Here is a 111,132-nt window from a genome sequence, read left to right as displayed (position 1 = left end):
GCACGGCCGTGGCGACGTAGATGCCCTGCAGCTTGAAGGCCGCGAAGAACAGGACGATGGGCAGGAAGTCGAGCAGCAGCTTCATTCGGCTTTGTCCTGCGCGTCGGGCGCCTGCTCGCCTTCGGCGGCGAAGTCCAGCGAGGCCGAGTTCATGCAGTAGCGCAGGCCCGTGGGTTCGGGCCCGTCGGGAAACACGTGGCCCAGGTGGGCGCCGCATTGCGTGCACACGGTCTCGGTGCGCACCATGCCGTGCGAGCGGTCCACGATCTCGGTGATCGCGCCGGGTTCGGCCGCCTGGTAGAAGCTGGGCCAGCCGCAGCCCGCGTCGAATTTGGTGTCCGAGTCGAAGAGCTTGGCGCCGCAGCAGATGCAGTGGTAGCTGCCGTCGGCCCAGTGGGCTTCGTACTTGCCGGTGAAGGGGCGCTCGGTGGCGGCGTGGCGCGTGACTTCGAAGGCGGCGCGTTCCGCGCCTTTCTCGGCCAGCAGGGCCTGCCATTGCGCATCGGTCTTCTGGATCCGTGGGGCGGTCATGATGAACAGCTGATTTCGAGAGTGGATGCCCAGTCGGGCGGGAAGTCGGCAAAGGCCTGGCGGCCGGGCTGCTCCTGATATGGGGTCTGCAGCAGCGCCAGCAAGGTCTGCACGCCCGAATGATCGCCGCGCTGGGACTGCTCGATGGCGGTCTGCGCCAGGTGGTTGCGCAGCACGTAGGCTGGGTTGGCGGCCAGCGCGGCTTCGGGCGCGGCGCCATCCTGCGCGGCGCGGGCGTCAAAGGATAGCAGCCAGGCGTCGAAGGCCGTCGCGTCGATGAACAGCTCGCGCACGGGCGCCAGCGCGGCCCCGGCGCGCCAGTGCGCGAAGCGGCGCCAGAAGATGCTCCAGTCGGTCTGTTCGGTGGCCAGCAGGCGCAGCAGGCCGTCGGCCAGCGCGGCGTCGCCGGGCTGCGCATCGACCAGGCCCAGCTTGGCGCGCATGCGCGCCTCGAAGGCCGGCGCGAAGCGCTCGGGGTAGGCACCCAGCGCCGCGCGCGCCTGGGCTTCGTCGCCGATCAGGGGCATCAGCGCCTGGCCCAGGCAGAACAGGTTCCAGTAGGCCACGTTGGGCTGCTGGTTGAAGGCGTAGCGGCCGCTGCTGTCGCTGTGGTTGCAGATGTGCGCGGGGTTGAAGCCGTCGAGGAACTGGAAGGGGCCGTAGTCGATGGTCAGGCCCAGGATGCTCATGTTGTCGGTGTTCATCACGCCGTGGCAAAAGCCCAGCGCCTGCCAGTGCGCCACCATGTCGGCCGTGCGCTCGCTCACGGCGCGCAGGAAGTTGGCATAGGCGTTGCCGCCCAGGCGCGTGTCGCTGCGGCATTCGGGGTAGAAGCGCTCGATCACGAAGTCGGCGAGCTGGCGCAGCTCGTCATCGCGGCCGGCGGCCGCGAAATGCTCGAAATGGCCGAAGCGGATGAAGCTGGGCGCAAAGCGCGTGACCACCGCGGCGCTTTCCAGCGACTCGCGGCGCACGGGCTGGGGCGAGCCCGTGACGCACAGCGCGCGCGTGGTGGGCACGCCCAGCGCATGCATGGCTTCGCTGCACAGGAACTCGCGGATCGAGGAGCGCAGCACGGCGCGGCCGTCGCCCATGCGGGAGTAGGGCGTGCGGCCCGCGCCCTTGAGCTGCACTTCCTGCCCGCCCGCCGTCTGCCCGAGCAGGATGGCGCGCCCGTCGCCCAACTGGCCAGCCCAGACGCCGAACTGGTGCCCGCTGTAGACCGTGGCCAGCGCCTGCGTGCCGGCGATGGCCGCGTTGCCCGTGAAGGCGGCCAGCGCCGCGTCGGTGCGCCAGTCCGGCGGCAGGCCCAGCGCACGGGCCGCGGGTTCGCTGTGGCCCACCCAATAGGGCTCTGGCAGGGGTGTGGGCCGAAGCAGCGTGAAGAAGGCCGGGCCCAGGGTCTGGAAGGCCGCTTTCCACGACAGACCCAGGTCGACGGTGGGGGCCTCCTGGGCCGTCTCGCGGGCAATCTCACGGGCTGTTTCGCTCATGGCCCGCATTGTCCGGCAGCGCCTTCGACCCCAGGCGGGGCGGGGCTACAGGCGGCTGCGGTCCACGGGCGTCTCAGTTCAGCGGGGCCGCTGCGGCTTCGGATTCCCAGAGCTGCGCCCGGTACTGCGCCGGCGGCATGCCGAACCAGCGCCGGCAGGCGCGAAAGAAGTTGCTCGTGTCCACGAAGCCCAGCAGATCGGCCACTTCGGTGAGGCTGTAGCGCGCCTGCGCCAGATACTGGCGCGCCAGCTCGCTGCGGGTGCGCTCCAGCAGGGCCTGGAAGGAAACCGATTCGGCCTGCAGCCGGCGCTGCAGCGTGCGCTCGGCCAGGCCCAGGCCCTGCGCCACGTCCTGGCGTCGCGGCTCGCCCTGGGGCAGGCGGCGCGCGATCTCGGCGCACACCAGGGTGCTGGTGGTGGTCTGGCCCAGGCGCTCGAGCTGGGTGTCCAGCAGCTGGGCCTGCATCTGGCCCAGCTCATGCTGGTGCGTGGGCAGCGGCAGGGCCAGGTCGGCAGCGGCCAGCAGCATGCGGTTGGCCTGGGCGCCAAAGCGCGGTGTGCAGCCGAAGGCTTCGCGGTGCCGGCGGTCGTCGGCAGGGGCAGGGTGCACGAACTCCATGGCCAGCGGCTCCAGTTCGCGCCGCGTGAGCCAGCGGCACTGCATCAGCACCGTGAGCAGCGCGTATTCCACGCGCTGGCGCGGAATGGGCAGGCTGCCGCCCGTGTGGTCCATCACCAGCCAGCAGCCGCGCGCGTCGGCAGCCAGCGAGAAGGCGGTGGCGTCGGAAATGACGGCCATGTAGCGGGCCAGGCATTGCAGCGCCTCGCCCAGGTCGGCGCTGCAGGCCATCGCATGGCCCACGGTGCCGATGCGGCTGTGGGTGGCAGCCAGCATGCGGTCAAGCCCCAGCGTGGGCCGGCCTGCGCGGGCCACGGCGTGCTGCCACAGCAGCGTGATCTCGTCGACCGGAAAGCGTGCGTTCTGGTGCCGGACGGAGGCCGGGTCGAAGCCGGCGTCGTGCAGCAGCGCCGGCACGTCCAGGCCCTCGGCCTCGAACATCGCCAGCACGCCCTGCAGCCAGGCGGCCGAACTGGTGCGGTGCTCGGGCTGCGGCGCGCAGCCGGGCCGGCGCGCCGACCCGTACAGCGGGCGCTGCAGGGGCGCGGGATGCATCGTCGGCTTCAGTGCAGCGGGTGGCGTGGGCACGGGTTTTTGGGCGTCCGGGGGGCTGGAGGGCCTGCGAAGTCAGTGCATTGGCGCGCTTGCGATAGCGAAGGGCGCAAGGGTGCTTCCTAGAATTTTTGAGCGGGTCCGGGGCCACAGAGTATGCGCCGCGGTGGCCGCACGGGCCATGCCCGATAACCCCAGAGAACAACTGTGTGGAGACAAGCACGCATGACGACGACTTCCCTGTTGAAGGCGCAAGCCTGCACTTCCCCCCAGAGCGCCGGGCCCGGGCGCCGGGCCTTGCCCACTGCCGCCCGCGCCGTGCTGGCGGCGGCCTGCCTGGCCGCGCTGGCAGCGTGCGGCGGTGGCTCTTCCGGCGGCGGCTTTGTGCTGCCGCCCATCAGCGCGCCGCCGCCGCCACCCCCTCCACCCCCGCCTGCACCGCCGCCGCCCGCACAGAGCCCCGCCGTGCGCGAGACCACGGCCGGCAAGGTCGAGGGCGTGGACGACAGCCAGGTCTCGGGCACCTATTTCTGGAAGGGCCTGCGCTATGCCAAGGCGCCCGTGGGCGAGCTGCGCTGGCGCGCCCCTGAGGCGCCGCAGGCCTGGAGCGACGTGCGCAGCGCCAAGGAGTTCGGCGCCGCCTGCCTGCAGATCGGCCGCATGTTCGGCCCCGGCGCCAACAACCGTTTCGACGAGACCATCGGCACCACGCTGGGCCAGCCCCTGGGCAGCGAGGACTGCCTGTTCGCCAACATCTGGCGCCCGGCCAGCGACGAGAAGGACCTGCCGGTGCTGGTCTTCGTGCATGGCGGCAGCAACATCTCGGGCTACACCGCCGATCCGCTGTACGACGGCGCGGCGCTGGCCAAGGCCGCCAATGCGGTGGTGGTGACGCTGAACTACCGCCTGGGCGTGCTGGGCTTTTTGAACATGCCGCAGCTGCGCACCGGCAGCGCCAACGGCGAGGACTCCGGCAACTTCGCGCTGCTGGACCTGCTGGAAGCCCTGCGCTGGCTGCAGCGCAACGCGGCGGCCTTCGGCGGCAATGCGGGCAACGTCACGCTCTCGGGCGAATCGGCCGGCGCCACCAACCTGCTGGCGCTGATGGCCTCGCCGCTGTCGAAAGGGCTGTTCCACAAGGCCTTCGAGATGAGCGGCGGCATCTCCCTGGCCAGCAACTTGCCGCTGGGCACGCTGCCCACGCTGCAGCCGGCGCCGGTTTCGGCCGCACAGGGCCAGGCCATCCTGGCGAAGCTGCTGGTGGCCGATGGCACGGTGCGCGACGAACTGGCCGCGGCCACCTACATCGCAGGGCGCACGCCGGAGCAGATCGCCGACTACCTGCGCGCGAAGGACGCCGGCGAGCTGCTCAAGACCGTGACGGCCGCGGGCCTGGGCGCCGTGGCGCCAATCCCCGACGGCCAGGTGCTGCCCACCGACCCCATCGCGGCCATGGCGGCCGATGCCCACACGCGCGTGCCGCTGCTGGCCGGCACCACGCGCGAGGAGGGCAAGCTCTTCGCGTCGCTGCTGTCCGCGCTGGGCGGCAAGCCGGGCTGGATCGTGGACGACGCCACGCGCTTTTCGATGATGTTCAACAACGACCCCGAGGCGCCGCCGAAGCTGCGCGTGGAAGACATCATCGACGCGTCCTACCTGCCGGTAGATACGCCGCTGACGGGCTACAACGCCAAGACCACGCTGCTCACGCGCGCCTCCTTCGAGGCCAACCGCGACAACCTGCTGCAGGCGCTGGGCCGGCACCAGAGCGACATCTACGTCTACCGCTTCGACTGGGCGCAGCAGCCCGCGCCCTGGAACGACGTGTATGGCGCGGCCCATGCCTTCGACCTGCCATTCGTGTTCGGCAACTTCGGGCCTTCGGTGATCTCGCGCGTGTCCTTCAACCAGGCCAACCAGGCCGGCCGCGTGGCGCTTTCCGGCGCCGTCATGGCCAGCGTGGGCGCCTTCATGCGAACGGGCGACCCGAACCATGCGGCGCTGGGCGTGCGCTGGGCGCCCTGGCCCGCATCGGTGCGGCTGGACGCCACGCCCGCGGCGTCGGCCATCACGGCGGTGGCAGCGCCCTGAACGCGGCACTGCGATGGTGCATGGGAAGCCTCGGGTACGGCGGGGAAAAACCTGTCGCTCCCGAGGCGGGCGGGCCCACAATTGCTGGGTACATTCCGGCCATCGCGCAGCGCCCCGCTGTCCGAGCTGCTTTTGATTTGAACCAAGGAGACTTCCCCCATGCTGGGTCTGATGCAGAACCGCCCCCTGCTGATTTCCAACCTCATCGACTTCGTCGAGCGCAACAACGGCGACGTCGAGATCGTCTCGCGCCGCGTGGAAGGTGACATCCATCGCTACACCTGGGCCGACTGCGCCAGGCGCGCGCGCCGCGTGGCCAATGCGCTCGACGGCGAGAAGCTGCTGTTCTCCGACCGCGTGGCCACGCTGGCCTGGAACGGCTACCGCCACCTGGAGCTGTACTACGGCGTCTCAGGTTCGGGCCGCGTGCTGCACACCATCAACCCGCGCCTGCACCCCGAGCAGGTGGCCTGGATCGCCAACCATGCCGAAGACCAGATCCTGTGCTTCGACATGAGCTTCCTGCCGCTGGTGCAGGCCGTGCATGCGAAGTGCGCCACCGTGAAGAAGTGGGTGGCGCTGTGCGACGCCGACAAGCTGCCCGCCGACAGCGGCATCCCCAACCTCGTGAGCTACGAGGCCTGGATCGGCGGCCAGAGCGACAGCTACGACTGGCCCAGCTTCGACGAGAACTCGGCTTCGAGCATGTGCTACACGAGCGGCACCACGGGCAACCCCAAGGCCGCGCTGTACAGCCACCGCTCGACCACGCTGCATGCCTACGCGGCCGCACTGCCCGACGTGATGCGCCTGTCGGCCAGCGACTCGGTGCTGCCGGTGGTGCCCATGTTCCACGTCAACGCGTGGGGCATCCCGTACTCGGCCGCGCTGGTGGGCTGCAAGCTGGTCTTCCCCGGCCCCGCGCTGGACGGCAAGTCGGTCTATGAGCTCGTCGAAGCCGAGAAGGTCACCTTCGCGGCCGGCGTGCCCACCGTGTGGCAGATGCTGCTGGGCCACACCCAGGCCAACAAGCTCAAGTTCTCGACGCTCAACCGCACCGTGATCGGCGGCTCGGCCTGCCCGCCGGCCATGATCGTGGCCTTCCAGGAGCAGTACGGCGTGGAAGTGCTGCACGCCTGGGGCATGACCGAGATGAGCCCGCTGGGCACGCTGTGCACGCTCAAGAACAAGCACGAGGCGCTGCCGCCCGAGCAGAAGCTGGCCATCCGCATGAAGCAGGGCCGCGCCATCTATGGCGTGGACATGAAGATCGTGGACGCCGAAGGCGCCGAGCTGCCGTGGGACGGCAAGGCCTATGGCGAGCTGCTGGTGCGCGGCCCCTGGATCGTGCAGCAGTACTTCAAGGGCGAGGGCGGCGATCCGCTGGTGCCCGATGCCAAGGGCGAGGGCTGGTTCCCCACGGGCGACGTGGCCACCATCGATGCCGACGGCTACCTGCAGATCACCGACCGCAGCAAGGACGTGATCAAGTCCGGCGGCGAATGGATCAGCTCCATCGACATCGAGAACATCGCCGTGGCGCACCCCGCCATCGCGATTGCCGCGTGCATCGGCGTGCGCCATCCCAAGTGGGACGAGCGCCCCATCGTGGTGGTGGCCAAAAAGCCCGGCGCCGAAGTGACGCGCGAAGAGCTGCTGGCCTTCTACGAGGGCAAGACGGCCAAGTGGCAGATCCCCGACGACGTGGTCTTCGTGGACGCCGTGCCCCTGGGCGCGACCGGCAAGATCCTCAAGACCAAGCTGCGCGAGCAGCTCAAGGACTACCAGTTGCCCAGCCTGCGCTGAACACCCCCACCGGGGGCTGTCGCCCGCGCGATAGATAGGCCGCTGGTGCGGCCTTTTTTGCGGGTGTTCCCTGAAGGTCATCAGCAGGCGCAGGGCTACCCTGCGCCCACGTTCAACCCAACGGAGACTGCATGCCGAAGATCCTTGCCCCCATCGCCCTGGCCGTGCTGGCCAGCACGAGCGGCGCCGCCTTTGCACAAAAGGGCGAGACCGTGAAGATCGCCTGGATGGACCCGCTCTCGGGGCTGATGGCGGCGGTGGGCACGAACCAGCTCAAGACCTACCAGCTCATGGCCGAGCACTTCAGCAAGAACAACCGCTCGGGTGTGAAGTTCGAGATCATCGCGCTGGACAACAAGCTCAGCCCGCAGGAGACCACGGCCACGCTGCGCTCGGCCATGGACCAGGGCGCGCGCTACGTCACGCAGGGCAATGGTTCGGGCCCGGCACTGGCCATCATGGACGCGCTGGACAAGCACAACAGCCGCAACCCGGGCAAGGAAGTGCTCTACATCAACTACGCGGCGGTGGACCCCGACCTGACGAACAGCAAGTGCAGCTACTGGCACTTCCGCCTGGACGCCGACACCTCCATGAAGATGGAGGCGCTGACCACCTACATGAAGGACCAGCCCGAGATCAAGAAGGTCTACCTGCTGGGCCAGAACTATTCGCACGGCCAGCAGGTCAGCAAGTTCGCCAAGGAAAACCTCTCGCGCAAGCGCCCTGACGTGCAGATCGTCGGCGACGACCTGCACCCGCTGGCCCAGGTGCGCGACTTCGCACCCTACATCGCCAAGATCAAGCAGTCGGGCGCAGACACCGTGATCACCGGCAACTGGGGCTCCGACCTGGCGCTGCTGCTGAAGGCGGCCAAGGACTCGGGCCTGCTGGACAGCGTCAAGTTCTACACCTACTACGCCTTCGGGCCGGGCGCGCCCACGGCGCTGGGCGCCAGCGCCTCGGGCCAGGTGTTCACCGTGACCTACGGCCACTACAACATGGGTGCCCCCATCGCGCCGCTGATGGCCGAGTTCAAGAAGCGCATGAACGAGGACATGACGCAGAACTCGATCTATCACACCTTCGCGCTGCTCGACGCGGCCTTCGTGCAGACCAAGGGCACCGATCCCGTGAAGGTGGCGGCCGCGCTGGAGGGCATGAAGATCAAGAGCTTCAACGGCGAGATCGAGATGCGCAAGTCGGACCACCAGCTGCAGCAGGGGCTGTATGTCTCGCGCTGGGAAAAGGCCGGTGGCAAGAACGCCTACGACGCCGAGAACACCGGCTACACCTTCGCGCCGGTGAAGTACTACGAACCCTACGTGGCCAGCACCCCCACGAGCTGCCAGATGAAGCGCCCCTGACCGGTGCATGGGCGCCGCGCGGCGCCGGCATGCTACCGATGGGTAGAAAACCGGTGCCGCAACTGTCACCCGAGTGATAGAAACAGGGCTCCAACCCTTGGAGCCGGGGGCCTTCCCCCTAGCGTGGCAGCCCCAAAGACTTGTACGCTTTGGGCCTGCGTCAGTTTGAAAGAAAACCAGGAGACAAAGCCTTGAACCTCAGCCTGAAAATCAGCACCGCCGCTCTCATCGCCGCCTGCAGTTCTGCAGCCCTGGCGCAGCAGGGCGAAACCGTCAAGATCGCCTGGCTGGACCCGCTCTCGGGCCTGATGGCCGCCGTGGGCACCAACCAGCTCAAGACCTACCAGTTCCTGGCCGAGCACTTCAACAAGAAGAATGCGGCGGGCGTGAAGTTCGAGATCATCGGCATCGACAACAAGCTGAGCCCGCAGGAGACCACCGCGGCGCTGCGTTCGGCCATGGACCAGGGCGCGCGCTACGTGGTGCAGGGCAACGGCTCGGGTCCCGCGCTGGCGATCATGGACGCGCTTGAAAAGCACAACGCGCGCAACCCCGGCAAGGAAGTGCTGTACGTCAACTACGCGGCCGTCGACCCCGACCTGACGAACAGCAAGTGCAGCTACTGGCACTTCCGCATCGACGCCGACACCTCCATGAAGATGGAAGCGCTGACCACCTTCATGAAGGACCAGGCCGAGATCAAGAACGTCTACCTGATCAACCAGAACTACTCGCACGGCCAGCAGGTCAGCAAGTTCGCCAAGGAAAACCTCGCGCGCAAGCGCCCTGACGTGAAGATCGTCGGCGACGACCTGCACCCGCTGGCCCAGGTGCGCGACTTCTCGCCCTACATCGCCAAGATCAAGCAGTCGGGCGCGGACACCGTCATCACCGGCAACTGGGGTTCCGACCTGGCGCTGCTGATCAAGGCCGGCAACGACGCGGGCCTCAACGTCAAGTACTACACCTACTACGCCGTGACCAGCGGCACGCCCACGGCGATGGGCGCTGCCTCCGACGGCCGCGTCTACCAGGTGGGCTACAGCCACTACAACGCCGAAGGCCCGGTCAAGCCGCTGATGAACGAGTTCAAGCAGCGCTTCAACGACGACATGTACACCACGGCCGTCTACACCGTGTACGACATGCTGTCGCAGGCCTTCGCCAAGGTGAAGAGCACCGAGCCCGTCAAGGTGGCCGCCGCCCTGGAAGGCATGAAGTTCAAGACCTACAACGGCGACGTGGAGATGCGCAAGGCCGACCACCAGCTGCAGCAGGGCCTGTGGATCGCGCGCTGGGAAAAGGCCAGCCCCAAGTACCCCTACAGCCCCGAGAACACCGGCTACACGCTGGCGCCCGTGAAGTTCTTCGAGCCCTATGTGGCCAGCACCCCCACGAGCTGCCAGATGAAGCGGCCTTCGTGAGCGTCGTTCCGGCAAGCGTTTGAGTACAGGCCCGCCGCGTCCTGGCGGGCCTCTTTTTTTCCGCCGGGCCGTCCCAAGGAAAGCGCGACCCTCCCGGAGGGCGCGAGGGAGCGTGGGGGCCAATTTTTTCTTGACTTGATGGGGGGCCGCAAAGGTCGATTGCCGTGGAATTCTTCTTCATCTCCATGCTCAACGGCGTGAGCTACGGCTTGCTGCTGTTCATGCTCAGTTCGGGCCTGACGCTGATCTTCAGCATGATGGGCGTGCTGAACTTCGCGCACGCCAGCTTCTACATGCTGGGCGCCTATTTCGGCTACACGCTGTCGGGCTCCATCGGCTTCTGGCCGGCGCTGTTCATCGCGCCCGTGCTGGTGGCCGTGCTGGGCGCCGCGTTCGAGCGCTACAGCCTGCGGCGCGTGCACAAGTTCGGCCATGTGCCCGAACTGCTGGTGACCTTCGGCCTGTCGTACCTGATCCTCGAAGTGGTGCAACTGGCCTGGGGCCGCTCCACCGTGCCCTATGGCCTGCCCGAGGCGCTGCAGGGCCCGCTGTTCACGCTCTACGGCACCCAGTTCCCCAAGTCGCGTTCCTTCATCATGCTGGTGGCCGTGGTCATGCTGGTCGCGGTCTGGCTGCTGCTCACGCGCACCCGCATCGGCCTGGTGATCCAGGCCGCACTCAAAAACCCCGAGATGGTCGAGGCCCTGGGCCACAACGTGCCGCGCGTGTTCATGCTGGTCTTCGGCGGCGGCTGCGCGCTGGCGGGCCTGGCCGGCGTGATCGGCGGCAACACCTACGTCACCGAGCCCGCCATGGCCATGGCCGTGGGCCCCATCATCTTCGTGGTGGTGGTGGTGGGCGGCATGGGCTCGCTGGGCGGTGCCTTCCTGGCTTCCATCCTGATCGGCGTGATCCAGACCTTCGCCGTGGCGCTGGACCACTCCATGGCTTCGGGCCTGCAGGCCCTGGGCCTGGCCGTGGGCGAGCAGACCTTCGGCTACCCCGTGCTCAAGCTCACGATCTCGCAGATGGCGCCCATCCTGCCCTATCTGTTCCTGGTCCTGATCCTGATCTTCCGCCCGCAGGGCCTGCTGGGAAAGAGAGCAACCTGAGATGAGCAGCACCACTTCCAACATGAGCGCTACGTCCCCCGCTTACTACCGCTACCGGCCGCTCAACGTGGGCCGCATCGTGGTCTGGAGCGCCTTCGCCATCGCGCTGATCGTGGCGCCCCTGGTGTTCACGAGCAGCCTGGCGCTGACCATGCTCTCGCAGATCGGCTACCTGATCATCATCTGCCTGTCGTACAACATCCTGCTGGGGCAGGGCGGCATGCTGAGCTTCGGCCACGCGGTCTACACCGGCATGGGCTCCTTCATCGCGGTGCATGCGATGAACATGGCCACCAAGGGGCAGGTCCCGCTGCCGCTGGTCACCATCCCCATCGTGGCCGGCCTGGCCGGGGCCTTCTTCGCGGCGCTGTTCGGCTACGTCACGACCAAGAAGTCCGGCACCACCTTCGCCATGATCACCATGGGCCTGGGCGAGCTGGTGGCGGCCATGTCGCTGATGTTCCCGGGCTTCTTCGGCGGCGAGGGCGGCGTGACCACCGACCGCACCTACGGCAAGTTCCTGTTCTGGAACTTCGGCCCGCAGATCCAGGTGTACTACCTCATCGTCTTCTACTGCTTCATCTGCACGGCGCTGATGTTCGCCTTCACGGCCACGCCGCTGGGCCGCATGCTCAACGCGGTGCGCGACAACCCCGAGCGCGTGGAGTTCATCGGCTACAACACCCAGTGGGTGCGCTACCTGTCCTTCATCATCGCGGGCTTTTTCGCCGGCATCGGTGGCGGCCTGGCAGCCATCAACTTCGAGATCGTGAACGCGGCCGACAGCCTCAGCGCGATCCGCTCGGGCGGATACCTGCTGTTCACCTTCCTGGGCGGCGCCACCTTCTTCTTCGGCCCCATCATCGGTGCCGTGCTGCTGGTGCTGGCCTCCATCCTGCTGTCTGAACTCAGCAAGGCCTGGCTGCTGTACCTGGGCCTGGTGTTCCTGTTCATGGTGATGTTCGCGCCCGGCGGCGTGGCCAGCCTGATCATGATGAACGTGCGCGTGGCGCTGTTCGGCAAGTTCAAGCGCTTCTGGCTGCTGTATGCGGGCCTGGCCGTCACCAGCGCGGTGATGGTCGTGGGCTTCGCGGCCCTGGTCGAGATGATCTACCACATCCAGCTCAATGCCGCCCTGGGCCCGCAGGTCCACTTCTTCGGCTGGAACCTGGATACCTCCGCGGCCTCGCACTGGACCATCGCCATCGTGCTGATGGTGGTGGGCGGCGCGCTGCTGGAAGTCGTGCGCCGGCGCTTCGTGCGCGTCTGGGGTCAGGCCCAGGGCGAAATCGAAGCTGAAATCAAGCGGAAGGAAACGGCCTGATGACCTATGCCCTCGAACTCAAGGACCTGCACAAGTCCTTCGGCAAGACGCCGATCATCCGCGGCGCCAACCTGGCCGTGAACCCGGGCGAGCGCGTGGCCGTGATCGGCCCCAACGGCGCCGGCAAGTCCACACTGTTCAACCTGATCAGCGGCCGCCTGGCGCCCACCAGCGGCGAGGTGCTGCTCAACGGCGAGCGCATCAGCGGCCTGGCGCCTTACGAGATCAACCGCAAGGGCCTCTCGCGCAGCTTCCAGATCACCAACATCTTCCCCAAGCTCAGCGTGTTCGAGAACCTGCGCTGCGGGGTGCTGTGGAGCCTGGGCTACCGCTACACCTTCCTGCGCTTTCTCTCGCGCATGGACGATGCGAACGAACGCGCCGAGCTGCTCATGCGCCAGGTGGGCCTGGAGCGCAAGCGCGACGTGCTGGCCATGAACCTGACCTACGCCGAACAGCGCGCGCTGGAGATCGGCATCACCATCGGCGGTGGTGCCAACGTGATCCTGCTGGACGAGCCCACGGCCGGCATGAGCAAGACCGAGACCGCGCACTTCATCAACCTGATCCGCGAGGTGACGGTGGGCAAGACGCTGCTGACCGTGGAGCACGACATGGGGGTGGTCTTCGGCCTGGCCGACAAGATCGCCGTGGTGGTCTACGGCGAGGTCATCGCCTACGACACGCCCGAAGCCGTGCGCGCCAACGCGCGCGTGCAGGAGGCCTACCTGGGCTCGCCCGTGGCCGACGCGCAAGGGGGACATTAGCAATGACGCCCCCACGTTCATCACTTCGTGTATCACTGCCCCCCGAGGGGGCGCTCAGGCCTGCCTTGGGGCGGCCCGGCGGAGGCCTGACATGTTGAAAATTCAAGATCTGCACGCCTACTACGGCAAGAGCCACGTTCTGCATGGCGTGAATTTCGGCGTCAACCCGGGCGAGATCGTCGCGCTGCTGGGGCGCAACGGCTCGGGCCGCTCGACCACGGCCAAGGCCATCATGGGCCTGGTCGATGCCGAGGGCGACATCCACTGGAAGGGCCAGAACATCCTCAAGCGCAAGGCCTACGAGATCGCGCACCTGGGGATCGGCTACGTGCCCGAGAGTCGCGACGTCTTTCCCAACCTGACAGTCGAGCAGAACCTGATGCTGGGCCAGAAGAGCGGCAAGAAGGGCGGGCGCTGGAGCTTCGACGACATGTACGCCATGTTCCCGCGCCTGAAGGAGCGCGAGCACACCGAGGCGGGCGTGCTCTCGGGCGGCGAGCAGCAGATGCTGACCCTGTGCCGCACGCTGATGGGCGACCCGGACCTGATCATCATCGACGAGCCCACCGAGGGCCTGGCGCCCAAGATCGTGGAGCTGGTCGGCCAGTACCTCAAGGCGCTCAAGGACAAGGGCATCTCGGTGCTGCTGATCGAGCAGAAGCTGACCATCGCCATGCACATCTCCGACCGCGTGCTCGTCATGGGCCACGGCAGCATCGTCTTCGACGGCACGCCCGACAGCCTGCGCGCCGATTCGAACACGCGCAAGGAGTGGCTGGAGGTTTGAGCCGAGGCTCAGGCCCCTCCCGACTGCGCGAGACCCCGGCCCCGGCCGGGGTTTTGCATTGCACGGATGCGCTCGCAAAAATGGCAGCGCATCGGACGGCCGGTGGCCGGTGGAGCAGGGCGCGCACGGCGCTTGTCCCGCCAGCGACTGAACTGCGTTGCCCTTGCGGGCGAACTGCCTAGAATTTGGAAAAAAGAACACTCGTGCTTTTTCTGGATGCGCAGCGGCGCTGCTCAAAAAAAGAGCCTCCCGCGCTTTGATCGGCACGCCCCGCCTTCTTCCCTTTCTCTCTCTCTTCACCTACCAGAGGACTGCAGCATGACGGCTGAATACAAAGTGCATGGCGATGTGGCCGTGATCACCATGAGCAACCCGCCCGTGAACGGGCTGGGCCATGCCACGCGCGCCGGCATCACGTCTGCCCTGGCGAAGGCGCTCGAGGACGCGGCCGTCAAGGCCATCGTGATCACGGGTGCGGGCAAGGCCTTCTCGGGCGGCGCCGACATCAAGGAATTCGGCTCGCCCAAGGCGCTGCAGGACCCGAACCTGCTGTCGGTGATCCTCGCGCTCGAAGCCTCGAGCAAGCCCATCGTGGCGGCCATCCATTCGGTGTGCATGGGCGGCGGCCTGGAACTGGCGCTGGGCTGCCACTACCGCGTGGCCGCACCGGGCACCCAGGTGGCGCTGCCCGAAGTGAAGCTGGGCCTGATCCCCGGCGCCGGCGGCACGCAGCGCCTGCCGCGCGTGCTGGGCGTGGAAGCCGCCCTGAACCTGATCGTGAGCGGCCAGCCCGTGCCCAGCGAACTGCTGGCCCAGGCTCCGGGCCAGAAGCTGTTCGACAAGCTGGCCGCGTCGCCCGAGTCGCTGATGGACGAGGCCGTGGCGCTGGCGCGCGAGGTGGCCGCCAAGGGTGGCGACCTGCCGCTGGTGCGCAATCTGCCGTGCAAGCACCCCCAGGGCGACGCCTACTTCCAGTTCGCCAAGAACATGGTGGGCGGCATGTCCAAAAACTTCCCCGCGCCGCTCAAGTGCGTGGAAGCCGTGCAGGCCGCCACCAAGCTCAAGTTCGACGACGGCATGGCCAAGGAGCGCGAGATCTTCCTGGCGCTGATGATGACGCCCGAGTCAGCCGCGCTGCGACACCTCTTCGTGGCCGAGCGCGCCGCCAGCAAGATCCCCGACGTGCCCGAAGACACGCCCAAGCGCGAGATCAAGACCGTGGGCGTGATCGGCGCCGGCACCATGGGCGGCGGCATCGCCATGAACTTCCTCAACGCCGGCGTGCCGGTGACGATGCTGGAGATGAAGCAGGAAGCGCTGGACCGCGGCGTCGCCACCATCAAGAAGAACTACGAAGCCCAGGTCAAGAAGGGCAAGCTCAAGCAGGACAAGTACGAGCAGCGCATGGCCCTGCTCAAGACCACGCTGAGCTATGACGACCTCAAGGGTGCCGACCTGATCATCGAGGCGGTGTTCGAGGAACTGGGCGTCAAGGAGAAGGTGTTCACGCAGCTGGACGCCATTGCCAAGCCCGGCGCCATCCTGGCCTCCAACACCTCCACGCTGGACGTGGACAAGATCGCCGCCTTCACCAAGCGCCCGCAGGACGTGGTCGGCATGCACTTCTTCAGCCCGGCCAACGTGATGAAGCTGCTGGAAGTGGTGCGCGGCGCCAAGACCGGCAAGGACGTGATGGCCACCGTGATGGCCATCGCCAAGAAGATCAAGAAGACCGCCGTGGTCTCGGGCGTGTGCGACGGCTTCATCGGCAACCGCATGATCGAGCAGTACAGCCGCCAGGCCGGCTTCCTGCTGGACGAAGGCGCCACGCCGCAGCAGGTGGACAAGGCCATCGAGAAGTTCGGCTTCGCGATGGGCCCGTTCCGCATGGGCGATCTGGCCGGCAACGACATCGGCTGGGCCATCCGCAAGCGCCGCGCCACCGAGCGCGCCGAGATGAAGTACAGCAAGACGGCCGACAAGCTGTGCGAGCTGGGCCGCTTCGGCCAGAAGACCGGCGCGGGCTGGTACGACTACCAGGCCGGCAAGCGCGACGCGATCCCGAGCGATCTGGTCAACAAGATGATCGAGGACCACCGCAAGGAGCTGGGCATCACGCCGCGCAAGATTTCCGACGAGGAGATCGTGCAGCGCCTGGTGTATGCGCTGGTCAACGAAGGCGCGCACATCCTGGAGGACGGCATCGCGAGCAAGGCCGGCGACATTGACATGGTGTACCTGACGGGCTATGGCTTCCCCATGCACCGCGGCGGCCCCATGCACTACGCAAGCCAGGTGGGCCTGTACAACGTGGCCGAGACCATGAAGCGCTTTGCGCGCAACCCGCATGACGATGCGAACTTCTGGCAGCCGGCACCGCTGATCCAGAAGCTTGTCGCAGAAGGCAAGGGCGGTTTCGCCTGAGCCGCGCCATGCCGCACTTCACCCTCGCGCACTCGATCCCGTGATCCGACTTCTTGCAAAGGGCCTGGCTGGCCTCGTGGCCCTGCTGGTGCTGCTGGCGCTGGCCCTGGGGGTGAATGCCTGGCGGCAGGGCTCGCGGCAGGTGGCGGTGCCGCCCGCGCCGGCCCTGGCGCTGGACCTGAACGCCGCGGCCTCACGTCTGGCCGGCGCGCTGCGCCTGCGCACCGTCTCCAGCCTGGAGAACCCGGCCGCCAGCGCGGCCGAGTTCGAGGCGCTGCACGCCTACCTGGCGCAGCACTACCCGCGTGCCCACGCGGCGCTGCAGCGCGAGGTGGTGGGCCAGCAGGCGCTGCTCTACACCTGGAAGGGCCGCGACGCGCATGCGGCGGCCGTGGCCATCCTGTCGCACCAGGACGTGGTGCCCATCGCACCGGGCACCGAAAAGGCCTGGTCGGTCGAGCCCTTCTCGGGCGAGCTCAAGGACGGCTTCATCTGGGGCCGCGGCGCGCTCGACAACAAGGGCAACCTCTTCGCGCAGATGGAGGCCGTCGAGACGCTGCTGGGCCAGGGCTTCCAGCCGCAGCGCACGATCTACTTCGCCATGGGCGCCGACGAGGAAGTCAGCGGCCTGCGCGGCGCGGTGCCCATCACCGAGCTGCTGCAGTCGCGCGGCGTCAAGCTGGACTGGGTGCTCGACGAGGGCCTGCTGGTGCTCGACGGCGTGCTGCCGGGCCTGTCCAAGCCCGCGGCGCTGATCGGCGTGGCCGAGAAGGGCTACGCGACCTTCTTCCTGTCGCTCGACACGGCGCCGGGCCATTCCTCGATGCCGCCGCAAAAAAGCGCCATCGGCCAGATGAGCGCCGCGCTGGCGCGGCTTGAAGCCACGCCCATGCCCGGGGCCATCCGCGGCGTGGCCGGCGACATGTTCGGCACCCTGGCGCCCGAGATGAACGGCATCAACCGCTTCATGCTCAGCAACCTGTGGCTCACCGCACCGCTGGTGCAGGGCCAGCTGGAGAAAAGCCCCAGCAGCAACGCCATGCTGCGCACCACCACGGCACTCACGATCGTGCGCGCCGGCAACAAGGACAACGTGCTGCCCGGCCGCGCCGAGGCAGCCGTCAACTTCCGCGTGCTGCCGGGCGACACGCTGGCCAGCGTGCAGGCCCACCTGCGCCAGGCGCTGAGCAACGACGCGATCCAGATCAAGCCCTATCCGGGCAACGCCGAGCCTTCGCCCATCTCTCCCACGGCGCACGAGGGCTTCCGCCGCATCGAGCGCGCGGTGCGCGAAGTCTTCCCCGAAGCCGTGGTGGCGCCGGGCCTGATGACCGCCGCCACCGATTCGCGCCACTTCACGCGGCTGAGCCCGGCCGTCTACCGCTTCTCGCCGATCCGCGTGAGCGGCGAGGACCTGGCCCGCTTCCACGGGACCAACGAGCGACTGTCCGTGGCCGCCTATGGCGACATGATCCGCTTCTACCTGCAGGTGCTGCGCGGCGACGCGCAGCCCTCCTGAACTCAACCCCGCTTTTCATCCAAGGAAGACACCATGACCAGCGCAGTGATCGTTTCCACCGCCCGCACCCCGCTCGCCAAGAGCTGGAAGGGTGCCTTCAACATGACCCACGGCGCCACGCTGGGCGGCCATGCGGTGCAGCATGCGGTGCAGCGCGCAGGCATCGACGGTGCCGAGGTCGACGACGTGATCATGGGCTGCGCCACGCCCGAAGGCGCCACCGGCGCCAACATCGCGCGCCAGATCGCGCTGCGCGCGGGCCTGCCCATCACCACCTCGGGCATGACCATCAACCGCTTCTGCTCCTCGGGCCTGCAGACCATCGCCACCGCCTCGCAGCGCATCATCGCGGGCGAGGGCGAGGTCTACGTGGCCGGCGGCGTGGAAAGCATCTCGTGCGTGCAGAACGAGTCGAACACCCACATGCTGGCCGACCCCTGGCTGGTCAAGCACAAGCCCGAGATCTACTGGAACATGCTGCAGACCGCCGAGCAGGTGGCCAAGCGCTACAACATCGGCCGCGACGCGATGGACGAGTACGGCGCCCGCAGCCAGCAGCGCGCCACCGCCGCGCTGGAAGCCGGCAAGTTCAAGGACGAGATCGCCCCCATCACCGTGCTGGCCGGCGTGGCCGACGCCCAGCTGGGCCTGATCACCAAGCAGGTGACGGTGGAGAACGACGAGGGCATCCGCCCCGGCACCACCAAGGAAGGCATCAGCGGCATCCGCTCGGCCGTGCCCGGCGGGCTGATCTCGGCCGGCAATGCCAGCCAGTTCTCCGACGGCGGCGGCGCCTGCGTGGTGGTCGACGAGAAGTACGCCGAGCGCAAGGGCCTCAAGCCCCTGGGCCGCTTCCTGGGCTTTGCCGTGGCCGGCTGCGAGCCCGACGAGATGGGCATCGGCCCCGTCTTCGCCATCCCCAAGGTGCTGAACAAGCTGGGCCTGAAGGTGGGCGACATCGACCTGTGGGAACTGAATGAAGCTTTTGCCGTGCAGGTCATCTACTGCCGCGACAAGCTGGGCCTGCCCGACGACCGGCTCAACGTCAACGGCGGCGCCATCGCCGTGGGCCACCCCTACGGCGTGAGCGGCCAGCGCCTGACGGGCCATGCGCTGATCGAAGGCAAGCGCCGCGGCGCCAAGAAAGTGGTGGTCACGATGTGCATCGGCGGCGGCATGGGCGCTGCCGGCGTGTTCGAAGTCCTGTAAGCCGCGCCATGAGCCTTCGCCCGACCCTGGACTTTCTTCTCTACGAATGGCTGGCCGCGCAAACGCTGAATGAGCGCGAGCGCTTCGCCGACCATTCGCGCGAGACCTTCGATGCCGTGCTCGACACCTGCGAGCGCATCGCGCGCGAGAAGTACGCACCCTTCAACCGCACGGTCGACACGCAGGAGCCGCATTTCGACGGCGAGAAGGTGATCCTGCCGCAGGCCACGCACGACGCGCACGCGGCCTTCGTGGAAAGCGGCATGATGGCCGCGGCGCAGGACTACGACATCGGCGGCATGCAGCTGCCCTACACGGTGCAGGCCGCGGCCAACGCCTTCTTCGGCCTGGCCTCGGTGAGCATCGGCTCCAACATGCTGACCAGCGGCAATGCCAACCTGCTGATGGTGCATGGCACCGAACTGCAGAAGCAGGTGTTCGCGCTCAACGAATTCAGCGGCCGCTGGGCCGGCACCATGTGCCTGTCGGAGCCGCAGGCCGGCTCGTCGCTGTCGGACGTGGCCACGCGCGCCGTGCCCGATGGCGCCGACTTCGAGAGCGACCCGCTGGGCCCGCGCTACCGCCTCAAGGGCAACAAGATGTGGATCTCGGCCGGCGACCATGAGCTGACCGAGAACATCGTTCACATCGTGCTGGCCAAGATCCCTGACGCCGAGGGCAGGCTGGTCCCCGGCGTCAAGGGCATCTCGCTGTTCATCGTGCCCAAGAAGCTGGTGGACACCGAGGGCAAGCTGACGGGCGTGCGCAACGACGTGGCGCTGGCCGGCCTGAACCACAAGCTGGGCTGGCGCGGCACCACCAACACCTTGCTGAATTTCGGCGAGGGCAAGTTCCCGGTCGATGGCCAGGCCGGCGCCGTGGGCTACCTGGTGGGCAAGCCCGGCCAGGGCCTGGCCTGCATGTTCCACATGATGAACGAGGCGCGCATCGGCGTGGGCACGGCCGCGGCCATGCTGGGGCTGGCGGGCTACTACGCCTCGCTGGACTATGCGAAGAACCGGCCGCAGGGTCGCCCCGTAGGCCCGTCCGGCAAGGATGCTGCGAAGCCGCAGGTGCGAATCATCGAGCACGCCGACGTGCGCCGCATGCTGCTGGCCCAGAAGGCTTATTGCGAAGGCGCTTTCGCGCTGGAGCTGTACTGCGCCAAGCTGGTGGACGAGCAGAAGACCGGCGAAGCCGCCAGCGCCGACGAGGCGCGCCTGCTGCTGGAAGTGCTGACGCCCATCGCCAAGAGCTTCCCCAGCGAATGGTGCCTGGAGGCCAACTCGCTGGCGATCCAGATCCACGGCGGCTACGGCTACACGCGCGACTTCCCGGTGGAGCAGTACTGGCGCGACAACCGCCTGAACATGATCCACGAAGGCACGCACGGCATCCAGGCCGCCGACCTGCTGGGCCGCAAGGTGCTGATGGAGCAGGGCCGCGGGCTGCAGCTGCTGGCGCAGCGCGTGGACGACACGGCCCGGCGCGCAGGCGACGTGCCCGCACTGGCCGCGCATGCGAAGGCGCTCCAGGCCGCGTGGCAGCAGATCGAAGCCGCCACGAAGCAAGCCTGGGCCACGGGCAACCCGGCCGAGGCGCTGGCCAATGCCGTGCCCTACATGCAGGCCTTCGGCCACACGGTCATCGCCTGGATCTGGCTGGACGTGGCGCTGTGCGCGCTCAAGTCCGACGCGGCGCAGGCCGGCAGCGGCACGCTGGGGAATGTCGGGAGAATCGGCGCCATGACCTATTTCTTCCACTACGAACTCCCCAAGATCGGCGCCTGGCTCCAGGTGGTCGAGCGCCGCGACCCCGTGTGCGCCGAACTGCCCGAGGAGGCCTTCTGATGACCGCCATCGCGCCCGCGAAGCGCCAGCGCCACTGGATCGAGCACCTGACCTGGGTGCTGATCTACGGCGGCCTGCTGATGGTGGTGCTGGGCATCGCCACCGGCCGCGCCAGCGAGGCGCTGGGCTGGAGCCTGGCCGCGCCGGGCGCCGTGGCGGCGGCCGTCGGCCTGCTGCTGATCTGGGTGCGCTCGCGCATGAAGGACATTGCATGATCAAGCACATCGTGATGTGGAAGCTCAAGGACCCGGCCGAGGCCGGGCGCTTCAGGGACGAACTGCTGGCCTGCCGCGACATCGTGCCGGGCATGCGCGAGTTCGAGGTGGCGACGTGCCGCGAGGGCCTGGAGGCCAACATGGACGTGCTGCTGTATTCCGTGTTCGAGGACAAGGCCGCGCTGGACGCCTACCAGGTGCACCCGCGCCACAAGCAGGCCGGCGTGCTGCTGGGCCAGCTGCGCGAGTCGCGCACCGTGCTCGACTACGAGATCTGAGACCAGGTTCTGCAACCGACCGGAGGCCGCGCCGAACGGCCTTCGGATTTCTTTCGCATCAGGAGACACCGTGACCCGCAACGTTCAACAACTCTTCGACCTCAAGGGCAAGACCGCCCTGGTGACCGGCGGCTCGCGCGGCCTGGGCCTGCAGATGGCCCACGCGCTGGGCGAGGCCGGCGCGCGCATCATGCTGAGCTCGCGCAAGGCCGAAGACCTGGAGCAGGCCGCCGCCGAGCTGCAGGCCGCCGGCATCGACGCGCGCTGGATCGCCGCCGACTGCGCCAAGGAGGAAGACACGCGCCGCCTGGCCGACGAGACCCTGGCGCGCATGGGCGCCGTGGACATCCTGGTGAACAACGCCGGCGCGAGCTGGGGCGCCCCCGCCGAGGAACACCCCGTCGCGGCCTGGGACAAGGTCATGAACCTCAACGTGCGCGGCTATTTCATCCTCGCGCAGCAGATCGCCAACGGCTACATGATCCCGAAGAAGTCGGGCCGCATCATCAACATCGCCTCCATCGCGGGCCTCAACGGCAACCCGGTGGGCATGAAGACCCTGGCCTACAACACTTCGAAGACGGCGGTGATCGGCTTCACGCGCACGCTGGCGGCCGAGTGGGGCCGCTACGGCATCACCGTCAACGCCATCTGCCCGGGCTTCTTCCGCACCAAGATGGCTTCGGGCCTGATCGACCAGCTGGGCGAAGACAACATGAAGGCCGCCGCACCGCTGAACCGCCTGGGCGACGACGAAGACCTCAAGGGCCTGACCCTGCTGTACGCCAGCGACGCCGGCAAGCACATCACGGGCCAGTGGCTGGCCGTGGACGGCGGCACCAGCGTGGTTCTCGGAGCCGCTTGATACTGGGGGTTGGGCTTTTCCCAGCAAACGCTCCACGCTCAACCCTCAACGCTTCCTTCCCCATGAGCATTTCCTTCGGCGTAGCCATCCCCTTTGTCGACCACCTGGGCTTCACGCTCGAACGCTTCGAGAACGGAGCCTCCGAGCTGCATTACGAGGCCCGGCCCGAACACCTGAACAGCTTCTTCGTCACGCACGGCGGTGCCTGCATGACGCTGCTGGACGTGACCATGGCCGCGGCCGCGCGCAGCGTCCAGCCCGAGATGGGCGTGGTCACCATCGAGATGAAGACCAGCTTCATGCGGCCCGCCAAGGGCCCGCTGGTGGGCAAAGGGCGGCTGCTGCACCGCACGGCCACCATGGCCTTCACCGAGGCCAGCATCTACGACGCACAGGGCAATCTGTGCACCCATGCCACGGGCACTTTCAAGTACGTCAAGCGCCTGCCCGTGGACGGCAAGACCATTCACGACCTTCGGCCCGTTTCCACGGACTGACGCCCAGCCCCTGCCGCCGCCCCTCGCTGGCGTCCGGCCCTACCGATCCAGGAGCAATCCATGCCCGCCAACAAGCAGATCCACCTCGACAACCGCCCCGAGGGCGAAGCCACCGCAGCCAACTTCAAGCTGGTCGAATCCCAGACGCCCGCGCTGGCCGACGGCCAGGTGCTGGTGCGCCACCACTACCTGAGCCTGGACCCGTACATGCGCGGGCGCATGAACGATTCCAAGAGCTACGCCGCCAGCCAGCCCCTGGGCCAGACCTTCCAGGGCGGCACCGTGGGCGAGGTGGTCGAAAGCAGGAACCCCAAGTACGCCGTGGGCGACAAGGTGGTGGGCTTTGGCGGCTGGCAGCAGTACAGCGTGGTCGACGCCACGCAACCCGGCGCACTGCGCAAGGTGGACACCACCCATGTGCCGCTCTCGCACTACCTGGGCGCCGTAGGCATGCCCGGTGTCACTGCGTGGTATGGCCTGGTGAAGATCATTGCGCCCAAGGAAGGCGAGACGCTGGTCGTGAGCGCGGCCTCGGGCGCGGTGGGCAGCGCCTTCGGTGCGCTGGCCAAGGCGCGTGGCTGCCGCGTGGTGGGCATCGCGGGCGGCCCGGACAAGTGCAAGTACGTGACCGACGAACTGGGCTTCGATGCCTGCATCGACTACCGCCAGCACCCCGACGTCAAGAGCATGAGCGCGGCGCTCAAGCAAGCCTGCCCAGACGGCATCGATGGCTACTTCGAGAACGTGGGCGGCTACATCCTCGACGCCGTGCTGCTGCGCCTGAACGCCTTTGCGCGCATCGCGCTGTGCGGCATGATCGCCGGCTACGACGGCCAGCCGCTGCCGCTGACCAATCCCACGCTGCTGCTGATCAACCGCGTGAAGCTCGAAGGCTTCATCGTCAGCGAGCACATGGAAGTCTGGCCCGACGCGCTCAAGGAACTGGGCACGCTGGTGGGCAGCGGCAAGCTGCGCCCGCGCGAGTCCATCGCCGAAGGCATCGAGGCCGCGCCGCAAGCCTTCCTGGGCCTGCTCAAGGGCAAGAACTTCGGCAAGCAGCTGGTCAAGCTGGCCTGAGGACCGCCTGACCGGGGGCGGGTGCTGCCGCGGGCCCGCCTTTCTTGCCAGCCACAGCCGCGGCTGCACTGCAATGGCCATCCACCCAGCCACGGAGGCACCATGACCCTGACGCACGAGGTGTTCAACCAGAGCGAGCCGCTGGTGGACTACAACCTTTTCGACACCCACCGCGCGCTGCGCGATGCGCTGCGCTTCAATGCGCCGCAGCTTCAGGTGGCGCCGCTGCGTTCGCTGGGGGCGCAGCTGGGCTCGGCCGAGATGCAGGCCCACGCGCGGCTGGCCAACGTGCACCCGCCGCAACTGATCACGCACGACCGATTCGGCCGGCGCGTGGACCAGGTGGAGTTCCACCCCAGCTACCACGCGCTGATGAGCGCGGCCGTGGCCGCGGGCCTGCACGGCACGCCCTGGGGCCAGCCGCCCGGGCCCGAGACCTCGCCCCATGTGCTGCGCGCGGCGGGCTTCATGCTCTTCACCGAGCTGGAGCCCTCCATCCTGTGCCCGATCTCCATGACCTACGCGGTCACGCCCGGCCTGCGCGGCAATGCAGCCGTGCATGCCGAATGGGCGCCCAAGCTGCACAGCCGCTGGTACGACCCCGCGCTCAAGTCCTTCCGCGAGAAGGCGGGCCTGACCATGGGCATGGGCATGACGGAAAAGCAGGGCGGCTCCGACGTGCGCGCCAACACGACGCAGGCCGTGCGCGAGGGCAGCGACGCCTGGGGCGAGCGCTACGCCCTCACGGGCCACAAGTGGTTCTTCTCGGCGCCCATGTGCGACGCCTTCCTGGTGCTGGCGCAGGCGCCGGCCGGCCTGAGCTGCTTCTTTTTGCCGCGCGTGCTGCAGGGCGGCAGCCTCAACGCGCTGCGCATCCAGCGCCTGAAGGACAAGCTGGGCAACAAGGCCAACGCCAGCTCCGAGGTGGAGTTCCTGGGCGCCAGCGCCTGGCTGGTGGGCGAGGAAGGGCGGGGCATTCCGCAGATCCTGGAGATGGGCACGCTCACGCGGCTCGATTGCTCGCTGGGCACCAGCGGCCTCATGCGCCAGGCCGTGGCCCTGGCGCTGAACCACACCGCGCAGCGCCAGGCTTTTGGCAAGCCGCTGATCGAGCAGCCCTTGATGAAGAACGTGCTGGCCGACCTGGCGCTCGAGAGCGAGGCCGCCACGGCGCTGGCCATCCGCCTGGCGCGGGCCTTCGACCGGCAGGACGATGCGCACGAGCGGCTGATGGCGCGCATCCTCACGCCCGTGGCCAAGTTCTGGATCTGCAAGCGCGGCAGCCACCTGGCGCAGGAAGCCATGGAATGCCTGGGCGGCAACGGCTACGTGGAGGAGGGCGGCCAGGGCGTGATGGCCCGCATCTACCGCGAGATGCCGCTGAACTCGATCTGGGAGGGCGCCGGCAACATCATGGCCATCGACCTGCTGCGCGCACTGCGCAAGGGCGATGCAGCCGCCGCCTTCGCGCAGGAGCTGGCGCCCGCGCGCGGCCAGCACGCGGCGCTGGACCGGCTCGTGGATTCGCTGCCCACGCGCGTGGAAGCCATGGCCACCGAGGCCGAAGCGCGCCGCCTGGCGCAGGACGTGGCGCTGGCGCTGCAGGCCGGCCTGCTGGTGCAGCATGCGCCCGCGGCCGTCCACAGCGCCTTCGTGGCCTCGCGCATCGGCGGCGACTGGGGCCATGCCTTCGGCACACTGGGCCGCGGCCTGGATCTGGACGCCATCATCCGGCGCGCGATGCCGGTGGCCTGAGGGCCAGGCAAGGCGCCGTCTGACGCGGTGCCGCGCTGCGCTCTGGCAGGGTGGGCGCTCCATTCAAGCGGAGAGCCTGCCATGTCGCAACCATTGCGTGACGCCAAGGCCCTGGCGCGGGAAGTGGCCCAGCCCTACCCGAACGACAGCGCCGCCTACCGTGAAGCCCGTGTGGCCCTGCTGGCCGAGGAAATCGAACTGCGCCGCCACATCGAGCGCGTGGCGCAGATGCGCCGCGCCCTGCCGCAGGGCGGCGCGCCGCCCCCGGACTATCGCTTCATCGACGAACAGGGCCGCGAGCTGGGCCTGGCCGATCTGTTCGGCCCGCACGACACCCTGGTCAGCTATTTCTGGATGTACGGTCCGCAACGCGAGCGGCCTTGCCCCATGTGCACTTCCTTCCTCGGCGCACTCGACGGGCCCGCGCGCGACCTGACGCAGCGCGTGGCGGTGGCCGTGCTGGGGCGTTCGCCCGTCTCGCGCCAGATGGCCTTCGCGCGCGAGCGCGGCTGGCGCAACCTGCGCTTCTTCCAGACCGTGGGCGACGACTTCGCGCGCGACTACCGGGGCCTGGCGCCCGACGGCAGCGAATGGCCGGCCCTGGACGTGTGGGTCAGGCGCGGCGGCGAGGTCTCGCACTTCTGGGCGTCCGAGCTCGGCGGCACCCAGGATCCGGGCCAGGACCCGCGCGGCGCCCCCGACCCCATGCCGTTGTGGAACATCCTCGATCTCACGCCCGGCGGCCGCGGCACCGACTGGTATCCCAAACTCTCCTACGGCGAAGATTGATCCGCCGACTGGCGCTGCGGCGCAGGACAGGTTAGGGTGCGCGTGCGCGCGCGGCCCACAAGGGCCGGGCGCTGCGCCCCACGGCCCTTTCACCCGATGAAGCCATGCCCGACCTGATCCTTCACCACTACGCCAGCTCGCCCTTTTCCGAGAAGACACGCCTCCTGCTGGGCTACAAGAAGCTGCCGTGGCAGTCGGTCATCATCCCGGCCATCATGCCCAAGCCCGACCTGCTGGCGCTCACGGGCGGCTACAGGCGCACGCCGGTGCTGCAGATCGGCGCCGACATCTACTGCGACACGGCGCTGATCGCCGACGTGCTGGAGCATCTGCAACCCGAGCCCTCGATCTACCCCGAGCCTGAAAAGGGCCTGTCGCGCATCCTCGCGCAGTGGGCCGACAGCACGCTGTTCTGGGCCGCCATGGCCCACAACCTGCAGCCGCGCGGCGCGGCCGAGGTCTTTGCCAATGCGCCGCCCGAAGCCGCCAAGGCCTTCGGCGAAGACCGCGGCAAGATGAGCGCGGGCAACATGACCCGCCTGCGCCCGGCCGATGCCGCCGCGGCCTACAAGTCGTACCTGCGGCGCCTGTCGGACATGCTCGACGACCGGCCCTTCCTGCTGGGCGAGGCGCCCTGCATCGCCGACTTCTCGGCCTACCACAGCCTCTGGTACACGCAGCGCATCCACGCCGTCAAGAACATCCTCCAGCTCACGCCGGCGGTGCTGGACTGGATGGACCGCATCAAGGCCATCGGCCATGGCAGCCCTGCCAAGATCACGGCCGCCGACGCGCTGGCAGCAGCCCGGGCCGCCAAGCCGCACACGCTGCTGGCCGACAGCACCTTCCAGGACGAGCATGGCATCGCCCTGGGCAGCGCCGTGACGGTGCGGGCCGAGAGCTTCGGCCTCGAAGAGACGGCCGGCACGTTGGTGGCCGCCACGCGCACGCACTACACGCTGGCGCGCATGATCGGAGGGGGCGGCGAGGCCACGGGCACGGTGCATGTGCACTTCCCGCGCGTGGGCTATGTGCTGCGCCCGGCCGAAGGCTGAAGCCGGCCGTGGCTGACGAGCGCCGCGTCGCCGACCATTTGCCTCAGGGCGCGCGCCGGCGGCAGTTGCTGCAGGCCGCAGCGGCATGGCCCTTGGCCGCGCTGCTGCCCGCCGCTGCGTGGAGCCAGAGCCCGGCCGCCGCGCCCGCGTCGCGGCTGCGCCCGCGCGTACGGCCCGGCGACGCCGACTGGCCTTCCGAAGCCCGGTGGCAGCAGCTGGGCCAACAGGTCGGCGGGCGGCTGCAGGCGCTTGCCTCGCCATTCGCGGCCTGCCGCGCTGCATCTGCGGCTGCCCCAATCGCGGCCTGCGAGCAGCTGTTCCAGTCGCTGAAAAACCCGTACTTCATCAGCGACCATGCGGCGCTCACGCAAACGCTGGGATGGGCGAATGCCTGGACCTCTTCGCCCAGCGCCTATGCCGTGGCGGCGCGCGAAACGGCCGATGTGGTGGCGGCCGTGAACTTCGCGCGCACGCACCGGCTGCGGCTGGTGGTCAAGGGCGGCGGCCACAGCTATCAGGGCACCTCCAACGCGCCCGATTCGCTGCTGGTGTGGATGCGCGGCATGCGAGAGATCGCGATGCACGAAGCCTTCGTGCCCCAGGGCTGCGCGGGCCGCGTGGCGCCGCAGCGCGCGGTGTCCATTGGCGCGGGCGCGCTCTGGGCGCAGGCCTACGACGCCGTGAGCACGCAGGCGGGTGGCTATGTGCAGGGGGGCGGCTGTATGACGGTGGGCGTGGCCGGGCTGGTGAACAGCGGCGGTTTCGGCAGTTTTTCCAGGCGCTATGGTTTGGCCTCGGCCAGCTTGCTCGAAGCCGAGGTGGTCACCGCCGATGGGCAGGTGCGCATCGCCAATACCTGCACGCAGCCTGAGCTGTTCTGGGGCCTCAAGGGTGGTGGCGGCGGCAGTCTGGGCATCGTCACGCGGCTCACGCTGCGCGTGCATCCGCTGCCCGAGACCTTCGGCGCCGTGAACTTCACGGTCAAGGCCAAGTCGGCGGCGGCGTTTCGGCAGTTGATCGGGCTCACGCTGGATTTTTGCCACCAGGCCTTGCTCGATGCGCACTGGGGCGAACAGATCCGCTTAAGGCGCGATCACACGCTTCAGGTCTCGATGGTGTTTCAGGGGCTCACGCGGCGCGAGGCGCAGGCCGTGTGGCAGCCCTTTCGCGAAGCGCTTGCGGGCCAGCCCGAGGACTTCGAGGTGGACTACGGCGCGCTGTCCGTCATCACTGTCGCGGCGCGCGAGTTCTGGGCACCCACCTGGGCCAAGCGCATGCTGGGCTTCATGCGACAAGACTCGCGGCCCGATGCGCCTGCAACCAATGTCTACTGGTCTGGCGATGAAGCGCAGGCCGGGCAGGTGCTGCACGGCTACGAATCGGCCTGGCTGCCCGCGGCCCTGTTGCAGGCCGACCGGCGTGAAGCCTTGGGCGACGCACTTTTCGCGGCCACGCGCCACTGGCCCGTTTCGCTGCACCTGAACAAGGGCCTCGCAGGCGCATCGGCCGAGGTGGTGGACGCTGCGCGCGACACGGCCATGAACCCGGCAGTGCTCGATGCCTTTGCGCTGGCCATTCTGGGCGCCGAAGGGCCGCCGGCCTATCCCGGCGTGGCAGGCCGCGAGCCCGACGAGGCGCGGGCGCGTCGCCAGGCGCAGATGATCGACCAGGCCATGGCCGAACTACGGCGCGTGCTGCCCGCGCACGCGGCCTATGTGGCCGAGAGCAATTACTTTCAGGCCGACTGGCAGCAGGCCTTCTGGGGCGCGAACTATGCGCGGCTGCGGGCCGTCAAGCGGCAGTACGACCCCGAAGGCCTGTTCTTCACCCACCATGGTGTGGGCAGCGAGGACTGGAGCGCGGACGGCTTCAGCCCGCGGGTTTGAGCCTTGAATAGAAAAAGCCGGCCAGGCAGAAGCTTGGCCGGCCGGGGGTCAATCAGTTCGTCGTGTGCGAGCCCAGGCCGTCCGAGGTGTTGAGGGGCAGCACGTCCCACTGCAGCGCGGGGTCGAAGGGCTGCAGCGGGTTCGGGTCGCCCGCCTGAATGCCGCTCTTGCGGCGCAGCGTCTGGTCCAGCGTGCCCACGCTGCCGCTCTTCCATTCGGTGCCCGGGTCGAAGCCGACCTGGCCGATGCGGTCGATCACGTTGCCTGATTTTTCGAGGGTCAGCGCGTCGTCGCCGTTGTAGTTCACCACGCTGCTGGTGATCGTGCCTGCGGGCTTGAACGCTGCCGTGGCGTTGCTGTTGGCCAGCACCAGCGTGGCGCGCGGTGCCAGCGTGCCGCTCAGCGCCTGCGTGTTGGTGGGCGTGCTGGCACCGTTGGAGTACAGCTTCACGGCGTACAGGCTCAGGTCCAGGGTCGCACTGGTCGGGTTGTACAGCTCGATCGCCTTGTTGCTCGAGCTGCCTTCCACGTACTCGCTGAAGAACAGGTCCGGCGCGCCGGGCGGGATGACCACGATGCGGCTCACGGCGACCGTGCCGGATTGCGTGGCGGTCTGGCCCGCGGAGTTCGTCAGCGTGATCACGACGTTGAAGCTGCCTTCGGCCGTGTAGGTGTGTGCCACCGTGCCGGGCCCCGTTGCGGCGGTGGGGGCACTGCCGTCGCCCCAGTCGACCGACAGCGAAGTCAGCGTGGCGGTACCGCCGGGCTGGGCGTCTGAAATCGTCACGACATAGCTTTCACCAGCGCGCGCGGTCGCGGGGATGGTGCCGCCAAGGATGGGCTGCGTCACCGCGGCGTCGGCCGCCAGATTCAGGCCCACCTGCACCGGGTCGTGGTCCGAGGCGCGGAACGGCGTGGGTGCGTAGCGGTCGTCGGTCGTGAAGTCGGTGTTGTAGTCAATGGCCGTCGGCTCGTCGGCGTTGATGTGCCACACGCCCACGCCCGAGACCTGCCCGGCCAGCGAGGCCGAGGCATAGGCATGGTCCAGCGAGCCGGTTTCGCCGCCGAACACATAGGTGTAGCGGTCGTTGGCGGGCAGGCGCTTGAGCAGGCTTTCGTGGCCGGCCGCTTCGAACACCCGGGTCGGGTCCTCGAGCAGGTAGCTGTTGAAGTCGCCCATCATCAGCACGTCGGATTCGCCCTGGGCCTTGAGCTTGTCGACGAAGCTGCTCAGCGCCGTGGCCTGCTGGGTGCGCGCCAGGTTGAAGCAGCCCTGGCCCTGGTCGACGTCACCCGTGCTCGGGCAACTGCCCTTGCTCTTGAAATGGTTGACGACGAACCAGAAGCCGCCGTTGTTGCCCACGACGGCAAAGCGTTGCGCCAGCGGCGGCCGGCCGCTGGGTGCCACGTAGTCCGTCAGGTCGGTGCCGGTGGGGAACACCAGGCCACCCACGCGTTGCACCCTGGCCGGCTTGTAGAGGATGTCGACCTTGATGGCGTCGGTGCCGAAGCTGCCGCTGCGCACCGAGTCATAGGTGCCCGCACCCAGCCTGGCGTTGAGCGCCGCCACGAGGTTGTCGGTCGCCACATCGGTGTTCTGGATTTCCATCAGGCCGATCACATCGGCATCCAGCCCCGCGATGGCAGCGACGATCTTGGCCTGCTGGCGGTCGAACTCGGTGCGGTTGTTGGCGCCGCGGCAGTTGCCTGCGCTGGGCGCGCCGCTGCCCAAGGTGCAGCCCTGGCCCGTCTGGCCGGCGGCGGTGGTGCCGTCCTGGAAGGTGGTGAAGTAGTTCAGCACGTTCAGGCTGGCCACCTTCAGCGTGCCGCCCACCGCGGGCGCGGTGTCCGGGCGCGGGTTGGCCTGCACGAAGGTGCTTTCTTCGGTGGGCTGGATGCGGTAGGCCGCGAAGTTGTGGCTCAGGATGCCGCGCACCTTCTGCGTCATGTCGCCCATGCGGCGCGTGCCGTGGGTGTCTGCGCTGCTCAGGTAGGGAATGGGGTTGGGGTTCTGCCGCGAATTGCCATCGTCGAGCACGATGCGGGCCAGAAGATTCTGCGCATGCGTGGCAGCGGCGTTGCCGTTGGTGGGGTTGAACTGGCGGCCGTTCAGTGCCAGCACCATCTGGCCATAGCGGCCCAACTCGAACAGCTCCGAGACGGCCAGCGGCTGCGCGATCTCGACCAGCATGCCTTCGTAGCGCTCGAGCGTGGTTTCGCTTTCGACCGGCAGCGTGATGGCCGTCGCCGCCATCGGAATGTCGGAGCCGCACACGGTGACGGCCACGGGCTTGTCGACCGTGCCTGCGATCTGGGTGAGGCTGTCGGGCTTGGCATTCGCGCCTGCCGTCTGTCCGTATTCGGTGACCGCGCCCGAGACCTGAACGTAGTCGCCCACCTTGACGCGCGTGGCGTTGGAGGGCGCGTAGACGAAGAGGCCTTCGGAGCTCAGCGGGTCCGCATCGGGCACCAGCGATTGCACGAAGAAGCCATTGAGCCTCGTGTCGCCGTTGGGGATGGCCTGGAAGTCGCCGACGACGACGCCGCGCACGGTCGCGGCCGTCTGGTCGGCCATCGGGCTCCTGTCGCCCGTGCCCTGGATCTCGGGGATGGCCGTGAGGGGCGCATCGGCGGGAATGGCGACGGCGCAAGTCGGCGCAGGCACCGGCGGTTGCACGACGGGCGGCTGGGTGCCGTCGGTCGGTGGCGAGGGCAGGAAGGGGAAGACAGCGCCGCCGTTGCCTCCGCCGCCGCACGCGCTCAGCGCGAGCGCCGCCGCGAGGATCAAGGTTGCAGGTTGCCAGAGCGGCCTTGACGCGGTGTGCATCATGAGAATCTTGCGGATGGATGAGGGGCCGGCGAGCGGGTTGCGGCGGTTTATAGCCATCCCACATGTAGGTTTGGCGACACCCGCGAGCCCGCGCATCGGCGCGTCACGTTTGCTCATCCACAAGACCCGGGGCGCGCTCCCCCCGGGGCGAACTCCCTCAGCGCACCGTCTTGAAGCGCACTTCGTCGGCGATGAAAGTCTTCTCGCCGAAAGCCTTCTCGTTGGAGCCGAAAGGCATTTGCGCGCGCAGCTTCCAGCTGGCCGGCACCTCCCAGGTGCGGGCCACCTCGGCGTCGATCAGCGGTGCGTAGTGCTGCAGGCTGGCGCCGATGCCGGCTTCGGCCAGCGCGGTCCAGACGGCGAACTGCGCCATGCCGGCCGAGTGCTCCGAGAAGACGGGGAAGTTGTCGGCATACAGCGCGTACTTCTGCTGCAGCTCCTTGATCGTGTCCTGGTCTTCGTAGAACAGCACCGTGCCGGCGCCGGCCGCGAAGGCATTCATCTTGGCGTCGGTGGCGGCGAAGGCGTCGGCCGGCACCATGGGGCGCAGCGTCTCGCGCGTGATGTTCCACAGCTTCTCGTGCGCGGCGCCGAACAGGATCACGGCGCGCGAGCTCTGCGAGTTGAACGAGGAGGGCGCCAGGCGGATGGCTTCGCGGATCAGCGCGTCCACTTCGGATTCGGCGATGGGCAGGTTCTTGCCCAGCGCGTATTGCGTGCGGCGTTGCGTGAACAGGGAGATGGCGTGACGGGTCATGGATCGGTGAAAACAGGGGAACGGGGAACAGGCAGGCATGCAGGGATGACTGCCGCGCGGCAGTCTATTGCAATGCAGCATTTCCCGTGTGCCGCGGGGTGTCAGCCGAATGTTCAGACCAGGTGGAAGCGCTCGCCGCCGGGCTCGGGCGTGCATCGCACCTGGCCGGCGGCCCGCAGTTCGTCCAGGTGCTGGCCGATGGTGCGGGCTTCGGCCGCGATCACCCAGGGCGCGTCGAAGCCCGGCGGGTAGAGCAGGCGCAGTGCCACCAGTTCGGCCAGGGTGCGCGGCTGCTCCCGCAGCCAGCCCACAAGCCGCGCCTCGCGCGCGGCCAGCGTGTCCACATAGGCTTGCAGGTCGCGCAGGAAATGCGCGCGCTCGGTGTAGACGCCGCGGTGGTGCGAGGTGACCCACACCCGCGCCTCGATCTGCGGCAGCCGCGCCAGCGAGCGGCGGAACTCGGCCAGGTTGGAACAGGCGTCGCCGTAGTAGGGGCCGAAGCCGGTCAGGTCGATGTCGCCGATGAAGGCCACGCCTTCGGGCTCCACCAGCAGCACGCAATGGCCCGCGGTGTGGCCCGGCATGTGGATGGCGCGCACGCTGGACTGCCCCAGCTCCCAGCATGCGCCATCGGTGTAGCTCAGCGCATCGGGGCGCGGCGCGTAGAAGAACTCCTGCTGCAGCCGCGCCAGTGTTTCCTCGGCCTGCGCGGGCTCGGTGCCGAAGGCCGCGCGCATGCCTTCCCAGCTGCGCGCGGCCGCCACGTCGCCCTCGTGCACATGCACGGGCGCATGCGGCAGCCGGTGCAGGCCCGCCATGTGGTCTTCGTGCACATGGCCCATCAGCACCAGCTGCGCGGCGTCGAAGTCGGGCCCGATGTGGTTGGCGACCAGCGGCGTGTCGAAGGCCGCCAGCGTGTCGCTGCCGCGCACCATCACCTGGTTGCCGTCGGGGTACTTGCCGCCCTTGGCGCCCCGGTAGACGGACACGCGGCCGAAGTCGATGCGTTCGATGGGAAAGGTGGGGCTGGTGCTCATCTTGGGTCTGCAGTGTCTTTGGTCCGGCGCGTTGGCGGTGCCATCTGCGGGACAGGCCGGTCGCACGCCGGACAGACAGGCCGCGCCCTTGCGGCTCCAATAGACGGGCCAGTTTTTCCGGGCGGCAGCCCATCACGAGACAACCTAGCAAAGGCTTTAGACATGATCCAGGACTTCCACGGCAAGACCGCAGTGCTCACCGGCGCAGGCTCGGGCTTCGGGCTCGAATGCGCACGCATCGGCGCCGCGCGCGGCATGAACCTCGTGCTGGTGGACGTGCAGCAGGATGCGCTGGACAAGGCCGAGGCCGAAATGAAGGCCGCCGGCGTGCAGGTGCTGGCGCGCAAGGTCGACGTGTCGGACGCGGCCCAGATGCAGGCGCTGGCCGACGCGGTGAAGGAGCGCTTTGGCGCGCCGCACTTCGTCTTCAACAATGCCGGCGTGGGCGCGGGCGGCCTGGTCTGGGAAAACAGCGTGGCCGACTGGGAATGGGTGCTGGGCGTGGACCTGTGGGGCGTGATCCACGGCGTGCGCCTGTTCGTGCCCATGATGCTGGAAGCCGCCGCCAAGGACCCGGCCTACCGCGGCCATGTGACCAACACCGCCAGCATGGCCGGCCTGCTCACGCCGCCCAACATGGGCATCTACAACGCGGCCAAGGCCGCCGTCGTGAGCCTGACCGAAACCATGTACCAGGACCTGAACCTGGTCACCGACCAGATCGGCGCCAGCCTGCTGTGCCCGTACTTCGTGCCCACGGGCATCACCAGCAGCGAGCGCAACCGCCCCAACGCGCCCAAGGACAGCGAGCTCACCAAGAGCCAGCTGATCGGCCAGGCCATGAGCAACAAGGCCGTGAGCAGCGGCAAGATCACGGCCTCGGAAGTGGCGCACAAGGTCTTCAAGGCCATCAGCGACAACCAGTTCTACGTCTTCAGCCACGAAAGCCCCAAGGCGCTGGGCAACATCACCAGCCGCATGGAGAACATCGTGGCCATGCGCAACCCGGCCGACCCCTTCCTGGCCCAGCCCGAGGTGGGTGCCAAGCTGCGCGAGCAGCTGCGCGCGGGCTGAGCCTCGCGCGCCGGACAGCGGCGCGGCCCCTTCGTCAACACGCGCCTATAAACTGGCGCGTTCGCGACGCAAGGGGAGGGCTGTCCGATGAAGAAGCTGGCCTGGGCCGTGCTGGTGCAGGGCCGTGCGCAGGAGCGCCTGTGCACGATCGAACTGGTGGTCCTGGATCTGCCGGGCGACGATGCGAGCGCGCGCCATGTGGTGACGCGGCGCGATCAGCTCTTCGACCAGGGCGTGCTGCGCGCCGAATCGGAAAGCACGCTCACCACCATGCCTGTGGCGCTGGCCGCGGCCCGGCATCGCGCGCTTGAGTACCTCGAACGCCGGCTGGCCGCGGGCGATGTGCTGCGCGAACAGCAGGGCTTTGACGAGCTCGAAGGGTGCGCGCCGGCTGTGGCGGCGGCCCCGCCGGTTTCTGCTGCGCCTGCCCAGGGATCGACGGTCTCGCCGGCGGTTGCTGCGCTGGTGGCGCGCTTTCAACCTTCGGCCTGGAAGCTGCTGCCCCCCGCGCGGCAGGCCCGCAGCGTGTGGCGCGTGGCCGAGCGCGCCGACCCGGCCCGCGCGGACAGCGCCGACCAGCGTGCGCTGCGCGCCCTGGTGCCGCAGTTCGTGGGCCTGCTCGAGCGCGGCGACGACCTGCTCGACTACTGCCTGGCCGCCGCCATCGCGCGGCTGGGCGATGCGGGCGCGCGCCAGGCCATGGCCGCGCTGGCCCAGCGGGGTCGCTCCGCGGCCACCAGGCGCATCGCGCACCAGGCCTGGCTGCTGCTGGGTGTCGACGATCCTGCGCGCGCCGAGCAGCTTGCAGCGCTGGCCGCGGGCTGGCATGGGCAAGCGGCCCAGATGCTGCAACGGGCCGGCGCCGCCGCGCCCCCGGATGAAGAACAGCCCCAGCCCGTGCTCGACGGCCCGGCGCGCGATGCGCTCTCGCAATGGCTTATCGACGGCTATGACCTTGCACTGACCGACGCACAGGCCCTGCAGTCGGTGCGCAGCTGCCTCCGGCGCATCCGGCTCGAAGCCGGTGTCTTCGGCGCGGTGCGGGCCATCCACAAGACGGCCGAGCTGCGGCGCGACCTCGACACCCTGGCCCTGCTGCACGCGCGATTTGAATCCACGCGCCCCGATGCGCAGGACCGCCGCGCCTGGCGCGACCCGCGCACCGGCGAGCTGCGCACCCGCGCCATGGACATCCGCAGCGGCAAGGGCCTGATCAGCGCCTATGCCGTGCCCACGCGCAACTACCTGCGCCAGCGCGGCCTGCGCCTGCTGCGCCGGCTGGTGCAGATCGATCACAGCGACGCCGCACCGCTGGCCGTGGCGCTGCTGCTGCAGCTGGACGACGAACTGCATGCCCAGGGCCGCGCGCGCGAGGATTGGGCCATGGTGGAAGGCCGCTACCGGCGCCGCACGCGCTTCATGGATGGCAGCGCGCACTGGCTGCTGGTGCCCCACTTGCTGCTGGCGCGCTGGCCCGAGCTGTGCCGCAGCAGCCAGCGCGGCGGCGCGTGGTGGACCGACCGCCCGCTGGATCTGCAGCAGCCCCTGGCGCAGCGCGTGGACGGCGAGCCCGCGCTGTGGGACGCGCACCCCGAGGCGCTGCTGACGCTGGCGCTGCGCAGCCGCTCGGCGCTGGTGCAGTGGGTGGTGGCGCGCGCGCTGCACGACCACCTGGGCTTTGTGGCCCAGGCGCCGCTGGCCAGCTTGCGCCGCCTGCTGGCCAGCCCCTACGCGCACACGGCCGCGGTGGGCGTGGCCGCCGTGCGCGAGGTGCTGGCCCAACTGCCGGACCTGGAGGCGCAACTGCCCTGGCTGATGGCCCTGGCCGCCAGCCGCGATGTGGGCGCCGCCGCGCTGCTGGCCGAAGTGCTGGCCCGCCACGGCGCGCAGGCCGCGCGCCAGAGCACGCTGGTCGCGGCACTGCTGTTGTCGCCGCAGGCGGCCGTGCGGCTGCAGGGCCAGGCCCTGGCGCTGACGGCCGAAGTGCCGCCGCTGCTGCTGGCGCTGCAGGAAGCGCTGCCATTGCTCGATGAAGACACGCCCGAGCTGGCCGCCATCTGCGAACAACTTCAAAGCCTGCTGGCCGGCAACTGGGCGAGCCATGCGGCGCAGGTGCCGCCCGAGCCCCTGCACGGCCTGCTCACGCATGCGGCGCTGCCGCTGGTGCAGCTGGGCACGGCCTGGGTGCTGCGCCATCCGGCCGCGCTGGCCGGCCTGCCGCCCACCACCTTGCGCGCGCTGTTGGCCGCCACCGATGCGGGCCGCGTGGCCTGCGGCGTGCGGCTGCTCGCGGCCCTGCCCGACGCGGTGCTGCTGAGCCAGGCCGCCTTGCTGGCCGAATTTGCGCTGCACGCCGATGCGGGCGTGCGCGCGGCCGTCACGCCGGCCATCGAACGCCTCGCGCGCGATGCGCAGGCCGGCCCCGAGCTGGCCCGCCACCTGCACGCGGCGCTGTTCCGCAGCGAGGCCGCCGAGGGCCTGCACGATGACCTGCTGCGCTGGCTCACCGGGCCGCTGGCCGACGTGGCGCCGGGCCGCGATGCCGACGGCTGCTGGCGCGCGCTGCAGGCCCGTGCCACGGGCGCCCAGCGCTATGGCGCCTGGGCGCTGGCGGGGCAGGGCGATTCAGCGTTCAGCCTGCGCCAGTGGGCGCGGCTGGTGGCCCATGCCGATGCCGCCGTGCGCCAGCGCGCGCAGCAGGCGCTCGATGCGCGGCTGACCCAGGGCGCCCGCATCACCCCCGAAGATGCGGCCGAGCTGCTGCCCGCGGCCGACAGCGTGTTCGAGGACGTGCAGCCCTGGGTGCGCGAACTCTTCGGCCGGCGCCTGCCCGACGAGGCGCTCACGCCCGAGTTGCTGATCGCCTGGATCGACCACCCGCAAGCCTGGGTGCAGGCCCAGGGCCGCACGCGGCTGATGGGGCGCATGCAGGCGCCCGAGGCCATGCTGTGCCTCACGCGGCTGGCCCAGCACCCGGGGCCTTCGGTGCAGCTCTTCGTCACGCAGTGGCTGTTGCAACTGCCGGCCGAAGACGATGCCGCGCGCGCCGAACGCCTGCGCACCTTGCAGCCTTACTTCCTGATGGCGCTGAGCCAGGTGCATCGCGCGCGCGCGGCCAAGTCGCGCATCGTGCAGTTCCTGCGCCAGCAGATAGCCGGGCCGGCCTGCGCCGAGGTGGTGGCCGCCATCTTCGCGCGCCAGGTGGTGGGCGCCAGCCGCACCGACCAGCCGCAGTACATCGCGGGTCTGCGCGACATCGCGGCGCGGCATCCGCAACTGGCGCTGCCCTTCATGCGCTGGGTGCCGCCCGAAGCGCGTGGCCTGGCCGCCCAGGCCGCAGCCTGAGAAGAGAGAGCTGATCCATGGAGTTCCGCTACCAATACTTCGGCAGCACCACGGTCGATGAATCGGCCACGGCGCAGGCCTTTCGCTTCGCGCCCGACACGCTGCGCCCGCCCACGCATTTCGACGCCACCCTGCGCCGCGACGGCCTGGCCCACCTGCAGTTCCGCGAGGCGCTGTCGGCCCTGCATGCGGTGGTGGTGAGCGACATGCGCGTGCGCGGGCGCGACAAGAGCGCCTACCGCCAGTGGCTGGAAGCCAATGAACAGAGCCTGCTGGCCCAGTTCATGGCCCGCGCGGGCGAGTTGAAGACGCGCGCCGCCGCGCTGCGCACCGAGCTCACAGCCCTGCGCGAGCAGAAGGCCACCTTGCTCAAGCCCTTCTACCAGGCCCAGCGCAAGTACTTCGACTGGCTCTACCAGGCCAACCGCGACGCCTGGTACGTGCTCGATCCGGTCATCACCGTGCACCCGGACCGCCTGCTCTTCGAGGCCTTCAGCCAGGACGAATCGAGCTACTGCGCCGTGAGCGTCTCGCACAACGTGTTCTCGCACACGGGCCAGATGGCCTGCGGCACCACCAACATCGACTATTCGGCCAGCCTGTACGAGGAGTTCCAGAAGATCCGCGACTACAGGGACACGCGGCTGACGGTGGACCCGGCCGGCTTTGGCGTGCAGGTGGGCAGCGATGCGGACCTGCATGAGGAGAAGATCGACCTGCCTGATAGCTGGGTGCGCGGCTTTTTGCAGGTTTCCAGCGCGATGGCGCTGCCGGCCACGGTGCTGGAGCTGCACCCCATGGACCTGCACAGCCTGTGCGCCACCTTGCGCCAGCACCGCGAGCGCGGCGGCCCGCGCTCCATCCGCGTCGAACTCGCGCCCGAGGCCGCGCCGCGCCTGGTCTTCGAGCCCTGGAACATCGAGTTGCCCACGCGGCGCAGCCAGTTGCTGGGCCAGCCGCTGCAGGCGCCGCAGACCATCCGCCTGTGGGGCCGGCGGCGCCTGCTGCTGCTGGAGCGCCTGATCGCGCTGGCCACGCGCGTGCGTGTGCACCTGCTGGGCACCGGCCTGCCCAGCTTCTGGGTGGTGGAGATGGGCGAGGTGACGGTGACGCTGGGCCTGTCGGGCTGGTCGGCCAACGACTGGTCGGCCGCCGCGCGCTTTCATCTGCTGGCCCCGCGCCATGCCGTGCAGGACAGTTGCAAACTGGCCGTCGCGCAGGACCTGCAGCAGCACTGGCAGGCCACGCCCGCGCAGATCGCTTCGCGCACCGGCCTGCCGATGGCCGACGTGAACGCCGCACTGGCGCTGTGGACGCAGGCCGGCCGCGCCGTGTATGACCTGCCCGCCGGGCGCTTTGCCTGGCGCGAGCTGATGCGCGAGCCGATCGAGCTGAACACCCTGCAGGCCGCCAGCGAGGAAGAGAACGCGGGCCTGAAGCTGGTGCTGGCCGGCGGCGTGTCGCTGCAGGGCATCGACCGGGCCGAGGATGGCTCGGGCCGTATGCGCATCCGCGGCGAGGTCAAGCAGGGCAGCCGCACCGAGCAGCCCGTGCTCGAACTCAACGCCGACGAGCAGATCACCGACACGCTGTGCAGCTGCAACCACTTCCAGCAGCACCGCCTGCGCCGCGGCCCCTGCAGCCACATGCTGGCGCTGCGCCTGGTGGCGCAGCCGAAGATCGACGCGCAGCGTCAAGGCGCGGCCGTTGAGGAGGCACGGAAATGACACGGCCTTCCTTTAAACTGTTTTTCGATGCAACGCGCAGGCTCTTGCAATCCGGGCGGTGTTTCGCCGCCCTTGTGAACTGCCGTTCCATGCGACACGGGTGCCGTTTTCACTGTGCGGCCCCTGCCACCCATGCGCCATTCCTGAGTGGCTTGCTGCAAGCGAATGCGCGCATGGGTGGCGGGGCCGCGTCGAGTGAACAGCCCCCGTCCAGAGGGCCCTGCGGGCTCTTCGACGAGAAGCGCGTTGCATCACCTTTTCTTTGCCCGTCCGCGCCTTTGCTGGGCCTTCCTTCGCAAGGAGGCGCGCACTGATGGCCGCTCCTCAACCCACCCGCGCCGAACTCATCGAGCGCATCCGCGCCTCCAGCAAGGAGGCCGTGGTGCTGGCCGAAATGCAGCGCCTGGGCTTCTGGCCCAAAGGCGCGGCCCAGCCTGAAGCCGCCACCGAGCTGATCGAGCGCGAGACCGCGCTGGTGCAGGAACTCAATTCGCTGCAAGCGCAGCTGCAGCTCAAGGGCGACCCCGACAAAGCCCTGCGCGCGATGCGCCAGGAACGCCTGGCCGCCGCACGTGCCCAGCGCGAAACCAAGGCCCGCGAACGCGCGCAGCGCCAGTACGAGCGCGCGCTGCAATGGCATGGCGAGCGGCAGCAGCGCATCGGCTACCTGGGGGCAGGCGTGTCGGCCGGGCTGGAGCGGCCCGACGGCAAGGCTGCGCATGCGCCGCTGCACAAGCCCCGGCCCGAGCGGCTGGCACTGCATGGCCTGCCCGCGCTGGCCAGCCCGCAGGCGCTGGCGCAGGCCATGGGCCTGGCGCTGGGCGAGCTGCGCTTTCTGAGCTTTCACCGCGAGGTGGCGCGCCACACGCATTACCGCCGATTCACCTTGCCCAAGAAGAGCGGCGGCGAGCGCCTGATCTCGGCGCCCATGCCGCGGCTCAAGCGCGCGCAGTACTGGGTGCTCGACAACATCCTGGCCAAGGTACCGGCGCACGACGCGGCCCACGGCTTTCTGCCGGGCCGCTCCATCGCCGGCAACGCCCAGCCCCATTGCGGGCAGGACGTGGTCATCAACCTGGACGTGAAGGACTTCTTCCCCAGCATCGCTTTTGGCCGCATCAAGGGCGTGTTCATGCACCTGGGCTACGGCGAATCGGTGGCCACCGTGCTGGCCCTGCTGTGCAGCGAAAACCGCGCCGACGAGCTGCAGGTGGACGGCGAGCGCTGGTTCGTGGGCGGCACGGCCGCGCAGCGCGTGCTGCCGCAGGGCGCGCCCACCAGCCCCATGCTCACCAACCTGCTGTGCCGCCGGCTGGACCGGCGCCTGGCCGGACTGGCGCGCGCGCTGGGCTTTGCCTACACGCGCTATGCCGATGACCTGAGCTTCTCCGCATCCGGCGAGGCCGCGCAGCGCGTGGGCACCTTGCTGCGCCGCGTGCGCTGGACCCTGCGCGAAGAAGGCTTCGAGCTGCACCCCGAAAAGGAACGCGTGATGCGCCGCGGCGCCCGCCAGGAAGTGACCGGCATCGTGGTCAATGCGGCGCAACCCGGCGTGTCGCGCCAGAGCCGCCGCGCCTTGCGCGCCGCACTGCACCGCGCCAAGGGCGAAGGCCTGGAACAGGCGCATTGGCAGGGCCAACCCGCCAGCCGCGAACGCCTGCTGGGCTATGCCCACTTCGTGCAGGGCATCAACGCCACCCAGGGCCGCGCGCTGGTGCTGGCCGCCCAGGCGCTGCCGCTGGCCAGCCGTGCCGCCCATGCCGTGGCGCCCGCGAGCGACTTCCGCACGCGCGCCGCACAGGGCCAGGCGCCTGCACGCGCGGCCGGCGACTGGTGGCAGCCCGCGCCGCCGCCCGAACCCGTGCGCCAGCGCACCGACGGCGAGCTGCGCGAGGCACGCGCCGCGCGCCGCCAGGCCGCCGCCGAAGCCCGGCGCGCCGCGCAGCCGACAACAGCAGCAGCGCCATCCGCACGGCCCGGCAACCCCAACCCGCCCGCCGCGGCGGCCAACCCGCGCCCACCCGTGGTGCGCAAGCGCCGCACCTACTGGCTGCAGCTCTTTGTCGTGTGGCTGGCCGGCGTGCTCACGGGCAGCGGCCATGTCACGCTGGCCGGGCTGGCCTACCTGCTGATCAGCTACTGGAAGGGCCACCAGCGCTGGTCGCACTTCAGCCTCGTGATGCTGGCCATCGTGGTGCTGGTGCCCGTGGCACGCAGCATCGGACTTCTGTGATTCATGACGACCACTTCTCACACCTTCCTCTGGCACGACTACGAGACCTTCGGCGCCAACCCGCGCCGTGACCGTCCCGCGCAGTTCGCCGCCATCCGCACCGACGCCGAACTCAACGAGATCGGCGAGCCGCTGATGATCTATTGCAGGCCGGCGCCGGACTTCCTGCCCAGCCCCACGGCCTGCCTCATCACCGGCATCACGCCCCAGCTGTGCCTGGAGCGCGGCCTGCCCGAGCGCGAGTTCGCGGCGCAGATCGAAGCCGCGTTTTCGAAGCCCGGCACCATCGGCGTGGGCTACAACACGCTGCGCTTCGACGACGAGGTCACGCGCTTCATGTTCTGGCGCAATCTGATCGACCCTTATGCGCGCGAATGGCAGAACGACTGCGGCCGCTGGGACCTGCTGGACGTGGTCCGCCTGACCTACGCGCTGCGCCCCGAAGGCATCGAATGGCCGAAGCACGAAGACGGCCGCCCAAGCTTCAAGCTCGAAGACCTCTCGCGCGCCAACGGCCTGGTGCATGAGGCGGCGCACGATGCGCTGTCTGACGTGCGCGCCACCATCGCGCTGGCGCGGCTGATCCGCGAGCGCCAGCCCCGGCTGTTCGACTTCGCCTTCAGCCTGCACAAGAAAGAGCGCGTGGCCCGGGAACTGGGCCTGCCCGCCACGCGAGAGACCGCGCGGCCCTTCTTGCATGTCTCGGGCATGTTCCCGCCCGACCGCGGCTGCCTGGCTGTGATGTGGCCGCTGGCCAGCCACCCCACCAACCGCAACGAGCTGCTGGCCTGGGACCTTTCGCAAGACCCCAGCGAGCTGGCCAGCCTGGACGTGGCCACCTTGCGCCAGCGCCTGTTCACGCGCACGGCCGACCTGCCCGAAGGCGTGCAGCGCCTGCCCATCAAGGGCATCCATCTGAACAAGTCGCCCATGGTCGTGGGCAACCTGCGCACGCTCACCGAGCCCATGGCCGCGCGCTGGCAGATCGATGTTCCGCAAGCCATGCGCCATGCCGAAATCGCCGCCAGCCTGCCCGACATGAGCGCCATCTGGTCGCAGGTCTACGCACGCGAAAGCGGCCCGGCGCTGGATGTGGACGAAGACCTCTATGGCGGCTTCGTCGGCCCGGCCGACCGCAGGCGCCTGAACGAACTGCGCGAAATGTCAGGCCAGCAACTGGCCGGCCGCCGATCCAGCTTCGACGACCCGCGTTTGGAAGAACTGCTGTTCCGCTACCGCGCGCGCCACTTTGCCGAAACCTTGAGCGACGAGGAGCAGATGCGATGGCTCGAACACCGCGTCGCCAAGCTCATTGAAGGCGAGGGCGGTGCCTTCAACGTCGATGCCTACTTTGCCGAGATCGATGCGCTGTCGGCCACCGTGGATGAGCGGGGGGAGGAGCTGCTGGGGGCCTTGTATGAGTATGCGGAGATGGTGGCGCCGGAGGGGTGATTTGATGCGCCCGCCTGAGGGCCGTCGGACGAAGAGGCGTGTCTTTCGCGCTGAAGCCAGCATGTGCGGCTGCTCGTGACGGTGAACGGTGCCGCGCACGGATCCGACGGCTTGGCGGATGATCCGGCAGGAGGGTATGAAGTTGCCAGGGCAGCATGGAGGCGGCATTGACTTGGGCCGTGGGGCCTGCCTAGCATGCGGCCCTGCTGAATCTAGTTGAGCGACAAGAGCGTGAACGTGAAGTACGCACATCAGTTTTCGTCCCTGCATCGGCAGCAGGTGGAATTGAGCGCCGTGTGTGGGTGCTTCTACTGCCTCAACACATTTGCGCCGGTTGAAATCACAGAGTGGGTAGATGGCGGGCAGACGGCTTTGTGCCCAAAGTGCAGCATTGATTCGGTCATTGGTTCAGAGTCTGGCGTTCCTTTGACAGAAGAATTTCTGTCAGCTATGCATGAGCACTGGTTCTAGATATGTCGTTGCCGACCAGTCACTCCACCGATGTCCTTGCCACCGTGTCGCGTCGCCAAAGCCGCGGCTGAGTTTGAGCGTCACAGCAACGAAGGAGCAGCCGTGTTTTCGCACATCTTCGTGAGCGTCAAGGACTTTGATCGAGCGCTGAAGTTCTATTCCGAGGTCATGCGCGTTCTTGGCAACGAACCCCGCTTTTGCGAACCGGAGAAGCCTTGGGCTGGCTGGCACAGTGAAGGTCGCTCACGACCGTACTTTGTCATCTGCAAGCCATACGATGGGCGGCCACATGATCCTGGAAACGGGCAGATGATCGGGTTCATGGCAACGGACAGAAGAACTGTTGAAGCTGCCTATGCAGTTGCGCTGCGCAACGGAGGGATTTCAGAAGGTTTGCCAAGCCTGCGGCCGGAATATCACGCGAAATACTATGGCGCCTACTTCCGAGATCCTGAAGGAAACAAGATATGCGTTGCCAGCCATGGTGATGAGTAAGAGCCAAGAAGGCCCCGCAAGAAAGCATGGCGCACGCTCTCAACAAGCAGAAGGCCTACGCGCTACTCATCTGACCGGAAAGGTCGAGCCGATGCGAAAGCTGCGCTCTAATACCTACGGCACGTGATGCTGCCTAGCTCATCATTCCAGCGGACAGCCTCCGGCGGCCGCTGAACCCAGCCCTTGGATTGCCATGCTCGATCTCGGTCACCCGCACACACAGCACATCTTTAGGGCATCCGCGATTCAGGACCGGATTCGCGTCCACATTCGCCACATCAAAGAGGGCGCCGAGCCGGCTGATTGCGCAAGGCGCTTTGAGGACATCGCCCAACGGATCATTCCCGAGCTTCATCAACTCAACCGGGACCATTTTGGCTCTTCTGCCGGAATCACCCGGCACCTGGAGGAGATTGCTCTCGCTGCCACGCAACAAGACGTTGAGCTTTGCGGGCGCCTCTTTCATGCCATGGCCGACGGCATGGGTGACAACAACTTTGGCACCTGGGCCATCTAGCCATTCATATATGGACTCCCCCTGAACAGCAAGAAACCGACCGATAGTTTTGCCTTGGGGTATTCGCCTGCAGTCGTATATCCGGCATCTGAGGTGGGATCGTGGAAGTGTTGTGCCGACATGGAATCTGCGGGAGCGGCGCGCCAATCATTACAAGCGGCAGGCAAGCTGCCGGAAGAGTTATCGGCGTCAGTCGCTCTGGGGCGGCTGATGGCTTCGATACCGGTGCGTGCACCCACGGGAATGGCGATGCCGAACTCGCGGCAAAAGCCACGCAGGGCGTTGATGCGCGAGGTGCGTGTGCCCATCCACAGCGAGCGGATGCGGTGCAGGCCCTGCAGGGCCTGCTGCTCCACCGATTTGACGCGCACGGGGCGGATATCGGAGGCGCGGGCGGCTTCCAGCAGTGCAGCGGCGTCGGCGGCGTCGGTCTTGTTGCGCTTGACGTAGGCGCGGATGTACTGGGCAGGGAGCAGGCGAACGTCGATGCCTAGGCCGGTGAGCCAGCGTGCCCAGTGGTGGGCCGAGCCGCAGGCCTCCATGATGACCAGGCGCACATCGCGATTGGCGAACCAGCGCTCAAACTGGGTGCGGGTGAGGCGGTGGGTTTCGATGATCTTCCAGTGTTCATCGGCCACGGCGAGCTGGAAGACGGATTTGGCCAGATCGACGGCCACGGTAGTAGCATGCATTTCGGACTCCTTTCGTTTGCGAAGACCTGATCCCCACGCCAATGAAGACCAGTGCGCCAATGTGGCGCGAACAAACGGGGGAGTCCATCCCATCATTGCAGGTAACGGCCTACGGCCGCGCCTGAACTCCAGCGTGAGCCCGCACCGTGAAGCACTACTTGTCATCGTCCGAAGTAGCTTGGCGCTCACGTTCGTTTTCGCACACAGGCCGTTTCTGGGGTGCCGCCATCGTCAGTGGCGTGGCTGTACCGTACTTGCTTTGGCAGTCACCTCCAGAAGGGGCGGGGCAGTGGCTGGTTCTGTTCGCCTACTTGTGTGTCGCATGCCTGATCGGCCTTCTGGTTGTTCTCGTGCGTCGCTTGGTGAGACCCGACAAGCTATCGCTGGACAGCCTCAGCGTAGAGGTAAACACACAGGGTATTTGGCGAGAGTTTCAAGGCAAGCGAACTCTCTGGCTCGGAGCTGCTGAAGTCCGATCGGCTGTGGTCTACAGAACGCGCGTCAATCAGACTCAGCGAGTCACCATCGGCGGGGGGAGTCGCGATATTGAAGTCACAGGCCTTCAGAGCATGGATATCTTCGTCGAAGACCTGCGCGCCGCATTCCCGCGGTTGACCGTGAGTATGGTGAGTTCAGATCCTGCTTCACAATTTCGGGAAGGTTTGCCACCCCCATGAGCAAGTTCGAGACCGACAGCCCGTCATTGTTTGAGCGCTGCTTTGCGGCGGTCTTTTCTGGCCTCGCCGCCGGCGTTACGTATGCGCTGTGGTTGTTCTTCCACTCAGGCCAGTGGGGCGCGGAACAACTGGCCGCGGTCAAAGACATTGGCAAGTGGATCGTGCTCGCTGGCACGGTGCTCGGGTTCTTCGGTGGCATATCTCTGGTTGCGCGCCTATGGGGGCATGTTTGGGAGTCACAGAGCGAGCCGCGTATCTCCATGCGCACTGCACTTGTGCTGCTCGCCCTGGTTGCAGTGGGCTACTGGGTGCTCAAGCAGTGAGCACTGGCGCCCTTCACTGTTCGTCGTCGCCATGATCACAAAGAAGTTCCGCAGCGCTCTCATCGTCGCACTGGCCGTGCTGACGGCAACCACCGCGCTGGCGCTGACTCTCAAGCTCATCGCTGCGTTGGATCTTGTCTTTGAGCCTGGCAATGACGCTATTGATGCCGAGCAGATGGTCCGGCTCGAAAAGCTGCTCCGCACTCCCGCTGCACAGCCTTGTGAACTTGAAATGATGATCGTTGTCGGCCATGCCGATGTGGCGGAAGCGGCATTCAACGAGCTTCATGGTCTATCTTGTAGACGAGCGAATAGGGTCAAGGATCAGCTAGTACGGCTTGGGATTCCGTTGGATCGGATATTTGTAGAGGGCTTTGGAGCCAGGCAACTGGTCGACGAAGTTGGTTCCACAAGGAATCGCCGTGTGGAGATCGAAGCAGTGGGAATGATTAATTCGTGTCGCTTTCGTCGCAATGAGGCATCGTCCACTGCAGGGTCAACATGCATGGACGTTCCCTAACCAGCGCGCAATACGCGCAGGCCCGCACTGCTGCCGGCCGTGCTGCGTGATGCCGATGCTGCGCGTGCCCTGACCGCGCAGCGACGGTCAGGGCACGCTGGCGGTTGAACGCCCCGCTACCATCCGCCCTTCCATGCGCCGAATCGACCCCTACAACATCCGGCTGTTCATCACCGCCGCGCAGGCGGGCTCGATCGTGCGCGCGGCGCAGCAGGAGCACATTGCGGCTTCGGCGCTGGGGCGGCGCCTGTCGGATCTGGAGCATTCCTTCGGCACGGCGCTGCTGGTGCGCTCGGCGCGCGGGGTGAGCCTGACGGACGCGGGGCGCGTGGTGTATGCGCGCGGCGTTCGAATGGAGGAAGAGCTGCAATCGCTGCTGCGCGAAGTGCAGGACCTGGGCGGCGAGGTGCGCGGCACGGTGCGGCTGTACGCCAACATGTCGGCGGTGGTGGGCTTTCTGCCCGAGCGCCTGCGCAGCTTCATGGCCCTGCATCCGGGCGCGCAGGTGCAACTGCATGAAGCCGACACGCGCGACGTGATCCGCGCCTGCCTCGACGACCGGGCCGATGTGGGCATCGGCGTGCAGACGCCGGTGCCGGCCGGTCTGCAGAGCTGGTTCTTCGCGAGCGACCCGCTGCAGGTGATCCTGCCGGGCGAGCATGCGCTGGCCGGCCACAGCGCGCTGGGCTTTGCCGAAGTGCTGCGCGAGCCCGTGATCGGCGTCCACCAGGGCGGCGCGCTCGACCGCCTGCTGCACGAGCGGTCCGAGGCCCTGCATCAGCCTTTTGCGCCGCAGGTCTGGGTCAGCAGCTTCGATGCGGTCTGCCGCATGGTCGAAGCGGGCCTGGGCATTGCCATCATTCCGCAGAGCGCGGCTTCGGCCTATGCGGGCGCCTCGCGCTTCGTGCGCCTGCCGCTGCGCGAGCCCTGGGCCGCGCGCGAGCTGGCGCTGCATGCCCTGCGCCGCCAGCCGCAGCCGCGGGCCGTGCAGGCGCTGATCGACAGCCTTCAAGGGTAATTCCGGATCTCTGCGTTCGCGCGACCCCCTGTGCCGAGTTCGCGCTTCCGCAGGGCAGGGTGCTGATCGCAAGATCGGCCCATGCCAGCCACGATCCCTGATGATGATGCCGACGGCAGCGGGCCAGCCGAGGTGCCCGCTTCGCTGCGTTTCGCCCCCCGCGTTCTCTACTTCAGCCAGTCGCCGGACGCCGTGCGTGCCGCGCTGGCAGGCCAGCACCTGACGCTGGCCCAGGCCCTGCCGCTGCGCGACGACATCTCGACCGACGAGATCACGCCGCTGTCGATCCTGATGCACTTCGACGAGCAGCTCGGGCGCTACCCGTACCTGGGCTTTGCGGCGCAGGGCAATGTGCCGATTGGCGTCGATGCGATGCGCAGCAGCGGCATCGAGGTGGTGGTGGCCGGCAAGCGCTATGGCAAGGGCTCGTCGCGTGAACACAGCCCGCGCGCCGAAGTGCTGGCCGGCGTGCGCCTGGTGATCGCCGAAAGCTTTGAACGCATCTACCGCCAGAACGCAGACAACATCGGCCTGATCACCTCGACCGATTTCGGGTTGATCCCGCGCATCGAGGCTGGTGAGGCCATCGCGTGGGACGAACTGGTGGCCGGCCGCGACGCGCTTGCGGCCGCGATCCTGCGCGGCGGCGGGCTGCTGCGATTCGGCCAGGCCCACCTGCGGGATGTGCGAGAGGTCCGCGATGTGCGTGACACAGCCCGTGCGCCCACGCGGCCCATGACCCTGTTCGAGAAGATCGTGCAAAGGCACGCGCTGGCCACGGCCGCCACGCCCGCCAACCCCGGCCCGGGCGACGGCGCCTTCGTGCGTGCGGACTGGCGCTTCATCCACGAGTACTACACCGGCATGGCGGCCCACATGCTGCATGAGCGCTTCGGGCGCCCGCTGCGCCTGCACGATCCGCAGTCCATCCTCGTGTTCGAGGACCACACCTCCTACGTGGATGAAAGCCCGGCTCACGTGCGCGGCGGCCTGGTGCCGCAGGTGCGGCGCATGGTCCAGGCCCAGCGCGACTTTGCCGGGCACTATGGCCTGCGCACGCACCGCACGCTGACCGAGCAGGAGGCCGCGCACGACGACGGCCGCAACGTGGCCGGCATCTCGCACGCGATGATGACCGAGCACTACGCCTTGCCTGGCCAACTGGTGGTGGGCACCGATTCGCACACGCCGCACAGTGGCGCGCTGGGCTGCGTGGCCTTCGGTGTGGGCACGACCGACATGGCCAATGCCTTTGTCACGGGCGCGGTGCGCATGACGCTGCCGCAGAGCATCCGCGTCTGGCTCGGCGGCGCGCTGGCGCCTGGCGTGACGGCCAAGGACGTGGTGCTGCACCTGCTGGCGCAGCCAGGCATCCGCGAGGGCGACGGGCTGGGCAAGGTCTTCGAGTTCTGCGGCCCGGCGGTGGCGCTGATGAGCACCGACGAGCGCGCCACCCTGACCAACATGACGGCCGAGCTGGGCGGCTTCACCGGCATCGTGGCGCCCGATGCCGAAACGGTGCGCTTCCTGCGCGAGCGGCGCGGCATCGATTTCGTGATCGAGCCCTGGATGCACAGCGACGAGGACGCGCCGTATGCGCAAATCCTGCACATCGACTGCGCGGCCGTGCCGGCCATGGTGGCGGCGCCCGGCGATCCGGGCAACGGCCTGCCGGTCGATCAATTGCCAAAAACCGTGCGCATCGACATCGCCTACGGCGGCTCCTGCACCGCGGGCAAGCGCGAAGACTTCGAGCACTACCACGCCGTGCTGCGCTGGGCGGCAGACCGCGGCCTGCGCGTGGCGCCGGGCGTGCAACTGTTCCTGCAGTTCGGCACCACGGCCGTGCGCGAGCACTGCACCTCGGCCGGCTACCTCGACGCCTTCGAGCGCGTGGGCGCGCGCATGCTGCAGCCCTCTTGCGGCGCCTGCGGCAACTGCGGGCCCGGCGGCTCCAGCCGGGCAGAGCAGGTCACGGTGAGCGCGATCAACCGCAACTTCCCGGGCCGCGGCGGGCCGGGCAGCGTGTGGCTGGCCAGCCCCGCCACGGTGGCGGCCAGCGCCATCGCGGGCGAGCTGGTCTCGTTCGAAGAACTCAGGAAGCGGCTTTCAGCCCCCCAAGACGGAGACAACACATGATGAACAACAAGAGCACCCCCTTTTCGCGGCGATGCTTCGGCGCGCTGCTGGGCGCGGCGATAGGCATGGCGTCCCTGGGCGCGTCCCCAGGTGCATGGGCCCAGTCAGACCGGCCCCTGCGCGTGATCGTGCCGCTGGCCGCGGGCTCCACGGTCGATGCGGTGGCGCGGGCGCTGGGGCCGGGATTCGGCCGCGCCACGGGCCACCCGGTGGTGGTGGAAAACCTTCCAGGCGCGGGCGGCATCACCGGCACCACGCAGATCGTCAAGGCCGCCAGGGACGGGCTCACGGTGGGCATGATCTCGTCGAACCATGTGATCAACCCGGGCATCTACAAGACCATTCCCTACGACAGCCTCAAGGACATCACGCCCATCGCCGTATTGGCCACGGTGCCGCTGGCGCTGGTGGTCAACCCCAAGCTGCCGGTGCACAACGTGCGGGAGCTGCTGGCCCATGCCAAGGCGCACCCCGCCACGCTGAACTACGGCTCGGCCGGCAACGGCAGCACCCTGCACCTGGCGGCGCAGTTGCTGGTCTCGCAGACGGGCATCGACATGAAGCATGTGCCTTACCGCGGCACCGGGCCGCTGATCACCGACCTGATCGGCGGCCAGGTGCAGTTGGGTTTCGTCTCGGTGTCCCAGGTGGCGGGGCAGATCAAGACGGGGCAGTTGCGTGCGCTGGCCATCTCCACCCCCACGCGCTCGGCCGCGCTGCCCGAAGTGCCCACGCTGGCCGAGGCCGGCGTGCCCAACTACAGCTTCGATGCCTGGATCGCGCTGGTCGGCCCGGCCGGCCTGCCCAAGGCCGTGGTCGACAGCCATGCCGCCGCCGTGAAGACGGCCCTGGCCTCGCCCGAAGCGCAGGCCGCCATCGTCGGCCAGGGCCTGATGGTGCTCGACAAGGGGCCGGCCGAGGCGCCGGCCTTCTTCCAGGCCGAGCTGGCCAAGCACCAGCAACTGGTCAAACAGTCCGGGGCCGTGCTCGACTGATGCAACCGCCGCGCGGCTGGCCTATGCTGCCGCCCATGCCAACAAGCACCCTCGATGATCTGGCCGGCTTCGTGCGCCGGCACCCACGCCTGTTCGTGCTCACGGGCGCGGGCGTCAGCACCGAATCGGGCATTCCCGATTACCGCGATGCCAATGGCGACTGGAAGCGCACGCCGCCCGTGACCTACCAGGCCTTCATGGGCAGCGAGGCCACGCGCCAGCGCTACTGGGCGCGCAGCATGATCGGCTGGCGCGTGATGGGGCGGGCGCAGCCCGGCCCCGCGCACCGCGCGCTGGCACGGATGGAGCAGGCCGGCCGCGTGCAACTGCTGCTGACCCAGAACGTGGACGGCCTGCATGACGCAGCCGGCAGCCGGCGCACGTCGGATCTGCACGGCCGCATCGACACCGTGCGCTGCATGGCTTGCGAAGCGCGCAGCCCGCGCGCGCAGCTACAGGAGCGGCTGCTGGCCGCCAACCCGGCCTGGGCCGCATTGAGTGCCAGCGTGGCGCCGGACGGCGATGCCGATCTGGAGCACGAGGATTTCTCGCGCTTCGCAGTGCCGCCTTGCCTGCAGTGCGGCGGGCTGCTCAAGCCCGATGTGGTGTTCTTTGGCGAAAGCGTGCCGCGCGAGCGGGTGCAGGCGGCCATGGCGGCCGTGCAGGCCAGCGATGCGGTGCTGGTCGCAGGCTCGTCGCTGATGGTCTATTCGGGCTTCAGGTTCGTGCAGGCCGCCGCCGCGGCCGGCAAGCCCATTGCGGCCATCAACCTGGGCCGCACGCGGGCCGACGATCTGCTGGCGCTGAAGGTGGCGCTGCCTTGCGGCCCGGCGCTGGGCGCGATGGTGGACACGCTGGCGCAGCCGCAGCCGCTCTGAGCGTTCAGGGCTGCGCAGGGCGCGCCGGCATGAAGGCCGTGCTGCCTGCCCGGCCCGGCAGTTGCAGTTGCGCCGTGGCTGCCGGCGTCTGCGCCAGCAGCCGGCCCTGGCGCCACACCTTCAGCCGCGTGGCGCGCAGGCGGATGGCCTCCACCGCATCGCGCGCCTGCAGCAGCACGAAGCTGGCGTCGCAACCCGGCGCGATGCCGTAGCGCTGCAGGCCCATCAGGCGCGCGGCATGGGTGGTCACGGCCTCGAAGCACTGGCCGATGCCCTGCTGGCTGGTCATCTGCGCCACATGCAGGCCCATGTGCGCCACTTCCAGCATGTCGCCCGAGCCCATGCCGTACCACGGGTCCATCACGCAGTCATGGCCGAAGGCCACGTTCACGCCCGCGGCCAGCAGCTCGGGCACGCGCGTCATGCCGCGGCGCCGGGGGTAGCTGTCATGCCGGCCCTGCAGCGTGATGTTGATCAGCGGATTGGCGATCACGCTCACGCCGGCCTCGGCGATCAGCGGCAGCAGCTTGCTCACGTAATAGTTGTCCATGCTGTGCATGGAGGTGCAGTGCGAGCCCGTCACGCGGCCCTGCAGGCCCAGGCGCTGCGTTTCGAAGGCCAGGGTCTCGATGTGGCGCGACAGCGGGTCGTCGCTTTCGTCGCAGTGCATGTCCACGCGCAGGCCGCGTTCGGCGGCGAGTTCGCACAGCAGCTTCACGCTGGCCGCGCCCTCGGCCATGGTGCGCTCGAAATGCGGAATGCCACCCACCACATCCACGCCTTTTTCCAGCGCGCGCGTGAGGCTGGCCATGCCGCCCTGGGTGCGCAGCACGCCGTCCTGCGGAAAGGCGACGAGCTGCAGGTCGATGTAGGGCGCCACCTGGCGCCTGACTTCGAGCAGCGCATCGACGGCCAGCAGGCTGGGGTCGCTGGTGTCCACATGGGTGCGGATGGCCAGCAGGCCCCTGGCCACGGCCCAGTCGCAGTAGGCCAGCGCGCGCTCGATCAGCGCCTCGGCCTTGAGCAGCGGCTTGAGCTCGCCCCAGAGCGCAATGCCTTCGAGCAGGGTGCCGCTCTGGTTGACGCGCGGCAGGCCGTAGCTCAGCGTCGCGTCCATGTGGAAGTGCGGGTCGCAGAAATGCGGGCTCAACAGCAGGCCGCCGGCATCCACGGTTTCATGGGCCGGCAGGTTCAGGCCCGGGCCCACTTCGGTGATGCGCCCGCCGGCCACGGCCACCGACATGTCGGTGCGGCCATCAGGCAGGCTGGCGTGGGTGATGAGCAGGTCGAGCATGGGGCGGCTCAGGCAGTGCCGGCGGGTGGTGCGGCCAGCGCTTCGCGCAGCCGCGCCGCGTAGCCCTGCAGTGCTTCGGCGCCCGGATCCTGGCGCCGCCAGCTCAGGCCCAGGCCGTCGTCATCATGGCGCGGCACCACATGCATGTGGTAGTGGAAGACGGTCTGCCCCGCGGCGCGGCCATTGAACTGCGCCAGCATCAGCCCGTCGGGCGCAAAAGCCTGCTCGGCCGCGCGGGCCACGCGCTGCGCCGTGTGCATCACGGCGGCGGCCTCCTCGGGGCTCAGGTCCAGCACGGTGGCGGCATGCCGCTTGGTGGCCACCAGCACATGGCCGGGGTTGACCTGGCCGATGTCCATGAAGGCCAGGGTCAGCGCATCTTCGTACACGCGCGCGGCAGGGATTTCGCCCGCCACCAGCTTGCAGAAGATGCATTGGCCGGGCGGTGAGTTGTCGACGAACAAGGGCATGAAAGAAGTCTCCGTGAGAAACAGGGTCTGCAACGCCCCAAGCCTACACGCCCGCCGCCTTTGTCCGTTTGCTCAACGCTCCCCCTTGCGGTAGGGCTTCATGAGCGCCTGCGGATAGGCGGCCTTGCGCGCCACCAGCACCAGCGCCAGGATCGACAGCGCATAGGGCAGCATCAAGTACAGCTGGTAGGGCAGCACGGCCTGGCCCGACTGCTGCAGCCGCAGTTGCAGCGCATCGAAGATGGCAAACAGCAGCGCACCCAGCAGCGCCTTGCCGGGTCGCCACGAGGCAAAGACCACCAGCGCCACGCAGATCCAGCCGCGCCCGTTGACCATGTTGAAGAAGAAGGCGTTGAAGGCCGAGAGCGTGAGGAAGCTGCCGGCCACGCCCATCAGCGCAGAACCGGCCACGATGGCCGCGGTGCGCGTGGCCGCGACCGGGATGCCCTGGCTTTCTGCGGCTTGCGGGTTCTCGCCCACCATGCGCAGCGCCAGGCCCGCGGGCGTGCGCGCCAGCAGCCAGGCCAGCAGCGGCACCAGCAGCAGCGCCAGCAGGGTCAGCGGCGTCTGCGCCTGCAGCACCGGGATGGGCAGCCAGTCCATGGCGGCGAAGGGCAGCACCGTGGGCGGCTCGCTCACCTTGGGAAAGCTCACGCGGTAGCCGTAGTAGGCCAGCGCCGTGGCCAGCAGCGTGATGCCCAGGCCCGAGACATGCTGCGACAGCGCCAGGCCCACCGTGAGCAGGGCATGCAGCAGCCCGAACAGCGCGCCGGCCAGCGCCGCCACGCCCACGCCGGCCCACAGCGGCCAGCCCGCATACACGGCCAGCCAGCCCGTGAAGGCACCGGCCACCATGATCCCTTCGATGCCCAGGTTCAGCACGCCCGCGCGCTCGCACAGCAGCACACCCAAGGTGCCCAGCAGCAGCGGCGTGGCAATGCGCAGCACGGCGATCCAGTAGGCCGGGTTGGCGAGGATGTCGAGGAGTTCGCTCACGCCGCTCTCACTTCCAGCGCAGGCGGTACTGGGCCAGCAGTGTGGCCACCAGCACCGAAAGCAGCGCCGTGGCCACGATCACATCGGCGATGTAGCTGGGCACGCCGATGGCGCGGCTCATGCTGTCGGCGCCCACCAGCACGCCGGCCACGAAGACCGCGGCCAGCACCACCCCCAGCGGGTGCAGCCCGGCCAGCATGGCGATGACGATGCCCGTGTAGCCGTAGCCGGGCGACATGTCCAGCGTGAGGTAGCTGGCGCGGCCCGCCACCTCGATGGCGCCGGCCAGGCCGGCCAGCGCGCCCGAAAGCAGGGCCGTGAGCACCATCGTGCGGGTGACGGGCACACCCGCGAAGGCGGCGGCGCGGCTGTTGGCGCCCAGCGCGCGGATGTCGAAGCCCAGCACCGTGTGCCGCAGCAGCGCCCACACCAGCAGCGCCAGCGCCAGGGCCCACAGCAGGCCGGTGTGCACGCGCGTCTGCGCCACCAGCCTGGACAGTTCCAGCGCGGGCTGCAGGCCCACGCTCTGCGGCCAGCCCATGGCCAGCGGATCCTTCATGGGGCCGTCGAGCAGGGCGCCCACGCCCAGCAGCACGATGAAGTTCAGCAGCAGGGTGGTCACCACCTCGTCCACGCCCAGCCGGCTCTTCATCAGCGCCGGGCCCAGCAGCAACAAGGCACCGGCCAGGGCCGCCGCCAGCATCATGGCCGCAAAGAGCAGCCACAGCGGCCATTCGAGCCCCGTGCCGCCATGCATGCCGCCCACCGCCACGGCGGCGACGGCGCCTGCGTACAGCTGCCCCTCGGCGCCGATGTTGAACAGCCGCGCCCGGAAGGCCACGGCCACGGCCAGGCCCGTGAGCATCAGCGGAACGGCGCGCGTGAGCGTCTCGCTCCAGGCGAAGACCGAGCCGAAGCCGCCCGCCAGCAGCAGCGCGTAGGTGCGGCCCACGGGCGCGCCGGCCCACATCACCAGCAGGCTGCTGATGAGCAGGGTGAACGCAACGGCGCCCAGCGGCGCCAGCAGCAGCGCCAGGCGCGAAGTCTGGTGGCGACGTTCCAGCCTCATGCCGCGCTGCCGGCCATGGCCAGGCCGATGGCCTCGCGCGTCCATTCGTGCGCGGCGCGCGCGGGGCTGAGCCGGCCGTCATGCATCACGGCCACGCGGTCGCCCAAGGCCAGCACCTCGTCGAGGTCGTCGGAGATCAGCAGCACGGCCGCGCCTGCATCGCGTGCGGCGATCAATTGCTGCTGCACAAAGGCCACCGCCCCGATGTCCAGGCCCCAGGTTGGTTGATGCGCCACGATGAGTGCGGGCCCGGGCTGCCGGGTGGAAGCAGGCACCATCAACGCGCGCCCCAGAATCAGCTTCTGCATGTTGCCGCCCGACAGGCTGCGCGCGGGCGCCTGAAGGCCGCCGCCGCGCACGTCATAGGTGCTGACGATGCGCTGGGCGTGCGCACGCGCCGCGCGCTGCCGCAGGCCGCGCAGGCCCGGCAGCAGGGGGCGCGAGAAAACCGGGCCGCGCAGCCGTTCCGCCACCGCGTTTTCCCACACGGACAGATCGCCGATCACGCCCGTGCCATGGCGGTCCTCGGGAATGCGTGCCACGCCGCGCTGGGTCAGCAGGGCGGGCGAGGGCGGCAGCGCCTGGCCGTGCAGCCGCGCCTGGCCGGCCACGGCGCGGCGCGTGCCGCTGAGCAGTTCGGCCAGCGCCACCTGGCCGTTGCCCGACACGCCCGCGATGGCCACGATCTCGCCCGCGCGCAATTGCAGCGACAGGCCGCGCAGCCGGTCATGGCCGCTGCCGGTGGTGTGGATGTCGTCCAGCGCGCACACCAGCTCGCCGACGGCCTGCGCGCGCTGGCGCTGCGGCGCGTCCACCGCATGGCCCACCATCCACTGCGCGAGCCGGGCCTGCGTGCAGCCGGCCGTGGGCGCCTGCGCCACCAGCCGCCCCTGCCGCAGCACGGCCACGCGCTGCGACACGCGCAGCACTTCGGGCAGCTTGTGGCTGATGAAGATGATGGCCAGGCCCTGCGCCACCATCTGGGCCAGGGTCTGGAACAGGGCCTCGCTTTCCTGCGGCGTGAGCACGGCCGTGGGCTCGTCGAGGATGAGGATGCGCGCGCCCCGGTACAAGGCCTTGAGGATCTCCACACGCTGGCGCTCGCCCACCGAGAGGCCGGCCACGCGCGCATCGGGCTGCACCGGCAGGCCGAACTGCTGCGCCACGGCCAGCAGCTTCCTGCGCCCGGCCGCGCGGCGCGAGAAGGGCTGCCACAGCGGCTCGCTGCCCAGCATCACGTTGTCGAGCACGCTGAGGTTGTCGGCCAACGCGAAGTGCTGGTGCACCATGCCGATGCCCGCGGCCAATGCGGCGCGCGGGTTGCCCGGCGCCAGCGGCCGGCCGAAGACCTCGATCTGCCCGGCATCGGCCGTGTAGTGGCCAAAGAGGATGGACATCAGGGTGGATTTGCCGGCGCCGTTTTCGCCCAGCAGGGCCAGCACCTCGCCGGCATGCAGCTGCAGCGAGATGCCGTCATTGGCCTGCAGTGCCCCGAAGCGCTTGCTGATGCCCGTCAGCCGCAGCACCGGCCCGTCGGCATTCAGGGCCGGCTCTGCCATTGCGCCAGGAAAGCCAGCAGCACCTGGGCCGAGTTGTCGGCCGCCAGCTTCATGAAGGTGCCCATTTCATTGGCGCCTTCGCCGCCGCCGGCCAGGTCGCTGAGCGAGCGGAAAGCCAGGTAGGGCACGCCGTTGCTGTGTGCCACCATGCCCACGGCCGCGGTCTCCATGTCCACCACATTGGCCTGGAAGGTGGCGAAGGTGTATTCACGGAAGGCCTTGTTGTCCATGAAGGCCTGGCCCGACACGCCATTGCCGCCGACCACGAGCTTGGGGGCCTGCTTGAGGCAGGTGCCGGCCACGCAGGCGGCCAGGTCGACCTTCATGCGGCGGGCGGCTTCCAGCATGCCTGCATCCACCTCGAACCAGAACTTGCGCGTGATGCCGGGCTGCGCGGCGGAGCGGAATTCCACCCCGCGCGGGAACATGAATCCGAAGTTGGGCAGGTTCGCGTCGCTGATGAAGGGCGGCTTCTCGTAGCGCCCCGGCGCCGCTTCGCGCGCCATCAGCACTTCGAGGTACTGGCCCCACTGCGCCGGCACCGTCACGTCGCCAATCGAGAGGCCGGGGTTCACGCCGCCCGCGATGCCGCTGAACACCACATGGCTGACCTTGAAGCGGTCCAGCGCGAGCTGCGTGTTCATGGTCGCATTGGTCATGCTGATGCCCGAGAGGAACAGCAGCACGGGCTTGCCTTCGAGGGTGCCGGTGTGGAATGCCACCCCGTTGATGCTGTACGTGCGCGAGTCCTGCAGCTTCTTTTGCAGCAGCACCAGCTCGGGCGCGAAGGCCGACATGACGGCCACGCGCGGCGTTGTGTCGAGCCTTGTGCCCTCGGCCGGGCCCACGGTGGCGCAGCCGGCCAGGGCCGCACTCAGCAGCAGGGCCGCGCCCGCACGCGCGCACCAGTTCTTCATCCTGCGGCCGCTCATCGGGCCGTGGACCTGGGCTGGCTGTCGTCGATCTTGACGGTGAACTTGCCGCCCAGGATCTCGGCCTCGCGGGCCTTCACGCGCGCCACCAGCTCGGCCGGCACCTTCTTCTCGAAGGTGCCCAGCGGCGACAGGCTAGAGCCCTTGTATTTCATGTTCGAGTACATGCCGTATTCCTCGGCCTTGAACTGGCCGTTGCCAACCAGCTTGAGCGCGCGGTCGATGGTGGGCTCCATGTGCCACAGGGCCGAAGCGACCACCGTGTCGGGGTACTGGGGCTGCGTGTCGATCACGTTGCCGATCGCCAGCACCTTGCGCTCCTTGGCCGCGTCGCTCACGCCGAAGCGCTCGGCGTAGAGCAGGTCCACGCCCTTGTCGACCATGGCGAAGGCCGCTTCCTTGGCCTTGGGCGGATCGAACCAGCTGTTGATGAAGGTGACGGTGAACTCCACCTTGGGATTCACTTCCTTCGCGCCGGCCATGAAGGCGTGCATCAGCCGGTTCACCTCGGGGATCGGGAAGCCGCCGACCAGGCCGATCTTGTTCGACTTGGTCATGCCGCCGGCCAGCATGCCGCTCAGGTAGGCCGGCTCCTGGATGTAGTTGTCGAAGACGCTGAAGTTGGGCGCCTGCGGCTTGCCCGAGCTGCCCATGAGGAACTGCGTCTTGGGGAAGTCGCGCGCGACCTTGCGGGCCGCCGCCTCCACGGCAAAGGCCTCACCCACGATCAGCTGGTGGCCGGCCGTGGCGTACTCGCGCATCACGCGCTCGTAGTCGGCGTTGGCCACGTTCTCGGTGGCCTTGTATTCGATCTCGCCGCGCGCCTCGGCAGCCTTGAGCGCCTTGTGGATGCGGCCCACCCATTGCTGCTCGAAAGGCACGGTGTAGACGGCGGCGACCTTGAGCTTGCTGGCGCCCTGCGCGAAGGCCAGTTGCGGCAGGCCCAGCGCGGCCAGGCCGGCGAGGGCGGCAGCGCCGAGGATCAGGGGGCGGCGTTGGATCATCTTTTTCTCCTTGTGGATGCGGCAGGCACAAGCATGAAAGGTGCCTGCCGGCGCAGGCCCCCGGGGGTGTCAGTGCCCAGGCTTACTTGGTGCCGAAGATCCGGTCGCCCGCATCGCCCAGGCCCGGCAGGATGTAGCCGTGGTCGTTGAGCTGGCGGTCGATGGCCGCGGTGTAGATCGGCACGTCGGGGTGCGCGGCCTGCATGGTGCGCACGCCTTCGGGGCAGGTCAGCAGGCACACGAACTTGATGGACTTGGGGTTGAGCTCCTTGAGCCGCTCCACCGCCGCCGCCGCCGAGTTGCCGGTGGCCAGCATCGGGTCGACCACGATGATGTCGCGGTCCTGCATCTCGCTGGGCATCTTGAAGTAGTACTCGACGGCCGTCAGCGTCTTGGGGTCCCGGTACAGGCCGATGTGGCCCACGCGCGCACCGGGGATCACGTTGAGCATGCCTTCGAGGATGCCGTTGCCCGCGCGCAGGATGGACACCAGCACCACCTTCTTGCCGTCGATCACCTTGGAGGTCATGGTCTCCAGCGGCGTCTCGACCTCGATGTCCTGCATCGGCATGTCGCGCGTGACCTCGTAGGCCATCAGCGAGCTCAGCTCGTTGAGCAGGCGGCGAAAGCTGTTGGTGGAGGCGTCCTTGCGCCGCATCAGCGTGAGCTTGTGCTGGACGAGGGGATGGTCGACGACGGTGACGTGGCTCATGGCTTCTGAGGAAGAAAAAGGGGAATGGATGCGCCGAGTTTGCCAGCCTTGCGGCTCAGAAAACCGTGCCGTCACTCACGATCTGCAGCGGCGGCCCCCCGCCCTTGCGCGCCCGCTCGGCCAGCACGCGGCCGGCGGCCCAGGTGCCGCCTTCCAGCACACAGGCCAGCGGCAGCTCGGCTTCGCTGGCCCCCAGCTTGTGGCGCACCAGCGGTGCCAGTTCATCGAGCAGCGCCACGGTCAGCGCGCGCCATTCCACGATGAACTCGTCGCCCGCATGCCATTGGCGCTGCAGCAGGGCCGGGTCGGTGGGCAGCAGCACGCCCGCGTCCAGCAGCAGGCCGCCGTTGCGGTATTCGGGCAGGGCCGTGAGCTGGTCCAGCCCCTCCACCTTCGCGCCACCGGCCTCGAAGGGTTCGATCAGCGAATAGCTCAGCCACTGCGAGAGCTTGTGGAAGGGCATCCAGCCATTGCTCAGCCCGGGGCCTTCGACGGCGCTGTGCCGCCAGCAGTCGCCCAGCAGCAGCGCCGGATCGGCGGGGCCGGGCAGCAGATCGCTGCCGTCGGCGGCCAGGCTGTCAATGCGGTTGGCCGCGGGCCAGATGGCCGACAGCGACTGCAGCAACTGCGTCAGGATTTCGTGCGCCCGCACGGTGGCCGTGGGCGGCACCTCCACGCCGTCGGGCGAGACCAGGGCATCGAACAGGCCACCGGGGCGCTGCTGTTCGACGCCGAAGACCTCGGGCTGCTCGGCCATCACCTCACCCAGCCGGCGCAGCAGCCCGGTGCGGCCGGCCATGCCCACCAGCGGGTTGTTCTCGCTGACCTGGAAGGCCTGGGCCAGCCGGGCGGACACCAGCCCGCGCAGGCCGGCCGCGTCGGCCTGCAGCGGCCGCTGCGGGTCGGACGAGAACAGCCCCGCCATGAAGGCGTGGTAGCTCGCCACGCCCAGCCCTTCGGAACGCGCGAAGACCTGGCCGCTGCCTGCTTCGTGGTACTTCCAGGTGGGGCCGGCGCCGGCGTCCAGCAGCACGCTGACCAGCACCAGGTCGATGTGCGCCTTGGCGCGCGCGTGCGCGCTCTGGTCGGCCAGGCGGCGGTTCAGTTCGCCCAGGCGGTCGATGCCGCCGGCCTCGAAATGGCGCCAGCGGCTGTGGTACGGAATGGGCTGCCAGCCGTAGCGGTTGCGCGTGACCTCGGCCACCTCGCGCGCGGCGTCTTCCAGCGCGTTGGCATCGGCCACGCGGAACCACTTCGATTCGCCGCGCCGGGCCCGCGCCAGCAGGGCCCGCGCGCGGCGCCGGATCTCGGCCGTGGTGCGCAGCAGCGCGGCGGCGCCCGCGGGTTGCTCGGCGTTGTGCAGCAGGTCCATGCGCGGGTCCACCTCGCCTTGGGCGTTGGCGCTGCGCACCGCGGGGTCGCGCGTGGGCCGCGCCGGGTCCAGTCCGTAGTCGCCGCGCGTCATTCGCTGAGCCCCCGGCCCTTGGCCTTCTTCAATTCCTCGGCATCGGGCACGACGCCCGGAGTGAAATAGCCTGCGGCCATCTTGGCGTCCATCTCCACCCGCGCGTCGGCGGGAATCAGCTCGTCGGGAATGTTGATGCGCTCACCCACCGCTATGCCCGAGCCGGTGATGGCGTCGAACTTCATGTTGCTCATCGAGACCAGGCGGTGGATCTTTTGGATGCCCAGCCAGTGGAAGACGTCGGGCATCAGCTCCTGGAAGCGCATGTCCTGAACGCCGGCCACGCATTCGGTGCGTGCGAAGTACTGGTCGGCCGTGTCGCCGCCCACCTGGCGCTTGCGCGCGTTGTAGACCAGGAACTTGGTCACTTCGCCCAGCGCCCGGCCTTCCTTGCGCGAGTAGGCGATCAGGCCCACGCCGCCGCGCTGCGCGCCCGCAATGCATTCTTCGATGGCATGCGTGAGGTAGGGCCGGCAGGTGCAGATGTCGGAGCCGAAGACGTCGGAGCCGTTGCACTCGTCGTGGATGCGCGCCGTGAGCTCGACCGAGGTGTCGGCCAGGTCGCGCGGCTTGCCGAAGATGTAGAGCGTCTGGCCGCCGATGGGTGGCAGGAACACCTCCAGGTCGGAGCGCGTGACCAGCTCGGGGTACATGCCGCCGGTCTCTTCGAAGAGCACGCGGCGCAGGTCGGTTTCAGAGCAGTTGAAGCGCCTGGCCACCTCGGGCAGGTACCACACGGGCTCCACGGCCACCTTGGTCACCACGGCCGCGCCGCCCGGTGTGAGGAACTTGCCGTCGGCCTTGAGCCGGCCTTTTTGCAGCGCGTCGATCACCTCGGGCAGGATCACGTGCGCCTGCGTCACGGCAATGGTCGGGCGGATGTCGTAGCCGGCCGCGAGTTCGCCCGCATAGACCTCGGCCACCGAAGCGCCCCAAGGGTCCAGGCTCACGATGCGGCCCGGGTCGCTCCACTGCGGGTAGGGGCCGATCACGTCGGTGGGCGAGGTGTTGGTCAGGTCTGCCTTGTGCTCGCGCTTGAGCGCGCCCGCGGCCACGGCCAGCGCGCGGTAGACGCTGTAGCTGCCGCTGTGCGTGCCGATGACGTTGCGGTGCGCGCGGTTGGTGGTGGTGCCCACCACGGGACCGCGCTCCTGCGCTGTGGCGGCGCCCCATCGGATGGGGATGGAGCCCAGGCCGCTGCTGTGCGAGGTCAGGCGGATGTGGCGCGGCGACGGGCTTGGGGCGGCCGGCGCGGAGGTCGATGGACTGGAGACGGAGGCGCTGTTTGCAGATGACACCACGGACATGGAGACCCCTCAAAAAACACAATGTAGCGATCGCTCCGGGGGCTGGCAAGACAGCGCGAGGCTGCGATGTGCGCCAGACGGCGTAGAGAATCCGTGCGCCGTTCGTGTTGCGCTGCTGCGCGATGCCTGTCTCTTGATGTTCTTGAAGGAGCTGATGCTTGAGTGCCAGACCTGATGCGCGCCCCAGCGGGCCGCCCGCCTGGTTGACCGGGAGCTGCAAAGTCGTGGCGGGCGCCGCGCTGATCGCGGGCCTGGCGGCCTGCATCCAGCCCAGGAGGGCGCCGCCGCCGCCCGAGATGGAGGCGTCGCCGGGCGGGACCGGGCAGGCCACCGTCACGCCCTATCCGCTGCCCGAGGCGCCGCCGCCGATGCGGCCCGCGCCGCCGCCCGAGCCGGCATGGGCGGTCGCGGTCGTGCCGCCGAAGCCGCGCGTGCGACCCGCGCCTGAATACCCCGATGCGCTCAGCACGCAGGGCATCGAAGGGCGGGTGAAGGTGCTCTTCACCGTGGCTGCCGAGGGCCGCGTGCGCGATCTCCAGGTCCTGCAATCGACCCACCCGCAGTTCACGCAGGCGGTGCAGGCCGCGCTCGCGCGCTGGCGCTTCGAGGCCGCGCGCGATGCTTCAGGCCAGAGCGTGCCGGCACCGGTGCAGCAGAGCTTCCAGTTCCACGTTGAGGACTGAGGGGCTGAAAAGGCGTGAGGGCCGGTCAGGCGATGCGCAGCGCGCGGTCCAGCGCGAGCCGGCCGCCGCCGCGCCCGACCAGGTACAGCAGCAGCACGGCCCACGAAAGGTGCGTGGGCCAGGCATCGGGGTAGACGAAGACCTGGATCACCAGCGTCATGCCCAGCAGTGCCAGCGCCGCACCGCGCGTGAACAGGCCCAGCACCAGCAGCAACGGGAACAGGTGCTCGGCATAGGCCGCCAGGTGCGCCGCCAGCTCGGGCGGCAGCAGGGGCAGGCGGTACTCGCTAGCGAACAGCTCGATCGCGTCGTCGCTCACGTCGAGCCAGCCTTCGACCTTGGTGCGGCCCGAACGCCAGAAGATGGCGGCGATGGCAACGCGCGCGCCCAGGGCCAGCAGCGCGTGCGGCGTCAGCCGTTCGAACAGGCGGGCCAGCGGGGCGCCATGCGCGGGCGTGGTGGGGGCATGGGGTGTCATGGCATCAGGCTCGCTTCGAGGGTGTGAGAGGAATCGCGGAAGGCACCGGCACGCAGCAACTGCGCGAGCAGCGCCGCCAGATCGCACTGCGGATGCGCCTGCAGCACGGCCGTGGCCGCGTCTTCGAGGCACAGGCCCTGCGCGCAGGCATCCAGCAAGGCGCAGCCCGCGGCATCGAGCGGCCCGGCCTGCACGGCGTCGTCCACGCGCAGCAGCAGCGTGCCTTCGCCCTGCCATGTCAGCGCGGGCAGGGCAGCCAGCAGGCCCGGGTCGCCGCTGCGGTTGGCCCACCAGATGCTGTGGATGGGCCACTGCGCGAAGTGCTGCCAATGGGCCGTGGGATGCGGCTGCAGCCGCGTGCGGGCCAGCGCCTGCGGCGCCAGTGCGGCCAGCGCGTCGGCCGGCAGCACGGGTGCGTCGGCTGCGATGTGGGTGGCGGTCCAGAGCGCGTCGAGCATGGCCACGCCGGCGAGGTAGGGCCAGTCATCGCCGGCCAGCGCGGCCAGCGTCTGGGCAAAGCCTTCGCCATAGCGCAGCAGGCAGGCATCGGTGGGCGGATGCGCGCGCAGATGCTGTGCCGCGGCCGCGCGGAACCAGTCCACGCCCACCAGCCGCAGCACCGAAGGAAAGTTGGCTTCCAGCGCGTCGATGCAGCCCTTGTGGACCGTGTTGCGGTAGATGGCAAAGCCGGGCTGGGCCTGCAGCGCCGCCATCGCGGCGGGGCCGGGCGCCCCGGCATCGGCCAGCAGCGCGGCGGCGAAGTCGCGTTCGAAGGTCGAGGCGAGCGCGGTGTTCATGCGGTGGCGCTCTCGGCCCCGGCCGCCATCGCGCCGCGCGCCACTTCTTCGGCCTGGGCCCGCTCGGCCATCAGCAGCTCGAAGGCCGGCAACTGGCCGTCGCGCTCGATCAGCGTGGGCCGCGTGCCCGCACGTTCGATGAAGCGCGCATACAGCGCCCACACCTGCGCGGCCACCGGCGCGTCGTGCGAATCGACCAGCAGCGCCGGCCCGTGCGTGGGGTCGGCGCTGTGGCCGGCCAGGTGGATCTGCATCACGGCCTCGGCCGGGAAGCGCGCCAGGTAATCCTGCGCATCGAAGCCCAGGTTGCGGGCGCTGACATGGACGTTGTTGATGTCCAGCAGCAGGCCGCAGCCGCTGCGCCGCGTGAGCTCGCGCAGGAAGTCGACCTCGTCCCAGTCGTGCTGCGGCAGCTGCAGGTAGTGCGAGGGGTTTTCGAGGGCGATGCGGCGCCCCAGGGCCTGTTGCACCTGGTCGATGTGCGCCACCAGCCGCTGCAGCACGGCGTGGCTGCGCGGGCAGGGAAGCAGGTCGGGAAAGTAGTGGCCGCCCAGGCGCGACCAGGCCAGATGCTCGGAGACCAGCGCGGGCTCGAAACGCTGCACCAGCGCCGCGAGCCGGGCCAGTTGCCGCGCATCGGGCGCGGCCTCGCCGGCCAGCGACAGCGAGACGCTGTGCAGCGACAGCGGATGCCGCGCGCGGATGGCTTCGAGCCAGCGCAGGCGCGGCCCGCCGGCCACCATGTAGTTCTCGGGATGCACCTCGAACCACAGCCCGGGTGCATCGGCGGCGAGCGCCTGGTCGTAGTGCTCGGGCTTGAGGCCCAGGCCGCAGGCGAGGGTGCTGCTCATGGTGGGCGACGGGCGAGGAGGCTCAGGACTTGATCGGCGTGAGCGAGCCCATGCCCGTGGGCGTCTTGATGGTGGCGCAGGTGCCGGCGGGCACGTTCTTCCAGGCATTGCCCTGGTAGTCCGTCTTGGAGGTGCCGGCGCAGGTGGTGCCGGGGCCGGCCGCGCAGTCGTTCTTGCCGGCCATGGCCACGCCGTAGCACTTCTCCATGGCGGGCTTCTTGTCCATCATGGGCTTGGTGTCCTGGGCCATGGCGGCGCCGCTGGTGATGGCGGCCATGGCCAGGCTGGCGAGCGCGAGGTTGCGAGTGTTCATGGAAACTCCTTGAATCGGGTGGATGTTGGAATCGCAAGGTGAACCTGCCGGCCGGCGCGTTCGCATCCAATTTCGCGCCGTTCACGAATCGGGTTACAGCGCCATGCACAATCTCGCGCCAGCTCTTTTTCTGGCTGCGCTGTAACCGGCACCGGCCATGGAACGAAGACAACGTACGAGCCAGTTGGGAATGAGCGAGATCGAAACGCAGGTGCGCGCCTTGTTTTTGCAGGGGCTGCAGGGCGACGCGGTGGCCTACCGCGACTGCCTGCAGCAGCTCGCGCGTCATCTGCGGGCCTACCTCGGCAGGCGCCTGTTCGGCTGGCCCGACGAAGTGGAAGACCTCGTCCAGGAATGCCTTCTTGCCATGCACAACCAGCGCCACACCTACCAGCAGGACCAGCCCCTGACGGCCTGGGCGCATGCCATCGCTCGCTACAAGATGATCGACCTGCTGCGCGCCAAGTCGGCGCGCGAGGCGCTGCATGAACCGCTGGACGACGAGATGCTGCTCGAGGCCGATTCGGCCACCGAGGCCAGCGATGCGCGCCGCGACGTCGAGGGCCTGCTCGAGCTGCTGCCGGACCGGCACCGGCTGCCCATCGTGCACGTCAAGCTGCAAGGGCTGTCGGTGGCAGAGACGGCGCAGCTCACGGGCATGTCCGAATCGGCCGTGAAGGTGGGCATCCATCGGGGCCTGAAGGCCCTGGCAGCCAGAATGCGCGGAGACAAGCCATGAAAACCGATGATTTCGCCGCACTGCTGGCCGCGCAGGTCGAGCCCGTGCCGCACCACGCGCTGTGGCGCCGCTTCGGCCTGACCCTGGCCGCGGGCACCGCGCTGGCTGCCGCGATCATGCTCGGCGGCTACGGCACCCGCCCCGATCTGGCACAGGCCATGGGCTGGCCCATGTTCTGGGTCAAGCTGATGTTCCCCTTGTGCGTGGCCGTGCCGGCCCTCGTGATGGTGCAGCGCCTGGGCCGCCCGGGCATGCGCCTGCGCAGGGTGTGGCTGCTCGCGCTGCTGCCGGTGCTGGCCGTCTGGGCCATGGGCCTGCACGCCTGGGTCACGATGCCGCAGGAAGCGCGCATGCCCGCGCTGATGGGCCAGACCTGGCGCAGCTGCGCCTTCAGCATCGGCCTGATTTCCCTGCCGGTGTTCATCGCGGCCCTGCTGGCCCTGCGCGGCCTGGCGCCCACGCGGCCGGCGCTGGCCGGCGCGGCGGCCGGTGCGCTGGCCGGGGGCACGGGCGCGACGCTCTATGCGCTGCATTGCCCCGAACTCACGGCGCCCTTCCTGGCCGTGTGGTACGTGCTGGGCATGGCCCTGCCGGTGGCGGCCGGCGCGCTGCTGGGCCCGCGCCTGCTGCGCTGGTAAAGGGGCGCGACCGGCTCAGCGCGGCAGATCGACCGGCGCGCCGCCGGCCACGGGCTCGTGCCACAGCCGCTGCCACATGCGCTGCAACTGCGCCTGGGCATTGCGCGCGCCGCTCACGGCCGTGACGGGCACGCCCTGCCAGCCATCGGCCCCGCGCTGGGCGATGCGGTAGCGGAAGCTGTAGTCGGGCTCGGAGCCCATGCGCAGGTCCGAGGCGATGAGCGAATCGCCCTGCACCTCGGCTTTCATGAAGCCATGCGTGAACCACAGCAGGCGTGCCACCGCGCCGTGTTGCGAGAGCTCGCGCAGCGTGGCGGTCTCGCTCGCATGGGCCTTGAACTGCATGGGCCGGCGGTCCACCAGCAGGGAGCGTTCGCCTTCCAGGAAGCCCTCGGGCGTCATCACCACCACGCGCCACACCAGGGTGTTCAGCGGCAGCGGCACCGACAGCCGCGGCGCCGATGACAGGCCGCGCGCGGCCAGCGCCTGGTCGGCAGCGCGGTCCACCAGCGCCTTGGCCGCGAGGGTCCAGCCCAGGTAGAGGCTGCTCAGCAGCAGCGCGCCTGCCAGCAGCGGCCGGCTGGCGCGCCGTGGCCCGGCCACCAGCACGCCGATGAAGCCCACCAGCAGCGGCAGGGTGTAGGCCGGGTCGATGATGAAGACGCTGCTCCACATCACCGGCGGCGAGGGCCAGGGCCACCACAGCTGCGTGCCGTACACGGTGAAGGCGTCGAGCAGCGGATGCGTGATCAGGGCCAGCCAGATGGCGATGAGCCAGGGCCGCGGCGCTTCGCGCACGGGCCGCCAGAAGCGGCGCAGCAGCAGCCACAGCAGCCAGCCGGCCAGGGCCAGCACGGGCAGCGAATGCGAGGGGCCGCGATGCCAGGTGACCGAGGTCACCACGTCGGCGCCCATCAGCGCCAGCGGGATGCCGTCCAGGTCGGGCAGGGTGCCCAGCACTGCGCCGGCCAGTGCAGCCTTGCGCCGGTGCGCAGCAGGCACCGCAGCCGCGGCCACGCAGCCGCCAAGAACGATCTGGGTCAGGGAGTCCATGGGGGCGGTGCGCGCTCGCGGCCAGAGGCCGTCAGGCAATGCGAGAGAAAAAGAGGAAGAGGCGCGCTCAGACGCGCTTGAACACCAGGTCCCACACGCCGTGGCCCAGGCGCAGGCCGCGGTTCTCGAACTTGGTCAGCGGGCGGTAGTCGGGCTTGTCGGCCCAGCCGTCCGGGGCCTGGCTGGTGTTGGCCAGCAGCGGCTCGGCACCCAGCACCTCGAGCATCTGCTGCGCATAGGGTTGCCAGTCGGTGGCGCAGTGCAGGTAGCCGCCGGGCGCCAGGTGCTCGGCCAGCTGGCGCACGAAGGGCGGCTGGATCAGCCGGCGCTTGTGGTGGCGCTTCTTGTGCCAGGGGTCGGGGAAGAAGATGTGGATGCCGGCCAGCACGGCGCCGGGCAGCATGTGTTCCAGCACTTCCACGGCGTCATGCGCGCAGATGCGGATGTTGGAGATCTGCTGCTCGCCGATGCGCTTGAGCAGCGCGCCCACGCCGGGTTCGTGGACTTCGCAGCACAGGAAGTTGTCCTCGGGCCGCACGCGCGCGATGTGCGCGGTGGCCTCGCCCATGCCGAAGCCGATTTCCAGCACCGTGGGCGCCTGGCGCCCGAAGGCGGCCTGCAGGTCCAGCGGGGCCTGGCGGTAGGGGACGAGGAATTCGGGCCCCCACTGTTCGAAGGCCTTGCTCTGGCCGGTGGTGGTGCGTCCGGCCCGGCGCACGAAGCTCTTGAGCCGGCGATGCGGGTGGCCCTCGGCGGTGACCGGGGTCTCGTTGGACGGGGAGGCGGGGGCCGATGCGTCGGCGTTTTCGGGCGGGGCGGGGCTGTGGCTCACGGGGCCGGATTGTAGAGAGCCGCCCAGGCGCCGATGCACCCGGCCAGCAGGTCTTGAGGGCTGTTGCCGGCCGGGGGCGCCGGCAGGCCCAGGGCATGCACGGCCGCCTGCAGCGCCGCCACGATGCCGGCGGACGATTGCGTGTCCAGCGCCTGCGCACCGTTCTGCTTGGAGAGCTTCTGCCCATCGGCCGCCAGCACCAGCGGCGTGTGCAGGTACTGCGGCGTGGGCAGACCCAGCGCGCGCTGCAGCAGGATCTGGCGCGGCGTGTTGTCGGCCAGGTCTTCGCCGCGCACCACGTGCGTGATGCCCTGGTCGGCATCGTCGACCACCACGGCCAGCTGATAGGCCCAGGGTCCGTCGGCGCGGCGCAGCACGAAATCGCCCACGGCCTGCGCCACATCCTGCACCTGCTCGCCCAGCCGGCGGTCATGCCAGTCGATGCGGCCCGGTCGCTGCCAGGTGGCAAAGCGCCAGGCCCTTGCGCGCTTGCCGTGCAGGCCGTTGCGGCAGGTGCCGGGGTAGACGCGCTCGCCATGGCGGGTGTGGCCCAGGCCCTGCGCGGCCAGGGCTTCGTCGATCTCGCGCCGCGTGCAGCCGCAGGGGTAGGCCAGGCCTTGGGCCACCAGTTGCTGCAGCGCCTGCTCGTAGCGGGCGCTGCGTTGCGTCTGCCAGATGGGTTCTTCGTCGGGCCGCAGGCCGAAGGCCGCCAGCTGGGCCAGGATCTGCTCGCCCAGGCCCGGTTGGCAGCGCTCGGTGTCGGCGTCCTCGATGCGCACCAGCCAGCGCCCGCCGTGGGCGCGCGCGTCCAGCCAGCTGGCCAGCGCGGCCACCAGCGAGCCCGCATGCAGCAGGCCCGTGGGCGAGGGCGCGAAGCGCCCGACATAGGAGGTGCCTGCCCGGGACGCCGGCAGGCCCGCTTCAGCCCCCACGTTCAGGCCACGGCCAGCGCCAGTTCCAGTCCGGAGATGAAGGCGTCTTCCACGCGGTGGCCGATGCACCAGTCGCCGGCCAGCCCCAGCGCGGCCTTGGCGTCCCACAGGTGGCTGCGGCCCAGCGGCGTTTGCGTCTTGGCCTCGGCCCACAACCGGGCCTCGGCCCAGGCCGGTTCGACGCGGATGCCCGTGATTTCGGCAAAGGCGCGCTGCAGCTTGGCCTGCACGCGCGAGGCGTCGTCGCTCAGGTGCTCGCGTGACCAGTCGGCGCTGGCCTGCACGGTCCAGCGTTCGATGCTGCCGCGGCCCGGCTTGGACGATTCGCGCGCGACCCAGGCCACGCGGTGGTGGGTGGAGCGGGCGCAGTTCCATTGCGGGCCCAGGTGCGGCAGGCCGGGCTGGCTGGCTTGCGGAAAGGCCATCTGCAGCGACCAGCACGGCGCCACCTGCACATCGGCCAGCTGCGCGAGCAGGGCCGGCGCGGCCTGCGCCAGCAGCGCACGCGCGGCGCTTGGCGGCACGGCCAGCAGCACGGCGTCGAAGCCGGCATGCACGGCACTGGCATCGCCCTCGGCCTGGATGCGCAGTTGCCAGCGGCGCGGCTGCAGGGTGTCGGCTTCAAGGGCCAGCACGCGGCAGCCCAGGTGCAGGGCCGTGCCCAGCGGCGCGGCCCAGTGGGCGGCCAGCGCGCCCATGTGGGGCACCGCGACCCAGTGCGATTCGCGCGTGGGCAGCGCGGCTTCGACCACGCGGCCCATGGCGTCGAGCACGCGCACGGCATTGGCGCTCCAGCGCTTGCAGGGCGCGCCGGTGCGCTCCAGCGCCAGCTGCAGCCGTCGGTCGCGCACGGTGAAGTACTGGGCGCCGGTGTCGAAGCTGCCGTAGTGCGTGGGCTCGCCGATGAGCCGACCGCCCGGGCCGGGTTGCGACTCGAAGACCTCGACCGCATGGCCGGCCTGCAAAAGCGTGCGGGCTGCGGCCAGGCCGGCAAGCCCGGCACCGATGACCGCGATGCGGCGGGGGCTGGAAGGGGAGGAGGAGGGGGTGCGGGACGAGCGGGCCATGTGCGTCTGGATGCCTTTGCGCGCCCGATGTGGCGCGCCGATGACGACTCTAACCGTTCGTCGCTCGGCTTGATGCGTTAACTAACCCTGACACTTGTCTCGTGATCTTGAGTCACACTGCAGCCCTGGACCAGATCCGGCGACCGTGCTGCCATGCCGCTTGCCCGCACCATGTATTCCGCGACTTTCGTATTTGCCCACCACCAGCTCGACGACGAGTTCCACGCCTTGTATGACGAGATCACGCGGGTGGCCGAGAGCCTGGAGGGCTTCAGGGGCGTCGAAAGCTGGGAGAACCCCACGACGGGACTGGTCTCCAAGGTCTTCTATTGGGATTCGATGGACGCGCTGCACCAGTTGATGGTGCATCCCACGCACCTGCGGGCCAAGGCGGCGCACGAGCAATGGCTGGCCGGCTACCAGGTGGTGATCTCCAAGGTGATGCGGGTGTATGGCGACACCCGGCTCGACCGCCTGCTGCCGCTGAACCCGGGCACGCACAAGCACGGCAGCTCGCACAAGGCAGGCTGAGCGCGCGCGGCTCATCGGCCGCGGTGCTGCGTCAGCAGCGCCTCCCGCGTGCCCGCATGCTCCAGCTGGCGCAGCCACCACTGCAGCGCCAGCCCGGGCTGGCCGGCCGCCCGGCTGCGCCAGGCGCAGTGCAGGGTGCCTGCGGGGGGCTGGCGCTCGGTGGGCAACTGCACCAGATGGCCCGCGGCCAGCCAGGGCCGGGCCATGGTCTCTGGCAGAAAGCCGCCGCCCAGGCCGTGCAGCTGCGCATGCAGCTTGGCCTGCAGCGTGGGCACCGTGAGCAGGTCCTGGCCGCTGACCAGGTTGATGCTCAGGCTCTCGCCCTGGCGCGCCGAATCGGCCGCCACCACGCCGCGGTGCTGGCGGATCTGCGCCTCGCTCAGCGGCCCCGTCTCGCGCGCCAGCGGATGGTGGGGTGCCACCACATAGATGAAGTGCAGCTCGCCCAGCGGCCGGCTCTGGATGCCCGAGGCCGTGAGCGCCAGGCGCGCGGCATCGAGCACGCTGCCGATGGCCAGGTCGGCCTCGCCGCGCACCAGCGTTTCCACCGTGCCGAAGAGCGTCTCGTCGCGCAGCTTGAGCCGCGTGGGCGGCTCCTGCGCATAGAAGGCGCCGACCAGCTCGTACATCGGGTCGCGTGCGATGGCGCCGTCCACCGCCAGCGTCAGCTGGGGCTCCCAGCCCGAGCCCACGCGGCGCACGCGGTTGGCCACGGCGTCGATCTCGGTCAGCAGCCGGCCGGCCTCGCGCAGCAGCTCGGCGCCCGCGGCCGTCAGGCGGGCCTGGCGCGCGCTGCGGTCGAACAGCAGCACGTCCAGGGCGTCCTCGATCTGGCGCACGCGGTAGCTCAGCGCGCTGGGCACGAGGTTCAGGGCGCGCGCGGCGGCGGCAAAGCTGCCCTGGCGCACGATGGTCTGGAGCATGGCCAGCGCGTCGGGCGTGAGCACGTCGCGCGGCTGCATGGCGGGAGGGTGGGCAGGCATTGGCGGATTTTCATTCAAAACATTTGAATGATGTCTTCAAGACGCCGCACACGCAGCGTCCTGGGAGCGCCCTACATTCTGTTCATCCGCTGCGCATCCGGCGCGGCTCACGGGGTACCAGGGCCAGCCAAGCCGGGCCGCCCCACCGTTCAGGAGATTTCACCATGCTGCAAATCCGCAAGTCCCAGGAACGTGGTTATGCCGACCATGGCTGGCTGCAGTCCTTCCACAGCTTTTCCTTCGCCGGCTACCACGACCCCGCCTTCATGGGCTGGGGCAACCTGCGCGTGATCAACGAAGACCGCGTGGCCGCGGGCGCCGGCTTCGGCACCCATGGCCACAAGGACATGGAGATCATCAGCTACGTGCTCGACGGCGCCCTGGCGCACAAGGACAGCATGGGCAACGTGGAATCCATTCCGCCCGGCGACGTGCAGCGCATGAGCGCGGGCACCGGCGTGATGCACAGCGAGTTCAACCACGAGAAGGACAAGGCCACGCACTTCCTGCAGATCTGGCTGCTGCCCAGCCAGCGCGGCGTGCAGCCCGGCTACGAGCAGAAGGCTTTTGCGGCCAGCGACAAGCGCGGCCGGCTGCGCCTGGTGGCTTCGCCTGACGGGGCCGAGGGCTCGGTGTCCATGAATGCCGATGCGCGGCTGTATGCCGGCCTGCTGGACGGCGACGAGCAGGCGGAGCTGACGCTGGACCCCGCGCGCAAGGGCTACGTGCATCTGGTGCGCGGCACGCTCGAGGTCAATGGCCATATCCTCACGGGCGGCGATGCGGCGATGATCGCCGGTGAATCGCGCGTGCAGTTGCGCGGCGGCAAGGACGCCGAAGTGCTGGTGTTCGACCTGGAGGCCTGAGCCTCCCGGCTGAATGCAGCGCCACCGCCCGCCAAGAGGCGGCGGCGCTGCGAATGTGCTGGTGTTTTCTTCTTTTTTCTTTTGGCTTTTTTTCAGGAGTCTGTCATGGCCATCACCCAAACTTCTTCCACCACCCCCACCCAGGACGGCGCCGCGCTGATCGGCCGCGTGCTTCTGGCCTTGCTGTTCGTGCCTGCAGGCTGGAGCAAGCTGATGGGCTTTGCCGGCACGGCCGGCTACTTCACCAAGATCGGCGTGCCGCTGCCCGAGGTGGCGGTGGTGGTGGCCGTCGTGGTCGAGCTGATCGTGGCGCTGCTGTTCCTGGTGGGCTTCAAGACGCGGCTGATGGCCATCATCCTGGCCGTGTTCACGGTGGCCACCGCCTTCCTGGGCCATGCCTTCTGGAACGTGCCGCCTGAAATGCTGGTGGCCCAGAAGACCAGCTTCTTCAAGAACCTCGCCATCGCGGGTGGCTTCCTGGCCTTCTTCGCCTTCGGCGCCGGCCGCTTCAGCATCGACAAGAAGTAACAACCCTCAGGCTGCTTCTCAGCACCCCCTTCCGCTGCGCGAAGGGCGCACACCCGACGGACTGGCCAAGAAGCCAGTTCCGTGGGTGCCCTGTACGTCCCCGATTTCACCTTCACTTCCATCCTCTGAGTCAGAAACCATGAGCGACATCGTCATCGTCTACCACTCCGGCTACGGCCACACCCAGCGCGTGGCGCAGTCCGTGGCCGAAGGCGCCGAGGCGGCGCTGATCGCCATCGACGCCGACGGCAACCTGCCCGACGGCAGCTGGGACGCCCTGGCCGCGGCGCGGCTGATCGTCTTCGGTGCGCCCACCTACATGGGCGCGCCGAGCTGGCAGTTCAAGAAATTCGCCGACGCCTCGTCCAAGGTCTGGTTCGTGGAAGGCTGGAAGAACAAGCTCTTCGCGGGCTTCACCAACAGCGCGACCATGAACGGCGACAAGTTCGCCTCCATCGCCTATTTCTGGCAGCTGGCGATGCAACATGGCGGCCTCTGGGCGGGCCTGGGCATCACGCCGAGCAACAAGAAGGCGTCCACGCGCGATTCGCTGAACTACGTGGGTGGCTTCGGCGGCCTCATGACCACCTCGCCGGCCGACGCCAGCCCGGGCGAGATGCCGGCCGGCGACCTGGAAACCGCGCGCGCCTTCGGCGAGCGCCTGCGCGGCGCGCTGCAACTGCTGGCCTGAGCAGGCGCGCATCCAGCGGGGCCCCATGCGGGCCCCTTTTCCCTCACGAACACGGAGAGAACCCCATGAGTGCCACCCCGTCGATGATGCTGTCGCCCCATGTCAAGGACCTGGGCGGCGGCTTCGAGGTCCGCCGCGTGCTGCCGGCCGCCCAGCGCCGCTCGGTCGGGCCCTTCGTGTTCTTCGACCACTTCGGCCCTTCGACCGAAAAGCCCGGCGACCAGCATGACGTGCGCCCGCATCCGCACATCGGCCTGGCCACGGTCACCTACCTCTTCGAGGGCGCGATGATGCACCGCGACAGCCTGGGCACCGAGCAGGAGATCCGCCCCGGGGCCATCAACTGGATGACGGCCGGCAAGGGCATCGTGCATTCGGAGCGCAAGCCCGAGGCGCTCAAGACCAAAACCTACGTCAACCACGGCCTGCAGCTGTGGTGTGCGCTGCCGCAGCAATACGAAGAGGTCGAGCCCAGCTTCTCGCACACCGCGGCGGCCGACATCCCCGCGCTCCAAGTAGAGGGCGTGCCCGTGCGCGTGCTGGTCGGCGAGGCCTTTGGCCTGCGCTCGCCCGTGCCCACGCTGATGCCCACGCTGTACCTGGACGTGAGCCTGCCTGCGGGCGCGAGCTTCGAGCTGCCGGCGCTGGCGCCCGAGATGGCGCTCTACGCGGTCGATGGACCGCTGTGGGTGGACGATGCGCCGCTGGCTGAGCACACCATGGCCGTGCTGCCCGATGGCGAGCGCGCGCCGGTGCGCATCCGCGCCGATGGTGCGCGGCGTCTGGTGGTCGTGGGCGGTGCGCCGCTGGATGGCCCGCGCTTCATGAGCTGGAACTTCGTCTCCAGCCGCCGCGAGCGCATCCTGCAGGCCGGCGAGGACTGGGAGGCCCAGCGCATGGGCCATGTGCCCGGCGAGACCGAGTTCATCCCGCTGCCCGATCATCCCTTCAAGACGCAGCGCCACACCAGCGCCGTGACGCCCGGCGGCGCTTCAGACACCTGAGGGCCGCTGGCGCAGGGCAGGGCGCTTCTTCAGCCCTGCTTGAGCAGCAGGTCCGGGTCTTCGGTGGCCCGCGCGCTGGCATGCGCCGAGCGCGCGCTCAGGTCGGGCGCCAGGGCCTCGCGCCCGTCGAAGACGAAGCAATCGCCCTGATAGTGCGCGCCGCCCACTTCCTCGAAGTACTTGAGGATGCCGCCTTCGAGCTGCAGCACGTTGGTCAGCCCCAGGTCGTGCATGTAGATGGCGGCCTTCTCGCAGCGGATGCCGCCGGTGCAAAAGCTCACCACGGTCTTGCCTTCGAGTTCGGCCCGGTGCTCGCGCACGGCCTGCGGAAATTCAGTGAACTTGCCGATGCGCCAGTCGATGGCGTTGTCGAAGGTGCCGTAGTCCACCTCGAAGGCATTGCGCGTATCCAGCATCACCACGCTCTTGCCGGCATCGTCATGGCCCTGGTCCAGCCAGCGCTTGAGCGTGGCTGCGTCCACGGCCGGCGCACGCCCCGCGGCCGGGCGGATGGCCGGGTGGTTCATGCGGATGATCTCGCGCTTGAGCTTGACCAGCAGGCGCCTGAAGGGCTGATGGGCCGACCAGCTTTCCTTGGGCTCCAGCGCGGCAAAACGCGGGTCGCTGCGCAGCTCGGCCACGAAGCCGCGCACACCCTCGGCCGCGCCGGCCAGGAAGAGGTTGATGCCTTCCTCGGCCAGCAGCACCGTGCCCTGCAGGCCGCGCGCCTGCGCGGCCTCGAACAGGCGCGGGCGCAGTTGCTCCCGATCGGTCAGGGGCACGAAAAGGTAGGCGGAAATATTGAGCACGTCGTTCACGGGCGCGATTGTAAAAAGCGCCGTGGGTTGTGGCGGAGGCGCCGCCTCAAAGGGCGGGCCGCGCGCTGGCGCGATCACTTACCCTCGGTTCTGCCCAAGGTCTCGCATTCCGCTCCGCAGTAGAGGTAGTAGGCAACGCCTTTGTTCTTGCCATTGGTGGGCACGACGATGCCACGGCCGTTAGATTCGATATGCCACTCGGTGCGCATGCCGTTGGTATAGGTCGTCGCACCTTTTCCATAGCACCCTGATTCCGGGTAGTACACGTTGTAGTCCCGTCGGCTTACTGCTTGGGCATGTCTGAAAAAGCGCCGTGCATCGCGTGCGGTGATCTTGAAGTCTTCGCACGTTTCGTCATACAGGGCTGTCTCGTCCCGGCGTATCGGGTGGGTTACCTTGATGCTGGTAATGGGCGGTGGTGTCAGCCGCCGCAAATAGTAGGCGTCATCGTCCTCTTCGCCAGCGGCAAGCGCTTGCGAGCTAAGGGCCAGCAGTGACAAGAGCAAGGCGGCGTGATGTTTCATTTCCATTGAGCAGAGCTCGCTTCAGTGGGGTTTTTGCGGCTCACGTCGGGGTGCCTATGAACTTCAGTCGCCGGGACATGCAGGTTTTGCCGCAGGAAGTCGATCAGCCATTGAAGTGACACTTGCTGGGCTGGGGTGACTGCTTCATAGACCGCATGGTTGCCCTGAAAGCGAAGGCGCTCGTCGCCTGAAAGCCCGGGCGGTATGGGCTTGTTGGGCGGCAGGCTGGCCTTGCCCACAATTTCAATGCCGACGCTGTCGCTATTCGATGGATAGCGCTGGGGCACGGATTTCGTCATTTCAATTCGGTTGCTGACTTCGGCTGAAGCCTTTCGAAGAGTCTTGAGTTCCGCGGGTGCGCAAGACATCTGTGCCAGGCATCTCGGTTTGAGTTTGCCCACATGGTGGGTGCGCTGATGCAGCGAAGCGGTCTGCCAGATCGTTCCGTTCTTGCCAATGAGGAAGTGAGCGCCGGCAGCATTCGGGCCCCGGTAACTGGCAAACACGCTTTTCTCATCGAAGGAATCCGTCTGGTGAACGATGATCCCCTCAATCTTCGCGAGCGCGCCTCGCTCGATGTAGGTGAAGCGCATGGGCAGCACGTTTGGGTGCGCAACCATGCCACTGGCGTCGATATCGGCCATTTCTTTTCTCCCTGACTTGTGCGGCTCATTCTGCGTGAGGTTGCGCGCGTCGGCCAGCCTCGACCACGCGGCTTTCTACAATCCCCCGGATGTTTGTCCACCTGCGCCTGCACACCGAGTTTTCCGTCGTCGACGGCACCACCCGCATCGACGAAGTCGTCAAGGCCGCGGCCAAGGATGGCCAGCCTGCGCTGGCCGTCACCGATCTCAACAACCTCTTCGGCGCCATCAAGTTCTACAAGCAGGCGCGCGGCAAGGGCGTCAAGCCCGTGCTGGGTTGCGAACTGCTGCTCGAGGGCATGGACGCCGACGCGCCGCCCAGCCGCATCATCCTGCTGGTGCAGAGCATCGAGGGCTACCTCAACCTGTCCGAGCTGCTCGCGCGGGGGTGGACGCAGAACGTGCCGCGCGGCCAGACCCAGCCGCAGGCGCGCTGGGAATGGCTGGAGGAACTCAACGGCGGTCTGATCGCGCTGTCGGGCGCACAGGCCGGGCCGCTGGGCCCGCCGCTGGTCGCCGAGAACGCCGAGCGAGCGCGCGAGGTGGCGCTGCGCCTGGCCGGCATCTTCACCCATCGCTTCTACATCGAGCTGCAGCGCGCGGGCCGCCCCGATGACGAGGCCCACGTACGCGCCGCCGTGCAGCTGGCCGCGCGGCTGAAGCTGCCCGTGGTGGCCACGCAGCCCATCCAGTTCCTGGAAGCCGAGGAGTTCGACGCGCACGAGGCGCGCGTGTGCATCTCCGAAGGCGAGATCCTGGGCAACCAGCGCCGCGTGCGCCGCTTCACGCGCGAGCAGTATTTCAAGAGCGCCGAGCAGATGGCCACGCTCTTTGCCGACGTGCCCAGTGCGCTGGAAAACACGGTGGAGATCGCGCGGCGCTGCAACCTGTCGCTGGTGCTGGGCAAGCCCCAGTTGCCCAACTTCCCGACGCCGCTGGAAGACGGCGTGCCCATGCCCATCGACAAGTACTTCCGCGTGCTCTCCTTCGAAGGGCTGGAGGAGCGGCTGGCGCACCTGTTCCCCGACCCGGCCAAGCGGGATGCGCAGCGCCCGCGCTACGTGGAACGGCTCGAGTTCGAGATCGGCACCATCCTCAAGATGGGCTTCCCTGGCTACTTCCTGATCGTGGGGGACTTCATCCGCTGGGCCAAGGCCAACGGCTGCCCCGTGGGCCCGGGCCGGGGCTCGGGCGCGGGCTCGCTGGTGGCCTATGCGCTGAAGATCACCGACCTGGATCCGCTGGAATACAACCTGCTGTTCGAGCGCTTCCTGAACCCCGAGCGCGTGTCGATGCCCGACTTCGACATCGACTTCTGCCAGGGCAACCGCGACCGCGTCATCGACTATGTGAAGGACAAGTACGGCCGCAACGCCGTGAGCCAGATCGCCACCTTCGGCACCATGGCCGCGCGCGCGGCCATCCGCGACGTGGGCCGCGTGATGGACATGAGCTACGGCTTTTGCGACGGCATCAGCAAGCTGATCCCGAACAAGCCGGGCAAGCCCGTGACCTTGCAGTACCCGCCGGCCGACCTGTCGGACGACGACAAGGAGAAGTACGCCATCGCGGCCGAGCCGCTGCTGGCCCAGCGCATCGAGCAGGAGGAAGAAGTCAAGTCCCTGGTCGAGATGGCGCAGAAGCTCGAAGGCATGACGCGCAACATCGGCATGCATGCCGGCGGCGTGCTGATCGCGCCGGGCAAGCTGACGGACTTCTGCCCGCTGTACCAGCAGCCGGGCAGCGAATCGGCCGTGAGCCAGTACGACAAGGACGACGTGGAGGCCATCGGCCTCGTGAAGTTCGACTTCCTGGGCCTGGCCACCCTCACGATCCTGGAGATCGCGCGCGAGTTCATCATGCAGCGCCACAAGGGCCAGGAGAACTTCGCCTTCGAGAACATCGCGCTGGACGACAAGCCCACCTACAGGCTCTTTGCCGAGGGCAAGACCGAAGCCGTGTTCCAGTTTGAATCGCGCGGCATGCAGGGCATGCTGCGCGACGCCAAGCCCACGCGGCTGGAAGACCTGATCGCGCTGAACGCGCTGTACCGGCCGGGCCCGATGGACCTGATCCCCAGCTTCGTGGCGCGCAAGCACGGCCGCGAGGAGGTGGAGTACCCGCACCCGGCCGTGGCCGAGATGCTCTCCGAGACCTACGGGATCATGGTCTACCAGGAGCAGGTGATGCAGACCGCGCAGATCCTGGGCGGCTACTCGCTGGGCGGCGCCGACCTGCTGCGCCGCGCGATGGGCAAGAAGAAGGCCGAGGAGATGGCCGAGCACCGCGTGAAGTTCCGCGCCGGTGCGCTGGCCACGCATGGCATTCCCGAAGCCAAGGCCGACGAGATCTTCGACTTGATGGAGAAGTTCGCGGGCTACGGCTTCAACAAGTCGCACGCCGCCGCGTATTCGCTGCTGGCCTACCACACGGGCTGGCTCAAGGTCCACTACACGGCCGAGTTCTACTGCGCCAACATGACGGTGGAAATGGACAACACCGACAAGCTCAAGGTGCTGTACGAGGACGCGACCAAGAACTTCGGCATGAGCTTCGAGATGCCGGACGTCAACCGCGGCCATCACCGCTTCCAGCCCGTGAGCGACACCGTGATCCGCTACGGCCTGGGCGCCGTCAAGGGCACGGGGCAGTTGGCCATCGAGGCCATCGTGCGCGCACGCGAGGAGGGCGGGCCCTTCAAGAGCCTGTTCGATTTCTGCGCCCGCGTGGACCGCCAGCGCATCAACAAGCGGACGGTGGAGGCGCTGATCAAGGCCGGCGCCTTCGACAGCCTCAACCCCGACCGCGCCGCGCTGGTGGCTTCGCTGGACCGGGCCTTCGACTACGCCGCCGCGCAGGAGGCCAATGCCAACCAGGGCGGGCTGTTCGACATGTTCGGCGACGATGCGCACGGCTCCAGCGCCGAGGAGCCGGCGCTGGTGGAAGTCATGCCCTGGGGCGTCAAGGAGCGCCTGACGCACGAGAAGACCGCCATCGGCTTCTACCTCTCGGGCCACCTGTTCGACGAGGTGGCGCGCGAGGTGCGGCTGTTCGCCAAGCGCCAGATCGACGAGCTGATCGACAGCCGCGAGCAGCAGACCATCGCCGGCATCGTCAGCGGCCTGCGCATGATCAACGGCCAGCGCGGCCGGCTGGCGCTGTTCGTGCTCGACGACAAGAGCGCCACCATCGAGGTGGTGGCCGACGAGGCCGTCTACACCGCCGCGCGCGATGCCCTGCGCGAGGACGAACTCGTGATCATCAGCGGCCGCCTGCAGCCGGGCCGCGGCGGCTTCGAGCCGCGCTTCGTGGCGCAGCAGGTGTCGGCCCTGGCCGATGCGCGCTGCCGCTTCGGCAAGTACCTGCGCGTGGCCGTCAACGGCAAGCTGCCCGACATCGCGCGCCTGGTGCGCGAGTTCAAGCCGCGCGAGGAGCAGACCGAGCATGGCCTGCTCAGCCAGGGCTTGCCCGTGCGGCTGGCCTTGCAGCGCGCGGGCGCGCAGGTCGAGCTGCAACTGGGCGAGGCCGCGCGCTTCTTCCCCACCGATGCGGCGCTGGCCAGCTGGACGGCGCAGGCCGAGGCCGGCAACGCCACCGTGGTCTACGAGTGAAGACGGCGCCGCGCCACTGACGCCGCCGCCTGCGCGAGCAGGGCCGGCGGCCTGCAGGCCCCGGCCCCGGCCCCGGCCTCAAGGCTTGGGCCGCAGCTCCACGATCAGCGGCGTGATGATGCGCCCGTCGATGTCGCGCGGCAGCTTGTCGGTCTTGCGCAGGCCGCCTTCGGCGGCGCGGTCCCAGCTCGGGTTGCCGCTGGACTTGTTGAGCTTGACGCCCACGATGGTGCCGTCCGGCGCCAGATTGACGAGGAACTCGGCCGTGGGGTTGCCGGCCACCGTCGACGGATCGAAGGTGATGTTCGGCCGCACGGCCGCGGCAATGCGCGCGCCGTAGCTCGACGAGGGGCCGCCCTGGCCCTGACCCTGGCCGGAGCGCGGGCCGGAGTTCTGCTCAGCCGTGCCGCCGGCCATGCCGCGCAGGCGGGCCAGCTGGTCCTGGCGGGCCTTCTCGGCTGCGGCCGCTGCCTTTTCGGCGGCGGCCTTCTGGGCGGCCAGCTTCTCGGCCGCAGCCTTCTGCGCAGCCTGTTTTTCAGCGGCCTCGCGCTTCTTCTCTTCGGCCTGCTTGCGCTGTTCTTCCTCGCGCCGCTTTTCTTCCTGCTCGCGCTTGCGGGCTTCGGCCTGGCGTTCCTTCTCGCGCTGCTGCTGCTGTTCTTCGCGGCGGCGTTCCTCGGCCTGCTGGCGCTGGCGCTCCTGTTGCTGTTCGCGCTCGCGTTGGGCCTGCTGCTCGCGCAGACGGCGTTCACGCTCCAGCGCGATGTCCGGATCGGGCGCGGGCGGAGCCGGCGGCGGCGGGCGCACCGCGGGTGGCGGCGGCGGGGGAGGGGGTTCGGGCGCGGGAGCCGGCGGCGCGGGGGGCGGAGGCGGCGGCGGCGCCACGGCCGTGGACTGCGCGGCGCGCTGCACGGTGGCGGTCCACAGCTCGGCCTCGATGGCGTCGTCGTCGCCGCTTTCGCGCTTCCAGCGCACGCCCCAGGTCAGGGCGCCGATGAGCAGCGCATGCGCGAGCAGGGCAATGCCCACGGCGCGCAGCGTGCCCCGCTGGGGCGGCGGAGAGAACTCGGGGCGGTCGGCAGCCAGGCTCATGCGGTGCAACTCTTTCCCATCAGCGCTGCTGGCTGCCCGTGGCCGTCACCGACAGGCCCACGCGCTCGATGCCCGCGCGCTTGAGCTGGTTCATGGCCGCCACCACGGTTTCGTACTTCACGCTCTTGTCGGCGCTGATGACCACCGGCCGCTGGGCGTCGCCGTCCTGCGCGGTCTTCACGGCCTGGCCGATCTGGGCCATGGGGATGTCCAGGCCCGATGAGGAGCCCACGCTGGGGTCTCGCTTGAACTGCACCACGGTGTCGCTCTTGATGATGACCTCGAGCGGCTTGTCCTCGCGCTTGCTGGCGCGGTCCACCGTGGGCAGATTGATGACGCTGGGCGTGATCAGCGGTGCCGTGACCATGAAGATGATCAGCAGCACCAGCATCACGTCGATGAACGGGACCATGTTGATCTCGTTGATCGTGCGGCGGCCGCGGCCGCGGCTGGAAACGGCAGGCATGGGCGTTGTTTCTCCGTGCGCAGCAGCCGGCTCAGTGGCCCGAGGCGGCGGGGTTGGGCGTGGCGTTCTGGCCGGCCGACAGGTTGCGCTGCAGGATGTTGGAGAACTCCTCGATGAAGGTCTCCAGCGAAATGGCGATGCGGTCGATTTCGCGCGCGAAGCGGTTGTAGCCCACCACGGCCGGGATGGCCGCGAACAGGCCGATGGCGGTGGCCACAAGGGCTTCGGCGATGCCGGGCGCCACGGTGGAGAGCGTGACCTGCTCCAGCGCAGCCAGGCCCGTGAAGGCATGCATGATCCCCCACACGGTGCCGAACAGGCCCACATAGGGGCTGACCGAGCCCACGGTGGCGAGGAAGGACAGATTCGATTCGCCCGCGTCCAGCTCGCGCTGGAAGCTGGCCCGCATGGCGCGGCGGGCGCCGTCCAGCAAGGTGCCGGCATCGCTCACGCGGCGTTCGCGCAGCTTCTGGTACTCGCGCATGCCCGAGGCGAAGATGCGCTCCATGGGCCCGCCGTTCTTGGCGTTCTGCGCGGCCGAGGCAAAAAGCTCGTTGAGGCTGGTGCCAGACCAGAAATCGCGCTCGAACTCGTCGTTGAGTGCGCGCATGCGCTTGAGCGCGAAGTACTTGCGCACGATGGCGGCCCAGCTGGCGATCGAGACCGTGACCAGCAGCAGGACCACCAGCTGCACCGGCAGGCTGGCGTGGAGGAGGAGGGTGGTGATCGAGAGGTCTTGGTTCATGGTGTTCAGGTCAGACAACGGCCGGACTGCCTCTGGCGCTGACCCGGGCTTGGCATCGCCCTGGCCGGCGTCGGATGGGCAATGCTAGGAAAGGGGTTCGCGCGGGAATGCGGACAGGCCGCTTGCAAGGCCCGGGCCGTTCGCCACGGTGATGGAGCCTGGCACGGCCTTGAGGGTTCCCGTGACGGTGTCGGGGATGCGCGTCGGGCGCATGCGCTGGGCATCGACCCAGCCGATGCGGATCGTCCCTTCGCACAGCAGCTGGCGGCCGGCTTCGGCCGCCGGGTCCAGCCGGTAGGCCGCCTGCAGCATCACGATCGACGCGGTGCCAAGATGTTGCAGTTGTGTGGTGATGCACAACACGTCGTCCAGGCGCGCGGGGCGGTGGTACTTGAGCTGCGCTTCGCTCACAACGAACATGCCGCCGGTCTGTTCACGCAGCTCGCGCTGGTGCACGCCCAGGGCGCGCAGCCATTCGGTGCGCGCGCGCTCCATGTACTTCAGGTAGTTGGCATAGAAGACGATGCCGCCGGCATCGGTGTCTTCCCAGTACACGCGCAGCTGCAGCTCGAAGGGCTGGCCTTCGGCCTGGGGTGCGGCCTGGCGCATGGCGCAGTCTGCGTTCATCCCAGGGCGGCTTTCAGGCGGGTCACCGCCTCCTGCAGCTGAGGCATGGCGCTGGCGGTGGAAAAGCGGACGAAGCGGCCGGTCTGGTCGCGGCCGAAGTCGCGGCCCGGCGTGACGGCGATGTGGGCGCGCTTCATCAGTTCGAAGGCGAAGTCCCAACTGGCGTCGGCGCCCTCGATGCCCCAGCGGCGCGCGACGGCGCTGCAGTCGGCCCAGGCGTAGAAGGCGCCATCGGGCACCACGGGCACATCAAGGCCCAGGCTCTGCAACTGTGGAATGAACCAGTCGCGCCGCGCGCGGAACTCGCCGCGGCGGCGTTCGTATTCGGCAATGCTCTCGGGCTCGAAGCAGGCCAGGGCCGCGTACTGCGCCACCGTGCTGGCGCAGATGAACAGGTTCTGCGCCACGCGCTCGACCACCGGCACCAGCGCATCGGGCACCACCAGCCAGCCCAGCCGCCAGCCGGTCATGTTGAAGTACTTGCTGAAGCTGTTGACGCTGATGATCTGGTCGTCGATGGCCAGCGCGCTCTGTGCATAGGCCTCGTCGTAGGAAAGGCCCAGGTAGATCTCGTCGATCAGCGTCAGCCCGCCGCGCGCGCGCACCACCTCGTGGATGCGCCGCAGCTCATCGGGCGCCATGGAGGTGCCCGTGGGGTTGGAGGGCGAGGCGAGCAGCACGCCGCGCGTGCGCTCGGTCCAGGCGGCCTGCACCTTCGCGGCGCTGAGCTGGAAGCGCTCCTGCGCCGTGGTCGGGATCATCACCGCGCGCCCTTCGGCGGCGCTGACGAAATGCCGGTTGCAGGGGTAGCTGGGGTCGGGCATCAGCACGTCGTCGCCGGACTCGATCAGCGTGAGGCAGGCCAGCTGCAGCGCAGCCGACGCGCCGGCCGTGACCACGATGCGCCGCGCCGGCACGTCGATGCCGAAGCGCTGGCTGTACCAGCGGCTGATGCGTTCGCGCAGCTGCGGCAGGCCGGTGGCCTGCGTGTACTGCGTGGCGCCCGCGCGCACGGCGCGGGCCGCGGCCTCCTGCACCAGCGGCGGGGCCGTGAAGTCCGGCTCGCCGATGTTCAGGAAGACCATGGGCGAGTCGCCCTGGGCGACCTCGCGCGCCAAAGCGCTCGCGGCCTTGGCCACTTCCATGACATAGAAGGGCTCGATGCGTTCGGCGCGGCGGGCGATGCGCGGCGATGCGGCGGTGGAGCTCACGGCGGCCCGGGTGCTCAACGCAGGCGGCCGGCCGCGCGGTCGGCTTCGACTTCGAGCGAACGCAGCTTGGGCGCCAGGCCATTGAGCACGCCATTGACGTACTTGTGGCCGTCGGTGCCGCCGAAGTCCTTGGCCAGCTCGATGCACTCGTTGAGCACCACGCGCCAGGGCACGTCGGGGCAATGCAGGAACTCATAGGCGCCGATCCACATCACGGCGTGCTCGATGGGCGAGATCTCGCCCATGGGCCGGTCCAGCAGCGGCTTGATGAGCGCGTCCAGGTCTGCCTGCTCGGCGATGGCGCCGTGCAGCAGCGCGTCGTAGTGCGCCGAGTCGGCCTTGTGAAAGCCGGTGAGGTCGCGGGTGAAGGTGTCGATGGCCTCGGCTTCGTTGCGGCCCACCAGGTGCTGGTAGAGCGCCTGCAGCGCGAACTCGCGCGCCCGCGAACGGCCCGAACGGGCGGCAGACTTGCGCGCGGCCTTGAAGGCCGGGGCGCGCTTGTCCGAGGGAGGGGAGGAGGGGGCCTGGGCGTTCATCGGGCGGCTTTCGTCTGGGCCAGCAGTTGGGCCATTTCAACCGCAACCTGGGCCGCGTCACGGCCCTTCTCGCTCTGGCGGGCCACGGCCTGCTCCAGGTTCTCGGTCGTCAGGATCGCATTGGCGATGGGCAACTGGTGATCCAGCGACACGCGGCTGACGCCGGCGCCGGACTCATTGGCCACCAGCTCGAAGTGATAGGTCTCGCCGCGGATGATGCAGCCCAGCGCGACCAGGGCATCGAAACGCCCACTGGCCGCCAGGGCCTGCAGCGCCACGGGCACCTCGAGCGCCCCGGGCACATGCACATGGTGGATGTGCCCGGCCGAGACGCCCAGCGTGCCCAGTTCGGACAGGCAGGCCTGGGCCAGCGCGTTGGTGATGTCTTCATTGAAACGCGCCTGCACGATGCCGATGCGCAGGCCGCGCCCATCCAGCGCTGCGGCTGTTCCCTTGTTGGCTTCAAACATTTCTCTTGATCAGTCCTTGGTGACGTAGCCCAGGATTTCCAGGCCGTAGCCTGCAGCCATGCTGGGCATGCGCCGGGGCTTGCCCAGCAGCTTCATCTTGCTCACGCCGCTGGCCCGCAGCAGCTGGGCGCCCACGCCGTAGCTGCGCAGGTCCATGCGGCCGCGCTCGGGGGCCTGCGCGGGGCGGGCGGTGCCTTCGAACTGGGCCAGCAGTTCTGCGGCGCTTTCGCCGCAGTTGAGCAGCACGGCCACGCCCTTGCCTTCGGCCGCGATATGGGCCAGCGCCGCATCGAGGCTCCACGAGTGCATGGGGCGCTCGAGCTCGAGCACGTCCAGCACCGACAGCGGCTCATGCACGCGCACGGGCACCACGTCATCGGCATCCCACTGGCCGCGCACCAGCGTCAGGTGCACGTCGCCGCTGGGCGTGTCCTTGAAGGCGCGCAGCATGAAGGGCCCATGCGCCGTGCGGATCTCGCGCGCGCCGACTTCCTCGATCAGCGTCTCGGTGCGGCTGCGGTATTCGATCAGCGCGGCAATGGTGCCGATCTTCAGGTCATGCTCGGCGGCGAAAACCTGCAGGTCGGGCAGGCGCGCCATCGTGCCGTCTTCGTTCATCACTTCGCAGATGACCGAAGCGCTCGAGCAGCCGGCCATCGCGGCCAGGTCGCAGCCGGCCTCGGTATGGCCGGCGCGCATCAACACACCGCCGTCCACGGCCTGCAGCGGGAAGATGTGGCCTGGCTGCACCAGGTCGCTGGCCTTCGCGCCGGGCGCCACGGCCGCCTGCACCGTGCGGGCACGGTCGGCGGCCGAAATGCCGGTGGTCACGCCTTCGGCCGCCTCGATGGACACGGTGAAAGCCGTGGAATGCTTCGCGCCATTGCGCGTGACCATCGGCGGAAGGTTCAGCCGCTCGCACATGTCGCGCGAGAGCGTCAGGCAGATCAGCCCGCGCGCATGGCGCGCCATGAAGTTGATGGCCTGCGGCGTGATGTGGTCGGCCGCGATCACGATGTCGCCTTCGTTCTCACGGTCCTCCTCGTCCACGAGGATCACCATGCGGCCGGCGCGCAGGTCGGCCACGATTTCCTCGACCGACGAAATGGGGGCAACGCCCTGCGGCGCGGCGGCCGTGGGCAGGGGAGTGACGGAAGCGTTCATGGGTGAAGGGCAGAGGAGCCGGCGCCGGGCAGCACGCCGGCCTGGAGCATGCGCTCCACGTAGCGCGCCACGGTGTCGATTTCCAGGTTGACGGAACTGCCGGCGCGCAACTGGCCCAGGGCCGTGTTCTGCACCGTGTGGGGAATCAGGTTGATGCTGATCTCGCTGCCGCCTGCGGCGGGCAGGTCGAGCACGCGATTGACCGTCAGGCTGACGCCATTGACGGTGATGGAGCCCTTGTAGGCCAGAAAGCGCGCCAGTGCGGCCGGCGCCTGGATGCGCAGCTCCCAGCTTTCGCCCAGCGGCTCGAAATGGCTGACCGTGCCAATGCCGTCCACATGCCCGGAGACGATGTGGCCGCCCAGGCGGTCGTGCGCGCGCAGTGCCTTTTCCAGGTTCACGCTTTGGTCCACGGCGTCCAGGCCCGCGGTCTTGTCCAGCGATTCGGCCGAGATGTCGATGGTGAACACGCCCGAGGCCGGCTCGAAGGACGTCACGGTCATGCAGGCGCCGTTGAGCGCAATGCTGTCGCCGAGGCCGACGTCGTCGAGATAGCCCGCAGGCGCTTGGATGTGCAGCCGCTTGCCGTGGGCTGCGGAACTGCCGAGGTCGTGGACGGCGGCGATGCGCCCCACGCCGGTGATGATGCCGGTGAACATAGGGTGCGCATTTTCGCAGAGAAGCGGCACGTGCCCTGGGGTGCTTGGAAAAGAGTCTTCTTGGGGCTGAAGGCGGCGGTTTAGGTTGCCCTCGCCTTGATGCTTAAAAATATCCAATGTGTGTTATGTCAAATCAATGAGATTGAAGAAAGCCGCATGGCGGCCAGACCCTCACCACTTGCCCGTGCCGGGCCTTTGGGGTGCACGCGTGGCGGCGGCGCTGAGCAGCTCCATGGCATCGGTGCGATTGGCGCGCCGGGCGAAGTCCAGCGCGCTCAGGCCTTGCTCGTTCTTCATCATGATGTCCGCGCCTTCGGCCAGCAGCAGCTTCACGGCATCGGCGCTGCCGTACATGGCGGCCATCATCAGCGGCGTGGTGCCGTTGGGCGACTGGGCGTCGATGAAGGCGTGCTGATCCAGCAGTTGCTTCATGATGCCGACCTGACCGGCAGTGGCCGCATAGTGCAGCGGCGCCCAGCCGGTCTTGTTGACGGCGGCGTCGCGCTTGAGCAGCAGGTCCACGAACTCCTGCTGGCCCCGCAGCGCGGCCATCATCAGCGGGGATTCATCGCTGCCGTTGGTGGCGTTCACGTCGGTCTTCTTGATCTCGATCAGCGCCCGCGCCACCTTGGGCGAGCCTTCGCGCAGCGCGATGACCAGGGCCGTCTGCTTCTTGTCGTCCAGCGTGTTGGGGTCCATGCCCCGCTCGATCTGGCTGCGCACGGCATAGGGGTTGTCGGCCGCGACGGCGCGAAAGAAGTCCTCGCGCGGGCCAGCCGTCGTTGCGCAGGACACCGCGACAAGTGCGGCCGCCAGGAGGGATGCGGGCTTCAGGCTCATGCGGTCCTCGAAAGAAAAAGGTTGTCGAAGTTTCGGCTGGTCAGCTCGCCCACCGCGTCGGCGCTCATGCCGCGCAGTTCGGCGATCTGGGCCGCGACGAAAGGCACGTAGGACGGATTGTTGACCTTGCCGCGATAAGGCACGGGTGCCAGGTAGGGGCTGTCCGTTTCGATCAACAGCCGGTCCAGCGGGACGAAGCGCGCCACCTCGCGCAGCTCCTGCGCCTTCTTGAAGGTCAGGATGCCCGAGAAGGAGATGTAGAAGCCCAGGTCCAGCGCCGCGCGTGCCACTTCGGCCGTCTCGGTGAAGCAGTGGAACACGCCGCCAGCCGCCCCTGCCCCGCCCTGCTCGCCCTCTTCCTTGAGGATGGCGATGGTGTCGTGCGAGGCCTCACGCGTGTGGATCACCAACGGCTTGTGGACCTGTTGCGCCGCCCGGATATGGACGCGGAAGCGCTCGCGCTGCCATTCCATGTCGGCGATGCTGCGGCCGCCCTTGCGCTCCTCCATCTGGTAGTAGTCCAGCCCGGTCTCGCCAATGGCCAGAACCTTGGACCGGGCCGACAGGCTGACCAGTTCCTGCACAGTGGGTTCGCGCACGTCCTCGTTGTCGGGATGCACGCCCACACTGGCCCAGAAGTTGTCGTACTGGCTCGCCAGCGCGTGCACAGCTTCGAACTCCTCGAGCACGGTGCAGATGCACAGGGCGCGATCCACCCTCGCCTCCTGCATGGCGGCACGGATGCGGGGCAGCTCCTGCATGAGCTCGGGCATGCTCAGGTGGCAGTGGGAGTCGGTGAACATGGTGGGCAATGGGAAAGAGCGGCGGCGCGCGGTGTGGCGCAGCGTGCCAGTGGGAATGCGCGGCGGCAGCCGCGCTCGGGCAGGGCCGCGAGGCCGGGCCTCAGATGGTTTGCGTGGGGCGGTCCGCGCCCAGCGACGTGCCCAGCACGTCCTCGATGCGGGCCTTGAGCTGGCGCGACTTCTGGTCTGCGGGAAAGCGGATGCCCACGCCCGGCGAGCGGTTGCCGGCCGCGCGTGCGGGCGTGATCCAGGCCACCTTGCCAGCCACCGGGTAGCGCTGAGGGTCTTCGGGCAGCGTCAGCAGCACGTAGACGTCATCGCCCAGCCGGTATTCGCGCGTGGTGGGGATGAACACCCCGCCATCGGCGAACAGCGGAATGTAGGCGGCATAGAGCGCGCCTTTTTCCTTGATGGCCAACTGGATCACGCTGGGCCGGTGCGGCGCTGCGGGAGCGGTGTTGGCGACGGGAGTGGCTGGCTGGTTCATGGGCGGCGAGCGGCAGAGTTTAGGGCGCTTTGGGCGTCGCTGACCAGCGCCTCCAGCATGAGGCCCGCGTTGAACGGGTGTTCCGCGGTGCGGGCCGATTGCATCAGCGAGCGCGACCAGCGGCCCAGGATGCGATAGGACGGCGCGGGCGGCAAGTCCTGGGCCTCGAAAAAGCGCGTGGCTGCGCCAGAGCGCACAGCCAGCAGGTCGTGGCAGAGCTTGAGCAGCACGTCGATGGCCGCTGGCGGCGAAAGCTCGGCCAGCGCAGCCACCTCGCCGCGCGCCACGGCCCTGGGCAGCAGCGCCCAGGCCTTGGGCGAAGGGCCGCCGCGCGACAGGCGCAGCGCCATTTCGGGGCGCCCGCCCGCGGCGCGCAGCATGGCAGGCGCGTCAGCCGGCGCCATGCCCTGCGCGATGAGCCAGTCGCGCGCCTCGTCGGCCTCGGGCCAGGGCAAGGTGTAGGCCAGGCAGCGGCTGCGGATGGTGGGCAGCAACTGCCAGGCCGATTCGCTGGCCAGCACGAAGCGCATGTCGCCCGCGGGCTCCTCCAGCGTCTTGAGCAGCGCATTGGCCGAGATGGCGTTCATGCGCTCGGCCGGATACACCAGCACCACCTTGCCGCGGCCGCGGGCGCTGGTGCGCTGGGCAAAACCCACCGCGTCGCGCATGGCTTCCACGCGGATCTCGCGGCTGGGCTTGCGCTTCTTGTCCTCGATCTCGGCCTGTGCCTTTTCATCGAGCGGCCAGCCCAGCTCGTGCATGGCCACCTCGGGCATCAGCACGCACAGGTCGGCATGGGTGCGCACGGCAATGGCGTGGCAGCTCGGGCACTGGCCGCAGGCGCCCTGCTCCGGCTGGCCGGCATCACGCCGCTCGCACAGCCAGGCTGCTGCCAGCGACAGGCCCAGCTCGTACTGGCCCAGGCCCGAAGCGCCCTGCAACAGCCAGGCATGGCCGCGCTGGCGCAGCAGCGCCGTGCGCGCGCGGACCAGCCAGGGGGCCAGCGTGTCGGCTTCGCCGCTCACGTGGCGCTCCTCATGCGCCGATCCCCCGGCGCCGCAAGGCCGACTCGACCTGCACCCAGACCTGATCGCGCGGCTGGTTGGCGTCGATGCGCTCGAAGCGCGCCGCATCGCCGCGCGCGCGCGCGGCATAGCCTTCGGCCACGCGGCGGAAGAACTCGGCACTCTGGGATTCGAAGCGGTCCGGCACGCGGGCGGCGGCCAGGCGCTGCGCGGCCACCTCGGGCGGCAGGTCGAACCAGAAGCTCAGATCGGGCTGCAGCAGCGTGGCTTCTTGACTCTGCGCCTGCACCCAGCGCTCCAGCGTCTGCAGCACCTCCAGATCGAAGCCGCGGCCGCCGCCCTGGTAGGCGAAGGTGGCGTCGGTGAAGCGGTCGCACAGCACGATCTCGCCGCGCGCCAGGGCCGGGGCGATCACCTGCGTCACATGGTCGCGCCGGGCCGCAAAGACCAGCAGCGACTCGGTCAGCGCGTCCATGGGCTTTTGCAGCACCAGCTCGCGCAGCGTCTCGGCCAACGGCGTGCCGCCGGGCTCGCGCGTGCGCACCACGGTGCGCCCCGTGCCGCGCAGCCAGGCCTCCAGCGATTCCAGGTGGCTGGACTTGCCGGCGCCGTCGATGCCTTCGAGCGTGATGAAAAGACCTGTGCCCATTTCGCTACCTGCCCCGGATGTATTTGTTCACGGCCCGGTTGTGGCCATCGAGGTCTTCGCTGAAATGGCTGGTGCCGTCGCCGCGCGAGACGAAATAGAGCGAGCGCGTGCGCGCCGGCTGCACCGCCGCCAGCAGCGCCGCCTGCCCGGGCATGGCGATGGGCGTGGGCGGCAGGCCGGCGCGGGTGTAGGTGTTCCAGGGGGTGTCGGTCTGCAGGTCGCGCTTGCGCAGGTTGCCGTCGAAGGCCTCGCCCAGGCCGTAGATCACGCTCGGGTCGGTCTGCAGCAGCATGCCGGCACGCAGGCGGTTGGTGAACACGCCGGCGATTTCCGCGCGGTCGGCCGACTTGCCTGTCTCCTTTTCGACAATGCTGGCCAGAATAAGCGCCTCATCGGCCGTCTTGAGCGGCAGATCACTGGCCCGCGCAGCCCAGGCGGCCTCCAGCTTGCGGTCCATGGCACGCATGGCGCGCTGCAGCACGGCGATGTCGCTGGAACCCTTGGAATAGGTGTAGGTGTCGGGGAAGAAGCGGCCTTCCGGGTGCAAGCCAGGGCGGCCCACGGCCCGCATGAGTTGCGCGTCATCCATGCCCACGCTGTCGGGGCGCAGCATGTCGGCCTTGGCCAGGGCGGCGCGCACCTGGCGGATGTTCCAGCCTTCGACCAGCACCACGCTGCGCGTGGCTTCCTCGCCGCGCACCAGCACGGCCAGCAGGGTGCGCGGGGTCACGCCCCGCTCCAGCTCGTAGCTGCCGGCGCGGATCTGCCGGTCCTGGCCCGAAAAACGGAACCACCAGTAAAGAAGGCGGGGATCGACATCGACCCCGGCCTGGCGCACCAGTTGGGCCACGCCGCGCGGCGTGGTGCCGGGCTCCACCGGCAGATCGACCGCGGCCGAGGGCAGCTTGAGCGGCTGGTGCAGCCACCACAGGGCTGCGGTGCCGGTGCCCAGCACCAGCAGCGAAGCCAGCAGAAAGAGAGTGAGGAAGAAGCGACGCACGTGGATGGATTCGCGGGGGTGCGGCAGGGCCAGGCCCCTGGCCGCCGCATGCTAAACGCAGCGCCATGGCCCGCGCCGGACATGCCCCGCCCCACGGCAGGGCCGGGAGCCGGCCATGATAATTCAGCGATGACCGACCCCGTCTTTCAGGGTGTGACACCCGCACTTGCCCACCTGGGCGTGATCCAGGCCGAAGGGCCCGAGGCCGCCGCCTTCCTGCACGGCCAACTGACCCAGGATTTCGTGCTCATGAAGCCCGAGCAGGCCCGTCTGGCGGCCCTGTGCACGGCCAAGGGCCGCATGATCGCCAGCTTCATCGGCATCCGGCCCACGCCCGAGCGCGTGCTGCTGCTGTGCAGCCAGGACATCCTGGCCGCCACGCTCAAGCGCCTGTCCATGTTCGTGCTGCGGGCCAAGCTCAAGCTCAGCGACGTCTCGGCCGACTGGCACGTGCATGGCCTGGCCGGCGCCGCGCTGGCGGCCAACGGGCTCGACGCGCAGGCCGAACCCTGGCGCTGCCAGTCCGTGGGCGAGGCCTTCGGCATCAGCCTGTACCCGGCCGACGGCCAGCCCCGCGCGCTGTGGCTGGCGCCCGCGGCCAGTCCGCCCCCCGTCGGCGACGCCCTGCCCGAGGCCGGCTGGGCCTGGCAGGAGGTGCGCAGCGGCGTGGCCACATTGAGCGCGCCGGTGGTCGATGCCTTCGTGCCGCAAATGCTGAACTACGAATCCGTGGACGGCGTGAATTTCAAGAAGGGCTGCTATCCGGGCCAGGAAATCGTGGCGCGCAGCCAGTTCCGCGGCACGCTCAAGCGCCGCGCCTACCTGGTGAGCGCCGACGCGCCGCTGCAGCCGGGCCAGGAAGTGTTCGCCGCCAGCGACGCCGAGCAGCCCGTGGGCACCGTGGTGCAGAGCGCCGCCAGCGGCCAGGGCCCGTGGGCCGCGCTGGTGTCGATGCAGATCGCGGCGCTGCAGGCCGGCGCGCTGCATGCGGGCAGCGTGAGCGGGCCGCAGCTGCAGGTGCAGCCCCTGCCCTACGCGCTGCGCGAAGACATCTGAGTCGGGCAAGGCCTCCGCTCCCATCGCAGAGCCGGCCCCGCGCCGGCTTTTTTGCGCTCGCCTTGACCCCGCCGGCCGCGCTGCGCCGTAGAAGCCGCATCACCACTTCGTCAGAAAAAGGATGCGGACCATGAAGCGCAGACACTTCGCCGCCAGCGCTGCGCTGGCCACCCTGGCCCCCTGGCTGGCAGCGCCGGCCCCGGCGCGCAGCCTGATGCCCCCGCCCATCCGCACACGCACAGGCCGGCTCATGCAACTGAGCGTGCTGGACCGCGACAGCGGGCGCGAGCTGCCCCTTCACTTTCATGAAGGCGAATACTGGGTGGCCGGCCGGCCCGGCGCCCGCTATGCGCTGCGCGTGCACAACCTGCAGGGCGAACGCCTGTTGGCCGTGATGTCGGTGGACGGCCTCAATGTGCTGACGGGGCAGCGGGCTTCCGTGGACCAGGGCGGCTACGTGCTGGACGGCGGCGAGCGCGCGGATGTGGCCGGCTGGCGCAAGAGCGATGACCAGATCGCGGCCTTCGAGTTCACCGCGCCGGGCGATGCCTACGCCACCCGCACCGGCCGGCCCGAGCACCTGGGTGTGATCGGGCTCGCGCTGTTTCGTGAAAGAGCGCCGCTGCCTCCGCCGGCCGTGGCCTCGCGCAGCGAAGAGGCCCGCGCGCCATGGGCCGCCGATGCGGCCCGGGCCGAAGCACCCGCAGCCTCGACGGCCCGCCAGGCCGAACGTTCGCGCGCCCCGGCCGGCCCGGCGCCGCAACTGGGCACCGGCCACGGCGCGCGCGAGCATGCGCCGGTGAGCCGCACGCAGTTCACGCGCGCCCAGAGCCGGCCCGACGAGCTGATCCGCGTGCGCTACGACAGCCGCGAAAACCTGATCGCGCGTGGCGTGATCCCCGCGCCCCGCCCTTCGCGCCCGCAGGCGCCGCAGCCCTTCCCGGCTTCGCCCTCCGAAATGGGCTATGTGCCCGACCCGCCGCCGCGCCGCTGAGCTTCGGATCAGAGGGCCTTGCGCATCTCGATGTGCGGGATGCCCACTTCCTCGAAAGGCTCGCCGCTGACGGCGTAGCCCTGGCGCAGGTAGAAGCGCTCGGCGCTGCGCTGGGCGTTGAGGGCGATGGCGCGGTCGCCGCGCGCGCGGGCCACCGATTCCAGCTCGGCCATCAGCGCCTCGCCATGGCCGCCGCCGCGCAGCACGCGGTGCACGGCCACGCGGCCGACGTGGGCCACGCCCTGCGCATCGGCCGGCAGCAGGCGCGCCGCGCCCACCACCTGGCCCAGCCGGTTGCGCACCACGGCATGGGTGCTGCGCGCGTCATCCAGGTCCCATTCCATGTCTTCGGGGATGCCCTGCTCGTCGATGAAGACCAGGCGGCGCAGGCCGCCGGCCTCGGCGCCCAGCGTGTCCCAGTCGCCGGTTTCGACGCGCGTCATGGCTTCGCCGGCTTCGTAGCCGAGCAGGATCTCGCGCAGCGGCGCGGGCACGGGGCGCGAGGTCTGCGTGGCCGGATCGGCAAACACGTACACCAGCTCGCAGCCCACCAGGTACTGATCGCGGCGAAACAGCGCGCCGTCGAAGACCAGCGACGAGTTGCCGATGCGCCGGCACTTCATGGCCACGTCCAGCACATCGTCCACCCGGCCGGAGGCGCGGTAGTCCACCGTGGCCTTGCGCACGTACAGGTCGCCTTCCAGGTGCAGCATGGCCTCTTCATAGGGCAGGGCCAGCGCGCGCCAGTAGTCGGCGATGGCGGTGTCGAAGTACATCAGGTAGTGCGCGTTGAAGACGATCTTCTGCATGTCCACCTCGGCCCAGCGCACGCGCAGGCGGTGGAAGAAGCGGAAGTCCTCGCGCGCGGGCACGGTGCTTGTCTCTTTGTTGTCGCTCATGGGAGTGCTCTTGTCTTGATTGCTCAGGCGTTCAGGGCCGCGCGCAGGGCCGCGGCCATGTGCGCATGGGCCTGCAGGGCTTCGGGCACGGCACGGCCCATCTTGACGAACTCGTGCACCACGCCGCGGTACAGCTCCAGATCGACCGGCACGCCGGCCGCGCGCAGCTTGTCGGCGTACTGCAGTCCCTCATCGACCAGCGGATCGCATTCGGCCAGCCCGACCCAGGCCGGCGCCACGCCGTCCACGTCCTCGGCATTGAGCGGCGCAAAGCGCCAGTCGTCGCGCTGCGCATCGTCGATGTACTGGGCGAAGAACCATGTCACCAGCGCGTCGGTCAGCACGGGGCCGTTGGCAAAGCGGCGGTGCGAATCGGTGTCCTGCCGCGCCGTGGTGCCGGGGTAGATCAGCAGTTGCAGGGCCAGCTTCAGCGCCGCGTCGCGCGCGAGGATGGCGCACACCGCCGCCAGCGTGCCGCCCGCGCTGTCGCCGCCCACGGCCAGGCGCGTGCCGTCCAGGCCCAGGGCGCTGGCGCCCGGGCCGGCCAGGTGCTGCAGCGCGTCCCACGCGTCGTGTACGGCCGTGGGAAAGCGGTGCGCCGGCGCGAGCCGGTAATCCAGCGAAACCACGGCGATGCCCGCATCGCGTGCCAGCACGCGGCACAGGATGTCGTGCGTGGCCACGCTGCCCACGGTGAAGCCGCCGCCATGCAGGTACAGCAGCACGGGCAGCACGTCGTTCGAAGGCGCGTAAAGGCGCGCAGGCAGCGCCGTGCCGTCGCGCGCGGGGATACGGATGTCCTGCGCGCGCGCCAGTTCGGGCTTGGGCACTTCGAGCACGGCCGCGCCTTTTTCGTAGGCGGCCTTGGCCTGCTCGGGCGTGAGCTGGTGCAGCGGCGGATGGCCGGCGCGCGCCATGCGTTCGATCACGCCAGCCATGCGCGGCGTCAGCGCGGGCCGGGGCGGCGGTGCGATCTTCATGGCCGGCCTCCGGGGCTTTCGACCCCCTTGCCTGTCACCAGTGTTGCAGCGGCGACAGCGCCAAGGGTTTTGAAGCGGTACATGGGCAAGCAGGCTTTGTTAGATTGAGCGCCTTGCATCCTAGTGCAGTGCGCCGGCTACCGCCGTCACGGGGTCGTCTGCGCTGCCTGCCGCGCCAAAGCGCCTCACTTCGCCCCAATTCGCCTCACTTCCATGGCCCTGATCAACTACCTTACCCAGATCCAGTTCGACTTCGGCGCGGTGCGCCTGTTGGAAAGCGAATGCGCCCGCATCGGCATCACGCGCCCGCTGGTGGTCACCGACGCGGGCGTGCGCGCCGTGGGCATCCTGCAGAAGGCGCTCGATGCGCTGGGTACGCTGCCGGTCACGGTCTTCGACCAGACGCCCTCCAACCCGACCGAAGCCGCCGTGCGCGCCGCCGTCGAGCTGTACCGCAGCGGCCAGTGCGACGGCCTGATCGCCGTGGGCGGCGGTTCGGCCATCGACTGCGCCAAGGGCGTGGCCATCGCGGCCACGCACGAAGGGCCGCTCAAGACCTACGCCACCATCGAAGGCGGCTCGCCGAAGATCACCGACAAGGTGGCGCCGCTGATCGCGGTGCCCACCACCAGCGGCACGGGCAGCGAAGTGGCGCGCGGCGCCATCGTGATCGTGGACGACCATCGCAAGCTGGGCTTCCATAGCTGGTTTTTGATGCCCAAGGCCGCGATCTGCGACCCCGAACTCACGCTGGGCCTGCCGCCCAGGCTGACGGCCGCCACGGGCATGGACGCCATCGCGCACTGCATGGAAACCTTCATGGCCCCGGCCTTCAACCCGCCGGCCGACGGCATCGCGCTGGACGGCCTGGAGCGCGCCTGGGCGCACATCGAGCGCGCCACCCAAAACGGCAGCGACCGCGATGCGCGCCTGAACCTCATGAGTGCCAGCATGCAGGGCGCCATGGCCTTCCAGAAGGGCCTGGGCTGCGTCCATAGCCTGAGCCACAGCCTGGGCGGCGTGGACCCGCGCCTGCACCACGGCACCCTCAACGCCCTCTTCCTGCCCGCCGTGATCCGCTTCAATGCCGGCGCCGAATCGGTGCAGCGCGAGCTGCGCCTGCAGCGCATGGCCCGCGCCATGCACCTGGACCAGCCCGGCGACATTGGCGAGGCGATCCGCGACATGAACGCCCGCCTGGGCCTGCCTCGGGGCCTGGCCGAAGTGGGCGTGACCGAAGACCTGTTCGACAAGATCATCGACGGCGCCATGGCCGACCACTGCCACAAGACCAACCCGCGGCTGGCTACGCGCGAGGACTACAGGGAGATGCTGGCGGCATCGATGTGAGCGGCCTGGCCGCTCAGACTTTCTCCAGCACCACCGCAATGCCCTGCCCCACCCCGATGCACATGGTGCACAGCGCATAGCGGCCGCCGCCGCTGTGCAACTGGTTCACCGCCGTGGTGGCCAGGCGCGCGCCGCTGGCGCCCAGCGGGTGGCCCAGCGCGATCGCGCCGCCGTTGATGTTCACGCGCGCATCGTCATCGGCCAGGCCCAGCAGGCGCAGCACGGCCAGGCCCTGCGCCGCAAAGGCCTCGTTGAGTTCGATCACGTCGATCTGGTCCAGCCGCAGCCCCGTTTGCGCCAGCACCTTCTGCGTGGCCGGCGCCGGGCCGATGCCCATCACGCGCGGCGCCACGCCCGCCGTGGCCATGCCCACGATGCGCGCGCGGGGCCTGAGGCCATGCCGGGTGGCCGCCGCCTCGCCGGCAATCAGCAGCGCGCAGGCGCCGTCGTTCACGCCGCTGGCGTTGCCCGCCGTGACGCTGCCGCCCTCGCGCACCACGCCCTTGAGCTTGGCCAGCGCTTCGAGGCTGGTGTCGCGCGGGTGCTCGTCCTTGTCTACGACCAGCGGATCGCCCTTCTTTTGCGGGATCTGCACGGGCACGATCTCGGCATCGAAGAAGCCGCGCTTTTACGCCGCCACCGCGCGCTGCTGGCTGGCCAGGGCCATGCGGTCCTGCGCCTGGCGCGCGATGCCGTGCTCGGTGGCCACGTTCTCGGCCGTCTCGGGCATGGAGTCCACGCCGTACTGGGCCTTCATGAGCCGGTTGACGAAGCGCCAGCCGATGGTGGTGTCGTACACCGCGTTGGCGCGGGCGAAGGCCGTTTCGGCCTTGGGCATGACGAAGGGGGCGCGGCTCATGCTTTCGACGCCGCCGGCGATCATGAGCTGCGCCTCGCCCGCGCGGATGGCGCGCGCGGCTGAGCCAACGGCATCCAGGCCCGAGCCGCACAGGCGGTTGATGGTGGCGCCGGGCACCTCGATGGGCAGACCGGCCAGCAGCGCCGACATGCGCGCGACGTTGCGGTTGTCTTCGCCGGCCTGGTTGGCGCAGCCGTAGAGCACGTCGTCCACGGCCTGCCAGTCCACGCCGGGGTTGCGCGTCATCAGCGCGCGGATGGGCAGCGCGCCCAGGTCGTCGGTGCGCACGCTGCTCAGGGCACCGCCGTAGCGGCCGAAGGGGGTGCGGATGGCGTCGCAGATGTAGGCGTCCAGGGGCATGGCGGCAAGCAAATGGGTGGAAGCGATCGGGGCGCGGAGGCCCTCACAGGCCCTTGACCAGCTCCGGCACGGCCGTGAACAGGTCCGCCTCCAGGCCGTAGTCGGCCACGCTGAAGATCGGTGCTTCCGGATCCTTGTTGATCGCCACGATCACCTTGGAGTCTTTCATGCCGGCCAGATGCTGGATGGCGCCCGAGATGCCCGCCGCGATGTACAGCTGCGGCGCGACGATCTTGCCCGTCTGGCCCACCTGCAGGTCGTTGGGGGCGTAGCCCGCATCCACGGCCGCGCGGCTGGCGCCGATGGCCGCGCCCAGCTTGTCGGCCAGCGGGGTCATCACTTCATTGAACTTCTCGCTGGAGCCCAGTGCGCGGCCACCCGAGACGATGATCTTGGCGGCCGTCAGCTCGGGGCGGTCGCTCTTGCTCACTTCGCGGCCCACGAAGGCGCTCTTGCCGCTGTCGGCCACGGCGTCCCTGGTTTCCACCGCGGCGCTGCCACCGGTGGCGGCTGCGGCGTCAAAACCCGTGGTGCGCACGGTGATGACCTTCTTGGCGTCTGCGCTTTGCACGGTGGCAATGGCGTTGCCGGCGTAGATGGGGCGCTCGAAGGTGTCGGCGGCCACGACTTTGGTGATGTCGCTGATCTGCGCCACATCGAGCCTGGCGGCCACGCGCGGGGCCACGTTCTTGCCGCTGGCGGTGGCCGGGAACAGGATGTGGCTGTAGTCGCCGGCGATGGCCAGCACTTGCGCGGCCACGTTCTCGGCCAGGCCGTCGGCCAGGCTGGCGCCTTCGGCATGGATGACCTTGGCCACGCCGGCGATCTGCGCGGCGGCCTTGGCGGCTTCAGCCGCGTTCTGGCCGGCCACGAGGATGTGGACATCGCCACCGGCTGCCGCTGCGGCCGTGACGGTGTTCAGGGTGGCGGGCTTGATCGACTGGTTGTCGTGTTCTGCAATGACGAGTGCGGTCATGTCTGTGTTCCTTCCTTCGGCCTCAGATGACCTTGGCTTCGTTCTTGAGCTTGTCCACCAGGGCGGCGACGTCGGGCACCTTCACGCCTGCACCGCGCTTGGCAGGCTCGACCACCTTGAGGGTCTTCAGGCGCGGCGTGACATCCACACCCAGCTCCTCGGGCTTGACGGTATCGAGCTGCTTTTTCTTGGCCTTCATGATGTTGGGCAGCGTCACATAACGCGGCTCGTTCAGGCGCAGGTCGGTGGTGATGACGGCGGGGGTCGACAGGCTCAGGGTTTCCAGGCCGCCGTCGACTTCGCGCGTGACGTTGACCTTGTCGCCGGCCACTTCCACCTTGCTTGCGAAGGTGGCTTGGGGCAGGTCCGTCAGGGCCGCCAGCATCTGGCCGGTCTGGTTGGCGTCGTCGTCGATGGCCTGCTTGCCCAGGATCACCAGGCCGGGCTGTTCCTTGTCGACCAGGGCCTTGAGCAGCTTGGCCACGGCCAGGGGCTGCAGCTCTTCGGTGGTTTCGACCAGGATGCCGCGGTCGGCGCCAATGGCCATGGCCGTGCGCAGCGTTTCCTGGCACTTGGCGTCACCGCAGGAGACGGCGATCACTTCCGTGACCACGCCCTTTTCCTTCAGGCGCACGGCCTCTTCCACGGCAATCTCGTCGAAGGGGTTCATGCTCATCTTGACGTTGGCGATGTCCACGCCTGTGCCGTCCGACTTCACGCGGACCTTCACGTTGTAATCCACAACCCGCTTGACGGGGACCAGAACCTTCATGGCATCACTCCTTGCTTCATCTATTCATTCATGCCGCACGCTGCAGCTCGCGCCCGATGATGAGCTGCTGCACCTGCGTCGTGCCTTCGTACAGGCGCAGCAGCCGGGCGTCGCGGTAGAAGCGCTCGACCGGGTATTCATTGATGTAGCCGGCGCCGCCATGCACCTGCACGCCCCGGTCGGCCACGCGGCCGAGCATCTCGGTGCAAAAGAGCTTGGCGCAGGACACGCGCATCGACACGTCCGGGTCGGACAGCTCCGGGGCCTTGAGGTCGAAGGCCGCCGCCACCTCGCGCACCAGCGCCCAGCCGGCCAGCAGCTCGGCCTGGCTGTCGGCCAGCATGGCCTGCACGAGCTGGAACTCGCCGATGGGCTTGCCGAACTGCCGGCGCTCGCGGGCGTAGCGTGCCGAATCGTCCAGCACGCGCCGGGCCATGCCGCAGGCCACGGCAGAGATGTTGAGCCGCCCGCGGTCGAGTACCTTCATCGCCGTCTTGAAGCCCTGGCCGGGCACGCCGCCAATGATGTTCGCGGCCGGCACGCGGACGTTTTCGAGCACGACATCGCAGGTCTTGGTGCCGCGCTGGCCCATCTTCCGGTCGTTGCGGCCCAGCTGGATGCCGGGCGCATCCGCGGGCACGATGAAGGCCGAGACCCCGGCCGCGCCCGCGCCGCCCGTGCGCGCCATCAAGGTGAAGGCGCCGGCACGCGGTGCATTGGTGATGAAGCGCTTGGTGCCGTTGAGCACGTAGTGGTCGCCGTCCGGCTCGGCCCGGGTCTTGAGCGAGGAGGCATCGGTGCCCGCGTCGGGCTCGGTCAGCGCGAAGGACATGATCAGCTCGCCGCTGGCCACCTGCGGCAGGTACTCGCGCTTCTGCTCGGCGGTGCCGTCCATCAGGATGCCCTGCGAGCCGATGCCGATGTTGGTGCCGAACACCGAGCGGAAGGCCGGCGCGGTCTGGCCAAGCTCGTGGTTGACCAGCACCTCCTGGCTGACCGACAGGCCGATGCCGCCGTATTCCTCGGGGATGGTCAGGCCGAACAGGCCCATCTGCTTCATGCGCTCGATCAGCTCGGCGGGCACCTCGTCGTGTTCCTCGAGGTGGTTCTCGGCCGGCATCAGCTGCTCGCGCACGAAGCGCTGCACCGTGGCCAGCAGGATGTCAAAGGATTCGGTGTCAAGCGCCATGCGGGTAGCTCCGTGGGTCAGCGATGCAGGAAGTTGGGCGCGCGCTTGCCCAGGAAGGCGTGCATGCCCTCGTGTGCATCGGCGCTGGCAAAACGTGCGTACAGCGCGCGGCGCTCGAACAGGATGCCCTCGTCCAGCGCACCCTGGTCGGCGCGGTTCACGCATTCCTTGATCGCCATCAGCGCCGGCAGCGAGAAGCCGGCGATGCGCGTGGCCAGGGCCAGCGCAGCATCGAGCAGTTGTTCGTCGGGCACCACGCGCGAGACCAGGCCGTAGCGGTCGGCCTCCTGCGCCGTGAGCGCACGGGCCGACAGGCACATGTCCATGGCCTTGGCCTTGCCGATGGCGCGCGGCAGCCGCTGGGTTCCGCCCGCGCCGGGCAGCATGGCCAGCTTGATCTCGGGCAGCGCGAACTGCGCCGACTCCGCGGCGATGACGATGTCGCAGCCCAGGGCCAGCTCGCAGCCGCCGCCCATGGCGTAGCCCGCCACGGCCGCCAGCACGGGCTTGCGGACCTGGCGCAGCGTCTCCCAGTTGCGGGTGATGAACTGGCGCTCCTGGACCTGCATGCAGTCCCAGTCGGCCATGGCTTCGATGTCGGCGCCTGCCGCGAAGGCCTTGTCGCCACCGGTGATGACGATGGCGCCGATGGCCGGGTCGGCATCGAAGCCCAGCAGTGCCGCGCCCAGCTCGTCCATCAGGGCGTCGTTCAGGGCATTGAGCTGGCGCGGCCGGTTGAGCGTGACCAGGCCCACGCGGGCCTCGGTGCGCACGAGGATGTTCCGATAGTCCATGAGGGCTGGGCCTTCGCGCGGCGTCAATCTACCGAGATGTTCTGTTCCTTGATCAGCCGCGTCAGCAGGGCCGACTCGCTGCCAAGCAGCTTCTTGAACTCCGCCGTGGCCATGGGCGCCGGCTCGGCGCCAAGGTCTGCATAGCGGCTTCGCGTGGTCGGGGCGGCCAGGGCTTTGGCCAGCTCGCGGTTCATGCGCGCGATGGTTTCGGGCGGGGTGCCGTTGGGCGCCCACATGCCAAACCAGATGTCCAGGTCGGCGCCCGCGAAGCCCTGTTCGGCCACCGTGGGCACGTCGGGGAAGAAGGGCGAGCGCTGCGCGCTCACCACCCCCAGCAGCTTGACCTTGCCGGTGCGGATGTGCGGAAAGGCGATGCCCGGATCGCAGACGAAATCGGCCTGGCCGGCCATCACGTCCTGCAGCGCGGGCGCGGCGCCCCGGTAGGGCACGTGGGTGATGGCAGTGCCGGTGGCCAGCTTGAACAGCTCGCAGGCCAGGTGCGGTGGCGTGCCCGCGCCTGCCGACGCGTAGGACATCGAGCCCGGCCGCGCCTTGGCCAGGGCCACCAGCTCGCGCGCATCCTTGGCCGCCATCTGCGGCTTGGCCACCAAGTACATCTGCGTCTTGCCCACGCCGCCCACGGGCGTGAGGTCGCGCGAGGGCAGGATGTTGGACTTGAACAGCGAGGGGTTGGCCGTCTCGACCGAGGTGGGCGCGATCAGGAAGGAGTAGCCATCAGGCGCCGCGCGCACGACTTCGCCGGCCGCGATGTTGCCGCTGGCGCCGGGCTTGTTGTCGATCACCACCGGCTGCCCCAGCGATTCGCCCAGCGACTGCGCCAGGATGCGCGCCATCACGTCGGTGCTGCCGCCCGGCGCGAAGCCCACGACGATGCGGATGGGCTTGGCGGGCCAGTTCGCGGCCTGCGGCGCCTGGGCCTGCGCCAGGCCGCCAAGGCCCAGCAGCCCAAGCGCCAGGGCCATCCGGCGAACCGGCTTGCGGATGAGGGAAAGGTTCATGCTTGTCTCCGTCGTTGTGTATGTCGATCACCAAACAAATGCGCAGGTCGCGCTTTCAGGCCAGGCCGTCGCGCAGCATCTCGCGCAGCTTGAACTTCTGGATCTTTCCCGAGGGGGTGGACGGCAGCGTTTCGCGAACGATCAGGCGTTCGGGCACGTACTGGATCGCCACCTTCTGCGACTTGAGGAAGGCCTGGATCTGCGCCAGCTCGATCTGCTGGCCCGGCCTGGGGACCACCACGGCGCAGGCGCGCTCGCCCAGGCGCTCGTCGGGGTAGGCCACGATGGCCGCCATGGCGATGGCCGGATGGCGGTACAGCAGCGACTCGATCTCGACCACCGGGATGTTTTCGCCGCCGCGGATGATCACGTCCTTGCTGCGGCCCGTGATACGGACGTAGCCGCGCTCGTCGATGCGCGCCAGGTCGCCGGTGTCGAACCAGTCCTCGGCATCGGTGCCGTTGAGATGGGGCCGCTGCAGGTAGCCGCCGAAGTTGGAGCAGGCGCGCAGCAACAGCCGGCCCGGCTGCCCGGGCGGCAGGCTGCGGTCGTCGGCGTCCACCACCTTGAGTTCCACGCCCGGCAGCGGGCAGCCGTCGGTGCTGAAGGAGCGCTCGTCCTCATCGTCCAGCTTCGTCAGCGTGACGGCGCCGTTCTCGGTCATGCCCCAGGCCGAGACGATCTTGGCGCCCAGCGCCGCGCGCGCCTGTTCCACCAGCGCGCCAGGGATGGGCGCCCCTGCGCACAGGAAGGTGCGCAGCGTGGGCACGCCCTGCCCGCTTTCGGCCACCGTCTTGGCCAGGTCGGTCAGGAAAGGTGTGGAGGCCATCGTGAACGACACCTGGTGCGCGCGGATCAGCTCGATGGCCTTGTGCGGCGCCCAGATGTCCTGCAGCACCGCGCTGGCCTTGAGCATGATGGGCATCATCAGGCCGTACATGAAGCCGGTCTGATGCGCCATGGGCGAGGCCATCAGCACCACGTCCTCGGCGTCCAGCTGCAGCCGCTGGGCGTAGGGAATGATGTTGGCCATGACCGTGTTGGCCGAATGCATGACGCCCTTGGGCTCGCCCGTGGTGCCCGAGGTGTAGATCAGCTGGGTCACGTCGTCGGGGCCTGGGCGGCTGCCGGTGAGCACCTGCTGCGCGTCGGGCTCCTGCTCCCAGGCCGGGCCGCTGAGCAGTGCCTCGAAGCTGTCGGGCCCCTGCCCGTCCACCACCACCACGCGCTGCAGGTCGGGCAGGCTGGGCTTGAGCCCGGCCAGCATGGCCTCGAAATCGAAGCCGCGGAAGGACTTGGGCACGATCATGACTTTGGCCTGGCCGTGCTTGAGCATGAAGGACAGCTCGCGCTCGCGGAAGATGTGCATCAGCGGGCTCATCACCGCGCCGATGCGCGAGCAGGCCAGGTAGGTCACCGTGAACTGCCACCAGTTGGGCAGCTGGCAGGCCACCACGTCGTTGCGGCCCACGCCCAGGCGCGACAGGCCCACGGCCACCCGGTCGGCCATGCGCGCCAGTTCGCGGTAGGTGAAGGCGCGCGTGTCGCCCGCCTCCACTCGCACAGCGGTCAGCGCCAGCTTGTCGGGGCAGGCTTGCAGGCAGGCCTGCAGGTCGTCATTGATGGTGCGCTCGTGCCACAGGCCCTGGGCGAGCATGCGCGCACGGCGCGGCGGCAGCAGAACTGCGTCGAAATCCATGGTGTTGTCTCCTTTTTTCCGGGGTGAGGCCGAGGGGCCGGCCTCGCCTGCCGAGGGGCCGGCCGCTTCGCTTCAGGCCGGCACGAACTTCCGGCCGGCGCGCGTGCGCGCGATGATGGTTTTCATGATCTGTGCCGTGCCGTCGCCGATCTGGAAGCCCAGCACGTCGCGCAGGCGCTGCTCCATCAGGCCGCGGTCATAGCCACCGTGGCCGTAGCAAAGAAGGCACTGGTGGATCACGTCGTAGGCCAGCTTCGGGCCCCACCACTTGGCCATGCCGGCTTCGGCGGTGTGCGGCAGGCCGCGGTCCTTGAGCCACAGGCCCTGCAGGCACAGCAGGCGCGCGCCCTCGACCTCGGTGTCGTACTGGGCCAGCGGGTGCGTCACGCCCTGGAAGGCCGACAGCGGCTGTCCGAAGGCCTGGCGCTGGGTGATGTATTCCCAGGTCTCCTCCAGCGCCACGCGGGCCACCGCCAGGCACTGCAGGCCGATCAGCGAGCGCGAGAAGTCGAAGCCATGCATGACCTGCACGAAGCCCTTGTTCTCATCGCCCAGCCGGTGGCTGACGGGCACGCGCACGTTCTCGAAGAAGATCGAGCCGCGGCCGATGGCGCGCTGGCCGTGGCAGTCGAAGCGGTTGGTGCTCAGGCCCGGGCTGTCCATGGGCACCAGCAGGGCCGTCACGCCGTGCGCGCCGTCTTCGGGCTTGCCGGTGCGGCCGAACACCACCGTGATGTCGGCCTGGTCGGCCGCGGAGATGGAGGTCTTCTCGCCGTTGATGACGTAGAAGTCGCCATCGCGCTCGATGCGCAGGCGCAGGTTGGCCGCGTCGGAGCCGCCGCGCGGCTCGGTCAGCGCGATGGCGCAGATCGCCTCGCCGCGCGTGAGCTTTTGCAGCCACGGGCCGACGACCGCCGGGTCGCCGTAGCGCGAGAGGATCTGGCCGTTGAGCGAAGCCAGCAGGTTCAGGTAGGAGAAGCTCAGGTCGGCGCGCGCGATTTCCTCGTGGATCACGCCCGCGGCCAGGCAGCCCATGCCCAGGCCGCCGAACTGCTCGGGCAGCTCGGGGCAGATGAAGCCCAGCTCGCCCATCTCGCGCAGCAGCGCGCGGTCGAATTCGCGCGTCTTGTCCCGCTCCAGGAAGCCGGGCGCCACGCGCTCCTGGGCAAAGCGCCGGGCCGTTTCGGCCAGCGCCTGCAGGTCTTCGTCGACGTAGGGGTTCGGGTTCATCGCGGCGCCCTGCTCACTTGGCGTACTTGCGGAACTCGGGCTTGCGCTTGTCCTTGAGCGCGGCCACGCCCTCGCGCGATTCCTCGGTGTCGTAGTACAGCTTGAGCGCGTACATGCCCATGCCCGCGATGCCGGCCTGGTGCGCCGTGTCCATGTTGAAGCTGCGCTTGGCGATGGCAATCGCCGTCGGGCTGCGCTCGCAGATGGTCTCGGCCCATTCCTGCACGGTGGCGTCCAGCTCTTCGGCCGGCACGCAGATGTTGGCCAGGCCCATGGCCACGGCCTCCTGGCCCGAGTAGCGCTTGTTCAGGTACCAGATCTCGCGCGCCTTCTTCTCGCCCACCACGCGGGCCAGGAAGGCCGTGCCGTAGCCCGGATCGACCGAGCCCATCTTGGGGCCGACCTGGCCGAACACCGCCTTGTCCGAGCAGATGGTCAGGTCGCAGATGGTGCACAGCACGTTGCCGCCGCCGATGGCGAAGCCCTGCACGCGCGCGATCACGGGCTTGGGCACGTCGCGGATGGCGGTGTGCAGCTCCTCCATCGGCAGGCCGATGGTGCCGCGGCCGTCGTAGTTGCCGTCATGCGCCGACTGGTCGCCGCCCGTGCAGAAGGCGCGCTCGCCCGCCCCGGCCAGCACGATGCAGCCCACTTCGCGGTCATAGCCCGCCTTGTTCAGCGCCTTGATGATCTCGTCGCAGGTGGTGCCGCGGAAGGCGTTCATCTTCTCGGGTCGGTTGATCGTGATCCAGGCCACGCCGTTGCGCACTTCGTACAGGATGTCTTCGAAAGTCATGCTCGTCTCCTTGGGTGTAGGAAGGTGGATGGATGCCGGTTCAGCCATGCATGGTCAGCCCGCCCGAGACCGAGACCACCTGGCCGGTCACGAAGCTGGCGTCGTCGCTGCCAAAGAAGGCGATGGCGCTGGCCAGGTCGTCGGGCTGGCCCAGGCGGCCCAGCGGGATGGCGCTGCGGAAGGCTTCGAGCAGCTTGGCCGGGTCGCGCGCGCCCTCGGCCACGCCGGCCAGCAAGGCGGTGTCGGTCGGGCCGGGGCAGACCACGTTCACGGTGATGCCCTGGCGCGCATGCTCGCGCGCCAGCGTCTTGGACAGCGCCACCAGCCCGCCCTTGCAGGCCGAGTACACGGCTTCGCCCGACGAGCCGCCGCGCGCCGCGTCGGAGGCGATGTTCACGATGCGGCCGTAGCGGCGCTCGGCCATGTCGGGCAGCACGGCGTGCAGCATGTGCAGCGCGCCGGTCAGGTTGATGGCGATCAGCCGCTCCCACTCCGCGGGCACCGTCTTCACGAAGGGCTTGAAGACGTCCCAGCCCGCGTTGTTGACGAGCACCTCCACCGGGCCCCATTGCGCCTTGATGGCCGCCACGCCGGCATCAACGCTGGCGCGGTCGGTGATGTCCACGCGCAGCGCCAGCGCCTCACCGCCGGCTTCGCGGATCTGCGAAGCGACCTTCTCGGCCGCATCCAGGTTCAGGTCGAGCACCGCCACGCGCGCGCCCTCGGCGCCCAGGCGCAGGCAGGTGGCGCCACCGATGCCGCCGCCGCCGCCCGTGACCGCGACGGTCTTGTGTTGGAATCGCTTCATCTCATCTCCTTGGCTTGTCAGGGCTGACCCTGGGGTGTCGATCGGGAACTCGATTGAGTCAATATGTTGACGTAAATTCTAGGCATCGCATCGCCACCGGGCAAGCGCAAGAAAGCAGGCAAATCTCATGGTTGACCCTAATAAAGAGAGCAATTCAGCGCGACTTGAACTGGCCAACAGGCTGTTCTTTAGACTCTATCAATGCGCAAACATGTTGCATAAAACAGGCTCCCGCGCCGTGGAGGCGGAAGGCCTGACCACCCAGCAGTGGGCGGTGCTGGGCGCGCTCTCGCGCGAGAAGGCGCGCGACGGCATGAGCGTGGGTGATCTGGCGCGCTACCTGATGGTCAGCCGCCAGAACCTGTCCGGGCTGATCAGCCGGATGGAGCGCGACGGGCACCTGGCCGTGATGCCCGATGGACGCGACCGCCGTTCACGCCTGGTGAGCATGACGGCCTCGGGGCGGCATGTGTGGCATGAGCTGGCCCGGCCCAAGATCGCGGCCTACTACGAGGACATCCTGGGCGACTTCTCGGTCAACGACGTCACCCACACCCTGCACTACCTGCTGAAGATCCTCGAGAACATGCAGCGGCTGGACCAGGACTGGATCGCCGGCCCCTCGGACGCAGAAGGCGGAGACGTTGACTAGGACTGGCCGTGCGTCGGCGGCAGCACGACGTGCGCCACCAGAAAGTCCAGCACCGCCCGGATGCGCGCCGGCAGCCGGCCCGGCTTGCCTAGGTACACCGCATGGATGGGCTCGATGTCCTCGGGGTTGAAGGCTTCCATCACCGGCACCAGCCGGCCGGCCTGCAGGTCGGCATGGATGTGATAGATCGACAGCCGCGCCAGGCCCACGCCCTGCAGCGCCAGGTGCCGCAGCGTGTCGCCATCGGAGGCGCGCACGTTGCCGATGATGGGCATGTCCACGGCCTTGCCCTCGATGCGCAGCGGCCAGTCGGGCGCGCGGCGGCGGTAGTTGCTGCCCAGGCGGTTGTGACGCTCCAGTTCCTCGCGCGTGGTCGGCGTGCCGTGCTTTTGCAGGTACTCGGGCGAACCCACGATGGCCTGGCGCGTGTGGCCCAGCAGGCGCGCCACCAGGTCTGAAGGCGGCAGCTGGCCCCAGCGGATCGCGATGTCGGCGCGCTCGTCCATCAGGTCGACCACGCGGTCGGTCAGGCTGATGTCCAGCGTCACATGCGGATGCGCGGCCAGGAAGGCAGGCAGCAGCGGCAGCAGCACGATGTGGCCGAAGCTCACGCTGGCGTTCAACGACACGCGCCCGCGCGGCAGCGCCCCGGCGGCGGCGCAGCGCTCGGCCTCGTCCAGGTCGGCCAGCACGCGCACGCTGCGCTCGTAGAAGGTCTGGCCCTCGGGCGTGAGCAGCAGCTTGCGGGTGGAGCGATGCACCAGTTGCGTGGCCAGGCGCGCCTCGAGCCGGCCGATGAGCTTGCTGATGGCCGAGGGCGTCAGGCCCAGCGCGCGCGCCGCGGCCGAGAAGCCACCGCGGTCCACCACCTGCACGAAGGCTTCCATTTCACCGGAGCGGTTGATGTCGAGGCGTGGCATGGCGCGGGCAGTTTAGGGCCTGTTAACGCTATTTCAGGGGTCGCGAAGCTCATCCCAGCCCGCCCATCAAGGCGCGCGACGCCGTGCGTGCATGTGCACGCACAAGGAGCGCAACGCCGAGGGGCGGGCTGCGATGAGCTTCCCT

105 protein-coding genes and 2 pseudogenes (1 of these 107 only partly in view) are annotated in these 111,132 nt (G+C 69.0%); 48 read left to right on the top strand and 59 right to left on the bottom strand.

The genetic code is table 11. From position 1 onward, the window contains the following. The 4 genes from PGB34_RS16880 to PGB34_RS16865 form a co-directional block, all read right to left on the bottom strand. Positions 1-85 carry the 5' portion of a septation protein A gene (locus PGB34_RS16880; protein WP_271429275.1) on the bottom strand. 458 nt of this gene lie to the left of the window's left edge, so 85 of the gene's 543 nt are visible here — the first part of the coding sequence; the start codon lies at positions 83-85; its stop codon lies off the left edge, out of view. Next, positions 82-531, bottom strand: coding sequence for a peptide-methionine (R)-S-oxide reductase MsrB (gene msrB / locus PGB34_RS16875; protein WP_271429274.1), 450 nt, complete (start codon positions 529-531; stop codon positions 82-84). Before msrB ends, PGB34_RS16880 begins: the two co-directional genes overlap by 4 nt. Then, entirely contained in the window at positions 528-2,024 is a 1,497-nt protein-coding gene (locus tag PGB34_RS16870) for a protein adenylyltransferase SelO (RefSeq protein WP_271429273.1), read from the bottom strand. Before PGB34_RS16870 ends, msrB begins: the two co-directional genes overlap by 4 nt. Positions 2,025-2,097: 73 nt before the next feature. Beyond that, positions 2,098-3,198 carry an AraC family transcriptional regulator gene (locus tag PGB34_RS16865; RefSeq protein ID WP_271429272.1) on the bottom strand — a complete coding sequence of 367 codons (1,101 nt, stop codon included), beginning with the start codon at positions 3,196-3,198 and terminating at the stop codon, positions 2,098-2,100. A gap of 222 nt (positions 3,199-3,420) precedes the next feature. Here PGB34_RS16865 and PGB34_RS16860 point away from each other — a divergent pair, with 222 nt between their 5' ends. The 22 genes and pseudogenes from PGB34_RS16860 to PGB34_RS23110 all read left to right on the top strand — a co-directional run bounded on the left by PGB34_RS16860 (position 3,421) and on the right by PGB34_RS23110 (position 29,292). Continuing rightward, on the top strand, positions 3,421-5,286 hold the full coding sequence (locus PGB34_RS16860; protein ID WP_271429271.1) for a carboxylesterase/lipase family protein: 1,866 nt from the start codon (positions 3,421-3,423) through the stop codon (positions 5,284-5,286). A gap of 159 nt (positions 5,287-5,445) precedes the next feature. Continuing rightward, positions 5,446-7,092, top strand: coding sequence for a 3-(methylthio)propionyl-CoA ligase (locus PGB34_RS16855; protein ID WP_271429270.1), 1,647 nt, complete (start codon positions 5,446-5,448; stop codon positions 7,090-7,092). A 131-nt stretch (positions 7,093-7,223) separates the two neighbouring features. Then, positions 7,224-8,459: a branched-chain amino acid ABC transporter substrate-binding protein gene (locus PGB34_RS16850; protein WP_271429269.1), complete on the top strand. Its 1,236-nt coding sequence runs from the start codon at positions 7,224-7,226 to the stop codon at positions 8,457-8,459. Between the two features lie 191 nt (positions 8,460-8,650). Then, positions 8,651-9,883 carry a branched-chain amino acid ABC transporter substrate-binding protein gene (locus PGB34_RS16845; RefSeq protein ID WP_271429268.1) on the top strand — a complete coding sequence of 411 codons (1,233 nt, stop codon included), beginning with the start codon at positions 8,651-8,653 and terminating at the stop codon, positions 9,881-9,883. A 158-nt stretch (positions 9,884-10,041) separates the two neighbouring features. Then, entirely contained in the window at positions 10,042-10,995 is a 954-nt protein-coding gene (locus PGB34_RS16840) for a branched-chain amino acid ABC transporter permease (protein WP_271429432.1), read from the top strand. 1 nt (position 10,996) lies between these two features. Then, entirely contained in the window at positions 10,997-12,319 is a 1,323-nt protein-coding gene (locus PGB34_RS16835) for a branched-chain amino acid ABC transporter permease (RefSeq protein WP_271429267.1), read from the top strand. Beyond that, positions 12,319-13,086 (top strand): ABC transporter ATP-binding protein, encoded by a 768-nt coding sequence (locus PGB34_RS16830; RefSeq protein ID WP_271429266.1) that lies wholly within the window; start codon positions 12,319-12,321, stop codon positions 13,084-13,086. The genes PGB34_RS16835 and PGB34_RS16830 overlap by 1 nt, the downstream gene beginning before the upstream one ends. Positions 13,087-13,177: 91 nt before the next feature. Beyond that, on the top strand, positions 13,178-13,873 hold the full coding sequence (locus PGB34_RS16825) for an ABC transporter ATP-binding protein (RefSeq protein WP_271429265.1): 696 nt from the start codon (positions 13,178-13,180) through the stop codon (positions 13,871-13,873). A gap of 318 nt (positions 13,874-14,191) precedes the next feature. After that, positions 14,192-16,297, top strand: a complete 2,106-nt coding sequence (locus PGB34_RS16820) for a 3-hydroxyacyl-CoA dehydrogenase NAD-binding domain-containing protein (RefSeq protein ID WP_271429264.1) — start codon at positions 14,192-14,194, stop codon at positions 16,295-16,297. Between the two features lie 40 nt (positions 16,298-16,337). After that, positions 16,338-17,816, top strand: coding sequence for a M20 family peptidase (locus tag PGB34_RS16815; protein ID WP_271429263.1), 1,479 nt, complete (start codon positions 16,338-16,340; stop codon positions 17,814-17,816). A gap of 33 nt (positions 17,817-17,849) precedes the next feature. Further along, entirely contained in the window at positions 17,850-19,025 is a 1,176-nt protein-coding gene (locus PGB34_RS16810; protein WP_271429262.1) for an acetyl-CoA C-acyltransferase, read from the top strand. Positions 19,026-19,033: 8 nt separating this feature from the next. Then, positions 19,034-20,875 carry an acyl-CoA dehydrogenase gene (locus PGB34_RS16805; RefSeq protein ID WP_271429261.1) on the top strand — a complete coding sequence of 614 codons (1,842 nt, stop codon included), beginning with the start codon at positions 19,034-19,036 and terminating at the stop codon, positions 20,873-20,875. Next, entirely contained in the window at positions 20,875-21,090 is a 216-nt protein-coding gene (locus PGB34_RS16800; RefSeq protein WP_271429260.1) for a hypothetical protein, read from the top strand. Before PGB34_RS16805 ends, PGB34_RS16800 begins: the two co-directional genes overlap by 1 nt. Continuing rightward, complete coding sequence (locus tag PGB34_RS16795) at positions 21,087-21,368, top strand: Dabb family protein (RefSeq protein ID WP_271429259.1); 282 nt, start codon at positions 21,087-21,089, stop codon at positions 21,366-21,368. The genes PGB34_RS16800 and PGB34_RS16795 overlap by 4 nt, the downstream gene beginning before the upstream one ends. Positions 21,369-21,438: 70 nt before the next feature. Beyond that, positions 21,439-22,233, top strand: coding sequence for an SDR family oxidoreductase (locus PGB34_RS16790; protein ID WP_271429258.1), 795 nt, complete (start codon positions 21,439-21,441; stop codon positions 22,231-22,233). Between the two features lie 62 nt (positions 22,234-22,295). Beyond that, positions 22,296-22,730: a PaaI family thioesterase gene (locus PGB34_RS16785; protein ID WP_271429257.1), complete on the top strand. Its 435-nt coding sequence runs from the start codon at positions 22,296-22,298 to the stop codon at positions 22,728-22,730. Positions 22,731-22,790: 60 nt separating this feature from the next. Beyond that, positions 22,791-23,807, top strand: a complete 1,017-nt coding sequence (locus PGB34_RS16780; protein ID WP_271429256.1) for an NADP-dependent oxidoreductase — start codon at positions 22,791-22,793, stop codon at positions 23,805-23,807. 102 nt (positions 23,808-23,909) lie between these two features. Continuing rightward, a complete protein-coding gene (locus tag PGB34_RS16775; RefSeq protein ID WP_271429255.1) occupies positions 23,910-25,562 on the top strand; it encodes an isovaleryl-CoA dehydrogenase in 1,653 nt (550 codons plus the stop codon). Between the two features lie 81 nt (positions 25,563-25,643). Then, on the top strand, positions 25,644-26,351 hold the full coding sequence (locus PGB34_RS16770) for a DUF899 family protein (RefSeq protein WP_271429254.1): 708 nt from the start codon (positions 25,644-25,646) through the stop codon (positions 26,349-26,351). Positions 26,352-26,455: 104 nt separating this feature from the next. After that, entirely contained in the window at positions 26,456-27,406 is a 951-nt protein-coding gene (locus PGB34_RS16765) for a glutathione S-transferase family protein (protein ID WP_271429253.1), read from the top strand. Positions 27,407-27,414: 8 nt separating this feature from the next. Beyond that, positions 27,415-28,239: pseudogene (locus tag PGB34_RS23115) on the top strand (FAD-binding oxidoreductase); the annotation flags it as partial. A 279-nt stretch (positions 28,240-28,518) separates the two neighbouring features. Further along, a complete protein-coding gene (locus PGB34_RS23110; protein WP_408647914.1) occupies positions 28,519-29,292 on the top strand; it encodes a BBE domain-containing protein in 774 nt (257 codons plus the stop codon). Between the two features lie 52 nt (positions 29,293-29,344). Here the strand turns inward: PGB34_RS23110 and PGB34_RS16755 are convergent, their stop codons facing one another. From PGB34_RS16755 to PGB34_RS16745, 3 genes are all read right to left on the bottom strand, one after another. Continuing rightward, the gene (locus tag PGB34_RS16755; RefSeq protein ID WP_271429251.1) at positions 29,345-32,080 is read right to left on the bottom strand and encodes an ExeM/NucH family extracellular endonuclease; all 2,736 of its coding nucleotides are present in this window, start codon (positions 32,078-32,080) and stop codon (positions 29,345-29,347) included. A gap of 199 nt (positions 32,081-32,279) precedes the next feature. Beyond that, on the bottom strand, positions 32,280-32,879 hold the full coding sequence (locus PGB34_RS16750; protein WP_271429250.1) for a nitroreductase family protein: 600 nt from the start codon (positions 32,877-32,879) through the stop codon (positions 32,280-32,282). Positions 32,880-32,992: 113 nt separating this feature from the next. Then, on the bottom strand, positions 32,993-33,916 hold the full coding sequence (locus PGB34_RS16745; protein ID WP_271429249.1) for an MBL fold metallo-hydrolase: 924 nt from the start codon (positions 33,914-33,916) through the stop codon (positions 32,993-32,995). Between the two features lie 162 nt (positions 33,917-34,078). Between PGB34_RS16745 and PGB34_RS16740 the strand changes: the two genes are divergently transcribed. The 7 genes from PGB34_RS16740 to PGB34_RS16710 all read left to right on the top strand — a co-directional run bounded on the left by PGB34_RS16740 (position 34,079) and on the right by PGB34_RS16710 (position 45,230). Beyond that, the gene (locus PGB34_RS16740; RefSeq protein WP_271429248.1) at positions 34,079-34,990 is read left to right on the top strand and encodes an SDR family oxidoreductase; all 912 of its coding nucleotides are present in this window, start codon (positions 34,079-34,081) and stop codon (positions 34,988-34,990) included. Between the two features lie 87 nt (positions 34,991-35,077). Beyond that, positions 35,078-38,335, top strand: coding sequence for a hypothetical protein (locus PGB34_RS16735; protein ID WP_271429247.1), 3,258 nt, complete (start codon positions 35,078-35,080; stop codon positions 38,333-38,335). 17 nt (positions 38,336-38,352) lie between these two features. Next, entirely contained in the window at positions 38,353-40,062 is a 1,710-nt protein-coding gene (locus PGB34_RS16730) for an SWIM zinc finger family protein (RefSeq protein ID WP_271429246.1), read from the top strand. Positions 40,063-40,375: 313 nt separating this feature from the next. Continuing rightward, a complete protein-coding gene (locus PGB34_RS16725; RefSeq protein WP_271429245.1) occupies positions 40,376-42,295 on the top strand; it encodes a reverse transcriptase family protein in 1,920 nt (639 codons plus the stop codon). Positions 42,296-42,298: 3 nt separating this feature from the next. Next, on the top strand, positions 42,299-43,747 hold the full coding sequence (sbcB, locus tag PGB34_RS16720; RefSeq protein ID WP_271429244.1) for an exodeoxyribonuclease I: 1,449 nt from the start codon (positions 42,299-42,301) through the stop codon (positions 43,745-43,747). 573 nt (positions 43,748-44,320) lie between these two features. After that, positions 44,321-44,713 carry a VOC family protein gene (locus PGB34_RS16715; protein ID WP_271429243.1) on the top strand — a complete coding sequence of 131 codons (393 nt, stop codon included), beginning with the start codon at positions 44,321-44,323 and terminating at the stop codon, positions 44,711-44,713. Between the two features lie 193 nt (positions 44,714-44,906). Next, entirely contained in the window at positions 44,907-45,230 is a 324-nt protein-coding gene (locus PGB34_RS16710; RefSeq protein ID WP_271429242.1) for a hypothetical protein, read from the top strand. Here PGB34_RS16710 and PGB34_RS16705 read toward each other — a convergent pair. Then, the gene (locus PGB34_RS16705) at positions 45,227-45,907 is read right to left on the bottom strand and encodes an IS110 family RNA-guided transposase (RefSeq protein WP_271429241.1); all 681 of its coding nucleotides are present in this window, start codon (positions 45,905-45,907) and stop codon (positions 45,227-45,229) included. The genes PGB34_RS16710 and PGB34_RS16705 overlap by 4 nt on opposite strands. A gap of 688 nt (positions 45,908-46,595) precedes the next feature. Here PGB34_RS16705 and PGB34_RS16700 point away from each other — a divergent pair. After that, complete coding sequence (locus PGB34_RS16700; protein ID WP_271429240.1) at positions 46,596-46,922, top strand: hypothetical protein; 327 nt, start codon at positions 46,596-46,598, stop codon at positions 46,920-46,922. Positions 46,923-46,935: 13 nt separating this feature from the next. On the opposite strand, the gene PGB34_RS16695 is transcribed toward PGB34_RS16700, so the two are convergent. Beyond that, complete coding sequence (locus PGB34_RS16695; protein ID WP_271429437.1) at positions 46,936-47,211, bottom strand: hypothetical protein; 276 nt, start codon at positions 47,209-47,211, stop codon at positions 46,936-46,938. Here PGB34_RS16695 and PGB34_RS16690 point away from each other — a divergent pair. The 5 genes from PGB34_RS16690 (at position 47,098) to PGB34_RS16670 (ending at position 52,472) form a co-directional block, all read left to right on the top strand. Continuing rightward, positions 47,098-47,442, top strand: a complete 345-nt coding sequence (locus tag PGB34_RS16690) for an OmpA family protein (RefSeq protein WP_271429431.1) — start codon at positions 47,098-47,100, stop codon at positions 47,440-47,442. The genes PGB34_RS16695 and PGB34_RS16690 overlap by 114 nt on opposite strands. A 133-nt stretch (positions 47,443-47,575) precedes the next feature. Beyond that, positions 47,576-48,460: a LysR substrate-binding domain-containing protein gene (locus PGB34_RS16685; RefSeq protein WP_271429239.1), complete on the top strand. Its 885-nt coding sequence runs from the start codon at positions 47,576-47,578 to the stop codon at positions 48,458-48,460. Between the two features lie 81 nt (positions 48,461-48,541). Further along, positions 48,542-50,599 (top strand): aconitase family protein, encoded by a 2,058-nt coding sequence (locus tag PGB34_RS16680; protein WP_271429238.1) that lies wholly within the window; start codon positions 48,542-48,544, stop codon positions 50,597-50,599. Between the two features lie 65 nt (positions 50,600-50,664). After that, positions 50,665-51,594 carry a Bug family tripartite tricarboxylate transporter substrate binding protein gene (locus PGB34_RS16675; protein ID WP_271429430.1) on the top strand — a complete coding sequence of 310 codons (930 nt, stop codon included), beginning with the start codon at positions 50,665-50,667 and terminating at the stop codon, positions 51,592-51,594. A gap of 35 nt (positions 51,595-51,629) precedes the next feature. Further along, the gene (locus PGB34_RS16670; protein ID WP_271429237.1) at positions 51,630-52,472 is read left to right on the top strand and encodes an NAD-dependent protein deacetylase; all 843 of its coding nucleotides are present in this window, start codon (positions 51,630-51,632) and stop codon (positions 52,470-52,472) included. Between the two features lie 4 nt (positions 52,473-52,476). On the opposite strand, the gene PGB34_RS16665 is transcribed toward PGB34_RS16670, so the two are convergent. The 10 genes from PGB34_RS16665 to PGB34_RS16620 all read right to left on the bottom strand — a co-directional run bounded on the left by PGB34_RS16665 (position 52,477) and on the right by PGB34_RS16620 (position 63,280). Continuing rightward, on the bottom strand, positions 52,477-53,766 hold the full coding sequence (locus tag PGB34_RS16665) for an amidohydrolase family protein (RefSeq protein ID WP_271429236.1): 1,290 nt from the start codon (positions 53,764-53,766) through the stop codon (positions 52,477-52,479). A gap of 8 nt (positions 53,767-53,774) precedes the next feature. Continuing rightward, positions 53,775-54,236, bottom strand: coding sequence for an HIT family protein (locus PGB34_RS16660; protein ID WP_271429235.1), 462 nt, complete (start codon positions 54,234-54,236; stop codon positions 53,775-53,777). Positions 54,237-54,308: 72 nt separating this feature from the next. Beyond that, positions 54,309-55,232 carry an ABC transporter permease gene (locus PGB34_RS16655; RefSeq protein WP_271429234.1) on the bottom strand — a complete coding sequence of 308 codons (924 nt, stop codon included), beginning with the start codon at positions 55,230-55,232 and terminating at the stop codon, positions 54,309-54,311. A 7-nt stretch (positions 55,233-55,239) separates the two neighbouring features. Next, entirely contained in the window at positions 55,240-56,301 is a 1,062-nt protein-coding gene (locus PGB34_RS16650) for an ABC transporter permease (protein WP_271429233.1), read from the bottom strand. Beyond that, a complete protein-coding gene (locus tag PGB34_RS16645; RefSeq protein WP_271429232.1) occupies positions 56,298-57,860 on the bottom strand; it encodes an ABC transporter ATP-binding protein in 1,563 nt (520 codons plus the stop codon). The genes PGB34_RS16650 and PGB34_RS16645 overlap by 4 nt, the downstream gene beginning before the upstream one ends. After that, positions 57,842-58,777, bottom strand: a complete 936-nt coding sequence (locus tag PGB34_RS16640; RefSeq protein WP_271429231.1) for a 5'-methylthioadenosine/S-adenosylhomocysteine nucleosidase — start codon at positions 58,775-58,777, stop codon at positions 57,842-57,844. The genes PGB34_RS16645 and PGB34_RS16640 overlap by 19 nt, the downstream gene beginning before the upstream one ends. Positions 58,778-58,788: 11 nt before the next feature. Next, entirely contained in the window at positions 58,789-59,796 is a 1,008-nt protein-coding gene (locus PGB34_RS16635; protein WP_271429230.1) for a BMP family protein, read from the bottom strand. An 82-nt stretch (positions 59,797-59,878) separates the two neighbouring features. Next, on the bottom strand, positions 59,879-60,508 hold the full coding sequence (gene upp / locus PGB34_RS16630) for a uracil phosphoribosyltransferase (protein ID WP_271429229.1): 630 nt from the start codon (positions 60,506-60,508) through the stop codon (positions 59,879-59,881). Between the two features lie 55 nt (positions 60,509-60,563). Beyond that, entirely contained in the window at positions 60,564-61,880 is a 1,317-nt protein-coding gene (locus tag PGB34_RS16625) for a URC4/urg3 family protein (RefSeq protein ID WP_271429429.1), read from the bottom strand. A gap of 89 nt (positions 61,881-61,969) precedes the next feature. After that, complete coding sequence (locus PGB34_RS16620) at positions 61,970-63,280, bottom strand: GTP cyclohydrolase II (RefSeq protein WP_271429228.1); 1,311 nt, start codon at positions 63,278-63,280, stop codon at positions 61,970-61,972. A gap of 158 nt (positions 63,281-63,438) precedes the next feature. On the opposite strand from PGB34_RS16620, the gene PGB34_RS16615 reads away from it, so the two are divergent. Next, entirely contained in the window at positions 63,439-63,963 is a 525-nt protein-coding gene (locus PGB34_RS16615; RefSeq protein ID WP_271429227.1) for an energy transducer TonB, read from the top strand. Between the two features lie 25 nt (positions 63,964-63,988). Here PGB34_RS16615 and PGB34_RS16610 read toward each other — a convergent pair whose 3' ends face one another. From PGB34_RS16610 to PGB34_RS16595, 4 genes are read right to left on the bottom strand one after another with little or no spacing between them, the layout of a single operon-like run. After that, positions 63,989-64,441 carry a DoxX family protein gene (locus tag PGB34_RS16610; RefSeq protein ID WP_271429226.1) on the bottom strand — a complete coding sequence of 151 codons (453 nt, stop codon included), beginning with the start codon at positions 64,439-64,441 and terminating at the stop codon, positions 63,989-63,991. After that, positions 64,438-65,238 carry an HvfC/BufC N-terminal domain-containing protein gene (locus PGB34_RS16605; RefSeq protein WP_271429225.1) on the bottom strand — a complete coding sequence of 267 codons (801 nt, stop codon included), beginning with the start codon at positions 65,236-65,238 and terminating at the stop codon, positions 64,438-64,440. Before PGB34_RS16605 ends, PGB34_RS16610 begins: the two co-directional genes overlap by 4 nt. After that, on the bottom strand, positions 65,235-66,089 hold the full coding sequence (bufB, locus tag PGB34_RS16600) for an MNIO family bufferin maturase (RefSeq protein WP_271429224.1): 855 nt from the start codon (positions 66,087-66,089) through the stop codon (positions 65,235-65,237). Before bufB ends, PGB34_RS16605 begins: the two co-directional genes overlap by 4 nt. Positions 66,090-66,111: 22 nt before the next feature. Beyond that, entirely contained in the window at positions 66,112-66,402 is a 291-nt protein-coding gene (locus tag PGB34_RS16595) for a BufA1 family periplasmic bufferin-type metallophore (RefSeq protein ID WP_271429223.1), read from the bottom strand. Positions 66,403-66,559: 157 nt separating this feature from the next. Here PGB34_RS16595 and PGB34_RS16590 point away from each other — a divergent pair, with 157 nt between their 5' ends. Together PGB34_RS16590 and PGB34_RS16585 are read left to right on the top strand one after the other, a co-directional pair. Then, a complete protein-coding gene (locus PGB34_RS16590; RefSeq protein WP_271429222.1) occupies positions 66,560-67,141 on the top strand; it encodes a sigma-70 family RNA polymerase sigma factor in 582 nt (193 codons plus the stop codon). Further along, complete coding sequence (locus PGB34_RS16585; protein ID WP_271429221.1) at positions 67,138-67,779, top strand: DUF1109 domain-containing protein; 642 nt, start codon at positions 67,138-67,140, stop codon at positions 67,777-67,779. The genes PGB34_RS16590 and PGB34_RS16585 overlap by 4 nt, the downstream gene beginning before the upstream one ends. A gap of 15 nt (positions 67,780-67,794) precedes the next feature. Here PGB34_RS16585 and PGB34_RS16580 read toward each other — a convergent pair whose 3' ends face one another. The 4 genes from PGB34_RS16580 to PGB34_RS16565 form a co-directional block, all read right to left on the bottom strand. After that, positions 67,795-68,832: a metal-dependent hydrolase gene (locus tag PGB34_RS16580; protein ID WP_271429220.1), complete on the bottom strand. Its 1,038-nt coding sequence runs from the start codon at positions 68,830-68,832 to the stop codon at positions 67,795-67,797. Positions 68,833-68,899: 67 nt separating this feature from the next. Continuing rightward, entirely contained in the window at positions 68,900-69,664 is a 765-nt protein-coding gene (gene trmB / locus PGB34_RS16575; RefSeq protein ID WP_271429219.1) for a tRNA (guanosine(46)-N7)-methyltransferase TrmB, read from the bottom strand. Beyond that, positions 69,661-70,596, bottom strand: coding sequence for a tRNA glutamyl-Q(34) synthetase GluQRS (gene gluQRS, locus PGB34_RS16570; protein WP_408647911.1), 936 nt, complete (start codon positions 70,594-70,596; stop codon positions 69,661-69,663). The genes trmB and gluQRS overlap by 4 nt, the downstream gene beginning before the upstream one ends. Before the next feature lie 2 nt (positions 70,597-70,598). Then, positions 70,599-71,663, bottom strand: coding sequence for an NAD(P)/FAD-dependent oxidoreductase (locus tag PGB34_RS16565; protein ID WP_271429218.1), 1,065 nt, complete (start codon positions 71,661-71,663; stop codon positions 70,599-70,601). A 171-nt stretch (positions 71,664-71,834) separates the two neighbouring features. Between PGB34_RS16565 and PGB34_RS16560 the strand changes: the two genes are divergently transcribed. Then, entirely contained in the window at positions 71,835-72,194 is a 360-nt protein-coding gene (locus tag PGB34_RS16560) for an antibiotic biosynthesis monooxygenase family protein (RefSeq protein WP_271429217.1), read from the top strand. Between the two features lie 11 nt (positions 72,195-72,205). Here PGB34_RS16560 and PGB34_RS16555 read toward each other — a convergent pair whose 3' ends face one another. Further along, a complete protein-coding gene (locus PGB34_RS16555) occupies positions 72,206-73,177 on the bottom strand; it encodes a LysR family transcriptional regulator (protein ID WP_271429216.1) in 972 nt (323 codons plus the stop codon). 164 nt (positions 73,178-73,341) lie between these two features. Here PGB34_RS16555 and PGB34_RS16550 point away from each other — a divergent pair, with 164 nt between their 5' ends. The 4 genes from PGB34_RS16550 (at position 73,342) to PGB34_RS16535 (ending at position 76,266) form a co-directional block, all read left to right on the top strand. Then, positions 73,342-74,043: a pirin family protein gene (locus tag PGB34_RS16550; protein WP_271429215.1), complete on the top strand. Its 702-nt coding sequence runs from the start codon at positions 73,342-73,344 to the stop codon at positions 74,041-74,043. Between the two features lie 105 nt (positions 74,044-74,148). Beyond that, positions 74,149-74,571, top strand: a complete 423-nt coding sequence (locus tag PGB34_RS16545; RefSeq protein WP_271429214.1) for a DoxX family protein — start codon at positions 74,149-74,151, stop codon at positions 74,569-74,571. Between the two features lie 139 nt (positions 74,572-74,710). Beyond that, on the top strand, positions 74,711-75,262 hold the full coding sequence (locus PGB34_RS16540) for a flavodoxin family protein (protein ID WP_271429213.1): 552 nt from the start codon (positions 74,711-74,713) through the stop codon (positions 75,260-75,262). A gap of 65 nt (positions 75,263-75,327) precedes the next feature. Beyond that, a complete protein-coding gene (locus PGB34_RS16535; protein WP_271429212.1) occupies positions 75,328-76,266 on the top strand; it encodes a pirin family protein in 939 nt (312 codons plus the stop codon). A gap of 29 nt (positions 76,267-76,295) precedes the next feature. On the opposite strand, the gene PGB34_RS16530 is transcribed toward PGB34_RS16535, so the two are convergent. From PGB34_RS16530 to PGB34_RS16520, 3 genes are all read right to left on the bottom strand, one after another. After that, entirely contained in the window at positions 76,296-77,084 is a 789-nt protein-coding gene (locus PGB34_RS16530; RefSeq protein WP_271429211.1) for a sulfurtransferase, read from the bottom strand. Between the two features lie 74 nt (positions 77,085-77,158). After that, positions 77,159-77,614: a hypothetical protein gene (locus PGB34_RS16525; RefSeq protein ID WP_271429210.1), complete on the bottom strand. Its 456-nt coding sequence runs from the start codon at positions 77,612-77,614 to the stop codon at positions 77,159-77,161. Continuing rightward, positions 77,605-78,252 carry a peptidoglycan recognition protein family protein gene (locus PGB34_RS16520; protein ID WP_271429209.1) on the bottom strand — a complete coding sequence of 216 codons (648 nt, stop codon included), beginning with the start codon at positions 78,250-78,252 and terminating at the stop codon, positions 77,605-77,607. Before PGB34_RS16520 ends, PGB34_RS16525 begins: the two co-directional genes overlap by 10 nt. An 89-nt stretch (positions 78,253-78,341) precedes the next feature. Between PGB34_RS16520 and dnaE the strand changes: the two genes are divergently transcribed. Next, a complete protein-coding gene (dnaE, locus tag PGB34_RS16515) occupies positions 78,342-81,863 on the top strand; it encodes a DNA polymerase III subunit alpha (protein ID WP_271429208.1) in 3,522 nt (1,173 codons plus the stop codon). Between the two features lie 78 nt (positions 81,864-81,941). Here the strand turns inward: dnaE and tolA are convergent, their stop codons facing one another. From tolA to mltG, 15 genes are all read right to left on the bottom strand, one after another. Then, entirely contained in the window at positions 81,942-82,952 is a 1,011-nt protein-coding gene (tolA, locus tag PGB34_RS16510; protein WP_271429207.1) for a cell envelope integrity protein TolA, read from the bottom strand. Positions 82,953-82,971: 19 nt separating this feature from the next. Continuing rightward, on the bottom strand, positions 82,972-83,418 hold the full coding sequence (locus tag PGB34_RS16505) for a biopolymer transporter ExbD (protein ID WP_271429206.1): 447 nt from the start codon (positions 83,416-83,418) through the stop codon (positions 82,972-82,974). 31 nt (positions 83,419-83,449) lie between these two features. Further along, positions 83,450-84,163 carry a protein TolQ gene (gene tolQ, locus PGB34_RS16500; protein WP_271429205.1) on the bottom strand — a complete coding sequence of 238 codons (714 nt, stop codon included), beginning with the start codon at positions 84,161-84,163 and terminating at the stop codon, positions 83,450-83,452. Positions 84,164-84,247: 84 nt separating this feature from the next. Beyond that, on the bottom strand, positions 84,248-84,772 hold the full coding sequence (gene ybgC / locus PGB34_RS16495) for a tol-pal system-associated acyl-CoA thioesterase (RefSeq protein WP_271429427.1): 525 nt from the start codon (positions 84,770-84,772) through the stop codon (positions 84,248-84,250). Between the two features lie 14 nt (positions 84,773-84,786). Beyond that, positions 84,787-85,935 carry a pyridoxal phosphate-dependent aminotransferase gene (locus PGB34_RS16490; protein WP_408647913.1) on the bottom strand — a complete coding sequence of 383 codons (1,149 nt, stop codon included), beginning with the start codon at positions 85,933-85,935 and terminating at the stop codon, positions 84,787-84,789. An 80-nt stretch (positions 85,936-86,015) separates the two neighbouring features. Beyond that, positions 86,016-86,537, bottom strand: a complete 522-nt coding sequence (gene nusB, locus PGB34_RS16485; RefSeq protein ID WP_333909036.1) for a transcription antitermination factor NusB — start codon at positions 86,535-86,537, stop codon at positions 86,016-86,018. Beyond that, entirely contained in the window at positions 86,534-87,007 is a 474-nt protein-coding gene (gene ribH / locus PGB34_RS16480) for a 6,7-dimethyl-8-ribityllumazine synthase (RefSeq protein WP_271429203.1), read from the bottom strand. The genes nusB and ribH overlap by 4 nt, the downstream gene beginning before the upstream one ends. A gap of 9 nt (positions 87,008-87,016) precedes the next feature. Further along, the gene (ribBA, locus tag PGB34_RS16475; protein ID WP_271429202.1) at positions 87,017-88,171 is read right to left on the bottom strand and encodes a bifunctional 3,4-dihydroxy-2-butanone-4-phosphate synthase/GTP cyclohydrolase II; all 1,155 of its coding nucleotides are present in this window, start codon (positions 88,169-88,171) and stop codon (positions 87,017-87,019) included. Further along, complete coding sequence (locus PGB34_RS16470) at positions 88,168-88,830, bottom strand: riboflavin synthase (protein ID WP_271429201.1); 663 nt, start codon at positions 88,828-88,830, stop codon at positions 88,168-88,170. Before PGB34_RS16470 ends, ribBA begins: the two co-directional genes overlap by 4 nt. A 171-nt stretch (positions 88,831-89,001) precedes the next feature. Next, the gene (locus PGB34_RS16465) at positions 89,002-89,670 is read right to left on the bottom strand and encodes an ankyrin repeat domain-containing protein (RefSeq protein ID WP_271429200.1); all 669 of its coding nucleotides are present in this window, start codon (positions 89,668-89,670) and stop codon (positions 89,002-89,004) included. Beyond that, positions 89,667-90,473 carry a TatD family hydrolase gene (locus tag PGB34_RS16460; protein ID WP_271429199.1) on the bottom strand — a complete coding sequence of 269 codons (807 nt, stop codon included), beginning with the start codon at positions 90,471-90,473 and terminating at the stop codon, positions 89,667-89,669. The genes PGB34_RS16465 and PGB34_RS16460 overlap by 4 nt, the downstream gene beginning before the upstream one ends. A 100-nt stretch (positions 90,474-90,573) precedes the next feature. Continuing rightward, entirely contained in the window at positions 90,574-90,960 is a 387-nt protein-coding gene (locus PGB34_RS16455; RefSeq protein ID WP_271429198.1) for a PilZ domain-containing protein, read from the bottom strand. After that, entirely contained in the window at positions 90,957-91,985 is a 1,029-nt protein-coding gene (locus PGB34_RS16450) for a DNA polymerase III subunit delta' (RefSeq protein WP_271429197.1), read from the bottom strand. Before PGB34_RS16450 ends, PGB34_RS16455 begins: the two co-directional genes overlap by 4 nt. Positions 91,986-91,995: 10 nt before the next feature. Further along, positions 91,996-92,634: a dTMP kinase gene (gene tmk, locus PGB34_RS16445; protein ID WP_271429196.1), complete on the bottom strand. Its 639-nt coding sequence runs from the start codon at positions 92,632-92,634 to the stop codon at positions 91,996-91,998. Between the two features lie 4 nt (positions 92,635-92,638). Continuing rightward, complete coding sequence (gene mltG, locus PGB34_RS16440; RefSeq protein ID WP_271429195.1) at positions 92,639-93,634, bottom strand: endolytic transglycosylase MltG; 996 nt, start codon at positions 93,632-93,634, stop codon at positions 92,639-92,641. Positions 93,635-93,763: 129 nt separating this feature from the next. On the opposite strand from mltG, the gene ygfZ reads away from it, so the two are divergent. Both ygfZ and PGB34_RS16430 read left to right on the top strand, forming a co-directional pair. Continuing rightward, the gene (gene ygfZ, locus PGB34_RS16435; RefSeq protein ID WP_271429194.1) at positions 93,764-94,690 is read left to right on the top strand and encodes a CAF17-like 4Fe-4S cluster assembly/insertion protein YgfZ; all 927 of its coding nucleotides are present in this window, start codon (positions 93,764-93,766) and stop codon (positions 94,688-94,690) included. Positions 94,691-94,820: 130 nt separating this feature from the next. Then, complete coding sequence (locus PGB34_RS16430; RefSeq protein ID WP_271429193.1) at positions 94,821-95,684, top strand: hypothetical protein; 864 nt, start codon at positions 94,821-94,823, stop codon at positions 95,682-95,684. A gap of 8 nt (positions 95,685-95,692) precedes the next feature. On the opposite strand, the gene PGB34_RS16425 is transcribed toward PGB34_RS16430, so the two are convergent. Continuing rightward, positions 95,693-96,583 (bottom strand): YbgC/FadM family acyl-CoA thioesterase, encoded by an 891-nt coding sequence (locus tag PGB34_RS16425; RefSeq protein WP_271429192.1) that lies wholly within the window; start codon positions 96,581-96,583, stop codon positions 95,693-95,695. Between the two features lie 23 nt (positions 96,584-96,606). Beyond that, positions 96,607-97,563 (bottom strand): alpha/beta hydrolase, encoded by a 957-nt coding sequence (locus tag PGB34_RS16420; RefSeq protein WP_271429191.1) that lies wholly within the window; start codon positions 97,561-97,563, stop codon positions 96,607-96,609. A 213-nt stretch (positions 97,564-97,776) separates the two neighbouring features. Here PGB34_RS16420 and PGB34_RS16415 point away from each other — a divergent pair, with 213 nt between their 5' ends. Next, complete coding sequence (locus tag PGB34_RS16415) at positions 97,777-98,913, top strand: iron-containing alcohol dehydrogenase (RefSeq protein WP_271429190.1); 1,137 nt, start codon at positions 97,777-97,779, stop codon at positions 98,911-98,913. 13 nt (positions 98,914-98,926) lie between these two features. Here PGB34_RS16415 and pcaF read toward each other — a convergent pair. The 10 genes and pseudogenes from pcaF to badH all read right to left on the bottom strand — a co-directional run bounded on the left by pcaF (position 98,927) and on the right by badH (position 109,415). Continuing rightward, positions 98,927-100,132, bottom strand: a pseudogene (gene pcaF / locus PGB34_RS16410) (3-oxoadipyl-CoA thiolase). A gap of 43 nt (positions 100,133-100,175) precedes the next feature. Further along, on the bottom strand, positions 100,176-101,108 hold the full coding sequence (locus PGB34_RS16405) for an electron transfer flavoprotein subunit alpha/FixB family protein (protein WP_271429189.1): 933 nt from the start codon (positions 101,106-101,108) through the stop codon (positions 100,176-100,178). A gap of 22 nt (positions 101,109-101,130) precedes the next feature. Continuing rightward, positions 101,131-101,880, bottom strand: a complete 750-nt coding sequence (locus PGB34_RS16400; protein ID WP_271429188.1) for an electron transfer flavoprotein subunit beta/FixA family protein — start codon at positions 101,878-101,880, stop codon at positions 101,131-101,133. Positions 101,881-101,908: 28 nt separating this feature from the next. After that, a complete protein-coding gene (locus PGB34_RS16395; protein WP_271429187.1) occupies positions 101,909-103,069 on the bottom strand; it encodes an acyl-CoA dehydrogenase family protein in 1,161 nt (386 codons plus the stop codon). Positions 103,070-103,086: 17 nt separating this feature from the next. Further along, positions 103,087-103,863 (bottom strand): enoyl-CoA hydratase-related protein, encoded by a 777-nt coding sequence (locus PGB34_RS16390; RefSeq protein ID WP_271429186.1) that lies wholly within the window; start codon positions 103,861-103,863, stop codon positions 103,087-103,089. A 23-nt stretch (positions 103,864-103,886) separates the two neighbouring features. Further along, positions 103,887-104,882: a Bug family tripartite tricarboxylate transporter substrate binding protein gene (locus PGB34_RS16385; protein ID WP_271429185.1), complete on the bottom strand. Its 996-nt coding sequence runs from the start codon at positions 104,880-104,882 to the stop codon at positions 103,887-103,889. A 55-nt stretch (positions 104,883-104,937) separates the two neighbouring features. Beyond that, positions 104,938-106,581, bottom strand: a complete 1,644-nt coding sequence (gene aliA / locus PGB34_RS16380; RefSeq protein WP_271429184.1) for a cyclohexanecarboxylate-CoA ligase — start codon at positions 106,579-106,581, stop codon at positions 104,938-104,940. Positions 106,582-106,653: 72 nt separating this feature from the next. Beyond that, positions 106,654-107,811: a cyclohexanecarboxyl-CoA dehydrogenase gene (aliB, locus tag PGB34_RS16375; protein WP_271429183.1), complete on the bottom strand. Its 1,158-nt coding sequence runs from the start codon at positions 107,809-107,811 to the stop codon at positions 106,654-106,656. Positions 107,812-107,824: 13 nt separating this feature from the next. Further along, positions 107,825-108,607 carry a 2-ketocyclohexanecarboxyl-CoA hydrolase gene (badI, locus tag PGB34_RS16370; protein ID WP_271429182.1) on the bottom strand — a complete coding sequence of 261 codons (783 nt, stop codon included), beginning with the start codon at positions 108,605-108,607 and terminating at the stop codon, positions 107,825-107,827. Positions 108,608-108,647: 40 nt separating this feature from the next. Then, on the bottom strand, positions 108,648-109,415 hold the full coding sequence (gene badH / locus PGB34_RS16365; RefSeq protein WP_271429181.1) for a 2-hydroxycyclohexanecarboxyl-CoA dehydrogenase: 768 nt from the start codon (positions 109,413-109,415) through the stop codon (positions 108,648-108,650). A gap of 127 nt (positions 109,416-109,542) precedes the next feature. On the opposite strand from badH, the gene PGB34_RS16360 reads away from it, so the two are divergent. Further along, positions 109,543-110,067: a MarR family winged helix-turn-helix transcriptional regulator gene (locus tag PGB34_RS16360; RefSeq protein WP_271429180.1), complete on the top strand. Its 525-nt coding sequence runs from the start codon at positions 109,543-109,545 to the stop codon at positions 110,065-110,067. On the opposite strand, the gene PGB34_RS16355 is transcribed toward PGB34_RS16360, so the two are convergent. Continuing rightward, a complete protein-coding gene (locus PGB34_RS16355) occupies positions 110,064-110,987 on the bottom strand; it encodes a LysR family transcriptional regulator (protein WP_271429179.1) in 924 nt (307 codons plus the stop codon). The genes PGB34_RS16360 and PGB34_RS16355 overlap by 4 nt on opposite strands. Positions 110,988-111,132 lie beyond the last annotated feature (145 nt).

It is taken from the genome of Xenophilus arseniciresistens, assembly GCF_028023875.1.
GTDB lineage: Bacteria > Pseudomonadota > Gammaproteobacteria > Burkholderiales > Burkholderiaceae_C > Xenophilus > Xenophilus arseniciresistens.
The sequence above is the reverse complement of the archived record's forward strand: the minus strand, read 5'-3'. Positions and strand labels throughout refer to the sequence as shown.

Excerpts from the sequence above, each read along its gene's own strand:
- PGB34_RS16830 (WP_271429266.1), top strand. The coding sequence starts at position 12,319 with ATGACCTATGCCCTCGAACTCAAGGACCTGCACAAGTCCTTCGGCAAG.
- PGB34_RS16785 (WP_271429257.1), top strand. The coding sequence starts at position 22,296 with ATGAGCATTTCCTTCGGCGTAGCCATCCCCTTTGTCGACCACCTGGGC.
- PGB34_RS16420 (WP_271429191.1), bottom strand. The coding sequence starts at position 97,563 with ATGAAGATCGCACCGCCGCCCCGGCCCGCGCTGACGCCGCGCATGGCT.
- PGB34_RS16725 (WP_271429245.1), top strand. The coding sequence starts at position 40,376 with ATGGCCGCTCCTCAACCCACCCGCGCCGAACTCATCGAGCGCATCCGC.
- PGB34_RS16565 (WP_271429218.1), bottom strand. The coding sequence starts at position 71,663 with ATGGCCCGCTCGTCCCGCACCCCCTCCTCCTCCCCTTCCAGCCCCCGC.
- PGB34_RS16580 (WP_271429220.1), bottom strand. The coding sequence starts at position 68,832 with ATGGACTCCCTGACCCAGATCGTTCTTGGCGGCTGCGTGGCCGCGGCT.
- PGB34_RS16745 (WP_271429249.1), bottom strand. The coding sequence starts at position 33,916 with ATGAGCACCAGCCCCACCTTTCCCATCGAACGCATCGACTTCGGCCGC.
- tmk (WP_271429196.1), bottom strand. The coding sequence starts at position 92,634 with ATGGGCACAGGTCTTTTCATCACGCTCGAAGGCATCGACGGCGCCGGC.
- PGB34_RS16390 (WP_271429186.1), bottom strand. The coding sequence starts at position 103,863 with ATGGACTATCGGAACATCCTCGTGCGCACCGAGGCCCGCGTGGGCCTG.
- PGB34_RS16605 (WP_271429225.1), bottom strand. The coding sequence starts at position 65,238 with ATGAACACCGCGCTCGCCTCGACCTTCGAACGCGACTTCGCCGCCGCG.
- PGB34_RS16670 (WP_271429237.1), top strand. The coding sequence starts at position 51,630 with ATGCCAACAAGCACCCTCGATGATCTGGCCGGCTTCGTGCGCCGGCAC.
- PGB34_RS16810 (WP_271429262.1), top strand. The coding sequence starts at position 17,850 with ATGACCAGCGCAGTGATCGTTTCCACCGCCCGCACCCCGCTCGCCAAG.
- PGB34_RS16640 (WP_271429231.1), bottom strand. The coding sequence starts at position 58,777 with ATGAAGAACTGGTGCGCGCGTGCGGGCGCGGCCCTGCTGCTGAGTGCG.
- badI (WP_271429182.1), bottom strand. The coding sequence starts at position 108,607 with ATGACTTTCGAAGACATCCTGTACGAAGTGCGCAACGGCGTGGCCTGG.
- badH (WP_271429181.1), bottom strand. The coding sequence starts at position 109,415 with ATGAAGCGATTCCAACACAAGACCGTCGCGGTCACGGGCGGCGGCGGC.
- PGB34_RS16610 (WP_271429226.1), bottom strand. The coding sequence starts at position 64,441 with ATGACACCCCATGCCCCCACCACGCCCGCGCATGGCGCCCCGCTGGCC.
- PGB34_RS16735 (WP_271429247.1), top strand. The coding sequence starts at position 35,078 with ATGAAGAAGCTGGCCTGGGCCGTGCTGGTGCAGGGCCGTGCGCAGGAG.
- PGB34_RS16820 (WP_271429264.1), top strand. The coding sequence starts at position 14,192 with ATGACGGCTGAATACAAAGTGCATGGCGATGTGGCCGTGATCACCATG.
- PGB34_RS16675 (WP_271429430.1), top strand. The coding sequence starts at position 50,665 with ATGGCGTCCCTGGGCGCGTCCCCAGGTGCATGGGCCCAGTCAGACCGG.
- PGB34_RS16730 (WP_271429246.1), top strand. The coding sequence starts at position 38,353 with ATGGAGTTCCGCTACCAATACTTCGGCAGCACCACGGTCGATGAATCG.
- PGB34_RS16690 (WP_271429431.1), top strand. The coding sequence starts at position 47,098 with ATGGTCCGGCTCGAAAAGCTGCTCCGCACTCCCGCTGCACAGCCTTGT.
- PGB34_RS23110 (WP_408647914.1), top strand. The coding sequence starts at position 28,519 with ATGGTGTTTCAGGGGCTCACGCGGCGCGAGGCGCAGGCCGTGTGGCAG.
- sbcB (WP_271429244.1), top strand. The coding sequence starts at position 42,299 with ATGACGACCACTTCTCACACCTTCCTCTGGCACGACTACGAGACCTTC.
- PGB34_RS16545 (WP_271429214.1), top strand. The coding sequence starts at position 74,149 with ATGGCCATCACCCAAACTTCTTCCACCACCCCCACCCAGGACGGCGCC.
- PGB34_RS16540 (WP_271429213.1), top strand. The coding sequence starts at position 74,711 with ATGAGCGACATCGTCATCGTCTACCACTCCGGCTACGGCCACACCCAG.
- bufB (WP_271429224.1), bottom strand. The coding sequence starts at position 66,089 with ATGAGCAGCACCCTCGCCTGCGGCCTGGGCCTCAAGCCCGAGCACTAC.
- PGB34_RS16825 (WP_271429265.1), top strand. The coding sequence starts at position 13,178 with ATGTTGAAAATTCAAGATCTGCACGCCTACTACGGCAAGAGCCACGTT.
- PGB34_RS16405 (WP_271429189.1), bottom strand. The coding sequence starts at position 101,108 with ATGACCGCACTCGTCATTGCAGAACACGACAACCAGTCGATCAAGCCC.
- PGB34_RS16650 (WP_271429233.1), bottom strand. The coding sequence starts at position 56,301 with ATGAGGCTGGAACGTCGCCACCAGACTTCGCGCCTGGCGCTGCTGCTG.
- tolA (WP_271429207.1), bottom strand. The coding sequence starts at position 82,952 with ATGAGCCTGGCTGCCGACCGCCCCGAGTTCTCTCCGCCGCCCCAGCGG.
- PGB34_RS16395 (WP_271429187.1), bottom strand. The coding sequence starts at position 103,069 with ATGGCGCTTGACACCGAATCCTTTGACATCCTGCTGGCCACGGTGCAG.
- PGB34_RS16740 (WP_271429248.1), top strand. The coding sequence starts at position 34,079 with ATGATCCAGGACTTCCACGGCAAGACCGCAGTGCTCACCGGCGCAGGC.
- PGB34_RS16765 (WP_271429253.1), top strand. The coding sequence starts at position 26,456 with ATGCCCGACCTGATCCTTCACCACTACGCCAGCTCGCCCTTTTCCGAG.
- PGB34_RS16645 (WP_271429232.1), bottom strand. The coding sequence starts at position 57,860 with ATGGCAGAGCCGGCCCTGAATGCCGACGGGCCGGTGCTGCGGCTGACG.
- tolQ (WP_271429205.1), bottom strand. The coding sequence starts at position 84,163 with ATGAACCAAGACCTCTCGATCACCACCCTCCTCCTCCACGCCAGCCTG.
- PGB34_RS16535 (WP_271429212.1), top strand. The coding sequence starts at position 75,328 with ATGAGTGCCACCCCGTCGATGATGCTGTCGCCCCATGTCAAGGACCTG.
- PGB34_RS16805 (WP_271429261.1), top strand. The coding sequence starts at position 19,034 with ATGAGCCTTCGCCCGACCCTGGACTTTCTTCTCTACGAATGGCTGGCC.
- PGB34_RS16550 (WP_271429215.1), top strand. The coding sequence starts at position 73,342 with ATGCTGCAAATCCGCAAGTCCCAGGAACGTGGTTATGCCGACCATGGC.
- PGB34_RS16505 (WP_271429206.1), bottom strand. The coding sequence starts at position 83,418 with ATGCCTGCCGTTTCCAGCCGCGGCCGCGGCCGCCGCACGATCAACGAG.
- PGB34_RS16625 (WP_271429429.1), bottom strand. The coding sequence starts at position 61,880 with ATGGACCTGCTGCACAACGCCGAGCAACCCGCGGGCGCCGCCGCGCTG.
- PGB34_RS16780 (WP_271429256.1), top strand. The coding sequence starts at position 22,791 with ATGCCCGCCAACAAGCAGATCCACCTCGACAACCGCCCCGAGGGCGAA.
- PGB34_RS16680 (WP_271429238.1), top strand. The coding sequence starts at position 48,542 with ATGCCAGCCACGATCCCTGATGATGATGCCGACGGCAGCGGGCCAGCC.
- PGB34_RS16555 (WP_271429216.1), bottom strand. The coding sequence starts at position 73,177 with ATGCCTGCCCACCCTCCCGCCATGCAGCCGCGCGACGTGCTCACGCCC.
- PGB34_RS16455 (WP_271429198.1), bottom strand. The coding sequence starts at position 90,960 with ATGAACCAGCCAGCCACTCCCGTCGCCAACACCGCTCCCGCAGCGCCG.
- PGB34_RS16700 (WP_271429240.1), top strand. The coding sequence starts at position 46,596 with ATGAGCAAGTTCGAGACCGACAGCCCGTCATTGTTTGAGCGCTGCTTT.
- aliA (WP_271429184.1), bottom strand. The coding sequence starts at position 106,581 with ATGGATTTCGACGCAGTTCTGCTGCCGCCGCGCCGTGCGCGCATGCTC.
- PGB34_RS16560 (WP_271429217.1), top strand. The coding sequence starts at position 71,835 with ATGTATTCCGCGACTTTCGTATTTGCCCACCACCAGCTCGACGACGAG.
- PGB34_RS16795 (WP_271429259.1), top strand. The coding sequence starts at position 21,087 with ATGATCAAGCACATCGTGATGTGGAAGCTCAAGGACCCGGCCGAGGCC.
- PGB34_RS16750 (WP_271429250.1), bottom strand. The coding sequence starts at position 32,879 with ATGACCCGTCACGCCATCTCCCTGTTCACGCAACGCCGCACGCAATAC.
- PGB34_RS16360 (WP_271429180.1), top strand. The coding sequence starts at position 109,543 with ATGGTTGACCCTAATAAAGAGAGCAATTCAGCGCGACTTGAACTGGCC.
- PGB34_RS16465 (WP_271429200.1), bottom strand. The coding sequence starts at position 89,670 with ATGAGCCTGAAGCCCGCATCCCTCCTGGCGGCCGCACTTGTCGCGGTG.
- PGB34_RS16490 (WP_408647913.1), bottom strand. The coding sequence starts at position 85,935 with ATGGAAGTGGCCAAGGCCGCGAGCGCTTTGGCGCGCGAGGTCGCCCAG.
- ribH (WP_271429203.1), bottom strand. The coding sequence starts at position 87,007 with ATGTTTGAAGCCAACAAGGGAACAGCCGCAGCGCTGGATGGGCGCGGC.
- PGB34_RS16710 (WP_271429242.1), top strand. The coding sequence starts at position 44,907 with ATGCTCGATCTCGGTCACCCGCACACACAGCACATCTTTAGGGCATCC.
- PGB34_RS16855 (WP_271429270.1), top strand. The coding sequence starts at position 5,446 with ATGCTGGGTCTGATGCAGAACCGCCCCCTGCTGATTTCCAACCTCATC.
- aliB (WP_271429183.1), bottom strand. The coding sequence starts at position 107,811 with ATGAACCCGAACCCCTACGTCGACGAAGACCTGCAGGCGCTGGCCGAA.
- PGB34_RS16685 (WP_271429239.1), top strand. The coding sequence starts at position 47,576 with ATGCGCCGAATCGACCCCTACAACATCCGGCTGTTCATCACCGCCGCG.
- PGB34_RS16585 (WP_271429221.1), top strand. The coding sequence starts at position 67,138 with ATGAAAACCGATGATTTCGCCGCACTGCTGGCCGCGCAGGTCGAGCCC.
- msrB (WP_271429274.1), bottom strand. The coding sequence starts at position 531 with ATGACCGCCCCACGGATCCAGAAGACCGATGCGCAATGGCAGGCCCTG.
- PGB34_RS16775 (WP_271429255.1), top strand. The coding sequence starts at position 23,910 with ATGACCCTGACGCACGAGGTGTTCAACCAGAGCGAGCCGCTGGTGGAC.
- PGB34_RS16430 (WP_271429193.1), top strand. The coding sequence starts at position 94,821 with ATGAAGCGCAGACACTTCGCCGCCAGCGCTGCGCTGGCCACCCTGGCC.
- ybgC (WP_271429427.1), bottom strand. The coding sequence starts at position 84,772 with ATGCGCCAGGCCGCACCCCAGGCCGAAGGCCAGCCCTTCGAGCTGCAG.
- PGB34_RS16695 (WP_271429437.1), bottom strand. The coding sequence starts at position 47,211 with ATGAAGCTCGTTGAATGCCGCTTCCGCCACATCGGCATGGCCGACAAC.
- PGB34_RS16635 (WP_271429230.1), bottom strand. The coding sequence starts at position 59,796 with ATGATCCAACGCCGCCCCCTGATCCTCGGCGCTGCCGCCCTCGCCGGC.
- PGB34_RS16870 (WP_271429273.1), bottom strand. The coding sequence starts at position 2,024 with ATGAGCGAAACAGCCCGTGAGATTGCCCGCGAGACGGCCCAGGAGGCC.
- PGB34_RS16415 (WP_271429190.1), top strand. The coding sequence starts at position 97,777 with ATGGCCCTGATCAACTACCTTACCCAGATCCAGTTCGACTTCGGCGCG.
- PGB34_RS16660 (WP_271429235.1), bottom strand. The coding sequence starts at position 54,236 with ATGCCCTTGTTCGTCGACAACTCACCGCCCGGCCAATGCATCTTCTGC.
- PGB34_RS16620 (WP_271429228.1), bottom strand. The coding sequence starts at position 63,280 with ATGTCCGTGGTGTCATCTGCAAACAGCGCCTCCGTCTCCAGTCCATCG.
- PGB34_RS16355 (WP_271429179.1), bottom strand. The coding sequence starts at position 110,987 with ATGCCACGCCTCGACATCAACCGCTCCGGTGAAATGGAAGCCTTCGTG.
- ribBA (WP_271429202.1), bottom strand. The coding sequence starts at position 88,171 with ATGAACGCTTCCGTCACTCCCCTGCCCACGGCCGCCGCGCCGCAGGGC.
- PGB34_RS16525 (WP_271429210.1), bottom strand. The coding sequence starts at position 77,614 with ATGGAAATGAAACATCACGCCGCCTTGCTCTTGTCACTGCTGGCCCTT.
- PGB34_RS16835 (WP_271429267.1), top strand. The coding sequence starts at position 10,997 with ATGAGCAGCACCACTTCCAACATGAGCGCTACGTCCCCCGCTTACTAC.
- ygfZ (WP_271429194.1), top strand. The coding sequence starts at position 93,764 with ATGACCGACCCCGTCTTTCAGGGTGTGACACCCGCACTTGCCCACCTG.
- upp (WP_271429229.1), bottom strand. The coding sequence starts at position 60,508 with ATGAGCCACGTCACCGTCGTCGACCATCCCCTCGTCCAGCACAAGCTC.
- PGB34_RS16520 (WP_271429209.1), bottom strand. The coding sequence starts at position 78,252 with ATGGCCGATATCGACGCCAGTGGCATGGTTGCGCACCCAAACGTGCTG.
- PGB34_RS16860 (WP_271429271.1), top strand. The coding sequence starts at position 3,421 with ATGACGACGACTTCCCTGTTGAAGGCGCAAGCCTGCACTTCCCCCCAG.
- PGB34_RS16865 (WP_271429272.1), bottom strand. The coding sequence starts at position 3,198 with ATGCATCCCGCGCCCCTGCAGCGCCCGCTGTACGGGTCGGCGCGCCGG.
- PGB34_RS16425 (WP_271429192.1), bottom strand. The coding sequence starts at position 96,583 with ATGAGCGACAACAAAGAGACAAGCACCGTGCCCGCGCGCGAGGACTTC.
- PGB34_RS16665 (WP_271429236.1), bottom strand. The coding sequence starts at position 53,766 with ATGCTCGACCTGCTCATCACCCACGCCAGCCTGCCTGATGGCCGCACC.
- PGB34_RS16800 (WP_271429260.1), top strand. The coding sequence starts at position 20,875 with ATGACCGCCATCGCGCCCGCGAAGCGCCAGCGCCACTGGATCGAGCAC.
- PGB34_RS16595 (WP_271429223.1), bottom strand. The coding sequence starts at position 66,402 with ATGAACACTCGCAACCTCGCGCTCGCCAGCCTGGCCATGGCCGCCATC.
- nusB (WP_333909036.1), bottom strand. The coding sequence starts at position 86,537 with ATGAACGCCCAGGCCCCCTCCTCCCCTCCCTCGGACAAGCGCGCCCCG.
- PGB34_RS16850 (WP_271429269.1), top strand. The coding sequence starts at position 7,224 with ATGCCGAAGATCCTTGCCCCCATCGCCCTGGCCGTGCTGGCCAGCACG.
- PGB34_RS16385 (WP_271429185.1), bottom strand. The coding sequence starts at position 104,882 with ATGAACCTTTCCCTCATCCGCAAGCCGGTTCGCCGGATGGCCCTGGCG.
- PGB34_RS16400 (WP_271429188.1), bottom strand. The coding sequence starts at position 101,880 with ATGAAGGTTCTGGTCCCCGTCAAGCGGGTTGTGGATTACAACGTGAAG.
- PGB34_RS16770 (WP_271429254.1), top strand. The coding sequence starts at position 25,644 with ATGTCGCAACCATTGCGTGACGCCAAGGCCCTGGCGCGGGAAGTGGCC.
- PGB34_RS16590 (WP_271429222.1), top strand. The coding sequence starts at position 66,560 with ATGGAACGAAGACAACGTACGAGCCAGTTGGGAATGAGCGAGATCGAA.
- dnaE (WP_271429208.1), top strand. The coding sequence starts at position 78,342 with ATGTTTGTCCACCTGCGCCTGCACACCGAGTTTTCCGTCGTCGACGGC.
- PGB34_RS16460 (WP_271429199.1), bottom strand. The coding sequence starts at position 90,473 with ATGTTCACCGACTCCCACTGCCACCTGAGCATGCCCGAGCTCATGCAG.
- PGB34_RS16470 (WP_271429201.1), bottom strand. The coding sequence starts at position 88,830 with ATGTTCACCGGCATCATCACCGGCGTGGGGCGCATCGCCGCCGTCCAC.